The organism is Bacillus sp. C1, assembly GCF_054570475.1.
This window is the reverse complement of the sequence record NZ_JBTMZT010000002.1, coordinates 576,177-691,519: the sequence shown is the minus strand read 5'-3', so window position 1 is coordinate 691,519 and position 115,343 is coordinate 576,177. Positions and strand designations below refer to the sequence as shown.

Sequence of the window (115,343 nt, the reverse complement as noted above, 5' to 3'; positions counted from 1 at the left end):
CAAGAAGTACGAGCTATTCAAAGGGGAATGCAATCACTTTCAAAAAATGATAGAGAAAAAGCATTAAAAATATTAGACTTAGCTTTCGATGGCATTTTTAAAAAAGATGAACATTAAAGCTGATTTTAACCTTGTAAGACAGGAAGTATTGCATGTAATAAAACATAATAATATTCATTCCCTACCTATTAATTTAATGGATATCATTCAAAACTACGAGAATTTAGAAATATTCTCATATGAAGAATTTGCTATAAAAACAAACTTAACAGTCACAGAAGTAAAAGAAATCTCTCTTAGTGAGGAAGGCTGTCTGATTTATAAACCTACAGGTAAAAAAGGGCAATATATTATTTTATATAACAATGCTCCTACACAAACATTTGAACGAAAACGTTTTACAATTGCCCATGAATTAGGACATTTTTTTTTAAAGCATAACGAAATCACACAAAAAACTACACTTAGTAGATATAGCCTCTCAAATAATCAATATGAAGAATTTGAAAAAGAAGCAAATATGTTTGCACGTTATTTACTTACTCCACCTCCTGTTCTTAAAAAGTTATCTATGGAGTGGGGAGGAATTAACTATAGAGACATCATGGATATATGTAATGTCTCTATGGAGGTATCTCAAAATACCATTCGTTATTTACACAAGACTTATTCTTTTTCTTACTATCCAGAAATAGAAAAACGGTTTATTCAATATATAGCCTCTAAGTATTGCTTAGTGTGCGGATGCTACCCATTATACGGCTCGACTTTCTGTCCGATTTGTAGTGCAGAATCAATGAAGAAAGGAAAAGGAACTATGAAATACAAAAGTACCTTGAGATTAGATAAAAATAGTCGCGCACTAAAATGTCCTTGTTGTGATAATGAAGAGTTAGATTATGAGGGAGATTATTGTAAAATATGTGGTTCCTATTTAGTAAATAAATGTTCTAATACCGATAGAATAAGCCCTTCAAATTTCCACTATATTCAAGATTCGTGTGATACAAAATTAGCTTCAAACGCAAGGCACTGCCATAAGTGCGGTAACGAATCTACTTTTTTCCAACAAGGCTTTTTACTTATTTGGAACAAAGAACACCTTGCAACCAAACAAATACAACCCTTTTTTACTGTTAGTGTATCAAATGACGATCCACCTTTTTAGTATCTTAATTAAAGAATATCCCGATAAAAGCTAATATTATTTTGGTTATTTATTAATAAATAGATCTACCATTATTGATAAAGCTTAATTTAAAGGAGACTGAAAATGAACTATAACGATGGCTATGAATTAGATGAATATAGTAGAGCTATTAAATGTCCTAAATGTGAGAATACTTCTTTAAATTACGAAGGAGATTATTGCAAAATATGTGCAACATACTTAGTAAATAAATGTTCTCACCTACACATTAATGATCATGACTATTATAAACACGAAAACGTCATTTTCCGATACGACAATGCCTGTAATACGCTATTAGATAGCGATGCAAGATTTTGTGTGAAATGTGGAAATGAATCCACTTATTATAGACAAAACTTATTACTTCCATGGGAGGAAAGTAAACACAATATTGAAATGAAAAATCTTGACAACCATAATAATCCATTTGCTAAGCCTGTGCATACAACAAGCATTCCTGATAAATTACCATTCTAAGGTGGTGCTGTAAAAAATGAAAGGTACACTCGAAAAACATGGTACTAACTGGCGTATGCGTGTAACAGTTGGCTATAACGAAAAAGGTAATCCTATTAGACGTTCAAGAATGGCTGCTGCAAAGAATAAGCGCGAAGCAGAAAAAGAACTTGCTTTGTTTATTGCTGAAATAGAAGCAGGTGAATATATCAAGCCGCAAAAGATGTTATTTAAAGACTTTGTTGAGGAATGGAAGAAGAAATATGCTATCAATAACCTATCTCCTCAAACATATGAAACGTATTGCAGTCATTTAAAATTACGCATCCTACCTACTCTTGGAAATATGAAATTAGAAGACGTAAAGCCTATGCACTTAATCACTCTTGCAGATCAACTTAAAGGCGATACTCGTAAAGATGGTAAAGAAGGTACTTTATCACCTGCTACAATTAATTATGTAATACGTGTCATTAAAAACATTTTCAAACGTGCTCATGAGTGGCAATTGATAAGAAAAAACCCTGCTGAAAAACTTACAAAACTAAAAGATGAATACCAAATAAAAGAGCCTTATGACTTAGAGGAAACAAGACAAATTATGAGCCTTTTAGAACAAGAAGAAACCATGTATCAAATTCTATTCCAATTAGCCATTATGACAGGATTTAGACGTGGCGAATTGTTAGGGTTAGAATGGAAAGATATTAACCTTGAAGATGGCACTGTAACAGTACGACAAGCTGTATCATATGCAAATAGTCAATACTATATAAAAGAGCCAAAAACAAGAGCATCAAAACGCACAATCTCTATCCCTATTTCTCTCATTGAAAAGCTGAAAAGATATAAAAATGATTGTAATGAAAAACGTTTATCTTGTGGTGATCTATGGGAAGCTGGAGAATATTTCTTTGTATTTTCTTCTTGGCACGGTAAACCTTTATATCCAAGTCATATTACAAAAAAGTGGAACAAGTTTACTAAGAAACACGAACTAAGACATGTTAACTTTCATGGTTTACGTCATACATCTGCCACCCTTCTATTAGAAGCTGGAGAAAACATGAAAGTTATTTCCAGTCGTTTGGGCCATTCCAGAATTAATACAACAATTGATATTTACACTCACTCGTTGCAATCAGCAGACAAGGGAGCTTCAAATAAGCTAGAACTATTAATTAACTCTATAGAGAAAATAAATTAAACAAATAAATTATTGCTACTTATTTGTTAAAATCATTTCAAAAATAATCTACTATAAAAAATGTCCCTGTAATCTTTTAATTCCCAAAGTAGACTACAGGGACAACTTTAATTGTAACTGTTATTATTAAATTACAAAGTATAATTTACGAAAGGGAGAAAGCACATGACTTTAATTGCAGCATATTCATACGAGCCTGACAGAACAGTGTTTGTTAACGATTTTCGTACGACTATCCGATCAAAATCTCTGCGAGCAGATAACGCCTTTAAATTTAAGCAGTTAGGTAGTTCCGTAGGGTTATATTTAGCTGGCAATGTTAATGGATGGAATCAATTTTTTGAAAGAGAAGAAGCACGTTTACAAGAAATAGAACATGAAAATTTCATTGAAGAATTCCTTAGTATTTTGCGTGACTATGCTCTATCTGCCACACCCATTCTTGATAACGGAAAAAAACTTAGTGCTTTAGGTTTTATAATTGACGAGGCTAGTTATTCAAATAAAGCTTTTCATATCGATTACATTCAGGGCAGCGGAGCTATTATAAATGAATTAGAAAAACATACGGTATATTTAATTGGAAGCGGCGCTGACATTGAAGGACTTAAAGAACATGTAAATAATATTTTATTAAACTATACTTCAGATCCCAAAAGACCCCCACGCCAAAAGGAAGCCTACTTAGTTGCAGACCTTTTCGCAAGATCCATATCAAATTATATTACAAATTTGAATGATCCAAAAATATACGAAAAAAAAGGAATTTCTAATATTTTTGGATTTAGTTATTTAGAACAAAGTTATTTCGAAATGTGCTCTTATTCCGAAACGAAATTTGAAAAAGACAATAAAATACACAAACAGTTTGTTTTCGATAAGAATGATGATGATATTCCTGTATTAAAAGACAAAACTAATAACATAACTTCTACACTTTCTTCCGTAAATAAGATTGTTACAGAAAAGCCAATAATTATAGATCCGTTTAACAGAGAGGGTTCTTAGTACGTTTTAAGGTTAAATATACCCTCAAAGCATTGATACAACTAATCTCGACCAACTTTTATTATGGGGCAGAAATGGGGCAGAACGCCGTAATTTTGTATCAAACTCAAACATTTTAAATCCTACATAGATTTGATATAACACTGATACAACAATGTTTATCATCTATCATCTGTTACAATCCTAAAGGATTATTAACTTTGACAGGGTGGAGGTCGCTGGTTCGAACCCAGTCGGGATCATGCCTAAAGCCCTTTATATTAAAGGGTTTTTCTTATGTATAACAGTTTACTATAAAGGCTGGAACAGCACTTTGGGAGCAGAAAATTTTATTTTAATCCTATTAAAGGGTTAAATACTAAACTTCTGAATGTTCCCTTAATATATGAGCATAAAAAATAGCAGTTATGCTCAATTCAATGAGTTAACCGCCTGGGATTTTATTTATAACGTTTTCTTACCGAATTTCCAAACCGATCAAGGAAACTTAATACCTTTTCTACGTTGTCCCCTTGTGCTGCGCTTACTCTTTTAGCTGCATTGTTTAATGAGTTAGCAACCTTTAAAAATCTATCTACATTTTGCACGGCTTTTTACAACTTATTTGGAACGGCTGCTGCACTTGTTTTTAACTGTATCCGTTTCTATAACCGAATCTATTACTTCATCGCAAAACCCAAGCTGAACGACTCTATCACTATTCATAAACGTTTCCTCATCAAGTAACTTTGTAAGTTCCTTATCAGGTGTTCCGTTCTGAATCCACCGTCTGACAGTATTTTCGTGAACACCTATTAGTTTGGCAATCTGCCCCTTTAATATCATTAATCATGTTTACGTCTACCAACATATCTTTTAATGACATAATACCTTCACCTCATTAGTTTATTTATTTGAGAATTCCTGCCTGATCCATTCCCTAAAATTTAAAGTCACCATTTTTATCATAATATGTTTTGTTTTTGTGAGAATTGGCGTTGTATCTTGTTCCTAATTTCTCGTTTAAAGCTTCTTGCAACGTTTTTGAAATATTAATCTCATTCCGCTTTGCTTCCATGTGTAACCCTACTGGAATTGATACACTAATCTTTTTATATACATGTTGAACAGATTCTCTAACTGGTGGCATCCAAACATCAATTAATACCACTCGTTCATCTTCTTTTACTTGTACTTCTCTCAACGGCGTTGGTTTTGGTATCGTGTCGTTATCTTCCTCCATAGATGCTAAAAACCCGCCTAATACATCGCGCGCTATGTACATAGCTTCGATATCTGTATCCGCACATGACAAACACCCCTGCAAGTCTGGGAATGAAATACTAATGCCGTCATCTGCATAATGGAAAATCGCCGGATATGTATAGTAATCTTGTATTTTTTGCATTTCTTGTGTCATTTGGTCAATCTCCTTTATCTTTCGGTATGCATCACAGTATATACCAAACAAAAAGAAATAAACAAATGAAAACTACTAAAATCGAAAATAGGTACAAAAAAGGTGAATCCTCCATGTATGAGAATCCACCTTTATATGGGGTACCAACAGCGAATCGGACATAAACCACGATAAAGATTTTTGAGTGGTTTTAGCACTAATTTAAATTGTGTTGTATACGAAATTAGATCATTTGAGTAAATTGTGTTGCATTGAAATACTCTTATCGGGACAAAATTAACATCTTTTTATGCTGAAATTTGCTTAACGTGTTTTTTTCTAAAATGCTGGTGGTACCTCATTCTGTTTTTCTCCCTTTGTTTTTTTATTCTGTGTAGCTAACGTCAGTAATTTTGTCATGTTTGTTAACTGTCATACGAATTTGTTTGTTGCCTTGCTTGTATATGTAAATTTGAGTACCATCAATTCCTGTTTGTGCATCCGAAGGTAATGGCAAAAGAGAATCATATTTCATAAAGTTCGTTCCGATCACTAATTTGTTAGCTACATCCTGGCTTAACTGGTGACTTTTGTTGTATTCAGCCTCCTGTGCTTTTCGCTCCTCTTCTTTCGCCTTTAGTTCTGCTTCGATTTTTTGCTCATTTTCCCATTCTTGTTTTACGTGTTCACAAGTGATACCGCTCTCCGGTGACAAATTACAGTCATCGTTTTTCGGATCTTGTACGGATTCTTGACGCTTCTGTTTGGCTTGTTCTTCTTGTTTTGTCTGTTCTTCAGCCTGGCGTTGCACTTCAGCCTCTTGACGTTGTTGTTCTTCTTGTTTTGCCTTTTCTTCAGCCTGACGTTGCGACAGAATCATACATTTCGTATAGATTATTAAATTGTTACTTTTGTATATATAAGGAAGAAAACAGCTACCTGAACAAAGATGAGAATGTTTGGAACTACAATAAACAGGTCAAATAATAAAAAGACAAAGAAAATACACATAAATAAACCTAAATGGTAAATCTTCAGTCGGTTCTTGACGAATCGATATTTATGAAAAACAAACGTGGTTGACAAGAAATAGATAAAGGTAGATACGAAAACTAACATTACTAAAAATAAGTAATGAATATCCTGCGAAAACGCTAATTGGATAGCTGACGCAATCATGCTTAAAGACATATAAATGAATAGGTGCCCATAAATAATGGCTTGCCCAGTCGTTTCCACTTCTTTATCGACCTTTTTTTCAACATTATCGAAATATTGCCACCACATGGTAATAACAATTGTAAATGATACAAGTACAAAGCTAATCGCATCCCAACTCCCTTTTTCTGGATGCAAAACAGCAATTAAGCTAACAATTGATTCCCCAAATAAAATAATAGTAAAAAGGCCAAACCTTTCTAATAAATGCGGGGTATTTGTCGGTGCTTGAATCAAGTATCTTCGGCCAAAAATAGGGACAATGATATCAATAAAAATCCCTAGATATAAAATAAGATATCGAACCCACGAATCAAAGAAAATAGAACACAAAGATACTGCAATTCCTATTAAAAATCCATATCCTAAATATTCAGCTGTCTTTTTACGCGAGCCATTTTCTTGTTTGCTAATCCATATATATTGCATAGATGTAGAAAATCGAATACCAACATACCCTATAAGGAAGGAGACATAATACGGATCAAAATTCACAGACAGGCTGGCTGTCATTAAAATGATAAAAAGCATTTGAATAACCATAAACCATCGTTGCGCGACACAATCTTTCCCAAACCTGTTAACGTATAATGATTGTCCTACCCATGCCCACCAAATAGGAACGAAAATTAATACAAATTTTAATACGTACTCAAATGGAATCATTCCCTGTTCCAAATGTAGCAACAAATGTGTCGCTTTTGAAATAGCAGCTACAAAAATTAAATCAAAAAATAGTTCCAGCCACGTTACTTTTTTCTCTTCCATCAATGCTTTCCTCCCGCAAAATGTTTATGCCTATCCTTTACTGATATATCAAAAGAACTTGTTTTCAAACATGGAAAAGCTTGTAGTATGTCCTAAAATAACAGAATAGCCTCTCATTGATTCAATGATTACCTGAAGTTTCTATAAGCGTTTGTAAATATAAAATCCAGCCTTTGTCATCAATAAAAACATAGGCTGGATTGTTTGTGTTTGGGATACATTGTACGCTATTTCAGTAATAAGAAAATCCTTTTGAATAGCATTATATTAACCTTCTTTTTTCCTTATTACTTTTTATTGCTTTGCTTTCTTTATCCACTCTGCAACAGTTACTGTACGTTTCGCTTGATGTTTTACACCTGCACCAACATCTTTTGCGCCTTCCTCAGCCCATTTTGCTAGTTGATAATTTGTTCCACCCATACTGTAATAAATCACTGCTAATTTTACATTGTTTTTTCTTCTTTATTGATAAACTTCCAACTCACTTGGATCAAATACCCACTTTATTATACCTACCTATTTTTTTTAATTATAATTCATACCATACAATCTTTTTATCACGCATTTAGAACAGTCTGATACCACTGAGCAGCTTCTTCTACTTCACTCACAGTTAACTGATGCCCTCTATTTTCCCAATGTAATGATACATTTGCATGCGCCTTTTCTAATAACGTTTGTAATTCTGCTGATTCTATAGGTGAACAAATTGGATCATTTGTCCCTGCTGCAATAAATACAGATTTACCTGATAAATCAGGAAGCTCTATTCCTCTTCTAGGTACCATAGGGTGATGAAGAATGGCACCTTTCAGTGCGTGTTGATAATGGAATAATAAACTTGCTGCGATATTTGCACCATTAGAATAACCAATTGCTATTATATTTTCTCTATCAAATTCATATGTTTTTGCTGCTTCATCAAGAAATTCGTTTAATTCTTTCGTACGAAAAACAAGATCCTCTTCATCAAAAATGCCTTCTGCTAATCTTCGGAAGAAACGAGGCATTCCATTTTCCAATACATTTCCCCGAACACTTAATATAGAAGCTTCTTCATCAATTCTGCCTGCAAGTGGTAATAAATCTAACTCATTCCCACCAGTACCATGAAGTAATAATAATGTTGGCTTTGTTAAATCCTTCCCTTTATGAAAAAAATGTTTCATTATTTATCTCCTCCCAAAACCCGCACCTCAATAGGAGGTAAGAGTTCTTCTAATTCTTCTCATCTTGGTTCTAACCAAGATGAGTTCCTAGTTCACCAGATCCATTTCCAAAGTACAAATGATACACTTCTGGTCGATCAAAATTGATTGTCTTTTTTATAAGTCTTAGTCCTAGAACACCTGCATAAAAATCAATTGTTCGTTGTGCATCGTTTACCATTGCAGAAATATGATGAATACCTGCTATTTTATTTGACACGATTCTCTCTCCATTTCATTACTAAGCCATATTTAAATTACTGAGGTCTTTCAATGGAAAAAATCTCACCTATTTTCGCATAATTGTGGCCTGCTAAACGACTCACAGCTGCCAATCCCTTCGGATCAATTCTTTCTTTTTCATAAATTTCATTTTCAACATGAAATTGAACCACTTTTCCTATAATCAAATCACATCCAGGAGAATCTGAACCACCTAATTCTAGGGAGTGCTCTAATACACACTCCAGTCGAATTTTAGCCTCTTGTACTCCTAATGCAGAAATCTTTTCACTCTCTACCGTTGTGAAATTTGCCAATTCAATTTCACTTTGATTAGACGGTAAATTAGCAGCAGTTTTATTCACCATTTCTACATTTTCTTCATCAACAATATGAACGACGAATTCCTTACTATCGAGAATATTTTTTGCTGTATCCTTTTGTCTCCCCTCTGAGCGCTGAATTGCCAATGAAATCATTGGAGGATTAGAGGAAACAATATTAAAATAACTAAAAGGTGCACCATTTAAAATACGATCCCTTGAGATTGTAGTAACAAAAGCAATCGGTCTTGGAATAATACTTCCTATTAAAAACTTATAATTTTCTCTTTCAGTATTTTGTAACGGATCGATTGAAAGCATAGAAACCAGCCCTTTCGTAAATTAGTCTACATTTCTTACTTCAAATGGTAGTAATCTTTGTTCAATCTGTTTTCTATGTGGCTCATATTGTTCGGGTAACATTAATTTCTCACCCATCGTTTCTTGTGATTCATCATGCGCAAACCCTGGAGGATCAGTTGCAATTTCGAATAAAATTTCTCCATGTTCTCTAAAGTAAATCGCGTTAAAATAATTTCTATCTCTCACAGGTGTTACGCCATATCCATAGCGTGAAACATGCTCTCTCCAATCCAATTGATCTTGATCATCACTAGCTCTCCATGCAATATGATGAACTGTACCAACGCCCATTTGTCCACGTCCAATGGAAGTTAATTTTAGATCAATAACATTTCCAATTTCAGCTGAAGAACGGAATCGAACAAAGTCACCTTCTTCTCCAACTTTTTCAAGTCCCATCACATGTTCTAATAACTCAGCAGTTTTGTTTGGTTGAGTAGATAAAAGAGTTGCTCCTCCAAAGCCTTTAATTGCAACTTCTGGTTTAATCTCTCCAAAACTCCAGTTATTTTCTTCACCTTCTGCTCTTTCAACAATCTCTAAATGCAAGCCATGTGGATCGTCAAACTCTAAATATTGTTCCCCAAAACGTTCCATTTTTGTATACGGAATGTTGAACTTTTCCAATCTATTTTCCCAAAACTCCATAGCATCTTTCGGAACAACGTAAGACGTCACTCCAACTTGACCATCTCCAATCATTCCTTGACGAGCACCTGCCCATGGAAAGAACGTAATAATCGTTCCTGGTTTTCCTCCTTCATCACCAAAATAAAGGTGATACGTTTCTGGATCATCGAAGTTTACCGTTTGTTTTACTAAACGTAATCCTAACACCCCTGCATAAAAATCTACATTCTCTTGTGGGTGTCCTACAATTGCTGTAATATGATGAATCCCCATCGTTTTTTTATTCATTGTGTCTACTCCTTTTTATTTGTTTTTTGAAAACCCCTTTAATGATTAAACATGAACGATTTCCGTATTTCTTTTCATTCTTTACATTTAATCTTGGTGACATTACATAGTTCCATTCATACTTACCTTAAATATCTCGAATTTAATTATCTTTAATTCGAGATATTTAAGAATAAAAAACTAAAATTATCTCTTAATTAGATTCATCATTTGGGTAAGCTATTAAAGGAATAAAACTTCATCCTTTTTACATTTAATTTTTCTTCATGAATAACTATTTGATTACATATGTTTCTTTTTTACTCTTTGCTGAATTCCTTCGTGCTTCTCACTGTATCAATTGGACGAACTAATTTTTCTATTTGTGCACGTTTTGGCTCTAAGAATGGAGGTAAAGATAGTTTTTCCCCAAGCGTTTCATAAGGTTCATCTCCCATAAAACCAGGTCCATCTGTCGCAAACTCAAATAAAATTTGTGGTGCAACTCTTGCGTATAATGACTCAAAAAAGTGACGATTTACATAGCCGGATGTATGGAATCCAAAACTATTCATCCGCTCAATCCATTCTTCTAATACGGAGCGATCCTCTACGCGGAATGCTGCATGGTGCACTGTACCAAAACCTTGTTGGGATTCAGGAAGAATCATATTATGTTCTACAATGACCGAGGCACCATTTCCACCTTCTCCTACTTCAAATAAGTGGAATACTCCTTCTTGATTAGTCTCTTTAAATAATAGAACTTTTTCTAACATTTCTTTGAAGTAACTAAAGTTCGCGATACGAACAAAAACAGGTCCTAAACCAGTAATTGCATATTCCAGTGGAATTGGTCCCTTTTGCCAAGGTGTACCTGACTCCACTCCTTTATTAAATTCATCTGATATCAATTGATATTGTTGATCATCAAAATCAGAGAAAGAGAGAGTTTTCTTGCCAAATTGCTCCTTAATTCCAGTATGTTGTACTTCGAGACGATCAAAGCGTTTTACCCAATATTCCAATGCTGCATCATTTGGTACTCGGAACGATGTCTTTGAAATTTCATTTGTACCGTGTACGCCTTTCGGAATGCCTGGGAAATCAAAGAAAGTCATGTCCGTTCCTGCACTTCCTTTATCATCCGCAAAAAATAAATGATAGGTTTGAATATCATCTTGATTTACCGTTTTTTTAACTAAACGCATTCCTAACACATGAGTGAAAAATTCATAGTTCTTTTCTGCACTGCTTGTAATAGCTGTAACATGGTGTATTCCTTTTAGTTGGTTCACTTTGTATTCCTCCATTAGTTTTAATTTATATTTTACAGTTGTACTTTTTCTTCTATACTTTTGGATTCATCAATATAACATTTTCCCATTATTACTTCTCTTCAATAGGAGATAATTTTGCTTCAATTTCTACTCGCTGTTCCTCCAAGAACGGCGGTAAATCCAGTTTTTCTCCTAAATGTTCCACTTCTCCATCAATTGTAAATCCTGGTCCATCTGTCGCAATTTCAAAAAGAATCCCGTTTGATTCACGGAAATATAAACTCTTAAAGTAGAAACGGTCAACAATTCCTGAGGAATGGAAACCTCTTTCTTTCACTTGTTCTTCCCAATAGGCAAGCTCTGCATCATTTTTCACACGAATCGCTAGATGATGAATACTACCGCGACCTGGTCTTTCAGAAGGACCGTCCAAATATTTCACTACGATTTCTCCAAAAACCTCTCCCTTGATAGACTGAAAAACTGCTTCTGCGTCATTTCGACTGACCTCTGTATAACCAAACATATCTGTAAGTGTGCTCGCCATTTTATCAAGTCTACGCACCGTTATTTCCACAGAACCCATTCCTTGAATCTGATGTTCAACAGGAACCTCAGATTTCCCCCATGTTTCCCAGTGCTTAACTTTTTCTCCATTTGAAACGAGTAACACCAAACGAAGACCTTCAGGATCCTCGAATTTCAAGGCAGGACGATTTGCATATGTTGTGATTTCACCATGGTACACACCATATTCCTCAAATCGTACTTTCCAGTAATACAAACTGTCCTCTGAAGGGACGAGTAATCCAATTTGAGTAATTGCATTTGTACCACGATATGTTTTTCCGACTAGAGGAATTTCAAAAAATGTTAGTTCAGTACCTGGGCTCCCTATTTTATCTCCGTAAAATAAGTGATACATCGACGGGTCATCTTGGTTTACCGTCATTTTCACACGGCGCAAACCAAGCACGTTTTTATAAAAGGAATTATTTTCACTTGTGTTTTTTGTAATCATTGAAGTGTGATGATGCCCTTTAATTTTATACATCCGTGATTCCTCCGTTTTCGATTTACTAATCAAGTGATAATTAAAAATAACATTTAACACAGATAATATGGTTCTTAACTTTCCAATTTATTCTCAGTATGTTTTTGTAGCTTAGTCATAATCTTATATAGTGTTTTTTGTTCATCCTCTGTTAAGCACTCATTGAGAATGGACGTTTGGAAATTAAGTTGGTGTTCAAAAACCTCATTTATTTTTTCTTCTCCTTTTGGAGTAAGAGTAATCCATTTCGTTTTCCAGTCCTGCTTACGCTGTATATATCCCTCTTGCTCAAGTCGAGTAAGCATACGTGAAATCCCACCCTCTGACACAGTTACTTTAGTAGCCAATTGACTTTGCATGAGAGGCTGATAAACAGAAACCTGATTTAATACATCAAACTGAGCAGCTGTGATATGAAACTGTTTTAAGAATTCATTCGATAATAAATTACTTTGATGTGTAAAACGAGCAGTACGAAACCAGATTAGTGAACTGAGCGTACTCTTTCTCATATGACTCACTTCCTTTCGTTACTATCACTTTACAACTCAAGTGATTAAAAAGCAAGTAAATTATCTCAAATTCGAGATATTTTTTGCACATCTCAGTATTTACATTGAATGATTCTTCATCCAGGCTTCTTGACGGAACCATTTCCCTCACACGTTAATTTGATACTATATTTCGTTCTATATTCAAAATTTCGGATAGGCTACACTGAACTGGACAAAAAAATTAAGTCTATGCTACCTCGTTAGCTAGTTCTTCATCAACTGATGTGATAGGAGAGTATGTTTTAATCTCTTTATAAACCGTTACTTCTAATACGCCATACTCGCTGCTTCCTTCTTTTACAGGTCGTCCCGAACGATATAATTCAACCATCATTGTTTTAAACTCTTCATTAAATTTCTTATTTGTCATACGGACTCCAAACTTTAAATCACTTTTTAATCTTATCTATCACTCTGCTTCCTTTGCCCCTACTCAATGCTTCATTACAATTATGCAGTAGGTTAGGACATAATTTTTCATTAGAAAATTATTATTATCCTTCAAATTCACCCCAAATCAATGTTCCTTTTTCACGAAAAATATTATCCAATGCTTCTAAAGCACTCTCTCCTGCCCAACCTATTGATTCAAATATTCTTCCTGATTCCGATATGTATAAATTTATCCCGAAATCATTTAGTGAACCTATAGGAATAGCTTTCTCATCAATATAATCCTCTAAACCAAAACACGAACTATCTAACACACCTATCACTTCCTTAATGCAAGTGGTATGTTTAGATATTTTCTTAGACCCATCTGAACGAGTCTTTTCAACATTGATTCGTAATTCTCCAAACTCCTCCATAAATTTTTTTACACTTTCAAAAACCTCAAACCCTCTTTCTTCAAGGAACTTTACAGTTTCTGATATGTCTATTTTTCTCCCCTCATACCATCCCGCTTTTTTTAATTCTTCTATTTTTCCACATTCTTTTGATAGGCAAGAATTTGTGTCTCATTCATCTTCCCTATGTTTTTAGCAATTGTATCTAAAACTTCTTTTTGTAAAGGTTGTAAATCCTTATTTTGTGTCAAACCTCTGTATACACTTGTCGTATATAAAAGTTTGTCGTGTTGTACATATTCTTCGCATGTTGGCAAGATTCTTGAAAATAAGAATACATACGATGTCCTTTTTTAATCCAAATTTGAAGCGTTTTACAATTTGTTTTCTTTTCCGTTGTCATTTTTTCACCTCCTTGTTACGGATATTATACCAAAACAAGAACATACATTCCTATCATTTTACTTGAACATAAAATATTTTTTTCGATTCACCTCACCACCTTCACATATGTTTAGAGGTGGGAGTCCTCTCGAAAGATATGATAGAATACGATCTCGTTAGCACTCTACTATCATCCATGTTCTTCATATAGTTGCACTAGAATCCTATTTCCTTTAAAATTTCATAAAAATGTTATAATATGTTTAAATATACTGTTTCCTTATTCAAGAAATTATACTATAATCTTCTAAGTAATATTATGGGAATAGAGGGGTTTACACGAGAATATGGAGATGAGGAAGTTACATTATTTAATTGAAAAAAGAAAAGAAGAATTAATTGAACTTGTTAAACACTATGGTTTTTGTCACCCTAAGGTACTAAAACTTAGTCAAGACCTAGATAAGTTAATTATTCGTATGATGGAGCAAAGTGAATTATCTGATATTATTACGAAAGCAAGCAATAATACATGTAAAAAATAAAAATTCTATAATTCCACCTATTATATATATATATATTTTTCTATACAAATGATTCATTTCAAAAAGTATTAATAAAATACATATATTTCTAGATACTTTTAACTGGTTTCATTAAGTTATAGGTACAAGTATCAAATCACAACTGTATTCGTTAAAAATTTATAAAAAAATAACATAACTAATAGCAAAAAAAAAGCGGAAACCGCTCTTTTTTGTTCATTCTTTAAGCATTAGTATATCAGGTGAGTAGTTCACAAACTAATTTTATTTAAAAATGAAATTTTATTCATTGTAAATAATGCATAATCAAAAGTTGTAGTTCTAATTAATATACAATCTGATTCATCACTTTGTGTTCCTATCTTTACTAACTTTTTATTATTAGGAACATAGTCATTATCTTCAATAATCTCAACAATGTCCTCAAACAGAATGTTAATTTCTGCAGTTTGCCATTCAATTGTTAATTGTTCATGTGTTTTTGTTACCTTAATATCTTTCATATAACTCTATTACCTACCTAATAAATCGTTATTTCATTATAAACTAATGTAAAGAAATTATATCAAAAGGGTATAAAAACATCTACAATTTTTTTATTCTTAGACAAAGCGCCAGCATTACTTTGCGTATTTAGGGGCATTTGTTTTTCTTAGCTTGATGACGATGTTGCCGTACCTCAATATACAGTACATGTGTTTATATTCATCGCCCAATAAAATATCATCTCGCCTAAGCTTGTACTTCGTTTTCTATCCTATCATTGCACATAATACTCTATGATGGTACAACCATCATGAAGTATGTACTTTTTAACAGCCTATTCTTTTTCATCCATCTTCTGCTTTACATGTTCAGCGATTTCTGTTTGTCCAAATTCTCTAGCATATTCATAAGCATTCATATTCTTAATATTTTCTCCAGTGTATCTAATTGCAATATCTATTCCTTTTTCAACTAGATACTCAGCTACTTCTTTATGTCCACCATAAATCGCACCAAATAATGGATTTCTTTTTGCTAAGCTCACATCTAATTCTGCGCCAGTCTCAATTAAATACTTTACTATCTCCAAATGCCCCTCTCCTGCTGCCAAATTTAATGCAGAAGCATCAAATGTACCACCTCTAGCTTCAATATCTATACCTTTATTAATTAGATACTCAACCATTTCAAGGTGTCCTTTCTTGGCAGCTACATGTAACCATGTTCCAAATGTAGTCATTGTGTTCAAAATTTCTTTATCATTACCTATTAATTGTTTCACTTCATTAATATCACCAATTTTAATTGCATTTCTTATTGCTTTGTTTACACTTTTTTTACCCAAAACATATCCTCCTTAAATTCAATTATGTTCTACTAGCTAATCCACCTAATTCTTTAAGAGCGTCAACAATATCGTCAAGGTCACCGCCCTCAGCTTCAACATCCCTTAACCGCTTTACAACAATCTCCAAAGCATCAAGACTATGTTGTCCTACTACGGCATTTGGTGCCCAAACAAGGTTTTCTTCACCAATTATTGGGTCTACCCCATTCCTTCTTAATATTCCTTGACCTTCTCGAACCAGTTCTTGTTGCTTCTGACCAAGGCCTTTCTTAAATAAAATATGATGTACATATGGATTTTTCATGGCAACAGATGGGTCACCTGTAAGAAATCTCTTGATAATCAAAAATCCCTTCATCGTATTCATCACTATCAAATGTCTTCACTTCTGCCCCTAAATTCAACAAGTTATCAGCTAATCCTTTTAAATTTTCTATTTCATTCAAAATCATATACTCAATGTTAAAATTTTGTATATCTGTTAAAAAAACCAGTACCCATGGTCAATGGATACTGGCATAATAACCTTTCATATCAAACATGTTATAACAAGTAAAAGTAACATCTCTAGTCTTATTCCTTTAAACCAATGTTTTCTCTTTTTATATCAAGTACATCTAAAACACCAAATTCATCAAATTTTCCCATTAAATATTCATGTCCTTTTTGTAAAGCACTTATTCTTTCTTCTGTATAAATGGGTATTAAAGTATAAAAATTAATTATTCTATTTTCTGAATCTATAAAACTTCTTACCTCTTTAGATTTATCGATTAAAATACATGATAATTCTGTATTAGAAGCAAATGGCATTGGAGGTTCTCCATTTGGGAGAATGACCCCTTTCTCTAACCATCCATCATATTTGTGAGGTATGTGAGCAGCCATTCTCAACCACTTCAAAGGCCAATAATTATCTTTGTTCATCAATTCTGTTTTGCTTATTGGCCAATTTGCAGGCAACTTTAATACTAATTCAGCATACTTAAATCCCTTACTGTCTTCTGAATCATCCATTGCAAAATCACTCATCCCAGTAGTCACAAGAGTTATAAAATCACGTTCTTTTGATGGCAATATAATTTGAATATCAATTGATACTTTACTACCAGGTATGATTTCACTGATTGTATCATTAATGGGACCAAATTGTTCTGTTATATAATCTAAAATATCAGTTTTTGCATTTTCCCCAGTATCTTTATATACCTCTTTTTTAGTAGAATCTAATAAATTCGCTATTTCTATTTGCCCTTGTTCATGTGCAAATGCTAACGCATCCATATTTTTCATATATTCTCCCGTGTACTTAACGCGACTGTCAATTCCATTTTCAATCAGAAGTTTTACAATATCTATATATCCACCCTGAATAGCACCAAACAAAGGATTCCTTTCCGGTTCACTCACATCCATTTCAGCTCCACTAGTCAATAGATACCTGACAATTTCAAACTGGCCTTTTGAAGCCGCTTGGTTAAGTGCCCCACCACCATATACACCACCGCGCTTATTTATGTCAGCACCTAATTCTATAAGTCGCTTGACTATTTCAAGCTTTCCATGTGTGGCTGCAACATGAAGAAAAGTTCCAAACGGTCTCATCGATATATTCAAGAGCTCCATATCTGAACCAATTAACTCAACTACACCCTCAACATTATTTTGCTTAATAGCTGTACGAATTTCTTTAGCTAGTTGGATATTTTCCATATTATCACTATCTCCTTTTGGCGGCTATGTTACCTAATTCTTCAAGTATTGCAATCATATCATCTCGATCACCGCCATTATTTTTTACTGCTTTAATATCATCTACAACTTTTTGAAGTGCCTCAGTACCATGTTGTCCTTTAACTCTATTTGGTGCCCAAGTCAAATTTTCAAGTCCTAAAATTGGATCGATGTCAAATTCTTTTAAAATTTCTTGTCCTTCCTTAACAAGCTCTTGTTGAGCTTTTCCACGACCTTTCTTAAAAAGAATGTGATGTGCATGAGGATCTTTCATTTCTTTAGGAGGTTCACCAATATGTTTTTTTAAATATTTACCAAATTTAAAATTATTAATATCTATATCAACATCACTTATATTATTCTTACCCGTATCCTTACCAAAAACCTTCTCCCCAGTCTCCTTCATAAACTGATGAGCAGCATCTTTCAGAGCGTCTAATCCTCCGCCCCCTCCATTCCCAATGCCAGCTAACAAAGGTTCACGGAATAAACCCGGGATCTCAATATTTTTAACCTTCTCCAAGCCATTCTTCATACTACTCGGCAACTTATTCACTAATGCCGTTATTTCTTCCAACTTACTACCTATTTTACCGCTTTTCGCGGCTACTTGAAAGACTTTTGCACCCTCTGCGAATTTTCCGAATGCAGCTGTTCCTTTCACTGCGGCGGTTACTTCACCGACGCCGACAAAACAACTACCAATATCAAATATTGCGCCGCCAAGAGCATAAGGATCAGTCAATGCTTTTTCCACATAACCTTTTACGGAATGAAGTAGTGCCTTACCATACTTAGGATAATCTTGCCAGCTGATAATGGCTTGTCCAAGATTTTTTAGTGTATTACCCGCTCCATTTATATCATCCAGTTTCCATTGTTCTGTTTCTACGCCGCGCATCGAGTTATAACCCCACTCACCAAGCTCTGCAAGTAGGAAACCTAATTTCGTCGCACCTATCGCAATCCCACTAATCGCGGAACCTGCCGCGCCTATAAAACCTTCTAACACCAAGGCTTTATCAGAAAGGTCTTTCAGGAAAGGAATGTTGTCCCCTACCCATTTTGTACCTTTCCTCAATACATCCCATTTCTCACCGGCACGATCGGAAAAGTTTTGAAGCCAAGCCTCCAATGGATGGTTGTTCGCCCATTCCTCTTGCTTTTTCTTCATTTCTTTTTCAGCTTGCAGTTTCGCTTCTTTTTCTGCCTTCGTGAGTTGTGTATCCATTTCATGAATGCCTTTTGCCAACGCATCTTGCGCAAAGAAAGCTTGCAGCCCCGGATCAGTATAAGATAAACTACCCATCTTCCCTGCAATTTGAACTTGTTGGGTTAGGGCATCGAGAATGTCTTCCGCCTTGCTTTTTTCTTTTTTGCTTTCAAATTGCTGTACTTTTTGAATCGTATCCTCTAGTTCTTTGCTGGCTGCAACCAGTTTTTCATCGAACTGGCTTTTCGGCATACGCAGTGAAATCACATCGTTCACACTGTTGTAAATATTAGAGATCCGACTATCCCTTTTTCTATCATAAAACGCAAAAAAGCACTTGTTGTCTTTAGTTGACAATCAAGTGCTTTAAGTTCATCTATTTTTAAGTAGCATTAAATTTGTAAGTTTTGTAGTAACAGTATGACGCCTTTTGTATGTCGTGACAACTATTACGTTAAAACTTACAAGTTTACGAGTTCTTTAGTTTCATATCCATTCCATGTCTTTATATTCGTCGCATAGTAAAATGTCATCTCGCCTAAGCTCGTACCTCGTTTTCTGTTCTATCATTGCACGTAATACTTTATGATGGTACAACCATCATGGAGTATGTACTTTTTAACAGCCTATTCTTTTTCATCCATCTTCCGCTTTAAATATTCAGCAATTTCTGTTTGCCCTCTTTCAATAGCAAATTCATAAGCTCCCATATCTTTCATAGTATCCCCTGTATACTTAACAGTAATATCAATACCATTCTGAACAAGATACTTTACAATATCAAGGTGCCCACCATAAATCGCTGAGAATAGAGGATTTCTATTTGGGTCACTAACATCTAATATTGCACCATTATCAAATAAGTACTCTACAATACCAATTTCACCTTCACTAGCTGCATGTGCAATAGGCGCTGACTTTGGTACACCTTCATTAAGGTTAATATCCATACCAGATTCAACAAGAAATTTTATCATATCCAGTTCACCAGCTCTAGCCGAAACATGTAGCCACGTTCCAAATGGTGTTACAAAATCAAGCAAACTTTTATCAGTAATAATTATCTCTTTCGCTTGTTCTATATCACCATCGTCAATTAAATCATAAATTTCTATTGCTTTTTCCTTATTCATAGAATCCTCCTAAAGTATCTTTATTTCATTGTTGCTGCTTCTTCACCTAGTAGCTTAAGTATTTTAACCATTCTTTTACGAGTTCGAGTTCCACCCATAGCATCTACTTCTTTCAACTTATCAACAATATGTTGAAGACGTTCTATACCGTGCTGTCCAGCGATTCTATTTGGTGCCCAAACAAGATTTTCGTCACCAATTATCGTCTCTATCCCATGCTTTCTTAATAATTCTTGACCTTCTTGAACAAGTTTTTGTAAACTATTTCCTTTTTTTCAAAAGTCGCTTTCACTGAACCTCTCAAATCCGTTCCGCGAAGAACTGTTTTGTCCCCATTAGCGGCATCATCAGCGTAAGCGTAGGCTAAGGAATTATCTAGGACTTTACCGAATAACTTATTTGCTGCCACATTAATTCCTCCTGCTACACCATCTATCACCTTGCTCCATTTTAAAAACATCGGAACATTGCGGCAGGGGTGGCACTATCAAATGAAGCAATACCAAAATGTCTTGAAAGAAAAAGAAATTACACAAAGTATGTCTCTTAAAGGGAATTGTTTAGCTAACGCAGTCATCGAAAATTTCTTTGGCTTATTAAAGTATGAATTACTCTACTTACAAGAGTTCGAAAGCATGGAACACTTTAAATTAGAATTAGAAAAATACATTCACTACTATAATCATGATCGAATCAAAACAAAAAGGAATGAGCCCTGTACAATACAGAACGCATTCCTCATTAGTTGCTTAAAATATGTGTCTAACTTTTGGGGTTCACTTCATGTCTAACAATTGGGGTGCAGTACATAAATAAATCTTCTACTATGGATTCTTACAATTATTTTTCTTGGTAATGTAACATGTCATAAGGGTAATATGGAGTCTCTTTCAGAATTGAATCATCTAATTTTAAACTCTTTGCAATTACTCCGATTTCAAAACTCCAGTAACCGCTGTATGTAACATGTTCACTTTTATGTGTTTCATACCATTCATACTCTAAATATTTCTTTAACATTGACAACGCTTCACTTGTATTACTCGGATTAATAACATAATATATAGATTGAGTAGGATTGTTGAACATTCATATTTAGTAGAATATTTTCTCCAATTTCCTTAATACTGAATAGATATTTTCTTATCATCTTCATCATGTGCAAAATATTAAACTACCTACCATCCAACCTAAACTTTTAACTTTTAAAGACTTTAAGATACTTAGCATCTTTATCTTCAAAACATCTTCCTTCTGATTTTTTATTAGCAATGCTAAAAAACTCTTTTGCTGTCTCTAAATCACCCAATTCAAAAGCAACTTTTCCTGAAATAAATTCCCTTTCACCTGTATCTATACGCATAAATCCGGTTAAAAATATTTTATCTGACCATTCTTTTGCTTTTTTAAAATCATTTATTATAAAACAAGTATCAATAATATCCTTCACTAGATGATAACTTTCACTATAAATACCTTTCGGGTCAGGTAATACACTCCAAGCCTCTTCTAATAATGTAATAGACTCATTATGGTTACCCTTATCAAATTCATCATTACTCTTATTAACGAGACTTTCAAATTTTTCTTTTATAGGTGATTGTAATATGGCCATATTTCTCCTCCTTAAATAATGTCTTTAATTAATTCAAAATATTTATCATCTTCTTCAAAGAACATCTTGTAACCTTCTAACATGTATGCCTTTAATAAGTATTCCTTAGCTTTATCAAATTCTCCACATTCGAACAAGCTCTCCCCAAGTCTCAATAAAATCAATGGATTTGAAATACCGTCTGGACAGTTTAACGCATTATAAAAATTACTTTTTGCCATTTCATAATCATCATTAAAAAAATAAGTGTCCCCTAATGCTGTATATAACCAAGTACTTGCTTCCCAGTCATTCTTCGGTGCTGGCACCATATCTAGAGCTACTAAATACTTCTCTATCGCCTTATCAAATTGTTCTTCTTCAAATAGAATATCTCCTTCTTCACACAATTGTACAATTTGATCGTATACTTTATCATCAAGTTCCAATATTCTTTACCTCCAATTATTTTTTAGTTGGTGGCAAGTATCTCTCACCTAATTTTGCACCTGCTGATCTATTCAAACTATAATGATCCAATTCATAATTATCGGAGTCTAACATCCATTTTCTAACTTCCTTGGACTTTGCTCCATAATGTCTACCAACACTATTCCACCACGAGACAGCATCCGTTCTATGAGCCATATCTGCTTGACTTAACTCATACCACTCTCCATCACTTGCCTTAAATTCTGTTATACCACTACGTGTTGTCCTAATTCTTGGTGGATTTTCATTCTTCATTCTTTCTATTACTTCACGTCTAGTTCGTGATTTCTTTCCAGGTGTCCTTCCTACATACTGTTTTCTTAATCCTTTAGCCTTTTTAGTATCCTTACCAAAAACCTTCTCCCCAGTCTCCTTCATCAACTGATAAGCATCTTTCAGAGCGTCTAATCCTCCGCCTCCTCCATTCCCAATGCCAGCTAACAAAGGTTCACGGAATAAACCCGGAATCTCAATATTTTTAATCTTCTCCAAGACATTCTTCATACTACTCGGCAACTTATTCACTAATGCCGTTATTTCTTCCAACTTACCAACTATTTTACCTTTTTTCGCGGCTACCTGAAAGACTTTTGCACCCTCTGCGAGTTTTCCAGATGCAGCTAATCCTTTCACTGCGGCGGTTACTTCACCGACGCCGACAAAACAACTGCCAATATCAAATATCGCGCCGCCAAGGGCATAAGGATCGGTCAGGGCTTTTTCTACATAACCTTTTAGGGAATGAAGTAGTGCCTTACCATACTTAGGATAATCTTTCCAGCTGATGATGGCTTGTCCGAGATTTTTTAGCGTATTACCAGCTCCATTTATATCGTCCAGTTTCCATTGTTCTGTTTCTACGCCGCGCATCGAATTAAAGCCCCACTCACCAAGCTCTAAGGCTAGATGACCTAATTTCGTCGCACCTATCGCAATCCCACTAATCGCCGAACCCGCCGCGCCTATAAAACCTTCTAACACCAAGGCTTTATCAGAAAGGTCTTTCAGGAAAGGTATGTTGTCCCCTACCCATTTTGTACCTTTTCTCAATACATCCCATTTCTCACCGGCACGATCGGAAAAGTTTTGAAGCCAAGCTTCCAATGGATGATTGTTCGCCCATTCTTCTTGTTTTTTCTTCATTTCTTTTTCAGCTTGTAGTTTTGCTTCTTTTTCCGCCTTCGTGAGTTGTGTATCCATTTCATAAATGCCTTTTGCCAACGCATCTTGCGCAAAGAAAGCTTGCAGCCCCGGATCAGTATAAGATAAACTGCCCATCTTTCCTGCGATTTGAACTTGTTTGTTTAGGGCATCGAGAATTTCTTCCGCCTTGCTTTTTTCTTTTTTGCTTTCAAATTGCTGTACTTTTTGAATCGTATCCTCTAGTTCTTTGCTGGCTGCAACCAGTTTTTCATCGAACTGGCTTTTCGGCATACTCAGTGAAATTACATCGTTCACACTGTTGTAAATATTAGAGATGCGACTATCCATTTCATGTTTCTTCGGTTGGAGGCTGGAAAATAACGCTCGTTTCACTTTTCATGCTAAAACAAAAAAGCACTCGTTGCCTTTCATAGACAATCAAGTGCTTTCAGTTTGCAAGTTTTATAGTGACAGTGTGACACCCTTTACATGTTGTGACAAATAATACATTAAAACTTATTTGCCAAGTTTACATACGATTCAAAATCAACTTCTAAAGTCAGCCAGCTCAAAATCACAATCACGAAACGCTGCTCCCATTAATGTGGAAGCCCTTAACATAACTCGTTTTGCCATAATACGCTTTCCCATTACCTCTGACAAGTCTGAAAAAGTAAGATCTAACTCATCTATAATCTTATCATTGTATTGAGATCTACTTAATATCTCTATCACTCTTATTCTATCATTATTCTTCTCATTCATGATTACAATCACCACTCCATTTAATTGCCCTCACTTAAATTTTATAATACATTTCAATCACGTAGAAAAATTATGGATGTCTTTTTTTAATAGTTAAAGACATTTTTTGTATTAATAGAATAATAATAGGACACCAAATAAGTGCTCTTACTCCCCCCCATCAAAAATCCGTTCTGTTTCGTTCACTTGTTTTAGATGCCTTTGCATCTTTAACTTTAGCATCATGAGCTTTGTCATTCTGGTAAATGAATATAAATCAAGTATTAAATAAGTGTGGTTATCCCTCTTATAAAGCCACTGTATCCAATATCATGTGTCTACCTACTAAGATGAGCTATAAATTCAAATATGATTTTTCTTAATCATTGGAAATATATTGCCTTATAAGCTATCGATTTGGTTCTCAGATCCATAAAAAGAGTACATCAACAGTTTTATTTGTTGATGTACTCTTTTTATATTATTTTTTATAGATATATTTTTCAAATATAATTATACATTTCCCGCTCATTTTCACAATATTTTTTTATCCTTTTTTAATACAACATTCCCATCATATAACACATTAACTTTTCGGTGGTGCTTTAAGTTCTTTTATAAATGTTGTAAAATCTTTTGCAATAAATTTTATATCTTCATCTAATAATTCATTATCTTGTTCAAAATAATCCATATCGCAATAGTAAAGATTACCTTTCCCCTCTCCTTCGAGCAATAAACAAACTAAACTTTCACCTATGCTATAACCAATTGGGAAAAAATGAGAAGGAACTACTTTCCCTAAGTTATATTTGTTAAACATTTCTTCTAAATTAAGATTCGTTTCAGTAGTTAAAGGGAAAAACAGTACAATAGAAGACTCGATAGTACCTTCTTTCCCGTCATCATTTGTAACAAATCTTCTTTTCTCCGCTTTCCCCCCATTATTCAATAATAAAAATTGTCTATACTCATCTGGCAACTTAATATTATATTTCTCCTCTAAGTTTTCAATTTCTCTCTGGTCTGTTGGAGGAAACGTATATTCAAAGTTCATATTTATTTCTCCTTCACTTTTTATAAATAGGTTTTCACTCATCATATAATCCATCTAATAGCTCTGAAAATGTATTACAAATTATCTCTATAGCTGCTTCTCCTTGTTCCTCATGATCCCAAAATACAATTGTCGGTGATAGTTTATCCGCACGATAGTCAAAACATATTAGATTTCCAAAAGGATCTCTTGCAAAAGGAACAATCCCCTCTATCTCAGGCTGTATTGGATCGTAAAACATCTCTATATTCATATCTTGACTTGTGAAACTTAATAGATTATTTATTACACCTTCTCCACCATTTTCAAAATTAAAGTTATCTGGTTCCGGACATCCACCATTATACTTCATTACACATTCCTTATAATCTTGTGGAAAGATTACTCCAAAAAATTTCTCTACCTTAGATATTATTTTTTCATCAATTAATTCTTCTGTAAATAGCCAATTTACTTTTTCCATGTCACAATTCCCTCCAAAATCTGTTTTACTAAATGACCTTTCCTTCCTGGAACGCCACCACCCCAGATTGCTCTCCCACCTGTATGTGGTGCTGCATCATGTTCAAAGAAATCAACAATTTGCATTCTTCCTGGATCTTGATGGTGATGCCAAGTCAATGTTTTGGGTACTTTCCCTCTTTTTAAATACTCTATTTCACTTGGAGTAAATTTCAATGCCAAATCTTGATCTCTTTGTATCTTTTCATATAGCCTTAACGATAACTCTCGAAATTGTACTTTATCTGGTTCTAAATAAAACGATTTATCTAAAAGCATTTCTTCCTTAGAGTTGAATAGAGGAAAACCTTCTTTATCATACTTCACGTCATATTCTTTTCCGTTTCTTTTTGAAACAAATGTATATGTACTTGTTCCATCTTCATTATAAACCTTCCGCTTATACTGCCTTGGCATTATCGGCTTTTTATTATAATCAGGTAGATTTCCAGCAGCATTCCTCATAGCTTTTTCATAGATTTCTTTAGTTTCCTCTTCCATTTTATTACGATTTAGATTATGTTTAACCCTTTGATTTATCCCTGTCACATACTGATAAGCATCTTTCAGAGCGTCTAATCCTCCGCCTCCTCCATTCCCAATGCCAGCTAACAAAGGTTCACGGAATAAACCCGGGATCTCAATATTTTTAACCTTCTCCAAGCCATTCTTCATACTACTCGGCAACTTATTCACTAATGCCGTTATTTCTTCCAACTTACCAACTATTTATGAAGCTAAAGCATACCGATCAATAAAAAAAAGCACTTGTTGCCTATCATAGACAATCAAGTGCTTTAGATTTAAAGTAATTCCTAACTAATCATATCTTTAAAACCTACGTGTTTGTTTAATTTCGTAAGTTTATTGCTTTTTAGCCGTAACAATACTTTCTTAAGTTTAAAATGTCATCTCACCTAGTGGATTTGAGTCAATATTTTGGACACAAAAAAGTTAAATTTAAGCTACTCTTGTAGCCAGATTTTCTATTGCTTGAGGAGTTTTATAACCAATGCTACTATGGATTCGCTTACGATTATAAAATCCCTCAATGTATTGAAATAGCGCTAAGTTTGCTTCTTCAAACGAGATATATTTTGTACGATATACTTCTTCTTTCTTTAAAATGGCATGAAACGACTCAATACAAGCGTGGTCATATGAACAGCCTTTCTTGCTGAAAGAGGGCTTTATGTTGTAATTCGCGAGTAAGGTTTGAAATTCCTGACTTGTATATTGTGTTCCTAAATCAGTATGTAGAATAAGACCTTTTTGTGGTTTTTGTGTATAGTAAGCGTTCTCTAACGCTTTTACCACAAGGTTCGTTGTCATATTTCGTGAAAATGAATACCCAATAATTTTTTTAGAATACAAATCCATCACAGATGCTAGGTAACACCAGCCATCTTTTTGGGTGTGAATATAGGTAATATCCGCTACCCACTTTTCATTAATGGTCGTTGTAGAGAAGTCTTGTTTTAGTAGATTTATTCGCTCTTCTACAGTCGATTTTGATGAATGTGGTTTATATTTCTTTAAGATAATGGAGCGAATATTTTCTTTTTTCATAAGTCGTTGCACACGTTTTATACTTAATTGTAACCCTTGTTCCAATAGTGTTTGATGAATCTTTGGTGCACCATAACGCTCTTCGCTATCTTGATGAATTTGTTTGATTTTTTTAGTTAATTCTTTATTTTCACGACTACGATTTGACTCTGTTTTATGATGAGATTGGTAGTAAGAACTTCTTGCTATCCCAAGAGTTTGACACATCATATGAACAGAATGCGTTTCCTTTTGACAATCAATAAATTGGTGTAATTCTGTATCTTTTATTTTCTCGCGAATATGGCCATAGCCTTTTTTAAAATTTCATTCTCCTCTTTTAAACGAAGCATTTCTTTTTTCATTCGTTTTAGATCTTCTAGTGTCATTTCATCCTCATCAACTGATGTGATAGGAGAATATGCTTTAATCCATTTATAAATGGTTACTTCTGGTACGCCATACTCGCTGCTTAATTCTTTTACAGATTGTCCTGAACGGTATAATTCAACTACCATTTTCTTAAACTCTTCATTAAATTTCTTGTTTGTCATACGGACACTTCCTCCTTGAAATCCATTGTAAGGACTTAACTAAGTTGTGTCCATATGACCATACTAACTCCATAGCTTTCTATGGTATCCATTATTCAGATTCATATAAGTTATTAAAGAACTCAACAAAACTATCTGCAAGGATAAACATATTGTCCATTTCGTCTTCAGGTTCTATATCATGAATCCAAAAATATACTTTCCCCTGAAAATCTCCATTAATTCCTAATAAAATCTCATTTCCTGCTGGATCATTAGCAATTGAAATAAAATCTTCTGGTATTTCTCCTTCTAAAACCTCAAAAACTTTGCCTAGATTACTTTTCATATCCCCAATTCCATAAAACTTATTGACTAAGCTTTCTCCTTCATCATCAGAGATTTTGAAGCTAGATTCTTGAGGAAATCCTCCATTGTATTCTAATAAAAAATCAACATATTGCTTAGGTAGTGTAACATCACACTTTTGTTCAAATTGTTTTATATCCTGTAAAGAAACTTTTGGATTTTCACTAAGCATTTTTGTCATACTCTCACTCCTATATCATTACTTATTTTTATTTTTCCCATTAACCTTTGATTGACCACCAATGTGTCTAAACTCTCTGTGGATCTCTTCATCTACTAGCATCATAGTTTTTCCATCTTCATGATGATGCCATGTATAACCATCTGGTGGCCTTTGATTATCTATTAATGGTGGATCGGTATCTTTTGTAAGTTTAGCTGCTTTATTTGCATTCTCAAAATCTTTCGGATTATTTTTAGGTGAATGAACTTCTATTTGTACAGGCTTAACATTTGGATGCATAAAAGGTGTAAAATCTGGGTAACCATTCGGATAATTTACTGATACTCCAGATTTGTTAGTATATGTCCAAGTGCCATTATTATCGATGGAGATACTTCCACCTTTCTTATACCATTTATCGGGCTTAGGCGAATTCATTGGCTTCGTTTTTAGTATTTCTTTAGTAAAATCTGATAGCTCTAGCTTTCTAGCCCCACCAATCGCCTTACTACCTTCACCCGTACCCGTACCAAAAACCTTCTCCCCAGTCTTCTTCATAAACTGATGAGCAGCATCTTTCAGAGCGTCTAATCCTCCGCCCCCTCCATTCCCAATGCCAGCTAACAAAGGTTCACGGAATAAACCTGGGATCTCAATATTTTTAACCTTCTCCAAGCCATTCTTCATGCTACCCGGCAACTTATTCACTAATGCCGTTATTTCTTCCAACTTACTACCTATTTTACCGCTTTTCGCGGCTGCTTGAAAGACTTTTGTACCCTCTGCGAATTTTCCGAATGCAGCTGTTCCTTTTACTGCGGCGGTTACTTCACCGACGCCGATAAAACAACTACCAATATCAAATATCGCGCCGCCAAGGGCATAAGGATCGGTCAGGGCTTTTTCTACATAACCTTTTACGGAATGAAGTAGTGCCTTACCATACTTAGGATAATCTTGCCAGCTGATGATGGCTTGTCCGAGATTTTTTAGCGTATTACCAGCTCCATTTATATCGTCCAGTTTCCATTGTTCTATTTCTACGCCGCGCATCGAATTAAAGCCCCACTCACCAATCTTTAAGGCTAGGTGACCTAATTTCGTCGCACCTATCGCTATCCCACTAATCGCGGAACCCTCCGCGCCTATAAAACCTTCTAACACCAAGGCTTTATCAGAAAGGTCTTTCAGGAAAGGAATGTTGTCCCCTACCCATTTTGTACCTTTCCTCAATACATCCCATTTCTCACCGGCACGATCGGAAAAGTTTTGAAGCCAAGCCTCCCATGGATGATTGTTCGCCCATTCTTCTTGCTTTTTCTTCATTTCTTTTTCAGCTTGCAGTTTCGCTTCTTTTTCTGCCTTCGTAAGTTGTGTATCCATTTCATGAATGCCTTTTGCCAACGCATCTTGCGCAAAGAAAGCTTGCAGTTTCGGATCAGTATAAGATAAACTGCCCATCTTCCCTGCGATTTGAACTTGTTTGTTTAGGGCATCGAGAATTTCTTCCGCATTGCTTTTTTCTTTTTTGCTTTCAAATTGCTGTACTTTTTGAATCGTATCCTCCAGTTCTTTGCTGGCTGCAACTAGTTTTTCATCAAACTGGCTCGGCATACTCGGTGAAATCACATCAGCCGCAGCCTTGAATCCAGATTTTCTCTAACTAGTTTTACGTTTGTATATGGTCATATCTATGTTTCTTTCTACATTCAGATACATTAGTATTAATCCTCCCAGCTTCTTTGCATAAAAATAGAACCAACGCTCCTTCCATTAGAGACATTGGTTCTATTCTTAGTTATAATATAAATTTATTTTTCTTTTCTCTACATCTTTCATTTAAAGCAAAAGATGATTAAGTGGCAAGGTATTTTAAAACTGGTTTTCAGTTCCATCAACTTAAAATCACTTTTTAATTTTATCTACTACTCTTCCCCCTACTCACTGATTAATTACAATTATGCAGTGGGTTAGGACATAATTTTTATTAGAAAATTATTATTATCCTCTAAATTTACCCCAAATCACTGTTCCCTTTTCAAGAATAAGATTATCCAATGCCTCTAAAGCATTATCTCCTATCCATCCCATTGATTCAAATAGTCTTCCTGATTCTGATATAAATAAATTCAGCTCGAAATTATAGAGTGAACCTATCGGAATAACTTTATCATCAATATAATCTTCTAAACCAAAACACGAACTATCTAACACACCTAGCACTTCCTTAATGCAAGTAGTATGTTTAGATATGTCCTTGGTAACCCCATCTGGCCAAACCCTTTCAACATTGAATCGTAATTCTCCAAACTCCTCCATAAATTTTTTTGCACTTTCAAAAACTTCAAATCCTTTTTCTTCAAGAAACTTTACATTTTCTGATATATCTATTTTTCTCCCCTCATACCATCCCGCTTTTTTTAATTCTTCTATTGCCTTATTTGATATTTCCATTTTCATACCTCCTAGTAATCAATATTATAGAAATCGAAAAACGTTCTACTACAATTTCTACAAGGTTCAGCAAAACCACCTGGTAAGTTTTCTGTTCTAACGATAAAATTATCATATCTTGCGCCTTTTAATATTGCATCTCTTGCACTCCAAACCTCCGCACAATTCTCAACATCCCAATTGGCTTCAAAACTTGGTTCCTCAAATCTGTTAAATAACTTTCCCTTTGTTGCCTCATCCTTAACTCTATCAATACTCGCTCTTAACTTAGCCATATCTTCCCTTATAAACTCTTTATTTTTCCCAATAAAAAAACTATCAGGTAAACTATCTATATATTCTTCCGATAATAGACTTCTATAATACTTAGTGTAATCTTCAGGTGTTTTACAAAATTCTCTAGGATTAATCCCCCTATGATCAATTATAGTTGGATTATATTTCCATATACCACTACCTGCAATACCTTTCAAAGATGGATTTTCCGTATCTACAATAGCACAAATTTTACTTATATTCTTTGCATTTCCACTTTTGAGTAAATCTTTTCTAAAGTTATTTAAGTCAGTTATCATTGTTTCTCTAGAATTTTGCAAATTGATCTGCTTTAACCTATCAGCTCCAGTAACCCCCTCTGCAGGAAGTTTCTCCCCAGATAACCGGTTTGCATTTTGCGCTTGCCCCTTAGTTTCACTCTTAGCAACAGAAAATAACTCTCCACCAAGTGCGTTTCTTCCTCCTCCATTCCCAATGCCAGCTAACAAAGGTTCACGGAATAAACCCGGGATCTCAATATTTTTAATCTTCTCCAAGCCATTCTTCATACTACTCGGCAACTTATTCACTAATGCCGTTATTTCTTCCAACTTACTACCTATTTTACCGCTTTTCGCGGCTACTTGAAAAACTTTTGTACCCTCTGCGAATTTTCCGAATGCAGCTGTTCCTTTCACTGCGGCGGTTACTTCACCGACGCCGACAAAACAACTACCAATATCAAATATTGCGCCACCAAGAGCATAAGGGTCGGTCATGGCTTTTTCTACATAATCTTTCACTGCGTTGTACATTTCTTTTTGGTCTTTTCTAAAGGTTCTAGCGAGATTATCCAACACGGGAATTTTGTCCGTGAATGCGGGATTATTTAAGAAAACACTAAGATAAGGAGCTGTAATTGTGATAGAGCCCACAATCCCACATTCGGCGAGTTTCTTCGTACCTTCCCATGCACCATAAATATCGTCCAGTTTCCATTGTTCTGTTTCTACGCCGCGCATCGAATTAAAGCCCCACTCACCAAGCTCCCAGGCTAGGTGAACTAATTTCGTCGCACCTATCGCAATCCCACTAATCGCGGAACCTGCCGCGCCTATAAAACCTTCTAACACCAAGGCTTTATCAGAAAGGTCTTTCAGGAAAGGAATGTTGTCTCCTACCCATTTTGTACCTTTTCTCAATACATCCCATTTCTCACCGGCACTTTTAGAAAAGTTTTGAAGCCAAGCCTCCCATGGATGATTGTTCGCCCATTCTTCTTGCTTTTTCTTCATTTCTTTTTCAGCTTGTAGTTTTGCTTCTTTTTCTGCCTTCGTAAGTTGTGTATCTATTTCATGAATGCCTTTTGCCAACGCATCTTGCGCAAAGAAAGCTTGCAGTTTCGGATCAGTATACGATAAACTACCCATCTTCCCTGCAATTTGAACTTGTTGGTTTAGGGCATCGAGAATTTCTTCCGCATTGCTTTTTTCTTTTTTGCTTTCAAATTGCTGTACTTTTTGAATCGTATCCTCTAGTTCTTTGCTGGCTGCAACCAGTTTTTCATCGAACTGGCTTTTCGGCATACTCAGTGAAATCACATCGTTCACACTGTTGTAAATATTAGAGATGCGACTATCCATTTCATGTTTCTTCGGTTGAAGATTGGAAAATAACGCTCGTTTCACTTTTCATGCTAAAACAAAAAAGCACTTGTTGCCTTCCATAGACAATGAACTGCACCCCAATTGTTAGACACAACTAACAATTGGAGGTGCAGTTTTTTTATGACGAAATACTCTTTAGAAACCAAGTTATCGGCTGTTACTGCTTATCTTAATGGCGTAGAATCCTTTAAAGATGTAGCTCAAAAGCATTGTGTAGATATGACGATGTTAAAAAAATGGGTAGCTAAGTTTAAAAGGCATGGATTGGCAGGTCTTCAAAAGACATATACAAATTACTCTTTTGAGTTTAAAATGGACGTACTTAAATTTATAAACGAGATGGGAGCGTCCATCGCAGAAGCTACGGCAGTATTTAATATTCCTACTTCTAGCACTGTGTGGAAGTGGAAACATTTATTTGAGACACAAGGGATTGACGCTCTTCAACCAAAGGAGAAGGGGCGTCCACTTATGAAAAAGAAGCTAGAAAACAACCAACAAGTAGATGGATCGGAAGAAGCATTAAAAGTTGAAATTGAGAGATTACGTATGGAGAATGCGTATTTAAAAAAGTTACATGCCTTAATTCAAGAAAAGGAAAAGTCACAGAACAAGACAAAGCGCAAATAATTTATGAGTTGAGGCACGAATTTAAAATCATTGACTTAGTAAAAGTCGCTGATATTCCGCGCAGTACCTATTATTACTGGGTGAAACGAATGGACCTCCCAGATAAATATCACGAAGTGAAAGAAATGATCCAACAGATTTTTCATACGCACCAAGGTCGATATGGCTATCGTCGTATTACGTGGACATTACGCAATCAAGGTATCCTATTAAATCACAAAACAGTTCGTCGCTTAATGAACGAACTGAATTTAAAATCTCTTGTCCGTATGAAGAAGTATCGCTCATATCGTGGGAAAGTTGGCAACATCGCACCAAACATTCTAAAACGTGATTTTGGAGCAACGAAACCAAATGAGAATTGGGTTACAGATGTGACAGAATTCCACATACATGGTGAGAAGTTGTATTTATCTCCGATACTTGATTTATATAATGGTGAGATTATTGCGTATAACGTAGATGGTGAATTTCCTATCCTCCACTCGGATCAGGGGATGGCACTATCAAATGAAGGAATACCAACATGTATTAAAAGAAAAAGGAATTACACAAAGTATGTCTCGTAAAGGGAATTGTTTAGATAACGCAGTCATCGAAAATTTCTTTGGCTTATTAAAGTCTGAATTACTCTACTTACAAGAGTTCGAAAGTATGGAACACTTTCAATTAGAATTAGAAAAATATATTCACTACTATAATCATGATCGAATCAAAACAAAACTAAAAGGAATGAGCCCTGTACAATACAGAACGCATTCCTCATTAGCTGCTTAAAATATGTGTCTAACTTTTTGGGTTCACTTCAGATTAACCAACTATTAACTAATTCGAATCAATAAAATCCTATCATTAGTTTTCAGGAATATATAAATTATCCACAAATTCAGAGAAACTTTTAGAAATTAGTCGGATGTATTCCTCTCTTAACTCGTTATCCTCTTCAAAGTAATCCATATCACAATGATATACACTACCTCTATCTTTCCCATCAATTGATAAACAAATCAAACTCCCCGCTGGGTCAATTCCAATTGGAAGCAAATTACTTGGTACCACTTGCGCCAAATTATAACTTCTTAATTTCTCTTCTAGATTTATTTCATTTTCTATTGATAGAGGAAAAAACATTGAAACAGACGATGTTATTACGCCTTTCTTAGTTGTATCATTAGTTTTAAATCTTCGTTGCTCAGTTTTCCCTCCATTTTTAGACAACAAAAATTGTTTATAATCATCAGGGAACAATATACCATACTTATTTTCGAAATTTTCGATATCCTCAATACCAATAGAGGTAAAAGTATATTCAAAATCTAAATTTCTCATACAATTAACCTTCTTTCCTGTTCATTTTGTTTTTCTCAATCAGAGTATAATCTCTCAATCAATTCAGAAAAAGAGTCGCATATTAATTTAATTTTATCCTCATTCATTGATTCCTGATCATAGAAAACTACTGACGGAGAATCTTTAGTATCACAGTAATTAAAACAAATCAGTCCCCCAAATGGGTCTCTTGCAAATGGAATAATACCTTCCGGAAGTGAAGTTAATTCATAAACAACTTCTATATTTGCATCTTTGCTTGTAAAACTTAATAGACAATCAAAGACTGCTCCACCCTCATCATCATTAATATCATAAATATTAGGATCAGGATAACCACCGTTATTTTTTTTAATGCATTCACGGTAATCATCTGGAAATCTGACACCAAAGGAAACCTTGACCGGAGTCAAGGTTGAAGACGTACAATCTTAGATTTATCTATAATACTTGATGCACCTTTCTTGAAAAGGGATTCTATCATCATGCAGCACTTCTTCTTGTAGCAATTTTGTTATAGTCTCTATTTTTACAATAAATAGTGCGAAGAAGTCGCCCGAATTTGGATATGAAAATAGTCCATACCCCTTTGGTGACAGTATTTTGTTGACCTCCTGGATCTTTTCAGGTAAAAATTCATAATGAAATGCTTCTAATTTCTCGAGTTCTTCTTGTGTTGCTAATTCAATTTGGTGGGCAAATTCATAATCAAGAATAAAATTGACAATTTCTTGGTATTGCTCACCTTTATAGTCAACGTATAAAAACTGTTTCGTCGTCAATCCATATTTTAATAGGTCTTCATGTAAGTCATAACTTCCTTGTTCTTTCAAAAACGTTTCCAAATCCTTGCTATCAGGAAATATATTCTGTGCTATCCCTTGATCAGGCATATTAGCTTCCTCCCTTTTATTGAAATAATTCTCCATGCTTATTAGGAATATATTCTGGGTAGTTTTTACGATAAAATTGATCGATCATCTGAAGCACAGGGTCCCACTCAGGGTATGGCTCACGTTCTCCAAATACCATTTTCGCTTCGGGAGTATTCATCAGAAAATTATCGATTTGAGTAGGTACTGGCAACCCTAGTTGTTTCCTTACATGGATCAAGAATAAGATTTCATAAGGATAAAATCCGAATCCGAAATCACCAAATTCACCTAGCTGTCCGATTTCAGAAACTAATGCAGAATGATACTGAGACATGATCGAAATGAGATGTTCTATTTCATCTAAATCATCAGTCGACCAACGTCCCAGCACTTCATCATAAATGTTCAGGTCTTCAGGGATTAAGTCGCATCGTAGTTCAGCTTCCTTAAACTTATTTATCACGGCTAGATGCAATTTTTTATTCGTTCCCATGATGGTTTTATTTCTATACTGCAAGTACAACTCTAGCAAAAACCAAATATGTCTATCCTCTTCATTGGCGTCTATTAAATCTCCACCGAAGTGATGAGCCATAAAATCATATAATATATTTTCTTCTTTCTCCCATCCATACATTGCAAAATGAACTAATGTGAAGACAACTTCGCTAAACGAATATTCCAAAATCATCCCAGGATACCTGATTGTATAGAGATCCTGTCCCATGCACTGGTAAAATAAAACCTTCTGCATGTTCTTTAATCCTTCTGCATTGTTTCCACCGCTGATCAATACATCGTTTTTCCATAATGACAAGTGATATGAGGAAATTTTGCTTAGATTTATTAATAGTATGTGATCTTTCCCTATTTCATTTTGCTCAACGATTTTCTCAATCTTTCTTCTACTAACATTATATTTATCTTTCACATCTTCAAATTTGATTCCATCCACAAAATTTTTGCTATATTTTTTAAAAGCCATTTCTAACTTTTTTTGGTTCATCATTGCATCCTCCCTATGAATTAATCTATTTCCTTCCAGTTCTTTACCTGTAACTCATCAACGCCGAATCCAATATCAGTGATCTTGATATCTGTTTCAACTCTAATAAAATCGAATTGTAGATCAGGACGCTCCTTCATCAGTCCCTCTAAGTTAGCACTAAAACTGGCATACCTAGGATCTTTGCTTTTAATCATGTCTTGGAAGTACGTATCTCCGCCCTTTTTCTGTTTATCCGAGTAACTAAAACTAGCGGAATCTGATGCCTTCGATTCAATAATCGTTAACTTTGGCGGCGGCCCTTCCGATAGGAACGCTGCATCTATGCCATTTCTCCCCACTTGGAACAGATCGGAAACGTCTTGACCTAGATTACTGTCTCTAGCTACGATTTTTGTCACTTCTCCCCAAAAATCAACTTTATCATGAGAGAAATATTTAGAATTATCGATTTTTCTTTCATACTCCTTTGCAACCTCCAAGTCATAATGATGACTAATAACATCTTTCGTATCCAACTTGTTGGCCAATTTATTTCTTTCTCGCGTTAATTTTTTGACTTCTTTGTCATTTTCCTCTTTTTTCAATCTTTCTATTTCTTTATCTAACTTTTTAATTTCTTTTGAGATATTGTCTGAAATGTTACTGCCAGAGCCACCTTTAACCGTACCCTTAGTTCCATTCTTAACCTCAGAAAAAGTCTGCAAAGAGACTCCGCTTTTTCAACATACAATGAACTTCAACAATTGCTAGCCACTTCCTAATCCTTTTTCCTCATTTACCAATCTGTTTATGCTTTCTTCAAACTTTGCAACAGATCCTTATTTTTCCCCTCTACTATCATCATACACTGTTCACAGCCCTTACAATCTATAAAATTTAACAGTTAATACACTTATAAAATTATAATTCTCTTTTAAATTTTCACGTTAAAACACAAAAAAGCACTCGTTGCCATAATTGACAATCAAGTGCTTTAAGTTCATCTATTTTTAAGTAGCATTAAACTTGTAAGTTTTGTAGTAATAGTATGACGCCTTTTATATGTCGTGACAACTACTACGTTAAAACTTACGAGTTTGTACGAGCTCGTTAGTTTCATATCATCCCATGTCTTTAATGTTCATCGCATAGTAGAATGTCATCTCGCCTAAGCTCGTACTTCTTTTTCTATTCTATCATTGCGCATAATACTCTATGATGATACAACCATCATGAAGTAAGTGCTTTTTAACAGCCTATTTTTTTCATCCATCTTCTGCTTTAAATATTCAGCAATCTCTGTTTGCCCTCTTTCAATAGCAAATTCATAAGCTCCCATATCTTTCATGGTGTCACCAGAGTATTTTATAGATATACCTATATTGTTCTCAACTAACAATTTAACAATCTCCAAATGCCCACCGTATATTGCAGCAAACAGAGGATTTCTATCTGGTTCACTAATATCAATCTCTACATTCCGACTAATTAGATATTCAGCAATATCTAAATGTCCTTTTGTAGTCGCTCTTTCAAGAGCATTTGTAGAGAAAGTTCCACCTTTTGCATTAATATCTATTCCAGCATTAATAAGATATTCTACTATCTCTAAATGTCCATGAGCTGCCGCTACATGTAACCACGTACCAAAAGGTGTCATCCATGTTAACATTTCTGGTTCTTTCTCAAGTAAATCTCTTAAAGTACCCAATTGACCACTTTTTATGGCACTTCTAATATCTTTTGCAAATTGAGTCTTATTCATATTAATCTTTTAATAAATCTTCGTCTAAAAAGAGTTCGATGTCATCTAAATTTACATTTTTTTTTCTTTCATGAATTGAAAATTTTAAAATAAATTCTTCAAAAGAGTTTGCTATAAGATAATAATATTCTTTTCCATCTTCGTCTAATGTGTCACCTTCATGATACCAATAATAAATTTTACCCCTGTATTTATCTTTTAAGCCTATACAAATTAAATCTCCCCCGTCCGCATCTGCAATAGGCATTACAATACTTCCTAAAATATCCTTATAAGTTTGAATGATTGATTCAATTTCATAGGCATCATTAGTAATACCATAAAAGCCACCTATCGAGTCAAAACCATCCTCGGGGGTTACAGGGGTAACTTCAATTGCCTGATACATTCTATTATCTTTAATAAAACACCCTCCATATTCAAGCAAAAACTCTTTGTAGTCTAATGGTAAATCTACACCATATATTCGTTCAATTGTTTCGATTGACTTATATGCATCTTCTTTTTTTGAGACTACCATTTCCGAATCAATTATTTCATTTAATACTTGCTTTATTTTTTTGTTCATTTTAATTTCCTCCTCTTTAATCTAATGCTGAACCTATATGTGGTATATAAGCATGTAAATCTGTTGGAATTAACTCAATTTCAGTAGAACTTTTATGGTGAGGTGTTACCCCTTTTTCTTTTAACCAGACCTTTGCTTGATTCTTTGATTTAAACCCTTTTAATTGCATAATTTTTTCATACACTAAATTAAAATCATTTTTAGAGCCATCTAACATACCTTCTTTAAATTTTATAGAACCTTTACTCCAAGGTGTGAAGTTAGGTCTACCATCAATGAATTCTACACCTTCACCATTCGTTATACTTTTAACTTCAATTTTATCAGAATACCATTTCCCATTACCTGGCTCACCTTTCCATTGACCATCATTTCTCGGTAACCCTGTTCTAGGATTATTAACAACAGAAAATAACTCTCCAAGTGTTTTTCTTTCTCCTACATTCCCAACGCCAGCTAGCGAAGGTTCAGGGAATAAATTCGGGACCTCAATATTTTTAATCTTCTCCACGACATTCTTCATACTACCCGGCAACTTATTCATGAATGCCGCTACTTCTTCTAACTTACCAACTATTTTACCGCTTTTCTCTGCTACTTGAAAGACTATTGCATCCTCTGCGAATTTTCCGAATGCAGCTGTTCCTTTCACTGCGATGGGAAAGCTATTGAGAAAAAAACTTATAACCTTGATGATTTTGAGGACTAACTTAAAAAGCAGTAGCCTGAAGTTAATTTCGGGTTACTGCTTTTTAACTATATTCAAAAAATAATTAATTCAACTTTTTATCTTCATGGCTTTAATATCTTTTCCAATCTTACTCGTTTAATAAAATCATCTAATGCCTCTTCTTCATTACCATAATGAGCAATTGAGGTTTCTACAATACTCGCTCTCTCATCAGCTGCACAAACAACCCACTTATTATCCTCTTTATAAATTAGAACCTCATCCGGATTCACATCTTTTTCATGAAACCAGTTATAATATTTTAACCCTTCTTCTGATAGAATTCGTTTTGCCTCATCTCTTGTCATATTAAAATTATCCTCCTTATTTTATTTGTTTCAATAATTTCAAACCTTCTAATTGTTCAACTGTTAAAGGAAGTTGTATTTGTGTTCCTCCTTTTATTGTCCCAAAACCTGGAGCTATCTCTCCAATTTGTGCTTTTAATTTACTATAATCACCACAATAGTACTTTTGAATAGCAGCATCTACCTGTGCTTTTAGTGTAGGATCACTACAATTATCAATATAGGTTTTTATATTCGAGAAATCACCTACAACCTCATATTGATGGTATTTGCTCACATCTTCCAAATACGGAAGAGCTCTCTCATCGTAACTATAAGGTTTTCCATTTACCACAGGTGATGTATACGTACCATTTGACGGCCCATATCGGTCAATAACTTCACCTATTTTTAGTGTATATTCATCCTTCATGACTTTCCCATCTTTATTTACAACATAGCCTCCGTTTGGTACTTGCCCCCAATCAATTTGTCCATCAGCCCTTAAGACATCAGAATTCTTGGGAATTTGTACTTCTTCTGGCCATTGCCCTGTTTTCTTGAATTCTTCTGCTAACTTACTGTCAATATTATTTAAGTAAGCATGTAATTCATCAGTCGTACAAGTTGATTGTTTCAATAACTTCTGTACATGTTGTTCAGCCTTAACAGCTCTCTCTCTTAAATCTGATGCTGAACCTATATGTGGTACATTAGCATGTAAATCTGTTGGAATTAACTCAATTTCAGTAGAACTTTTATGGTGAGGTGTTAACCCTTTTTCTTTTAACCAGACCTTTGCTTGATTCTTTGATTTAAACCCTTTTAATTGCATAATTTTTTCATACACTAAATTAAAATCATTTTTAGAGCCATCTAACATACCTTCTTTAAATTTTATAGAACCTTTACTCCAAGGTGTGAAGTTAGGTCTACCATCAATGAATTCTACACCTTCACCATTCGTTATACTTTTAACTTCAATTTTATCAGAATACCATTTCCCATTACCTGGCTCACCTTTCCATTGACCATCATTTCTCGGTAACCTTGTTCTAGGATTATTAACAACAGAAAATAATTCTCCAAGTGTTTTTCTTTCTCCTACATTCCCAACGCCAGCTAGCGAAGGTTCAGGGAATAAATTCGGGACCTCAATACTTTTAACCTTCTCCAAGGCATTCTTCATACTACTCGGCAACTTATTCATCAATGCCGTTATTTCTTCCAACTTACTACCTATTTTACCGCTTTTTGCGGCTACTTGAAAGGCTTTTGTACCCTCTGCGAATTTTCCGAATGCAGCTGTTCCTTTCACTGCGGCGGTTACTTCACCGACGCCGATAAAACAACTACCAATATCAAATATTGCACCGCCAAGGGCATAAGGATCGGTCAGGGCTTTTTCTACATAACCTTTTACGGAATGAAGTAGTGCCTTACCATACTTAGGATAATCTTGCCAGCTGATGATGGCTTGTCCGAGATTTTTTATCGTATTACCTGCTCCGTAAATATCGTCCAGTTTCCATTGTTCTGTTTCTACGCCACGTATCGAATTAAAGCCCCACTCACCAAGCTCCCAGGCTAGGTGAACTAATTTCGTTGCACCTATCGCAATCCCACTAATCGCGGAACCTGCCGCCCCTATAAAACCTTCTAACACCAAGAGATCATCAGAAAGTCCTTTCAGGAAAGGAATGTTCTCCCCTACCCATTCTGTGCCTTTTCTCAATACATCCCATTTCTCACCAGCACTCTTGGAAAAGTTTTGAAGCCAAGCCTCCACTGGATGATTGTCCGCCCATTCCTCTTGCTTTTTCTTCATTTCTCTTTCAGCTTGCAGTTTCGCTTCTTTTTCTGCCTTCGTGATTTGTGTATCCATTTCATGAATGCCTTTTGCCAACGCATCTTGCGCAAAGAAAGCTTGCAGTTTCGGATCAGTATAAGATAAACTGCCCATCTTTCCTGCAATTTGAACTTGTTGGGTTAGGGCATCGAGAATTTCTTCCGCATTGCTTTTTTCTTTTTTGCTTTCAAATTGCTGTACTTTTTGAATCGTATCCTCTAGTTCTTTGCTGGCTGCAACCAGTTTTTCATCGAACTGGCTTTTCGGCATACGCAGTGAAATCAAATCAGCTGCAGCCTTGAATCCAAATTTTCTCTAACTAGTTTTACGTTTGTATATGATCGTATCTGTTTTTCTTACTACATTCAGATACATTATTATTAATCCTCCCAGCTTCTTTGCATAAAAATAGAACCAACGCTTCCTCCATTAGAAACATTGGTTCTATTCTTAGTTATAATATAAATCTATTTCTTCTTTTCATTACATCTTTCATTTAAAGTAAAAAGTGATTAAGTGGCAAAGTATTTTAAAACTATTTTTTAGTTTCATCAACTTTAAATCACCTTTTAATTTTTATCTATTACTCTTCCACCTACTCACTGCTTCATTACAATTATGCAGTAGGTTAGGTAAGGATATAATTTTTCATTAGAAAATTATATCCTTACCCTTTAAATTTACTCCAAATCACTGTTCCTTTTCCAAGAATAATATTATCAAATGCCTCCAAAGCATTATCTCCTACCCACCCTGTTGATTTGAATAGTCTTCCTGATTCTGATATGTATAAATTTAGCCCGAAATCATATAGTGAACCTACAGGAATAACTTTTTCATCAATATAATCCTCTAAATCAAAACACGAGCTATCTAACACACCTATCACTTCCTTAATCCAAGTGTTATGTTTAGATATTCTCTTAGATCCATCTGACCAAATCTTTTCAACATTGATTCGTAATTCTCCAAACTCCTCCATAAATTTTTTTGCACTTTCAAAAATCTCAAATCCTCTTTCTTCCAGGAACTTTACATTTTCTGATATATCTATTTTTCTCCCCTCATACCATCCCGCTTTTTTTAATTCTGCTATTGTCTTATTTGATATTTCCATTTTCATTCCTCCTAGTAATCAATGTTATAGAAATCCAAAAACGTTCTACTACAATTAGCACAAGGTTCAGCAAATCCACCTGCTAAGTTTTCTGTTCTAATCATAAAATTATCATATCTTGCGCCTTTTAATATTGCATCTCTTGCGCTCCAAATTTCTGCAGAATTATCGAGTAGTTACGTAGAATCTTTGTAGATACCATTGAAATCAACTCCTTTAGTTGCTAAAAATTCTATGAAAGCTTTAATGTCACCAACATAGCTTTCAATTGTTTTAGGACACTTATCATTCTCAATTAGACTTATCTTAGAATCTTCAATTATTTGATAGATTGTTATTACTCCTTTCAATTTCTTTTCATAAAAATAGAACCAACGCTCCTTCCATTAGAGACATTGGTTCTATTCTTAGTTATAATATAAATTTATTTTTTCTTTTCACTACATCTTTCATTTAGAGCAAAAGATGATTAAGTGGCAAGATATTTTAAAACTAGTTTTTAGTTTCATTAACTTAAAATTACCTTTAATTTTATCTACCACTTTGGCCCCTTCCCACTACTTACCGCTTAATTACAGTTATGCAGTAGGTTAGGACATAATTTTGCATTAAAAAATATTATTACCCTTCAAATTTATCCCAAATCACTGTTCCTTTTTCAAGAATAATATTATCAAATGCCTCTAAAGCATTATCTCCTGCCCACCCTGTTGATTTAAATATTCTTCCTGATTCCGATATGTATAAATTTAGCCCGAAATCATATAGTGAACCTATTGGAATGACTTTATCATCAATATAATCCTCTAAGCCAAAACACGAACTATCTAACACACCTATGACTTCCTTAATACAAGTGGTATGTTCAGATATGTCCTTAGTAACCCCATCTGGCCAAATGTTTTCAACATTGAATTGTAATTCTCCAAACTCCTCCATAAATTTTTTTGCACTTTCAAAAACCTCAAATCCTCTTTCTTCAAGAAACTTTACATTTTCTGATATGTCTATTTTTCTCCCCTCGTACCATCCCGCTTTTTTTAATTCTTCTATTGTCTTATTTGATATTTCCATTTTCATTCCTCCTACTTATCAATATTATAGAAATCAAAAAACGTTCTTCTACAATTCTTACATGGTTTAGCAAATCCACCTGATAAGTTTTCCGTTCTAACGATAAAATTATCATATCTTGCGCCTTTTAATATTGCATCTCTTGCGCTCCAAACTTCTGCACAATTATCAATATTCCACTCATATTGAAAGCTTGGTTCTCCATACTGATTAAGCGGTTTTGACTTTTCTGCTTCTGCTCTTACTCTTTCTATACTAGCTCTTAATTTAGCCATATCTTCCCTTATAAACTCTTTATTTTTTCCAATAAAAAAGCTATCAGGTAAACTATCTATATACTCTTCCGATAATAGACTTCTATAATACTTAGTGTAATCTTCAGCTGTTTTACAAAATTCTCTAGGATCAATCCCTCTATGATCAATTATAGTTGGATTATACTTCCAATTCCCGCTACCTGCAATACCTTTCAAAGATGGATTTTCCGTATCCACAATAGCACAAATTTTGCTTATATCCTTTGCATTTCCACTTTTGAGTAAATCTTTTCTAAAGTTATTTAAGTCAGTTATCATTGTTTCTCTAGAATTTTGCAAATTGAGCTGCTTTAACCTATCAGCTCCAGTAACCCCCTCTGCAGGAAGTTTCTCCCCAGATAACCGGTTTGCATTTTGCGCTTGCCCCTTAGTTTCACTCTTAGCAACAGAAAACAACTCTCCAAGTGTCTGTCTTTCTCCTAGATTCCCAATGCCAGCTGCCGCAGTTTCACGGAATAAACCCGGGATCTCAATATTTTTAACCTTCTCCAAGCCATTCTTCATACTACCCGGCAACTTATTCACTAATGCCGTTATTTCTTCCAACTTACTACCTATTTTACCGCTTTTCGCGGCTACTTGAAAGGCTTTTGTACCCTCTGCGAATTTTCCGAATGCAGCTGTTCCTTTTACTGCGGCGGTTACTTCACCGACGCCGATAAAACAACTACCAATATCAAATATCGCACCGCCAAGGGCATAAGGATCGGTCAGGGCTTTTTCTACATAACCTTTTACGGAATGAAGTAGTGCCTTACCATACTTAGGATAATCTTGCCAGCTGATGATGGCTTGTCCGAGATTTTTTAGCGTATTACCAGCTCCATTTATATCGTCCAATTTCCATTGTTCTGTTTCTACGCCGCGCATCGAATTAAAGCCCCACTCACCAAGCTCTAAGGCTAGGTGACCTAATTTCGTCGCACCTATCGCAATCCCACTAATCGCGGAACCCGCCGCGCCTATAAAACCTTCTAACACCAAGGCTTTATCAGAAAGGTCTTTCAGGAAAGGAATGTTGTCCCCTACCCATTTTGTACCTTTCCTCAATACATCCCATTTCTCACCGGCACGATCGGAAAAGTTTTGAAGCCAAGCCTCCCATGGATGATTGTTCGCCCATTCTTCTTGCTTTTTCTTCATTTCTTTTTCAGCTTGCAGTTTCGCTTCTTTTTCTGCCTTCGTGAGTTGTGTATCCATTTCATGAATGCCTTTTGCCAACGCATCTTGCGCAAAGAAAGCTTGCAGCCCCGGATCAGTATAAGATAAACTGCCCATCTTCCCTGCAATTTGAACTTGTTGGTTTAGGGCATCGAGAATTTCTTCCGCATTGCTTTTTTCTTTTTTGCTTTCAAATTGCTTTACTTTTTGAATCGTATCCTCTAGTTCTTTGCTGGCTGCAACTAGTTTTTCATCGAACTGGCTTTTCGGCATACGCAGTGAAATCACATCGTTCACACTGTTGTAAATATTAGAGATGCGACTATCCATTTCATGTTTCTTCGGTTGAAGATTGGAAAATAACGCTCGTTTCACTTTTCATGCTAAAACAAAAAAGCACTTGTTGCCTTTCATAGACAATCAAGTGCTTTAAGTTCATGTATTTTTAAGTAGCATTAAATTTGTAAGTTTTGTGGTAATAGTATGACAACTACTACGTTAAAACTTACACGTTTACGAGTTCTTTAGTTTAATATCCATTCCATGTCTTTATGTTCGTCGCATAGTAGAATGTCATCTCGCCTAAGCTCGTACTTCTTTTTCTATTCTAGGATTGCACATAACACTCTATGATGATACAACCATCATAAGTTATTCATTCAACTTAGATATAACTATTACTGTAAGCCTTTTAGAAGTTATTCTAGATAGCTATGCAATCTTGATATTAACTTATAAGGAAACCTTGATCGGAGTCAAGGTTGAAGACGTACAATCTTAGGTCTATCTATAATACTTGATACACCTTTCTTGAAAAGGGATTCTATCATCAAGCAGCACTTCTTCTTGCAGCAATTTTGCTATATTCTCTATTTTTACAATGAATAGTGCGAAGAAGTCGCCGGAAGTTGGATATGTAAATAGTCCATACCCCTTTGGTGACAGTATTTTGTTGGTTTCCTTGATCTTTTCAGGTAAAAATTCATAATGAAATGCTTCTAACTTCTCGAGTTCTTCTTGTGTTGCTAATTCAATTTGATGGGCAAATTCGTAATCAAGAATAAAATTGACAATTTCTTGGTACTGCTCACCTTTATAGTCAACGTATAAAAACTGTTTCGTCGTCAATCCATATTTTAATAGATCTTCATGTAAGTCATAACTTCCTTGCTCCTTCAAAAACGTTTCTAAATCCTTGCTATCAGGAAATATAATCTGCGCTATCCCTTGATCAGGCATATTAGCTTCCTCCCTTTTATTGAAATAATTCTCCATGCTTGTTAGGAATATATTCCGGGTAATTTTTACGATAAAATTGATCGATCATCTGAAGCACGGGATCCCATTCAGGGTATGGCTCACGTTCTCCAAATACCATTTTCGCTTCTGGAGTATTCATCAGAAAATTATCGAATTGAGTAGGTACTGGCAATCCTAGTTGTTTTCTTACATGGATCAAGAATAAGATTTCAAAAGGATAAAATCCGTATCCGAAATCACCAAATTCACCTAGCTGTCCGATTTCAGAAGCTAATGCAGAATGATACTGAGACATTAGCGAAATGAGATGTTCTATTTCTTCTAAATTACCAGTCGACCAACGTCCCAGCACTTCATCATAAATGTTCAGGTCTTCAGGGATTAAATCGCATCGTAGTTCAGCTTCCTTAAACTTATTTATCACGGCTAGATGCAATTTTTTATTCGTTCCCATGATGGTTTTATTTCTATACTGCAAGTACAGCTCTAGCAAAAACCAAATATGTCTATCCTCTTCATTGGCATTTATTAAATGTCCACCGAAGTGATGATCCATAAAATCAAATAAGATATTTTCTTCTTTCTCCCATCCATACATTGCAAAATGAACTAATGTGAAGACGACTTCGCTAAACGAATATCCCAAGAACATCCTTGGATACCTGATTGTATAAAGATCCTGTCCCATGCACTGGTAAAATAAGACTTTCTGCATGTTTTTTAATCCTTCTGCATTGTTTCCACCGCTGATCAATACATCGTTTTTCCATAGTGACAAGTGATATGAGGAAATTTTGCTTAGATTTATTAATAGTATGTGATCTTTCTCTGTTTCATTTTGCTCAATGATTTTCTCATTCTCTCTTCTACTAACATTATATTTATCTTTCACATCTTCAAATTTGATTCCATCCACAAAATTTTTGCTATATCTTTTAAAAGCCATTTCTAACTTTTTTTGGTTTATCATTGTATCCTCCCTATGAATTACTCTATTTTCTTATTCCAGTCCTTTACCTGTAACTCATCAACGCCGAATCCAATATCAGTGATCTTGATTTGGGGAGATACTCCTTTTTTGTGTTCTCAAAATCCTTGGTATATCAGGAATGGGAGTTATGAATTTAATTCAATTACATATAAATATTTACGTAGAATAAGACGAGCTATCCCAATAAATAACGGATAACTCTTCTTTATCATCTCACATCATAATCTTGAGTAGAATAAATTTCTATACATTTTACTCAATCGGCCCCATAAATTCAGTAATAAGTAAGACATGCTCTCTTAATTTCACTTTTTGTAAGTTTCCAACCTTCTCTGAACCACCTAGTCCTAATAATGGCACATAACCAAAACATTCATCATAAGTAGGCTCACCATATTTTTTAACCGCATCTGGATATGGCCTCCATTGCAATTCTTTTCCGATATCATCCATGTCTAGTAAATCTTCAAAAAAATAATCAAAACCTGCAGAAATAACCTCAACATATCCTTTTCGATAATTCAAACTTTTTATATATTTATTTTTTTCCCAAATTAAAATATCTCCCATGCTAGTTACCATAAAAGGAACCGCATTATTGTGTCTTTGATATGAAATTTCCAACAAATCGTTGTACTCATCTGGGTTAATTATCTTTAAATAACCTTTTAAAAAAGTGCCAAAACCGTATTCCTTCCATACTCTTAGCAATTCATTGGGTAAACTATTTTGATAATTTTTTATTAATTCCTCAGGTACCTCATTCTCTAATTTAAAATCCTTTAAAACTTCTATTTTGTCCAACCGTTTCACTCCTATTCTTTTAAATTCTACATTAAGATGTGTCTTATCCCATAATTCCTCTGGAATATCTTTAATAACATTTTTTATATGCGTATCTAACACACCTATCCTATCTTTCCATTGTCTACCAATTGATGAATTAATTCCAGAATCCCCTAAACCTCCAATGTTTTGAGGGAAGCCCCTGCAACTCGTTCTGGATTATGTAAAGCATCTTTTCTTTTTAGCAGCGGCGGTAGCTTCTTGTTTAGACATCCCTTGATTACGCAGTTCAGTAATTTTTTCTTTTAATATTTCTTTTCTAAATTCACGTTGTTCTTTGTTGGATTTACCCTCTCTGATATAACGCTTTTTATTATCTAAATATTCCCATTTCGTTAAATCATTTAACCCCTTTTCTTGCTCTTTCAGTTGCCGAGTAAATTCTCCTGGATCATGGTTTACATTTCGATTAAACTGAATCTGTACCTTTTCAATTTTCGAAATTTGATTCACAGTAATTTTAGGTCTACTATCTCCAGTACCCTTATTGCCACTCTTAAAAGCCGAAAATAACTCTCCACCAAGTGCGTTTCATTCTCCTCTATTCCCAACGCCAGCTAACGAAAGTTCAGGGAATACATTCGGGATCTCAATATTTTTTAATCTTCTCCCCAACATTCTTCATACTGTTCGGCAACTTATTCATGAATGCCACTACTTCCTCCAACTTACCAACTATTTATGAAGTTAAAACATACCAATCAATTAAAAAAGCACTTGTTGTCTATCATAGACAATCAAGTGTTTTTATTTATTTCTAGGTTTAAATGCTAACTTTAAATTCGCACCTGAAAAGACCCATCAATTTTTTCTTTATATTGTAATTCAAATTTAATCCTGTAACACTCCATCTTTTTGCAGAGTGTTTTCTGCAAAACAAAAGTGTAGACAATTGCAAAGAAAAGTGAAGAGTAATACTATGTATTTTTATTTTGCACTAAACATACAAAGGCTGTTATTCCTCTAACATATCTAGAAAATCATTTACATTATCTGCAATTTTTTCTGTAACTGGTTCAAACTCACCTGAATCTTCATTATACCAAATACAAATTGCTGGATTTGTTTTACTTTCACTATAATCTAAACAAACGAAATTCCCCGCAAACAGAGCTGCAAAGGGTACTAATTCAGCCCCTGTAGAATCTTCATCCGAAATAATTCTTTCATCTAATTGACTGAATACAACCTTTATATCGTACATACCTCTGTCATTTTCACCTGGATTATCCAATAAACAAAGAAAACGATCAACTACATATCTATTAGACTTATATTGAAAAAAACTAGTTATTGGAACAGCACCATTATTTTTCAATATAAAATCTGTAAAATCTATGGGAAACTTAATTTCAAAACTCTCTTCCACGCGTTTAATTAAATTCTTATCTGGAATTGGATAAATTATACTTTCTTTCTGAATTCCCATAATCTTTCACCTCTTAATTAATTTAATGTCGTGGAGCGTCTGCCCAATGTCCTTTTGTCCTTCCACCATTATGCTTATTATGAATACCAAATGGCACAAGTTCCAATCCATGTGTATTATTGATTAATAGTTACACTTAAATCGCAATATCCTGGTAACCCACTTCGGTTACTATCTCATTTAACATACGAATTCCTAGCCCATTCTCTGTATCCCATGTACAATTAAGTGTAAATCTAATGTCTCTACCTTCACACATATCCCCATAAGGAACAACAATCCCGTCTAAATCTATCATTTCTAATATTTGATCCATTGTTTCAACTAGTGGATAATTTTCATTTACTTCAATATCATAACCTAATTTATTCCTTCTTTGTTTGTAATAGTCTAATATTGATTGTAAAAAGTTCCGTTGTAAGTGTTCCCAATTTTGCATAAGTGAAGTATATGTTACATATTGTTCCTCATCAAAATTGCCGTCCTCTTCCCCATCTATCATTAAAGTTATCTCAGTTTCTTTTCCCCAAAAACGAATTGTAGTATCCTTAATCCAACCATACTCATATTCAAGTTCACCGAAAACCGAATCATTTAAAATCATTTTACAAGCTCCTCCTTATGCCTATTAGCAAATCCTTCGGGTTTAAACGCTCCTGCGCTTATCTCTCCTACACCACCCAGATGTCCAAATTCAGCATTTATGTTTGTTGGCACGAGTTGCATTGTTTTACCATCATTTAATTCATGCCACGTTAATTTATTTTTTCTCTATATTTCTTTATATCTCTTACACTAATATTACTAGATTCCATACCAAATTGGCTTGCTAATTCAGGTGAACTATTAAGTTGATCAGCCAATTTTTGATCAGATTGAACAAAATTAATTCTTCTAGCTTTTCCTCCAAAACCATTTTTGCCACCTAGCATATAGTCAATTTCAATCTGTGCTTTTGCTACAGGTGAAAAATCAGGAACTCCATTTTTATACTCAATTCCATTAATACCAGCTTCATTTAAGATTTTCTGTCACGTAGGATCTGGTGGTGGTTTTAGAATACATAAAGACTCATCTCTAGCCCCTTCGAAAAAAAACCGTTGAATTTGTTTCTGCGGGTGTTTGCTTAAATCTTGATCATATGTACTGGAAAATTCCTCTTGCTTGAAGGCAGGTGGAATATTGCTACCTTCTCCCGTACCCTTAGTTTCACTCTTAACAGCAGAAACTAACTCCCCAAGTATTTTTCTTTCTCCTACATTCCCAAATCCAGCTACTGAAAGTTTAGGAGATACATTCGGGATATGAATATTTTTAATCTTCTCCACAACATTCTTCATACTGTTCGGCAACTTATTCATGAATGCCACTACTTCCTCCAACTTACCAACTATTTATGAGGTTAAAACATACCAATCCAATTAAAAAGCACTTAGTGTCTTTAATTGACAATCAAGTGCTTTAAGTTCATTTGGTTTCTAAGTTTGTAAGATACAACCATCATGGAGTATGTATTTTCAAACACCTTATCATTTTTTCTATACACTTCACATATACTTTGTTTTTCATTCATGTATTCGGTCCTAATATAAAAACAGCATTATGTTTGTAAACGGAAAATTTGGAGATGTGACAAATACAGAGTGGCATACAGTGGTATTCCATGCAAAAATCAAAGAGGGCCGAGCTGGAAAAGAGATTCAAAATACAGCGAAAGTCACAGGAGATAATGTACCACCGCAAGAACCAACAGCCAAAATTCCAGTTCAATCGCTTGGACAAATTAAGATTGAGAAAGTGGATGCTGCTGATTCAAATGTAAAACTGAAAAATGCTGTGTTCCAAATTTTAGCCCAAGATGGTAAAGAGGTTGGGTAACTAACAACAGATGAAAATGGTGAGGCTACTTCTGAACCACTATGCTTCGGAAGTACACAGTGAAAGAAATTCAAGCACCAAATGGATATATGTTATTTAGAAATCCAATTGAGGTAGAGGTTTCATCATCAGTACAAAAAATAAAAGTAGAAAACACAAAAAATGAATGGAATATTTCAAATACTGGCGGTATAGTGCTAACTATTTTATCTAATTGACACTATATTAATGGCCGCAACATTAGTTTTATTTTTCCGCAAAAGAGGAAGAAATGAATAGATTTCAAAATTAATAGGTATAGCAAGGGAGACACGACATATAAAAAAGATCTTTAGTATGTTGTTAATCTTTGTATTAACATTTTCGGTTCTGGTGCAAAAACCATTTGATTGAGACATAGAATCTACATGAGCTGTTCAGTGACAGTTTATGATGCAATTCCAAACAATTTATGTATGAATCTAACTTCATTTTGGGCAGACTTCACCTGTCGGTGCAGTTGTCCTTTTTTCAGCATATGCATGGCTTCAACACCACTTAATATAGAGATTGCTGTTTTAAATGACTTTAACCCTAACATAGAACGAACTCGTCTTTTAATAAACCGGTGGTCTTGTTCCACTATATTATTGAGATATTGAACTTGCCTTAGTTGTATACCTTCAGGCATATGTTTTTCTTCTTTCTGAGTAGCTAATCTTATCGCTTCTCCACCAATTTCCCCAACATTTTCACCACCCTCTCGCTCCCATATATAATTATGTTCCCCGACTGCTTGAGAGAAATCTCCTTTTTCCCAACGTTCTAGAATATCTAGCATACTTTTCTTTGTTAGGCGTTTTATCGCTCTGGTCTAACATATGCCGAAGCTTTTTTATATTATCAGGAGACATTAAGATAAAGCCAGATTTTTTATCAGCTATTACTTTTTGAGTAAGAGGAATTGTTTAGATAACGCAGTCATCGAAAATTTATTTAGCTTATTAAAGTCTGAACTACTTTACTTACAAAAGTTCGAAAATATAGAACACTTTAAATTAGAAAAATGTATTCACTACTATAAGCATGACCGAATTAAAACAAAATTAAAAGGAATGAGCCCTGTACAATACAGAACGCATTCCTCATTAGCTGCTTAAAATATGTGTCTCGCTTTTTGAGTTCACTTCATTTATTCAGAAGTGCTTTTACTATTACTTATTTAATATTATATTTCTCTTTAATTTTCATCAACAACTCTTCAGCAATCGCTTTCTTTTCAGGATTTTTTCCTATATAAAATTCACATGCAGCACTTAAATACTGGTACAATTCATCATAATTCACAATATCGTAGTCATCATCACCATCGCCAGAATAAAATAAAACTTTATTTTGTCCAAAATACTCCTCATCATCTTGTTCATATTCATCTGAATAAATTACTCCATTATATTCCCGACACTCTCCAGCTTTACTTTTAAAATCTTCTAGGTGTTGTAGAAAGTTACGTCCATTTACATATATATTCAAAACATCAATAACTGCCTCTTTATTCAAATTGCTCTGTTTCATTATTTCAATAAATTCCTCATATACGCTCATATTAATCCACCCAATCTAATACTGGATAAGCATTCTCTATCTCTCCAGTTTCTGAATTCATAATACCTTCAAATTTTAAATTTTTTCCATTATAGTCTGTTTGTCCTTGTATTTTCATCATTTTTTGTTTTAATAATGGAATCTCTCTTTTATTATTTAAACCTTCTTCCATAGCCTTTTTGCTTAAAGTTATTATTTCATCATTTGAAATAATTTTTGGATTATACACCGTCTTTTTATACACTTTATCTCCATTAGGTATTACTTTGTATTCACCTGTCCAATTTCCCCCTGTATAATTCATTTTTTCGCATTTTACTTTGTATTCTATATCAAAAAATTCCATCTATATCTGGATGTTCCTTTTTAACAACAGGTCTCAACTCATATTTGTTAGAATTATTATTAAAATAATTTTTTCTATGTTTTTTAGACTCTCAAGCCATTCCTTTTTCTCTATAACAAACTTAGCAACTTCTCCCGTACCCTTAGCAAACGAAGCCTCTACACTCTTTATCTTATCATCTATAATCTTTTTACTCTCTATATGATGCTTATCAACCCAGACATGGAAATATGTACCACCTTGCTTAATTGTTATTACACCATGTTCATTGATTTCAAATCTCTTGGTTTTGGCTGTCATATTATCTATGTTTTGCGGCATTCTTTTACCAAGCTAATACATCTTGTCATTTCCAAGTTTTCTATCTTTAAGCTGACCAGTTTTAAATAAACTAGCTATCAGCTTGCTTATATGAATCTTTTATTTAAAATATCAGTTAAACAAATAATTTTCTTCTAAAACAAAAAGGGCCATCTCATAAGCAAGTAAAACCGGCTTATGGGACAACCCTTTTTATTTCAACTATCTATTAATCATACAATTTGTTTAAAAGCTCAGTGAAATTACTTGCCACGTAAAATACATTTTCTCTTGCTGCTTCTTCTGCTGTAATCCCTTCACTTTACATTAGCGCTTCTTTTTCCTATGCATCTTCATGTTCCCAAAAGACGACAATCGGATCTTCTTCATGATTTTTATAATCAAAGCAAATTAAATTCCCTGAAGGAGCAAACCCAAATGAAATTAATTTTTTAAGCATGTATCGCTAAAGTCATTACATACATCAACTATATATTCGTCACTATTTTCAGCAAAAGATAATAAGGCTCCAAAAAATTTTCACGATTATTCACATTAAATAATTCTAGTTCAACATTAATACTATTATTTACAGCTACACATTTTATATAATCACTTAAAAATTTGATACCTATTCCATTACCATTTTTTACACACCAATCACTTACAGCTTCATCAGCAAATTTCCATTCTACTTTACTCATTTATAAGATATGTAGCCTATAAATGATTTTAAAATTGTCTCACCTCTTTAACAGAGTTTTTCCTGCTTAAAACTCCACAGAAAAATCTTGCAAGACAAACCCCAATCAAGTTTTTTACACATCATCTTCTCGCTTATTGCATCTCTATTCTTCATCCTTAAATTTCAATTGTAAAATGAAGTTTTCTAAACTATTAGTTATTTGTTTATACTCATTTAATTCAAAATCCTCAACAAAAATCTCACCTGTATTGTTGTCTAGCACTATTAACATCCCATTTGCTTCATAACCAATTGGTATATATTTAAAGATAGCACCTTTAGATTCTGCGTAGTCTTTAACAAGTGAAATAAAATAATCTGGTTCAATTCCCGGGATAACGGGGTGCAAATTAATATTATAAGAAGAAATCCATCCCGTTAATTCTAAAAACCAATACGAATTGAAATACTGCTTCACCGAATCATGTAACTGAACGTTATATTGACTTTCAATTTCATCGAAGTCAAATTCCACTCCCTTCTCTATTGGTTTCCAAGAAATATATCCATATTCATCTTCTTTACCTGTATATATAAATCCATCTACATCTTCATTCCATGCTATTTGCGGTAATGAATTGTTGTATTCCATCCATTTATCTAGAAATTTTTCAAAATAATCTTTTATAACCTCTTTCATATTAGAAATCACTCCTTAATAAGTTTCTGTAGTAACTCTGAATAAACTTTATCTTTACCCCATATTCCTGCTTCTTTTTCTATATTATGAATTCCACCGGAGCCAGGGTGTAGTTTTTGAGGCACAGGAAATGCTTGTCCACCTCCACCAATATGATGATGAACTAATTTATCTCCCCTAACACCTTTAACGTCATATTGAGAGAATTATTCCCTAAACACCTTATCATTAACAGGGCGGATTCCTCCCTTCTATTATTCGGGCTAAACGCTTCTGGATGTCGATCAAGTAGTTCCCTCCAAAAGTATTTTAAGTCACGTCTCCAACCTTCAGCATTAGTGTACTTTTCTCCTTTCCCACCAAAAGGCATCTCAACGACTGTACGTTGAGATGCAATATAAACTGGATCTATATTTTGAAGATCTACAACATCACGATATGTTCTAATAGGATGATCAGTATCCCCCGTACCCGTACCAAAAATCTTCTCCCCAGTCTCCTTATAAACTGATAAGCATCTTTCAGAGAGTTTAATCCTCCGCCTCCTCCATTCCCAACGCCAGCTAACAAAGGTTCAGAGAATAAATTCGGGACCTCAATATTTTTAATCTTCTCCCTGACATTCTTCATACTATTCGGCAACTTATTCATGAATGCCGTTACTTCTTACAACTTACCAACTATATATCATGGCTTTTTAACTTTTCCGCTGAAGTTCGTTCTGCCCCGTATGATAATATTTCCACACCTTTAAAGGCGGCGGATACGTTGTCTTCTGCTTTTACTATTTTAATTATACTAGCAACTTGTATTTTCCTTAATTTATAAAAAATACGTTTATGAAGCTATAGGTCCCCTACTAATAAAAAAGCACTTGTTGCCTTTAATCGACAATTAAGTGCTTTAAATTCAACTGGTTTTATGTAGCATAACTTTGTAATTTTTCTAGTAACAGTATGAAACCCTTTATATGACATGACAAGTAATACGTTAAAACTTACGAGTTTGTACAAGTTCGTTAGTTTCATATACATTCCATGTATTTATATTCATCGCCCAGTAAAATGTCATCTCGCCAAATTCTCACACTTTTCTTCATAGCCCATTATAAAAATAAAACTCCTTGATGGTACTACCATCATGAGCTTTCGATTCTCAAACAAATCATTGTTGTTATCTCATCCCTTTTTATACATGACTAGTGTGTCTATATTTAATCAAATATTAACGAGTTATTTAAGAATCAAAAAACCTTGAAAGGCATGAGCCAATCAAGGTCAGAAATAGTGATTTATAATCTTCAATTTCTTTCTTTACCAATTCCAATAATAAATAACCAGATTCATATGCTATTATATCCTTAAACAATTAGCCGTTAATCAGGTTCTGTGTGCTACACGACCCTCTCCATCCGCCAAAAGTTTTCTATGGATTTTACATTTAACTAAGTGCTACGGAGAAAGCAGATTCAAGCATAGTATTAAAATCGCAAAAAGTTTCCATATGCTCACCTGAAGGCTTATCTAGTTCAACAAAACTTTTTTTAGAAACATTATAACAATACCAAGCTATATCTGAATCTCCAAAAAAAATTAGCTCATCTTCGTCTTTAATTGACTCCCATGTTTCATTCGCATCAAAAAAACTATCCACCTGATTTATTGGCTTAGAATCCAAAAAATTTTGGTCAATCCCATAAATTTTAAGTCCATTAAATTCAATTCCATTAACTGTTTGTAAAAATTCATAGTATTGGTGTGGCAGTACATCTTCACCAAATTTTTCTACTACAGATTTACGAAATCTTGATAACTCATTTTCATTGGTAGGTAAATTGAGTCTTCGATTTCGTTTCTCTCTTATTTTGGAAATCTGACTAACTTGCTCTCTCCACATATAATCACCTTCTAAATATTATTATTTATTCCTTATTAGGAGGATAAATGCCTTCTTCTGGAATAGGAAAATCCACTATCTTACTGTCCCCAGGCTTCATACCCTTTGTTAATGAATTTTGCTCATTTGTAATAACCTTGTGATAGGGGTGGTTTTTTATTAAACCTAAGTTTTCCACATCATTAGTACCACCTTGATCTAAAGGGATTTTATGATGGACTTGCCAACCATCAGGAACTAGTCCGTATTCCATCATATCTTCAATATCATTATCTGAAATTCCAGCTTTTTTTAATTCTTTTATTTTTTCAGGATTATCAGCCATAGATTTCATCAAATCTTTCCTGACTTTATTAAAATCCTTTCGCAATTGTGCTGTATCATTGGGATTTCTTTTATTAAACGTAACCTTTTCTATTTTAACATTAGGAAGTTTGACTTCCTCACCTTTTAATTTACCAACAAAATCAGGGCGACTATCCGTCGTGACCACTTTACCCGTACCCTTAGTTTCACTCTTAGCAACAGAAAATAACTCTCCACCAAGTGCGTTTCTTTCTCCTACACTCCCAACACCAGCTAACGAAGGTTTAAGGGATAAATCCGAGATCTCAATACTTTTAATCTTCTCCACGACATTCTTCATACTACCCGGCAACTTATTCATTAATGCTTCTACTTCTTCCGACTTACCAACTATTTTACCGCTTTGCTCTGCTACTTGAAAGACTTTTGCACCCTCTGCGAGTTTTGATCCTTTCACTGCGGCGTTTACTTCACCAACACCGACAAAACAACTGCCACTATCAAATACCGCACCACCAAGGGCATAAGGGTCGATCATGGCTTTTTCTATATAACCTTTCACTGTGTTGAACATTTCTTTTTGGTCTTTTCTAAAGGATCTATCGAGGTTATCCAGCACGGGAATTTTGTCCGTGAATGCGGGATTATTTAAGAAAACACTAAGATAAGAAGCCGCAATTGTGATAGAGCCTACAATCTCATATTCGATTTCCTCTAATGGTATTTCCACTCATACTGGTTTGTCTGCATAATTCTTTTATATCTTAAAATGTTTTTCTCTGTTCAATGTTATCTAGACGCTTCCCTCTAAACGGCTAGATAATACAAAAAGGACATATCCCTTTCGGAATTGCCCCTTTCACCTTGAGAATATTTCCCTCAGAATCTAGAGAAATAAACTATTGTTTTTGATTTAAAATATAATCAATTCTTGATTTATCACTAGCACTAGTCTCAATAACATTAAACGATTTCTGTTTTAAATTATCCTGATATATATTAAAATCTTTTTTTAATTCTTCTGATTCATTGTTTTCTATTTTTGAAATAGCCTCTCCAGCATGAGACAATTTTTCATATAAAAAATCTGGAAGTTGTTTTCTTTTTATTCCTTCTAACACAAGATTAACAAGATACGAATACTTTATAAAATCACTGGTATTAATATTTTGCCAGTCTTCCTCAATGATTTTTCCACTGGCTTGAGTAACAGTTAAACCATCTTCATCTACATATTCATCCAAGTCTAATTGAACTGCTTCAATTATATATTCATAATTTATTGAGTTGCTCATTTATATCCAATCTCCCTTTTTGTCATTTTAACGTGTTATTTGTAATAACATTTACCTTAATATTAGGAAATTTTCTCCTGAATTCAAATATTAAATTAGTACAACTTTGACAGCAATCTAGTTCAGAGAATAAATTTATCTCTCCTTTTATATTGGGGTCTTTTATTTTAGAAGCGATATCTTCTAAAATTTTAGCTTCTGTGTCATTATACCTTGGGTGTACATCGTCCACATAATTCGTTAGAACTCTATCCTTTTCTGACGGAGTAATTGAAAAATCATCTGCATAACCCAATGAATCGCTAGAATGTATTTGACTATGTGCTTTAAAATCTTTTTTATTCCTGAAATATCAACTTCTGCTGTTGCAACATTACCCCATCCTAGTTTATCTAATTTCCGGTTAATTATTTTTTTCTTTGAGTTAGATAAATTTAAATATTCATCAGATTTTTTATAATTATTTTTAAATTCATCTAAGTTATTTCGGTTCTGGTGCAAAAATTCTAAAGTTCTTGCAAGTAATCTCCTAAACTTGGACATACTGATACTATTACTCTACAAAAGGTGTGTGATCGGTATGGAAAAGGAAAATTTGTTCAAATGGACGCATTATCAGCCAGATATTATTTTGCTAACTGTACGTTGGTACCTACGGTACAACTTAAGTTTTCGTGATTTAGTAGAAATGATGAAGGAACGAGGATTATCCTTGGCTCATACTACCATTGCGTTGGGTCCATCAATATGGACCGGAATTTGACAAGAAAATCCGACGTCATCTCAAACAAACGAATGATTCATGGAGAGTGGATGAAACGTATGTAAAGGTAAAGGGACAATGGATGTATTTATATCGTGCCGTTGATTCTGAAGGAAATACGATTGACTTTTATCCCGCATTAACGAGCAGTAAGACTCCCACCTCAAAATTCAGCGACAGCAAAGAAGTTAGGTGGGAGATCAACTGCTCGTAAAAGCCCGATTGGTTCAACTAATAATCAGTGGGGGATGAAGAAAACCCCCACTGATTAAAGTTTCACTTTATCTGAGTAAAGCTAGAAATCATAAGGCTGCAAAGCGATTCTTCAAGAAAGCTTTGCGGTCTCTTCATGTTTCCAAACCTCGTGTGATTACATTTGATAAAAATCCAGCTTATCCAATTGCTATTGAAAAATTGAAGAAAGAAAAAAAGATGCCCGTAGGCATCCAAACGAGACAACTCAAATATTTGAATAACATTGTGGAACAAGATCATCGTTTTATTAAGAAACGTATACGTTCTATGTTAGGATTCAAGTCTTTTCGTACAGCTACATCCATTCTTGCAGGAGTAAAAGCCATGCATATGATGAAAAAAGAACAGATTGATTTACGGGATCAGTCTGTTCAAAATCAAAAAGAATTCATTCATCAAATATTTGGATTAACAGCATAACATACCATTCTGCTAGAAATATATATGCTATATTTTCTTTTCTCTCATCTTTGCACCAGAACCCTAAAAACTATCCAATTGAACTCCTTGCTTTTTCAAGTTCCTTTAAGATTTCTTCTTTTTCTGACTCCTCAAATCTAGAAATCTTCTCTTCTAAGCCATACTCTATTAATTTAAAAAACTCTTTATATTTTAAACATGATATCTCTTCTGGATAACCGGGAAATTCCATGCTTAATACAACCTCATCCATCTCACACTTTTCAGAATCACCATCATCATAGGTACCGTAAGTAGCTATCATACAAACATCATCAAAAATAACTTCTTCTTTTGTTAAAATTACATTTATACATTTTATTATTCTTGATTTATTAATAAAAATCCCTCTAATAAAATTCTTATTCCATTCATCATCCATAATCTTTTTCTCGTTCATAAACATTCTCCTAACTATATATCTTAATCAAAACTTGTTACTGGGTGGAAGTTTGTAATTTCCCCATTCCTAAAATACCCCATAAACTTCATTCCGTTTGATGCTTCACCACAAATCAAGTACCCATCTAAATATCCATTTGTCATTGCTTCCAAGCCCCACTGATACATTTCTTCATTACTATATTTTGAAGGATCATAAACTGTTTTAGGAGATTTTATGGTCTTATATTCATCTAAGAACCCTTCTTTCCCATCACCTTTTGGTATTTTGTATTCTATAGTCTGTAATCCTGGAAAATCTTTATCATATACAATATTCTTAGGATCTATCATATTGTTGATATCTTTACCCGTAGACTTTAGTTTGTTATAAAATTCCTCAGAATTATGTGTTCCTAAAACTCCTTTTTTGCCACTGATTGGTTTATTTTCAGCAATTAGGTGTGTTTTTGCATCAGGGGAAATTGTATGTGTAAGTTCACTCATTGGTTTTCCTAATTTCCAACTAGCTTTACCTGCCCCCTCTGCAGGAAGTTTCTCCCCAGATAACCGGTTCGCATTTTGCGCTTGCCCCTTCGTTTCACTCTTAGCAACAGAAAACAACTCTCCAAGTGTCTGTCTTTCTCCTAGATTCCCAACGCCAGCTGCTGCAGTTTCACGGAATAAACCCGGGATCTCAATATTTTTAATCTTCTCCGCGACATTCTTCATACTACCCGGCAACTTATTCACTAATGCCGTTATTTCTTCCAACTTACTACCTATTTTACCGCTTTTCGCGGCTGCTTGAAAGACTTTTGTACCCTCTGCGAATTTTCCTAATGCAGCTGTTCCTTTCACTGCGGCGGTTACTTCACCGACGCCGACAAAACAACTACCAATATCAAATATTGCGCCGCCAAGAGCATAAGGATCGGTCAGGGCTTTTTCTACATAACCTTTTACGGAATGAAGTAGTGCCTTACCATACTTAGGATAATCTTGCCAGCTGATGATGGCTTGTCCAAGATTTTTTATTGTATTACCCGCTCCGTAAATATCATCTAGTTTCCACTGTTCTGTTTCTACGCCGCGGATCGAGTTATAACCCCACTCACCAAGCTCTGCGAGTAGGAAACCTAGTTTCGTCGCACCTATGGCAATCCCACTAATCGCGGAACCCGCCGCGCCTATAAAACCTTCTAACACCAAGGCTTTATCAGAAAGGTCTTTCAGGAAAGGGATGTTGTCCCCTACCCATTTTGTACCTTTCCTCAATACATCCCATTTCTCACCGGCACGATCGGAAAAGTTTTGAAGCCAAGCTTCCAATGGATGATTGTTCGCCCATTCTTCTTGTTTTTTCTTCATTTCTTTTTCAGCTTGTAGTTTTGCTTCTTTTTCCGCCTTCGTAAGTTGTGTATCCATTTCATGAATGCCTTTTGCCAACGCATCTTGCGCAAAGAAAGCTTGCAGTTTCGGATCAGTATAAGATAAACTGCCCATCTTTCCTGCGATTTGAACTTGTTGGTTTAGGGCATCGAGAATTTCTTCCGCCTTGCTTTTTTCTTTTTTGCTTTCAAATTGCTGTACTTTTTGAATCGTATCCTCTAGTTCTTTGCTGGCTGCAACCAGTTTTTCATCGAACTGGCTTTTCGGCATACTCAGTGAAATCACATCGTTCACACTGTTGTAAATATTAGAGATGCGACTATCCAGTTCATGTTTCTTCGGTTGGAGGCTGGAAAGTTTGTGTTGTGCTTGCAGTAACGCATCTTCCAGAATAACCGCATTCCCATCAGTTTCTCCCGTTGTTGACTGAAAATCCTGTAAAGTTTTCGCCATTTCCGCAATGAGTAATTCATTGGTATCTTTCAACCCAACCACAACTGTATTTTGGTTATTATTGATATCGTTGACAATCGCTTTTCCTGTTTCACCCTGCATGGCATCGGCCTGGATAATGCCGTTCAATGCGTTTTTGGCTTGTTCAAGTTGATCATTGGTTTTACTGGTGTCTGTTTGGAGTTTTGCCAGTATTTCATTGAATTCCTTTAAATCTACTTGAAAGCCCATTTAATCCGCCTCTCTTTCTGGTGAAGTATGAACAGCTTCATAGAAAGCAAGTGCTTTATCTAGTGGTAAAAAGGCACTGGACAACTTGCCATTTGCTACTTGCATACTTCGTAAGAAAGTAAAAGCAAATTGTTCTTCCCATTCATTCTTCATCCCAAGTGAAACAACTCGCTTAATCATCATATTGGACACATAAATCGCTGGTGTGTTGCTCATTTCACCAAACGGCCACAAGTAACCAAGATAATCTACCACATAATCGTTAAATCCCTCTCTTAACGGTACTTTGCGCCCTGTTAAAATCACGAGTTCTCCGATTTTACTATCCTTGAACATGTTTTGAATCACTTCTGGCATCATGTCTATGTCTAATTCCACAACGGTACCCAGCGGTAAAATTTCACTATAACACGCATCAATCAAACCCATCAAACGTAAAAATTGAGAAAATGGAATGTCTAATAGCGTTTCCAATCGTTCAAAATGAATGGTCTCATTCGCGTAGTCAAATATCACTGAGAATTTCGCGCCGATTTTTGGTTTGTTTTCAAAGACATCTTCTTGATTTCGAAACGCCTTGTAAACCTCACGAAAAAGGGAAGGCTGATTCCCCAGCAAGTTACCCATTTGTAATAGTTCGTCAGTAATCTCTAAATCTAATATTTTGTCATTTTGTAAAACAACTTCTAAAAGTTCTCGTTTGTTGTATTCACCCATATTATTTGAACCTCGCTGTATTTTGTTGGATTACATTCGCCATCTTGGCATCTTCATCGGCAATTTTATTTGCGACATCTTTCATTTTGCCTGTATCAGCAGCAGATACTTCTTTAAATGTTTCTAAAGTTGTTCCGGCTTTCTCTACTAAATTTTGAAAACTCGTCAACCGAGATAGATTGTTCTTGGTGATGTTCGGTGAGGGCACTTTCTCTATCCCACGAACTGCGCCCTCTGCTGCTGTGACTACTCCTTTAAATTTCTCTGTATCTATACCTATTTTCCCCATTGGTATTTTCTCCTTTTTCTATAACATAGCATGCAAACCGCTAATACTTGCTGAAATGCTCGCAATCGCGTCACCTATTATAGACTGATCCATTTCTAATAGAGCAATTTTACTATTCATCGCATTTAGCTTTTCATTGTGCTTCTCTTTATCTGCATCAAGTGCTGTCATAATTTCTTGTAATTGTGTATCAAATTTCTCACGACGTGTTCCTTTAAACTGGCTTGTTGTTAGACTCTTGCTTAAATTGGTAAACTCTTTCTTATAAGAATCAAAATGATGAAGTTCTCCCTGTAAAGATTTCTTTGCGGCTTTTAAGCGCTCTAACTTTTGGGCATTTGCCCTGTGGCTAGCCATTTTACTATCATAACTTGCCTTAAATCGATCAACACGTGCATGGATATCCGCTATTCGTGCAGCTTCTTTGGCTTTATCTTCCACTTGAGCCATTACATTTTTCCCTCCTCAAAATCTATTTCCCTATCAAGACTACCTTTCTGTTTGTAACTATATATATCCATTTTGATTTTCCAACCTATCATTTGTAGCTATGAAGAACCAAATGATGACCTGCGCTCACCTTCTCGTTTTGGTCTCACTTGGCATGGGGCTAAATAGGGCACTGACCGCTACTACACCCAGCCGGATGCTCTCTTCCAACTACAAAAATGGTTGTGCCGGTTTTTCAATTTGCATTTATATACTCAGCCATACACACCACTCATAGATAAAGTGAAACTTTAATCATTGGGAGTTTTCTCCATCCCCCAATGATTATCACCCCTCACCAATCGGGGTTTTTCGGGCAGTTTATCTCCTGCTTAACTTCTTTGCTTTCTCTGAATTTTGAGGCGGGATAAAATGACCTACTCACTAACTAATTTCACTCGTCCTGCATTTCGTCCAACAAAGAAATGAGACTCATCTAATTCCACTGTTGGTTCACTATAACTAGATTTCACATTTATAAATCCTTGGTCAGCTAAACGCGTTCCAATCATCCCTGCTGGAATATTTGCTCGTAATCGCTTATTAAATTCATCATAACTGTTCTCAATTTGTTTTTGATTACCGTGGAATATGAAATAAACACCTACTTTAGAACCATTTTTTAAATATTTATTGAATGTTTCATCCGAAATAAACGTTTTATCTCCAAATGTTTGCGCATCTGGAATATACACAAACATCGGTTGATTCTCACTACGTGTCTCTCTTTCTTCAATTTCACTCATTAGATCATTAACAAAGGTACTATACTCGATATCTGACACAATCACATCGAAGCTTTCTGTGAATCTGCCAAATCGTTCGCTCCCATTAAACACAATTCTTTGTGCTTTTCCTTCAAAATGTTTAAAGTTTTGAACGATTATACGCTCAATATATTCCGTTTGCTGTGGCGTATCGTCTCCAATCACAAAATAACCATGTTTTTCTGGTACGAAACCAACGACATTTGTAGTTTCTTTACTTAGAGCAAGTGGTAGTTGTAGCTGATTTAACATCTCTTGTACCTGTGGATTTGTATAAAAATTATGTATAGAGATCGTTTTAGATAACATCGGAATCTTGGTAGGACGCGCGCCCTTCCATTGCTGATTCATCTGTGTAATCTCTTGCTCTAAATTATTCAATCGATCAATATCATTTTTCCCATGAGTTGGTAAATAAATTTGAACTTCATGTGGCTCATCTAGTTTGATTTGCGCTCGTCCAACAATTTCTTGCGGAATCAACGCATCACGTCCGACAACATCTCGAATTGCACCTTCTTCCACAAGGAATAACCCAATATGTGATGGAATATTACTCGCCATACTCAGTCTGAAGCTGTTCGTACGAAGAACCGTCATAACTGCATAGATTCCCAAACTTGCTCCTTCTCGTAAAAGCTGATTTAACACAGATTCTATCGCTTCATCTAAAGGACTCTCCTTAATTGCGTCAAAACCATCAACAACGGTAACAATCACTGGCAACTGCTTTCCTGATTTTTCTTCATATTGAGACAGACTTGCGACACCATACTCTGTAAATGCGTCTTTTCGACTTTGAATTTCTTTACGAATTCGTTTGAGGAACTTCATAAGTTTTTCTTCTTCCTCCAACCGAACAATATCCACTACATGCGGTAAATCTTTTATTGGAAGTAAACCATTCGTACCAAAATCAAATAAGTTAAACTGGACCTGCTCAGGGTTATTCATTCTTGATAAATTCATTATAAGAGTTTGTAACGCAGTGGATTTCCCAAATCCTGGGGATCCATAGATGGCAAGGTGACTCAACTCTTCTAAATTAAGTAAAAAGTTAACTTGTTCTTGTCTTGATGGAATATCCATCAAACCGAATGGAACTGAAAGATTTCTTTTCGAATCCCCTGACGTTACTACATTCATCCTTGGACTATCAATTTCTGTTTTTAATGGAGGTAACCAAGGTTTCTCAGGAAGAACTGCCTTTGTTTTTTCAGCATGAGTCACAATCGCTTCTACAATCGCATCCAATTGTGTTTGTTTTTCTTCTTTTTTCAGGGACACTTCATCATCTTGAGATAAATCTGTAGTTAATAATTCGTGCTGGCCCAATTGATTAATGAGCCAAATTCTTTCGTCTACTTTTTCTTCATATTGTGCATCTGGATTATAAGTTGCCCCACTCCACGCAGACTGGAACAGTTCATAAATTTCATTGTTTCCGACTTGTAAATACGCTCGTCCTGGTTGAGTAATCGTTGCGGCATCAGGTGTTTTAATAATTTCATTGGAATCACTTGGATCGGCTACTTTTAATGCTAATTTGAATCGTGAATTTGACCAAATTTGGTCGTCCACTACTCCACTTGGCTTTTGAGTAGCTAAAATCAAATGAACTCCTAACGAACGACCAATACGTGCAGTTGATACTAACTCAGCCATAAAGTCTGGCTCATTTGCTTTTAATTCCGCAAATTCATCGCTGATTAAGAACAGATGCGGCAATGGTTCTGATGGATATTTTTTCTTTTCTACAGGATCAGTAATTTCTTTTCCCTGTTTGTACAACTTGGTATATCCATTAATATGATTAACACCAAATTCCCCAAATTTCCGTTGTCTCTTTTGCAATTCTGCTCGAATACTTTGTAACGCCCTTGCAGAACTTGCACCATCTAAGTTTGTAATCGATCCTAAAAGATGTGGTAAATTCTTAAATAAATTCGCCATACCTCCACCCTTAAAATCAATCGGTAAAAAGCCAACATCTTCTGGTGCAAAATTTACTGCTAAAGATAAAATATAACTTTGGACAATTTCCGATTTACCAGATCCTGTTGTACCTGCCACGAGTCCATGTGGGCCATGTGCTCGTTCGTGTAAATTCAAATACACAATGTCATCTTTTCCTCGAACACCTAAAGGAACAGCTAATGACTTTGAAGTGTCTGCTTTTTCCCAACGAGCACCAATGTGTAACTCTCTAACATGTTTCACATCATATAATTCTAGAAAATCAATCGATTCTGGAATCGCATTTTTCTCTACCTCAACATGATCTAAATTAGCTAAGCGTTGTATCGCTTGCGCAATTGGATAACTTTTGGGTAAATGGTTGGGAACAAAAAGTTGATTCACGTACTCATTATTATTATTAATTAATACCGCGGATTCGTTACTTTGATAATCAATAACTGTGGTTGCTGTCTCTGGCAACATGTTTAACGCATCTTTCCCCCAAATGACCGTAACACCGTATTGACTCATATCTTCAGCTAAAAATTCATTTAATCCATGTCCAGAGAGCCAGCTCTCGTCTAAAATCGTAAACATATAATGCGGAGCAAAGGTTACTTTCTCATTGCCCGCCTCTTTGACTTGTTGCCGACGTTTTGTTAACAACTGATAGAACGAATTTAAAACCATGTCACGTGTCTGTGAATTATGAATAATTCCTCGTAAATTTAAGCTCCGTATTTGAAAATGTGGCAACCAACGCCATGCATGCCAATAATCTTGATAATCTTCTTCTGGAACTAATGCTACAAATTCTACATCTCTATACGAATGTAAAACGGAAAGCTGAAATAATAATGTCTGTGCAGCTATTCGTAGCACTGTTTTTGTTCCTGCAAGTCCTAACGTTTGATTTAACATCGAGATGGCAATAGGTGCATCTTTTAACGTTTGATGTGGCCCAACAACTTTTTCTTCTGCAAATATACTTAAAACATCTTCTTCTTCTGTTGAATGATAACTGACTTTATAACTACTTTGAATCCCTCCATGACCTAAACGAATACTTAAAAAATCAGCATTGGTCATAGTTTTTTCATAAATTCGCGGACTATATTCTTTTGTCATCAAAGACAATGAATCCATATCAGGGAAGTTATACGTTAAAGCTTCAAATTGCTTTTGAGAGAGTAACGACAATTCTTTTTCCTTTTGAATAAGATACTTTTCATAATACTCACTTCGCTTAAGATTCTTTTGTTTCACTTCTTTCTTATTCGTAATATAACTTGAAACAGAGAACCCTGCCGTGAGTAAACTCACTCCCCCCATGCTTAACATCATAATAGGGTTCCCATTACTTAATACGCTCGCTACACCACTTAAAACAACCATTGCCAATGGCGGAACAATCGTACGCAATAATTCACTTCTCCCCTCAGTTTCCTCAGCCTTTGGAGGTCGAATTGATATCTCTTCTTTAGGTTCTCGTAAATGAATTCTTGGACTACGTCTAAATTCCGGGAAATTTTTTGGGTATTCTGGAATAAATGGCTCGTTAATCATCTTCCAAGAATTTAGTGAAAAATCATTCGTTATCTTACACAACTTAAATTGTTTTTCTCTCAATTCAATAAACACACCATCAATAACAAGTTGATCCCCTACAGATAAAACTGTTTCTAATCGATCTACTTTCTTTCCATTAAAGTAAACGAATACCCCATTTGAAAACAGATTTAACTGATACGTTTCATTCTTTTCATTACATGTGACCAAGGCAAAAGCCTTAGTCGGAATGGTGATTCCTGAGCCCTTTGAAGAAGAAATCACAAAATTTGTTTTCGGCTTGATAGCAGTTAAAACTTCTAATTTTTCATGAGGTAACGCGAGAATTCCGTCCTTCATATCACCTGTCCATGGATCTTGATCCATGAACAAATGCGTGCCATCAAAAGAAATTTCATGTTTACCAATCTTAAGTGATGGCTTTGACATTGTTAGTTCGTGACGCGAAAATATATGACCAAATGAAAAAATATCATAGAGTACAGACGCTTTATTTACAATTTGATCATCAATCGGTACACTTTCACTAGATAATCTATTATTCAGATTTCTGATCATCCGTCTTACCCTCCAATAACTTCATGTACTTTTCCATCTCTTCCTTATATTTCGAAAGTAACTCTTGTTTCTTCGAACCATTCATCTTGTTATCCGCATTTGTTACATCATAAATTTTTGTAAGGGCATGAAGAATATACTGATTATCTCCAATATTTTTAGCAATATTTAAGGCCTTTTCAAAGTTTCCTTTTCCTATATAGATCCAATAAAGTAATGTGTTATCATTTGATTTTTGGGAGATATTCCCTAATACAGATTGTTTCTGCTCATTAGACAAGCTATCTAGTTGAATCGAGCTCACTGCTAACACATATTGTGCGCTTTTAGGAAGATTCTCTGGTTTGTCTTCCTTCAAAGACTCTAGCGCATCTGAATAATTATTTGAAATAAACTTTGATTCGGCATCTATAATTCGTTTTTGCTGCGGTACAATATTTAATGAATACAACCCTACACCTATTGAAAGACCTAATGTTGCAAGACCAAGAGTAATTGTTCCCCACTTAAAAACAGTGTAATCCCTACTTTTTACCAGTATGCTTGTCGCATTTCTTTTTTCCTTTTGAATCGCAACTGTTTCCATTAGTAACTTGTCTATCTCTTCAAACGAAGAAGATTGTTGAATTTTTTCGGAAAAAGGATCTCGGACTGCACCGGCCCCATCAATCAGATTCTCAAAATCCAGTTTTGGATTTAAAATATAAAGAAGTAATGCCTTGTATTGTTTTAGATATACTTCTTCTGCTAAAAGATAAGGAATAACGGTATTCATTAAGCCACGATGACCAATAAACAACTCTTCCCCAAAAATAAAGATATTTTTAGGATGGATAAATGGCGTTACTGGTTGGTTCAGATATTCTTTTAAGAAATTTACTTTTTGTGCTAAAAGAAGGCGATCAAATGCATCTAACTTCTTCACATATTGTTCAAGTGAAAAAGATAATTCATCTTTTTCATAAGTGATAATGATCTGTTCTTCATTCGCCACTTCTATCTTTCCAGTTAAAAAGTGTGGTGCTTTATTTAAAAATAACTGGAATTGTTTTACACCCGACAAAGAATATTGATCAGCTGTTAAGTGCACTTTAATAAAAGTAGATGCAGTTTCCTCTTTAATCACTATCAAACTATTTCTCATTTCACCCATACTCTAGTGTTCCTCCAAACTCCCAATAATTTCTTTTACGGCTAATTGATCGCCATCCGCCAATGGATATTGCGCCAATATAACATTTTCATCTAAATGAATTGGCTTATTTTTTACTTCCAATGAAAAATGAGTGGGCAATTCTATATTTACTAAAGATAATGAATCAACCAATAGTTCTTTCAATCTATTAGAAGAAACTTGATTAGGTATTGTTAAATCAAGTATTTGCTCATTAACATGAAGTTCGATATTAATCATTGTTCTTTCTGCCATTGTTTACTCCTTTTTCCGTATAAATAGGTTTGAAAATCTTTTACCTAATAACCAACCTACAATTAATATTCCAGTCATACCTATACCTAACAGTATTAAGAAGATCCATCTCGGAATTTCATAATCGGTATGTTCCACAGTTGCTTCATTTTCAGTAAAGGCTTTGTAGTCTTTAGAGAACAATTGCTTAGTAATTGTATCCTGTGGTTTCTTTTCTACACTCTCATCGTAAAAAAATATTTTTTCTTTTATATTTGAAATACTCTTTATATTTTCTTTCTCAAGTTCCTTATTTTTTGTGTTTTTGTCTTTTAAAAACAAATCTTCTATCCCTGTAACAGAAGTTTTATTTTTATCACTTTCTTTTTCATAAATCACGTTGTTATGAATCGTTAGTCTTCCATCTTCAGCATAAGCTAGTCTGTTAAAACTAGTAAAAAGACTTGTCACACAAAAAGAAATTAGAAGAAAAAACACAAGAAATTTTGGTTTTATCATTTTTTCCAAATTCGTACATCCTTTCTCCTAACAACATAAACTATTACTTTTATTTCGCTTCTTCTGACTTTTTCACACCTGGAAAAGCAATGAAATTCGTACCAATTCCTACAACAATAATCATTACCAATAACAAGTAACTTTCCCATCCAACATGAATAGCATTGCTTAGTGCTGTATAACCATTTTCTATGTTTTGAAGCGGTGAAAAACGATACAATAAATTGACAATACTCCCCGGACGAGTACTCATTCCTAATAATGGTGTTAACATGAGATATAATCCTAAAAGTGAAGCACAAACATATAGTGTTATATTTTTAAACTGACGAGAAAACCCTGTTATTAATAAAATGCCACCTAAAATATTTAGGAACGTGTAACTAAACCAAGAGATATTAAACACTCCCAAAATGCTAAAAGTAGTTATTCCAGCAAAGAATAGTGAGATAATTAGACTGACACCTGTTATCTTCATAACATTAGGAACATTTAGCCATGCCCTTGTAGGCGTAATAAAAGCCATATCTCTCGTAATTTTTCTACGCTGAATCGTACGACATAAGGAAATGCCGGTAATAACTGAAAGAACAGCTCCAACAAGCGTCATATAGTAAGGAATAATAGAAGTTTGGCGAGCAGCTTCAAAACTTCCTTTTGTAACAAGTGGATCTGATAGAAAATTGAATACTTTATAGTTGTCTGCTCCACCTTGTTTGGTATTTGAAAGTACCTTGCTAAACTCTTGTGAGTATTCTTCATTTTTACTTGTATTCTTTTGAATTTGAGTGACTGAAGTATTTAAATTATTCAAAACAGTATCTGCATTTTTTTGAACATTATCTGTAGTTTCTTTTAACTCCTGAATTTTTGGAGAAATGTCATGAGCTTTCGCTGCAGATTTTTCTATACTTTCAGCCGAGTTCTTTGAATTCTGAACTAACTCTTCCATTTCTTTTACTAAGCTATCTGTTGCTGAAGCAGTTGATATTGTATCGTTCTCTGCAGAATTTAGATTCTCTACAGGATGTTGATTTTCTGCAGGATGTTGATTCTCTGCAGGATGTTGATTCTCTGCAGGATGTTGATTTTCTGCAGGATGTTGATTTTCTGCAGGATGTTGATTCTCTGCAGGATGTTGATTCTCTGCAGGATGTTGATTCTCTGCACCGTTTACAGATTCTTCTTGGATTTTTTCATTTTCTTTCCATAATTGATACGTTTCATTAATCTGTTGATTGGCTTGCACAAACCAATTATTTAATTTTTCTGCTTCATTCAGAAACTTCTGAGGTTCAGTCATTAGATTTAAAGTTCCATATAATGTATTTTTCGTTTCATTATTATTTTCATCCGTTGTTGATCCAATTGTTTCTTGTAAATCTTTTATTTGGTCTCCAATATCTGTATAGAGTTGATTTCCTTTATTCTTAAATTCTTCATACATTTTATCTGTAATAATATCTCTCTTTTGTTCATCTGTAATATTGTTATACATACGATAAACAGAGTTGGAATTTGCCAACTCTTCGAGAGTCTTCTCTTGATTCTCAGTTTTGTTAATCATATCTGCATAGCTATCAATAGATATGGAATTTTCCGGATCACCAAATAAGGTAACAATTTGCTGTGCAGTGCTATCAAGCATTTGAAATTGTTTCAATAACTCAGGTAAGTCAGATATTAAACTCTTATTTACATCTATATATTCTGCATAACTGGAATTCACTTGAGTTTGCTCATTAACAATCCATGAATAATCAATAGAAACGAAAGAGTTTTTCTTCATTTCTTCATCCAAAGTCCAATCTAAATCCGCCTTAAACGTTAGGCTAAAACTTGAAGGTAACGGCGGAAGATCCTTTTCTTCAGAGGTTGGCCTATTAGAATCATTTTCTGCTTCCGGTTTCGGTTTCGATTCTGCTTCCGGTTTTGATCCTGTTTCTGGTTTCGGATCTGTTTCCGGTTTCGGATCTGTTTCCGGTTTCGGATCTGTTTCCGGTTTCGGATCTGTTTCCGGTTTCGGATCTGTTTCCGGTTTCGGATCTGTTTCCGGTTTCGGATCTGTTCCCGGTTTCGGATCTGTTTCCGGTTTTGGATCTGTTTCCGGTTTTGGATCTGTTTCTGTGGGATTCTTTTTCAATGAAATACTGAATTCCTGATTAGAAACTTCACTCCACTCAGAAATGTAACCATATGATTTGAGTTTTTGATCCAATTCTGTTTTTAACACCGATAAAAGATCCGTCAAATTCCTTATTCCTAAACTTCCTTGTTCCGTATGGTCTGTCTTCAAAGAGATTCTATTATCTTTTGTTGGATCAATAGATATAGTGACCTCCCTACTATTTATAGGAATTATAGAGTTATGTTCAGCATTATCTTCTAGATAGGAAAAGTTTCCTTCCTTTCCCATTTCTTTTTCAAAATTTTTCGCATAACGCCGAACTATAGTTAGCTCATCTTGAAATTTTTTAGTTTGAGAATCAGTTATAATATTCTCAGCAATTAACTTTTGTAAAAGCTTTTCTAAAGTGTCTGCTGGAATTTGTGGTAAACTTTCTTCTATCATTTGACGATAACGATTATCTAAATTAACTTTATTTTCTTTTGAATCAGCCATTAGTTTCACAATCGCCTGTTTAATATCCTCCTCAGAAGCTGTATCCGGATTTTTTTCTGCACTTCCATAATACGTTTGTGCAATCTGTTTTCTTAAACCATTAAGAGTTTCAACTTGCGATTGCAATTGCTTAATTTCATCTTTTATTTCATCAATTCGAGCAGCTTGTGTTTCTTGAAATAACTTGGCATTTAGCAAGAATTCCGTATAAACCCCAGCTGAATTCACTTCACCTGTTGCCGGTGTATAAAAGTTTCCTAGTTGGTTAAACACTGATTGGTTCAAACCATCATATTTTGCTTTATATCCCAGTAAATCAGATTGCCGTTGCTTTTCTAATTGCGTTTTCTGCAAATTAAATTGATTCTCAAATTGCGTTTTCTGTAAGTTAAATTGATTCTCAAATTGCGTTTTCTGTGAGTTAAATTGATTCTCAAATTGCGTTTTCTGTGAGTTAAATTGATTCTCAAATTGCGTTTTCTGTAAGTTAAATTGATCCTCAAATTGCTTTAAGGACTCTTTTAACTTTTCATTTGTTTTAGCGATATTTTCGTTAGCTGATTTTTGGGCTTCTTTTGTCGAGGTACTGCCTGCTTCTAAGCTCTTATTATTACTATCCATTAACGTTTTTACAGATGAAACAAATGCTTGTTGTTCCGAGAGAAAATCTTTATTATCTCCATCAAGAATACTCGAAACATTTGATAAAGTATCAAATCCTCCTGACAACTCCTTAAATGGATTTTGAATATTTGTCATCAAATATTTCTTAGCATCATTTTCTACTCCAACAATTTTATTAACATTTCGTTGGGCTTCTGACAAATTCCCTACAATACTTGAGAAATACATCTGCACAATTCGTTGATTGAAATTTTTCAAAATATCATTTACTTGTGTTTGAACGGCTTGATTGGATATCTCATTTTGCCCTTTACGTACACGATAATTAATGGTCGCCTGTTCTGGTGCTATACTTTGAAGGGACAAAAGACGTTCGGAGAAATCTTGAGGAATAATAATTTCTGCATCAAATTGACCATTTTCAATTCCTGCATTAGCAATATTCCTACTGACCGTCTGCCAACTATTTTTGGAATCTTGATTAATCAGAGTAACAAAGTCTGCACCTAGTTCATACTTCCTTCCCTCAAAAACAGCCCCTTTATCCTCATTCACTAAAACATATTGAATCTTGGATACTTTTTGATTTGTAGACTGGTACACATTATCATCTTTAAAACCAAAATAAGTGAAAGTCAAAATAAGAAATAATCCACCAAGTATAATGACAAGTAATGGAAAATAACTCTTATATTTTTTTATCAAAATACATTTCTTCCTTTCAGATAAATTAAAAAAGGTGTCAGCACAATGAGTTGCACTGACCCCTTTTAAAAAATTAACTTAAGCCAAATGAACCTGCATCCTGACGATCACGATCTGCGACAGTATCTGCATATTTGGTCAACTGCATATGAATACTTTGTAGTAAATTTTCCATTTGCTTCACATTACCTTCAAGCTGTTTGTATTGGTCTAAGTAAGCTCGAAAAGCTTCCCCTTGCCATTCTTGGGCAATCAGTGAATTCATAGAATTCACCTTACGAATAGCGTCTTCAATTTGTGAAGAAGCAGTTTGATAAATTTTCGCCTGAGATTTTAGTTGTTCGGGTGTGACTGTAATAGCTCCTGCCATAAAATCATCTCCTTTTTTTAACTATCCATACGTACGGATGATATAATTTTAAACTAATTTTGGTTCTGATGCAAGAATTTTACAAAACCCAGAAATTAATTTTTCAAATCCATCATTGGCAAAATATTAAACAAGAACGATTAGAAAACATATCGATATCCTTCTTAAGTCACTCTTGTATTGCAGTTGCATTTGTGATTGTTGATCGAATAGAAAATGCAACTTTACGCAACTGTTCAGGAGTAACTTTAATTTTCCCCATAGTCATTCCACTTTTAATATTTATATAGAATATTTTACCACAAGAAAGTAACTACATAGAAGAATAATTTTCATACTTATAAAAATTTCGAAAAATAATTCACAGTTATTAGCAAACTCCTTAACTACAGGTCTTACTTTTCTAGAAAACTCGAGCTAGGTAATAGAGAATTCGAATGAAAAATCAGATGAATATCTCGATATTTCAACCATCTAGTCATCTCCTCGGCGCAGCGCTCGTAGATTTCAGGTAATACATAACGATATACAAGCCTTTTTTGCTTATCACGGAAGTATGAATACGTAGAAGTTTAATCATTGCAATCACAATCTGAACAATCAGCACAATCTAAAGCACCACAATCCAAATTTCTCTTTTTAGGGTTTCGCTTAAGATAAAAATATAGCAACCCGATAAATAGTACACAAATAACAAAAGCTATTATTGCTTCTGTGTACTTTTCATGAATGATAAAACCAATCCCACTGCCACCGGAAATGAGAATTAGAATTGAGTAGATCCAGAACATGTAAATACCTCCGTCGATGTATAATGGGTTAAGATAAAATCCATATGATACTAGATGAAATGAGTAATCCCATACCATTACCGCTTAAGATACCGGTAGTCACTCGTAGCAAATTTGTGCTGCTTCTCCATTTCCACCTTTGGGTGAATCCATCGATACATAATGGGATTTGAGCAGAGAAGGATAGTGCTAATGATAGCGTATAGGAAGGTGTTATGAAAAAATAAATTGGGAACATAAAAAAACCAATAAACATACCTGTGCATCGTGCACATAAAGGTATGTATTTTTGTAGTGTAAGAAAACTCCTTTCAGATTTTCTATGACAAGGGATATGTAAAATGAAACCTCGAATCAATGCGGATCATCCTCTCTCGTAATATTTTAATTGATTTGGTAACAAGATTATACAGTTGTTAAGATGCTGTGTGTATGCTATTATCAGCCAAAAAATTTAGGTTTGGACTAATACCCTCTACATATCTATCAATATCTCTTAATAAGTGATCGTGACTCTTTCCACGCCCAATCATATAAACATCATATCCAATACATAATAGAGAGCCACACTCGATTTCACCTACAATCCCTTTAGCAGAAAAATATCACTATAGTATAACCCTTGTAAAATAATGAAAAAAAGGGATAGCATGTTACAAATAAAGATCACACCTGAAGAATTAGAACAAGTGGCGAGAAGCGTTAAGAATATACAAAGGTAGACAAGTTACAGTTACTGAACATATAGTAGAAGCAAAAAGAAATCGAAGAGTTTTGAAAGAAAAAATATTAAAACTACACTTTTCAATCAACAATAATAAATACAAAAACAAAGTATCTCTTTAAAAATCGCAAAAAAGTCATACACATTCGTATGACTTTTTCCTTGCAACTATTTCATTTCCGAACGCATTTCAATCAAGGTACTATTAGTGATGATCTCCATCTGCAAGTCTTGGAAACTCCGGAGTGTGTTGTTTTTCTACAGGTATTTGCATGCCAAATGTTAAAGTTAATACCGTTATCATTCCCATTAAAATAGTTATTGTTTTTTTCATTTCAATGCCTCCTTATCAACTGTTTTTTTCCTCGCTTGTGTACTTAAATAAAAATACTTACTAGCATTAGTATGGTTGTCCTCTTGATAAAACTTAATCGCTAACGCTTCCATAGAGTCTTGCATATACATATATAACTCTTCTCTTTCAAAATACTTAACTCCTGCTAATACTACTTTTTCAAGCTCTTCAGCAGGAACATCTCCATTCAGCGCATCTAAAATCATAAACCGATGCTGATATTCCTCATGTTTCAACTCATTACAAATTTGCAATCCTTTTTCAATTAGTTCTCTTGCTATTTCATGTTCCTTACATTTAAAATGCTCTTTCGCTTTAACAAGGATCGCTTTATAATGTTTAGGCTTCTTCTCAACCACTTCAGAAAGGTAACGAATTGCTACTGTGGAAAGGTTTTGACTTGCATATAACAAACCAAAGTTGTGTCGAACCATTAAAATATAATATTCTTCATCCATCTTTTGAAATTGATTCATTGCAGTTGCAAAATGTTCTTCTGCTAGTTCCCATTCCTTTAAATGGGTACAAGCTAAACCTAGTAAATTTTCACAAAAAGCAATGTTTATTTCACATCCATTAAATTTACAATAAATCTCTTTTGCTTTACTAACATACTTAATCGCTAAAAGGCCCTGGTATACATCATAATAAAATGAACCTAATTTGTAATAGAATTCAGCCGTTTCCAATTCATCAGGAATATTCTTTAAAAATTCTTCTGCTTTATCAAAATGTTCGCTCGCCTCATTATATCTACCTGTGACACTCTTATGAATCGCTTTAAAAAAATGATAATAATAAGATAGAAACTCATCTTTTGGTATTTCGAAAGACTCAATCTTATCAAAGCTTTCTTGAGATAAACTTACATTATCAATTAAATAACTATATCGAAAATCGAGAAGAGAATAGTATAGAAGTAAACTCTTACCCTCTAATGACTCCAGTTCTGCCTCTTTTAATTCCTGGATCATGCTATCAATCTGTTCTTTCATACGATGTGCTTTAGTAATGTTTCTTGAACGAATTTCAACATACCAATTATTCAATAACTTTGTAACTTTTTCGCTATCCATAGTTACCGACATATAAAACCCTCCTCATCCATATTATATATTCTTTTTAATATTAACAGAATTTTCTTTCTTTTACAGTCGAACACTTAACTTTATCACCTTTTCTAAATAAAAAACTAAATATTCAGTCTTTTTTTCAAGAGAGAAAACGCTAAATATACGTTTTTCCCCCAAAAAGATAGTACGTGAAATTCATACAATATAAAAATAAGAAAAGTACGCTAATTTGTTTAGTTTCGTCCAGATAATCGCTTATCGACGCACAGATTTAGTGCATCGATAACTCGCCTTCTACTGTTAAAGCCTGTCATAACAACTGTAAAATAAATATAAAAAAATCTTATAATAAATTGAATATTAATTATGGAGGATATACATATGAAAGTTTTATTCTGGATACTATTTATATTTGTTTCTTATATAATTTTAATGTTATTCACAATGTATTCTACCGGAATTAACACCTAACCCGTAACTCTCGACCGTGTACCTAGTAAAATATAAACGGAAATAAAGCGTTCGAGAGGTCTCACATAGACACCCTACACCTGGTGAAAGCAACGAACATGTAGGGTCAAGGTTGGTGAAATCGGAAGTATTAAGAAAAGCACTAAACGAGTTTCTTCTATTAAATAATAACAATCCATTTTGAAAGAAGAGAAAAAATTATACTTGTAACATCTTCAAAAAAAAGAACTCTCTTTTAGAGAATTCTTTTTTCACTCATTTTATTTACCAAGAATCACCATGATACATCATCTGTACGATACCTTTTGATGTAGAATTAGCAATTTTGTTGACATTCTGCGATTCACTAGAAGGGTTATTCAACCCACTTAATAAAATTATCGTAAATACAAGACTAGTAGCTCCAACCATTATTTTTTTCATTTTAAAGCTCCCTTCTTTTTCACTTCTTCTCTTTCTTTATGAGCTAGGTAAAAATATTCACCTGCTTTTGAAGGTTGACCATTTTCATAAAACTGAACTGCCAACATATCTGAATATTCTAGAACATATTTCCATAATCCTTCTTCTTCAAAAAAACGTAAGCGTTCTACTATAATCTTTTCTAATTCTTCAACTGGTACTTCTTGAATGATTGCTTTTAAAATAGTAAAGTGATGTTCATATTCTTCTTGATCTAATTCTTTACAAACCTCCATACCCTTTTCAATCATTTTTAATGCGACTTTTGTTTCACCTAATTTAAAATATTCCCTAGCTTCTAAAAAAATAGCACGAAAATGATTAGGCATGTTTTTAGTTACTTCCGATAAATAACGAATTGCTAACTTGGAAAGATTTTGTTCCGAATACATGTATCCTAAATTGTGTCTTGTTCTTAAAATAAAGCTCTCATCATTTTTATTATTTCTTTTTTGGAGAATATCTATAGAAGTGGTTAAATGCATTTCTGCATGTTCAAACTGTTTTAATTGTATGCACGCATGGCCTAATACGTTATAACACCTTGCTATTTTAAATTCATATCCTACATGTTTAGAGAATATGTCTTTCGCTTTAGATGCATGTTCAATAACCATAAGTGGTTGCTGGATGTAAGAGTAAAATATAGCATATTCAGCATAAAATTCAGCTTCTTCCAATTCATCGGGAATATGCTTTAAATTCGCTTCTGCTTTTTCATAAAATTCTTTTGCTTTTTTATAATTCCCAAGTGAAGTTTCATGAGAAGCTCTAAAAAAGTAATAATAATACTCTATCAGACTGTCTTTTGGAATATCCAAAGATTGAATCTTATTCATATCTAAAGAAATTGTCTTATCCAGTTCTGCATATCTATATCTTAAAAGTGCATAGTAAAGCATTAAATCTTGATCTTCTTTTATATTTTCAGTTTTAATCTCAAGTTCTTTTTCTAGTTCTTTTGCAATTTCAACATTTTGCATGCGAATTTCACGATACCACTTATCAAGAAGTGCTTTTACATGCCCTTTTGTAATCACTTCTACATTCATAGACCCCTTCTCCTTTATCTGTAAATTACTTATATAATACCAAAAATAAAGCAGAGAATACATCAAAAACTCAAAATATTCAATCTAAAAAATATTTCTCAATACAATAACCTTACTCATTAAGTTATTGCTTTGAAATAAAACTTGCTCAATCATATTAATAGAACATATATTTTGTAACAAACAAAATGGATTCTTCTACACCACATCTAGATGTATTTTTATAAAAAAATTTAATTATTTTGATACTCCTTCTTCCACTAAAACACCTGTTATTTCAAGAAAATCAATTGATATTTTTATAGTAGAAGATAGTAGCAGCCAATTCACCATTATCAGACTTCGCATAGTTAGGAATCCGCCCAGCTTGAATATAACCTAATGATGTATATAGTTTATTGGAAGGGTCTCCTTCTCTTGTATCAAGAACTAATAATGACCTATCCTTCTGTTTTGCTATTTCTTCGGCCCTTTGCATAAGTATACGACCAATACCATTACGTCGATAACTTGGGTGTGTCATTAATTTTGCGATTTCAGCTCTGTGGCTTCCATTTTGCTTCGTCGATAAGTGTAACTGTACACTTCCAGCAATTTGATTGTTTAATTTTGCAACAAATAAAATCACTTCGGGGCTCAGAACGGTTTTCCAGTACTTCTCTGCATCTACTTTTCCCATTGGTGGTAAAAATCCAATCGAAGCCCCATCTTCTACGACCTTTATTAAAAGTTCTGAAAGCTCATCAAGATGTTCTTCAATTAAAAATAATTGTTCAATTTTCACATCAATAACCAAGGCGATCACCTCTATTTTAAATTAGCAAGCTTAATAAAAATTAAGTGTATCTGTGTTTCCTATGTAACTTCATCAAATAACCATTCGGATATTTCTCCTTCCTATATTTTTATTCAATGGAAGAAGCGCTAGTATAAAATTGTTAAAGCTATGATTATTTATAAGTAACTCAGACATATTTTACAATACACATATTAACTTTTCATGTATAAATTTTATTCCCACTGAATAAAACTCAATATCTCGCTAATAATGTAGATACGCGATTAGCTAGAACTCATTTAGATGGACCTCCAACAGTATGAGTTTAATCCCCTGAGAGCAGTTAGCTTTTGCTAGCTGCTCTTTTATGAGTAGTACTTACTAGGTGCATTCAAAACAATCCCCAGTTACCATAATGTTATAAAAAAACTTAATCTATGCTAGTTTTTCAATCTCATCATTATCCGGATCATAGCTTACTGACAAACATGATGGTAGTTCTAATAACTTCACTACTCTCATCATTTCATCCCAGTTTTTTACTATCGTATACATCGACAAGTACTATCCTTCCTACTAAACCTTTTTAACGCGTTATGTATGAAAAAACCGACTCCGTAAACGGTAAACGGAGCCGGTTTCTTTTTCATTATAAGTTAGCATATGTTATATATGAGTTGCTTGCGGTAATATAGTACGTTTTATCCTCTTTTCCTATATTAACTCTTTCTTTTCCAACTATTAAAGTAATATATTATGATGACATTTTATTCCGCATTTCTTTAGAGTGAATATTGTTTCGAACGAACAGCCCGGTGTATAAGAAACATGTACCAATTACTACAATGATACCAATGTAAACGGACATCATTGTAGGGACTAAGAATGCACCAATGATAATAGTCATTCTTGCAATTAGGTCCGCGCCAATATCTGATAGACCTGCAAAAGCTGAATACGATCCTCTTTTATCCGCCGGGATCATATTAGCTTGTTCTGCATTTCTGACCGGAGAGTAGACAAGTTCACCAACAGTAGCAATAAAATTAAAAATAATGAGTACGTACCAAGTGTTTGCAGATGTTACTGTCACATAGCCTACTCCATAGAGCACAAGACCTAAAAGCAACGCTTCTTTTCCACTGAGACGATCTGTAAATTTATTTACCACAAACGTTAAACATACTACTAAAAGCATATTTTGTATGTTAAGAATACTTAGCATCCTTACTCCTACTATTTCAAAATCCCCAACGTTTATTGGATCAAATGTTTCTGAAAGTCGTATACCAATATAACTGTTTAAAGAGAACTCTGCCGCAAATATGCAAGTAGATCCTATTACAACTCTTAAAAATGCTCTATCTTGAATAGCAACTTTATAGTTTTGAATTAGATCAAATACTATATTTTCATGCTTTTTTTCTAAGAGCTCTTTAACTTCTGCAACTAGCCAAATTTTATAAGCAATCGGTAATATAGCAGAAACAATCGTTAGTAATATAAACAACTCTTTTTGATGATTCATATATAAAAATCCACCTAACGCTGCACCAATTGCCATAGAAAGATTCATAAGCCAATAGTCAATTGTATAAACAGCCTTTCGATTTTCTGGTGTAGTTGAGTCTATGATAATTGCGTGCATGGATGGGCGACCAAGACTGCTTGATATTATAAAACCTACATAAGCGATTGCAAATAACCAAATCACCTTATCTGTAGGATATAAACTTAAGGTCATTAATAAAAACATAAAAGTACTAGAAAAAGAAGTTAATAATAAAATTTTCTTTCGTTGAAAACGATCTGAAATGTAACCTCCTATTAAACTTGAAAAAAAACTTACAATAACCGTTAAGATTAAAAATAATCCAGCCCATACTTTATTTATTTCTTGAGCAAAAAACAATGCCATAAACGGCATTACCGCTGATGTAACAGCACGATTAAAAAACGATGTAATTAATCGTACTTTTATATTTTGCTCAAAGTCTTTCCAATTCATCCTATCTCCCCCTTTTATCTAATGTTATATTAAACTAGACTTATCGAATTAAAAATGGACACATTCAAAAAACATGTCTACTTATAGAAGGAGATAGGAACATGGATAAAAATTTATTGAGCCTATGGCAATCATTTTCTTCAGGAAATATAAAAATAAAAGACCTAGCAGCTTTTTTGAATTTAAGTACAAAGCAAACAGTACGTTACTTACATAAATGGATGGATGAGGGTTGGCTGATTTTCATTTCTGGAAAAGGCAGAGGCAATACCTCCTATCTTCAATGGATAAAAAATATAGAACAAATCTATGAGTCACAAGTAATGGAAATTATGGAGCAACAGCCTGTTGAAAAAAGCAGTAAATATTTACTATATAATTGGTCTCCAAACAGTAAACTACGCTTGATGACTAAGTTCCACTCAAAATTTGGCTATATACATAATTCGGATGATAAATTAATCATTCCTAGAAGAACACCCTTTTTAACAACACATCCACTCGAAGCTGCCGATGTACATAGTGCACATATTGTAGCAAACGTTTTCAATCGCCTTGTTTATATGGATGAAAAAGGGAACATATTTCCTGAAATAGCTCACAGTTGGGATTTAACTCCATCAAAGCTTAGACTCTATTTAAAAAAGTCTATAAAATTTCATGATGGATCCATCTTAACAGCAGCTGACGTGAAACTATGTCTCTCAAAACTATGTAGTCATAACTATTATAAAGACTTATGGGCGCCCATAGAAAAAATAGATGTTGTATCACCATTAGTTATTGATATACATTATCCAGATGGTTGTAGCTATTGTTTACAAATACTATGTATGATAAATACAAGCATTTATAAAGAAAATAACGGTCTAATTATAGGAACCGGTGGTTTTTATATAGGAGCGAATAACCAGGAGAAGACATCATTGATAGCATTTCATGATCATTTTCAAGAAAGACCTTTGCTAGATACAATAGAATTCATTCAGGTTCCTCTAGAATTCGATATGACCTATCAATCTTCCAAGCACCATGAAAACCACTCTACGTTTCAAGTAGAAAAGAATTCAGGTTTCGGTGTGATAATCATGAATGCTTGGCGCAATTCATCAATTCAACAAAGAGATGTTCGTAATTACTTACACTCTATTATCGCTAACAATATGGATCATATTCAGGAATATGATCCTCAAAAAAAACCAAATTCTAAGAGTTGCTTGAAAGACACAGATCATCAAATCGATATCCCAAAAAGAAGCCGTCCGAATTTTAAAGAACCACTTATTATAAAGGCTACTCAGTATACAGAAACAACAACAAAATGGTTACTACATGTCTTAGAAAAAGAAAATATACCTTTTCAAGTTAAATGGGTTTCTTTTGAAAACTATCTTTGGGATGAAAAGCTTAATGAACAAGTTGATCTCTTTATTCATGGTGAAGTATTTGAGATGAATCAAGATATATCATTTTATTATTTTCTAACAGCTAGATATTCACCTTTGGCTAAGATTGTAAAAACAAATAAGACATTAAAAGAGCACCTTGCTACATACAAACATACACCTTTTGAGGAGTGGGCTTCATTAAATAAAAATCTTGAAAAAGAACTAATAGAGTCCTCTATTATGATTCCCCTATACTATGATAAACGTCAGATTCCTTTTTCATCAGATTTAACGAATATTAAGATGAAATATTTTGGGTATGTGGATTTTTCGCAACTTTGGGTAAAATCTTTAATATAAAGGTTACAAGTGTAGTTTTGCAATGAAGTTACGCTATTTTGAAAGGCGTTACGTAATAGAACATAGAATATTCAACAAAAAATTTCATTACTCGTTTCTGAGCAGATAACAATTCATTTTTGTTATCTGTTCTTTTATTAAAGAAAAAATTAGACAGTTTATTTCATTAGGGAACTTCTTGGGCATGGCCCCCACCATATTCAAGGTAAGGTGATAATTCTGAAGATATGATTTCTAATCATCTATTGATATCTTCCTTGTTGATTTTTTCATAGCTCAAACCTAAACTTTTAAAATATTCCCTAGTCATATCTCTGTCCATTCTGATTATTCCCCTTTTCTACAAAATGAAATGTTTATTTAAACCTTACACTTTATATTGGACAAGCATACAAGCCAGTTACTTTTTAGTTGAATAAACTACAGTGTGTCATACAATTCTAAATAATAGGAGGTAATATCTTGGATCCATATCATCATTCTTCAAACTCATATAAAAGATGTTGCTGTCACCATTCATCAAGCCCATCCAAAAAATGTTGCTGCCACCATTCCTCTAAACCATCCGGTTCAGCTTACGGAACTTTTTGGCAAACTGAATTTATAACTGTTCCTTTTGGTGGTTCTTTTTCATTTAATCAAGTTGGTCCAAGTTCAGGGAAAGTTTCTTTACTCAATCCTACTACTATACACTTTAGTCAAGCAGGTGATTATCGTATTTCTTTCATTTCGAGTATTAATACAACTCTAAATCCTGTATTTCCCCACATCCCCGTCATAACTATATTCTTAAATAACAATCCACTTGCTAATAGCCAAGGAAGTTTTGCTCTTCAATTGAATAATTCATCAACTAACGAATGTCATCAACTTGTTGGTGAAACCATTATTAAGGTACCAGCTAATTCAACACTCCAACTTAGAAATAACAGTTCTTTTAATAACCAAAACATTGTAACTTGCGATAACGGTATAAACGCTATAGAACTAACTGTTACAAAACTAACTAAATAAAACAAGCTTATTCTTTTTTATGGGTTAAAAAAAGTAAAAATTAGCGTTCTTATACGACAATGATTTATCTGAAAGTGACGCTTAGTAGGCATAAAAAGAAACCGACTCCAATTACAGAACCGGTTTCTTTTTCATTCTATTACATTAGCTGGCACGTACATAAAAAGAATGTGCAATGATGTCGTATAGTTCCCAATAGTATACATACAATCTATATGCATCTCACAAAACTTAGTAAATGAATCTCAAATTTTTTAAGCGTCTAGCAAAATAACTTTCAAAAAGTTTCACGCTTTATCTAAGCCAATTTACATACGATTCATCAAAATACATCCATCCTTCAGTTCCATCTTTATATACATAAATCCAGTCGTTGTATCTGAAATGAACATACCAAGCTCCACTATTTGCTTCTCCTACTACTTGATCACCTTTGGATGCTCCTTTACGGAGATTGATGTTTGTTCCTGAAATCCAAACAACACCTTTTGTTTTACCATTTTTATTAATTTTACATACATCATCACGCAGCCAGTTTTTTTCAGCTACTTTGTACCAAAAATGAGAGCCATCATAAAACCAGTCTAGATATACATGTCCAGAACCTTTTTTTACTTGGCGTAAAACATTTGCTTGAAGAGATGGATTTTCACGAATATTTGCTATATCTACCGTTACAGTGATAGACCCTAAATTATTTGTTTTCCAATCGGAAGGAAGAGATCCCGGTGCTAGTCCATTTCCTGGCGTGGGCTTATCCCCTCCTAAAAACCAAGATAAATCCTTGTCTCCATTTAAACGATTTAAATCACATTTTCCAATACCAGGTACATCGCCTGTTTCTGTATATTGCCAAAGATCACATGGATACGCTGGCTTGTTATTTCCATAACGCGGGATCCATACAAAATCAACATTCACTTTGTCCAAATTAAATGGCCCGTACACATGATGGCCCGCATATAACCCTACTTTTGGAGCACCGAGTCTACGCAGTTCATCGATAAAAGCTTGCGTTCCTGCTCTCATGTCTCCCATCGTTTGCACTTCCACATCAGCTACCCAAAACAGCGCGTCTTTATCACCGCGATTCCAAAAATCTCTTGCTTCTACCCTTGCATCATTTTCGGAAATAAATCTACAAAAAGCGTAGTTTCCAAACGGAACATGATGCGTCTTCATCGCAGACGCATATGATTGATACATCGGGTCTACATAGTTTGATCCATCTTGTACTCTAGCAATTACTAAATCAAGCTGGGAGGCTGCAGTTCCCCAATTAATAGCACCATTCCATTTCGAAATATCAACAATATTCCCCATGATTCAACATCCCCTTTATTATTATAATATTCAGAGCTTGTTCTTATGGTCAGAGCAAATGCCTATTGCAATATTTATAAATAATAAATAAAGTGTGAGTTGATCTAATGGGCTTTCCATTTCTCGTAATCTACTTTTTTCATTTAAAATGATTGTAATCGCAAGATCCTATATTACTAAACATACATACGCTAAACCGTCTCTTATTTGGAGACGATTTAGCGTATGTACATTCTTTCAGCTTACGAGAATATTGTTGTGCAGCCGTTCCGCATTTACACACTAGTCTCTTTCAAACGTATAAAAGCAACCATCATCCCTCAAATTCGAAAGATAATGGTTGCTTAAAACGAATGGCTTTCTAATGTTTAATTCACATGAAAATGCTCTCTCTCCCACCGGCTTAGCGCTAAGTAGCATACTCCATACAAACCTGCGTCATTATGTAATGTTGCTAGAACAATATTCGTCTTTTTTTGATAAATATCCATTACAGCTTGTTGAAATTTTCCTTGTATTTGTTTTAAAAATGCTTCACCTTGTTCAACAATTCCTCCTCCAATAATAATTAATTCAGGGTTGAACATATGTGTAATATTTACTAATCCAGTAGCGACATAGTGCAAAAATTGTTCATATACATCTTTCGCTACTTGTTCTCCGTTATTGATTCTGTCGATAATTTCTTCTCCTGTTATTTTTTCTATCTCGATTCCTTGCGATAAAGATGCTTTTTTATATTGGCGAATAAGTGCAGAAGTTGATGCATATCGTTCGTAGCATCCTTTTCCACCACAGCTACATTCTTCGCCATTATGAACAATTGTCATATGGCCAACTTCTCCAGCTAAGCCATTAGCACCTTGCAACATCTTGCCGTCTATAATAATGCCACTACCTATTCCTGTCCCAAGCGTCAGTAAAATAATATTTTCTTTTTCAGCCCCTGCTCCTTTCCACCTTTCACCTATGCAGGCCGAACGAACATCATTTTCAATCACGGTTGTGTAACCCGTTTTTCTATAAATATAGTCTACTATTTTCGTACCACTATACCCTGGAATATTAGCAGAAAATATAACTTCTCCTCGTTCACTATCAATGAGCCCGCATGATGATATTCCTACAGAATAAATATCATAGTTCTTTTCTAATTCACGTATTGTTTCGCAAATGTGGTACAGAATTTCTACCTTTTGATTTTGTACTGGCGTCTTTATCTTTCCCTTTTCATATATGCTCCCATGTTCGTCAATGATTGCGTACTTTATGAACGTTCCTCCAATATCAAAACAAGCGAAGTTCTTTTTCATATTCCTCCCCTTCCTACTCTTACATAACAGTAATGTCATGATATAAACGCTCAACTATTTGCGGCTGTATATAACCGGTTGCTTTTTCTACTGCATTTGCCATTCCACAAGCAGAAGCAAATCGAATCGCATTCTCTACTTCATATCCTTTTGCTAATGCATATGTCATCCCTGCAACCATTGCATCACCTGATCCGACAGAATTAACAGAAGATATTTCTGGAAGAATCGCCCTGAATTGCTGTTCTTTCGTTATTAATATTGCCCCTTCTTTTCCAAGTGAAAGAAGTACATACTGTACGCCGCTTTGGCATATTTCATTTGCTGCCACAATCATTTCTTCATGTGACACATGTTTTTTTTGCAGTAAGTGACAGATTTCTTGTTGGTTTGGTTTAATAAGGAATGGTTTCCCTTGTATACCATGAAATAATGCCTCACCACTTGTATCTAATATAAATTTCTTTCCATTGTCTCCCGCTTTTTGTGCCAACTGTTTATAAAATGATTTTGGAATACCATTTGGCAAGCTTCCTGATGCAACTATATACTCAAAATTCTCTACTATTTTTTCATATTTTTTTATAAAAAGAGCTATTTCATCTTTAGAAATAGCTGGACCTTCTTCTAATACTTCTGTAGCTGAAGCAGAATTCTTTGTTATAAGTGCTAAACAGTGACGAGTTTCTTCATTAATAGAAACAAATTCATCTATTATTGATTGTTCTTTCAGTTTTTCTCGAATAAACTCACCATTTTTCCCGCCAAGAAAACCGCTTCCTATTACTTCTTCTCCTAGTAAGCGAAGCACGCGTGACACATTCATTCCTTTTCCACCGGCAGTTTTTTCATAATCCTTCGTACGATGCACCTCGTACAGTTTTAGTTTTTCTAATTCATATCGCATATCAACGGATGGATTCAATGTAATTGTCGCAATCATAAAAGTATCTCCCTACACACGGTTTAAACTGTTACACATCTTTATTTTATCTGCAACAACTCGTTTCATCGCACGAATTGCATCTGAAAAGTATTTACGCGGATCATTTTCTTCTGGATGAGTATATAAATAATTACGTAATTCTGTCACAAATGCAATTTTTAATTCTGTTGCGATGTTCACTTTACAAATTCCGAGTCGAATTGTTTCTTGAACTAGACTGTTAGATAGTCCAGATGCTCCGTGAAGGACAAGTGGAATATCAATTTGTTTCTGAATATCTGCTAATCTTTGCAAATCTAATTTCGGTTCCCCTTTGTATAACCCATGCGCTGTTCCAATCGCGACTGCTAACGAATCAATATTTGTACGTTCTACAAATTCCTTCGCTTGATAAGGATCCGTATAAATTGAAGTTTCTACTATTATATTCTCTTCTATTCCTGATAACTGACCTAATTCAGCTTCTACCGTTGTCCCGTATTGTTTTGCATACGAAACAATCTCCTGAACAATCTGAATATTCCTCTCAAAAGGATGATGTGATGCATCAATCATAACAGAGCGAACCCCTAAATCGATACATTCTTTAATATCTTCTACATCTTCATGATGATCTAAATGCAAACTAATTGGTATATCATATAATTTCCTTGCCGCTTCAATCATATTGACGAGAAATTCTTTCCCCATATACTTAATCGTACCTGGTGTAGCTGCGATAATAACTGGCGATCGAAGCTCTACCGCGGTTTCAATTACCGCTTTTAAAGTTTCTAAGTTATGAATATTAAAAGCAGGAACGGCATAACCATTTTCTTGTGCATTTCGCAATATAAATTGAGTGGAAACAAGCATATTCTCAAACCCTTTCTTTTTTCTTGTGATATTTCATTTCTCCCCCAACTACTGTCCCTATAAGATCTAAATCCTCTGTCAATATAAGAAAATCAGCTCTTTTTCCTGGTGCGATACTACCAATTTCTTGGTCAATTCCAATACTTTTTGCCGGAATAAGCGATCCCATATGAACACTTTCCCATAACGATGCATTTGTCCATTTTTTCATATTCTTTACACCATCAATGAATTGAAGTGTGCTTCCTGCTAACGAGCCTGTCTCCGTTCGTGCAATTCCGTCTTTTACATGAACAGCAAATTCTCCTAAATGATATGTACCATCTCCTAGTAAACCTGCTCGCATACAATCACTGACTAAGCATATGTTATGATAGCCTTTACATTTATAAAAAATATTCACGACACTTGGATGTACATGATGCCCATCTGCAATCATTTCACCGTACACATGATCAGTGGAAAGTACAGTTCCAACAACACCAGGTTCTCGGTGATGTAATCCCTTCATTCCGTTAAATGTGTGTACAAAGATTGTTGCTCCTGCCTGAATAGCTTCTTGACACAATTCATAGTTCGCATTTGTATGACCAATTGCCACTTGAATATTATGTTTTACCGCTTGTTCTATAAATGGTATAGCTCCTTGTCTCTCGGGTGCTATAGCAATTTTTTTCACTGTTCCTTCAGATGCACCAATCCACTCTTTTAATAACTCCACAGTAGGATCAATAAAATATTTTGGATTCTGCGCTCCTTTATGCATCTCAGTGAAACATGGTCCTTCCAGAAATGCTCCGATAATAGTCGCTCCTGCAACCCCTCTTTTTTTCGCACTAGCTATATTTCTCAACGCTTCTGCCGTATTTTCTAAAGAATCAGTTAATGTTGTAGGCAAAAAGCTCGTAACACCGCTTTCTAATAACTTAATAGAAATATGATTTAACGATTCATATGTGCTATCCATTACATCGTACCCTGCCAAACCATGAATATGCGTATCAATAAATCCTGGAGCAATAATACTCTCTTCAAAATCCATTATCATTGCTCCGTCTATTACTTCTTCAACATGATTGAGAAAATAACCATTTACAACGTGTAAATACCCACTTTCACGTACACCATCTTCTAATACATACATAGATGCTTTTACATAATAATTCATGCTCCTCTTATTCCCTTTCTCTATACGGATGTACTGTTACACCTTGAACGACACGATTTACACTCCCGCTCGGACAAGGATTATCAGGAGTAATTCCGAGTGTGATAGATTTATATAACGCTAGCATTTGTCCATATAATATATAAATGAATGATATATATATATCATCTTTTACATCTTGAGCACCGTTGCATAGGAACGTATCACAATTTTCACGTGCTTCCTGATCATCTTGATGCGTTATAACAATAATATCGTTTCGTTCTTTTTCATGAAAAATCTCTCTTAATAAATCTATATCATATTTTTTCGTATACTCATTATTAGATAAGAATAATACAATGAGTGTATCTTTATCTAAAATCGATTTTGGCCCATGCCTAAATCCAAGTGGTGTGTCAAACATAACTGGAATACGACCAGCAGTTAACTCTAAAAATTTCAATGCCGCCTCCCGTGAAAGCCCTTCAAACACTCCTGATCCTAAAAATACAATTTTACGAAAATCTTTTTCGGCGATACGTTGCATTTCCTGTTCTTGTTTTTCAATTACTCTCTTTCCTATACGAACAATATCCATAATGCTAGATTCTAAACTAGGAAGGTGCTTGTAATTACATAGCAAAATTGCAGTTAACATCATAGTGGTAAAACTTCCTGTCATCGCAAATCCTCGATCATTTGCTGCCTTTGGCATATAGATAACTAGAGCATTCTTTTTCTGATGAAATTGCTTTGCTAAATTTCCTTCTTCATTACAAGTTAAAATAATATGATAAACAGAATGAACAATTTTTTCTCCTAACTCCACTGCTGCTACACTTTCTGGGCTATTACCAGAACGAGCAAAGGATACTAAAATTGTTGGAATATCTTGCTGTAAATAATAATAAGGACTTGAAACAATATTCGTTGTTGGAATACTTTCAATATGCATTTTCTTTAAATCTACTATTTTTTTCATATACGGTACGATTGTATCCCCAACAAAAGCAGATGTCCCAGCACCCGTGAAAATAATTCGTACTTGCTCATGCTGACTTGAAATATGTGAAAAGAATGTTGTAATTTCATGATGATTGCTTTGGACAATCGAATATACTTGTTCCCAAAGATCTGGCTGCTGTGCAATCTCTTTGGCTGTAAAATACGCTCCATATTGCTTTCTTCTTTCTTCATTTGCATGTAATAGCATTTGCAAAACCCCCTTAACTTAATATCTCATCACGTCATCATTACCAGTTGAATTACAATAAGTAGCGTTATACTTATTGTAATTCAACTGTGTAAGTAAATTTATCCCCTCTAGCAATTGTTTCTGTATACTCAATTATATTATCTTTTGCATAGGTGATTCGCTCCAGCAATAAAGATGGTTCATTCACTTGAATTTGCAACCATGTTGCCTGATCCTTATTTGCAGCAATCGCTTTAAAGTTTTCTATGGCCCTTGTAATATGAACTTGATATTTTGTACGAAAAATATCGTACATTGGTGTCCCTTCTAGTTCTTCTTTCGTTAAATACGGAAAGAATTTAACAGGAATATAAGATGTTTCAAACAACATCGGTTCTTGATCAGCTAACCTGAGTCTTGTAATTTGATAAACTTCCTCTTCATAATCAAGGTTCATAATTTTCGCTATTTTCTTATCGCAATTTACTACAGAAAATGAGACTACTTTTGATGATGGAACTTTTCCAAACTTCTTCATTTCTTCTGTGAAGCTATAAAAACGGACTAGACTTTGATTAAATACACGAGGTGAGACAAAACTTCCTTTTCCATGTTTTTTATAAATGTATCCTTCTTTCTCTAACTCTTGCATCGTCTGTCTAACAGTTGTTCTGCTTACATCATGAATCTCACATAATTCGCGTTCTGACGGAAGCTTATCATGCTCTTGTAACTTCCCAGTTTCAATTGATTCTACAATAATATCCATTAATTGATAATATAATGGTGTTCGATTATCTTTTACAATCATGTTTTACTCCCTCATCCATAAAGTTGTTATAACCAGTTTACGGCTATTATAACGAATGGAAATCGGAATTACTACCACTTTATGTAAAGCGGTGCTCCATCAGTTACATTTCTCACTTCACTTGTTTCATGCTTTCTTGCAATTCTGTTACATATTGTTTTAAAGATACCGTTTCACCTGTTACTCTTGATTTTTCAGCAGCAAATGCAATTAAATGACTATTTGCTGAAACCATTGCAGACGTTAAACTTTCTGTTGTATTACTTTTTACTTTTTCAATGAAATCAGTCATGATCGCATTGTCTGCGCCCATATGTCCACCAGCTATTGTTTCAGGATAAACTGTTTCAACTTCACCAGAAAAATATTTAATTTTCAGTTCATTCAAAACGTCATGCCCCTGAATTTCCCCATTCGTTCCCATAATTTTGAAATCACGGAAACATTCTTTTGTAAATGCAGACATTGTAAAAGCAACTGTTACATCATTATCAAACAACAAATTTACAACTTGATGGTCTACAACATCATTATCACAATGATACACACAGCGTCCGTAAGGCCCCGTTTTTAATGCTTCCATCCTTCTATCAATGTTTGTATCAATGGAAACTACATTCGCTGGCCATTCATCCTTCTCATGTAAATACCACTTTAAAGCAGAATATTCACAGCTTCCCTCAACTTCACACCCGTCTGTACAACGTAAGGTCGAACCTTTTGGTGCATGTTCAGATTTAAAATGAGTCAAACTTCCAAATGACGAAATTTTTGTACACTCGGCACCTACAAGCCATTGCAACACATCCATATCATGACAACATTTCTGTAAAATCATCGAACTAGATTCAGACATATTCCGCCAATTCCCTCGCACGAAGCTATGTGCTTGATGCCAGTGACCGACATTTTCATTCCATTGAATTGAAACGATATCCCCTATTTTCTTTTGATCAACAATTTCCTTTAAAGCCCGGTAAAATGGTGCATATCTTAATACATGACACACGGTTAATAATGCATTATGTTTCGTTGCAGCTTCGGCAATTTCCAATGTTTCTATAGGACTTGGTGACATTGGTTTTTCTAATAAAATTTTGTACCCTTTCTCAATTGCTTGCATAACAGGCTTGTAATGAAACCGATCAGGTGAACAAATCAGTACAACATCGCAAAATTTTTCTTTTTCTAATAATTGCTCCCATGTTTCAAACTGCATATTTTCCGTGATGCTGTGCATTTGAGAAAACTTTTTTCTTTTTGCATCATCTATTTCTGCAACGGCAATAAAGTTTATCTCTGTTGGATGTTCTAATGCGTAAGATGCATAGGCATACATCCCCCTGCTTCCTGCCCCAACCAAAGCTGCTGTAATCATACGTATCCTCTCCTATTCTATTACTCTTATTTTCCACCTGTAATCGTAATTCCTTCAATAAATTGTTTTTGTAAAAACATAAATAGTAACAACATCGGTAAAATAGCTAAAAATGACCCTGCCATTAATACTGGATAGTTTGTTGCATATTGCCCTTGTAGTGAAGATAATCCAACTGACAATGTCATCATATCTGGCGAATTATTTACAATCATTGGCCACATTAATTCATTCCAAGACCATAGTGTTGTAAAGATTCCAAGCGCAATTAAACCTGGTTTCGCAAGTGGCAGCATCACATGCCAATAAATTTGAAAATGATTACAACCATCTAGCCTCGCAGCTTCTTCTAGTTCCTTTGGAATGCCCATAAAAAACTGACGTAATAAAAAGGTCCCAAATGCACTAAACAGCCCTGGTACAATTACCGCTTGTAATGTATTCAACCAATCTAGTTTTACCATAATTAAATATTGAGGAAGCAAAAACACTTGAGCTGGAACCATTAGAACAGAAAGAGTTAACAAAAATAGTATATTTCTACCTGGGAATTGGATTCTAGCAAAAGCATAGGCTGCTAATGAACACAAGAACAGTTGACCGATTGTTCGGACTATTGTAACGATCACTGTATTCATCATAAATTTTAAAAATGGTAAAAGCGTAAATATTTCTGTATAGTTACTCCACATAAATTGAGATGGGATGATAACGGGTGGAACTTGAACAGATTCTGCATATGTCTTTAAAGAAGTTAATATCATCCAAATAAAAGGTCCAATTGTTAATATAGCACCTATGATAAGAAGCGCATGAATGATAATCGTATTCTTATTGACTGCACCCATTCTTTTATTCATCATAATGCACCCACTTTTTCTGTAATATCATTTGAATCGCTGTAATAATTAGTATGATGACCAATAATACAACCGCTATGGCTGCAGAATATCCCTTTTCATTTAATACAAAGGCGTTTTGGAAAAATAAATACACAACAGATTGCGTATTCTCAATCGCATTACTTGTTCTCCCAATCATCATAAAGATAAGATCGAATACTTGAAACGCTCCAATTAAAGACATGATTGTTACAAAAAAGATAACTGGTGACAAAAGTGGCAATGTAATCTTAAAGAAAATAGTAATAGGCTTAGCTCCATCCATAATTGCTGCTTCATAATATGTTTTTGGGATGTTTTGAAGACCAGATAGAAAAATAACCATGTTATAGCCAATTCCACCCCAAATCGCAACTATAATAACAGAATATAAGGCAACATTAGGATCGGTAAGCCAATTAGGCCCGTCAATTCCAAACCATGACAAAATGTAATTTAGTAACCCGTAGTCAGAATTATAGAGCCATTTCCATACCATCGCGATTGCAGCTGGCATCGTAATAACAGGTAAAAAATATAACGTTCGATAAAAGGATTTCCCTCTAATATTTTGATTTAATAGTACCGCTAATATGATCGATAAAAATATACCTATCGGAACAGTAAGTACAATATAAATGAATGTATTTTGAAACGCCTTTCCTAAATCTTTATCAGTAAACATCTTTTTATAGTTTTCCAGTCCAATCCATTCATAGCTACCAAACGCATCCCATGCTGTAAAACTAAAATAAATATTTTGTAAAATCGGCCACATATAGAAGATAAACAAGCCAAGCATAGTTGGAGCAATCATGACATATGCCCATATATAATCTAATTTCTTTTTCTTTTTATACTTTTTTTGTGCTTGTATGATTTTTGGTTCTTCTACTTTTACTGACAAATCTTCCACCTGTTACCCCCCTTTAATTTTTTGATTTGAAATAAGGAGAGAATTCCTCTCCTTATTTTTTATTTTTTAGAAAGGATGTCATTTGCTTTCTCTGTTAATTCCTTTGTAGCTTCTTCAACACTCACTTCTTCTCCCCATACTCTTTTTAACGTTTTTGTTTCTTGTTCCCACAATGCTCCTGTATTTTTCACACTTGGTAATGGATAAGAATAGTCAACTCCAGCGATATATGCCTGTAAATTCAAGTTCGGAACAGATTTCACCCACGCTTCTTGTGTCCCATTAAAAGCAGGAATAACTGTCCCAGTTTCTGCAAACACATCTGCCGCCTCTTTCGAACCTAAATACTTTACAAGCTCCCAAGCTGCATCTGGATATTTTGTTTTCGCTGAAATCACATTTGCTAAACCATGAATCGTAACAGCTCGTTCTTTTCCTTTTGGCATAACAGCAACATTTAAATCTTGATTTTTCTTATACTCTGGTACCATCCAAGGACCATCATAAATCATCGCCACTTTACCGGATAAAAATAAGTCAGAAGCCGTTGTCTCTGTCATTTGAGCAAATGTTGGTGATAATCCTTCTTTAATAAAGCTAATGTTATAATTGAATGCTTCAATTGCCTCCGGTTTATTAAATCCAACTGTTTTTTTATCTTTCGAAAGAACATACCCTTTATTTTGATAAATAAGATCATAATACCCACCTTGATTGCCCATCGCCGCGGCAAATCCCCAAACACCTTTTTCCTTATTATTCAATTTTTTTGCTGCTTCTTTCATTTTCTCCCAATCCCATGACTCGTCAGGATATGCTACTCCAGCTTCATCAAATAATTTCTTATTGTACCAAAGTGCAGTTGTATCAAGATCTTTTGGAATACCATATGTTTTCTTATCTACTGTATATAAATCGATTAAAGATTTCGGGTAATTATCTAGTTTATACTGATCCTTTTTCGCTTTATCATCTAAAGGCAGCAACACTTTCCCAGAAGCATATTTCGTAATATTTGGTCCATTCATCCAAAATACATCTGGTAATGCATTTCCCGTCGCTGCTGTTTCAAGCTTCTGAAAATACTGTCCATACGATGTTAATTCGATTTTCACCTTAATATTCGGATGTTTTTCATTAAATTGTTTCATCACCTTTTCCACAGCAGGCAGTTGTTTTTTATCCCATAACGCATACCGTAATTCTACTTTTTCCCCGTTAGATGATGTACTTGCTTTTTCGTCACCATTGGAACATCCTGCTACTACAAATAACAATGCTGACAAACATAATATAAGCCACTTTTTCATCTCGTTTCCCCCTCTACAACTGATTGTCTTATAGTAAAATCTCCATCAATGGTTTTATGACACACTGATGATTAGTTGAACTCGCAAACCGGATTTCACAAAAAAATGTACAATTTGTTTCGTTATTCCAAATTAAAATGTCAAGCTAAGTACTGAATTTCACCTTTCGTAAATAAAGCGTTTACAATTAAGTTTCTTTTAGTTGTAAAAAAACAATTTTCTTATCCCTCTTCCCTCTTTATCACTTTAAATATAATGATGTCACTACCAGTTGAATTCATAAACTATCATTGCTATATTAGTTACATAAGTTGTAAAATCGATCATGACATAGTGTTGTCATTACCAGTTGTTATGAAGTATAACACCACATCTTTTTCTTCCGCAATACTTTTTCTGAATTTTCTATAAATTTTTGATGCATTTTTTTCTTAGATTATGAGTTTTTATTTTATCCTATCACTTCAAAATCTAGAAAAAAGCATGGCAAGCCCCCACCTATCTATCTTCCTTGCTTCTCTCTGAACCTTGAGATGGGGGTCTTAATGCCCGCCAATAGCGGGATAACATTTCCATTCATGAACGTTTCACTTTATCTTATAAAACTGAAGGAGTGTTCATATGATTCAACAATTAAAAACATATTACGGTAAAGATATAAAGATCAATGAACTAGCATTATCTGAGGATTATACTTGGTTTTTAGTTGAAGGAAATAAAGTAGGAATTCGTAAATCCCGTTTACATCAAAGAGAAAGTCAATTACTTTCATCCCTCTTAACTCCCATTCATACTCCTACATTTTATAAAACAGAACAAGAAAAATTATGGTATGAAGCTTTATATCAACATAAAGATATTTCTATAAACTCTGTTCGTTTTTTACACTTTTTCACGAAACAACCGATAATAGAGCGAGAAGAATTTCAAGATGCTTTACAGTCCATGTTTTCCTTTACTACTACAACTATATGGGAATCACCTCAAGCAGGGGTCGTTATATTAGAAGAAGAGTTATCAGAATATATATTGCAAACAGCTCTTGATACATTGGAATCAGATTTTTTTATATCACTTTCTTTTTTTATCGGGAGACACTATACAAACATAAATCCCCTTTCTCAGTTGTATCAATCGGAGCGGAAATTATTTTCTTTTCTTTCTCCCTATTTACAAAGAAAAATTACATATATTGAGCACTTACTCCCTTACCAATTCATTATCTCATTACCAAAAGAAGACAGAGAAAAATACACGAAGCAATTATTAGCACAGATTATAGATGATAAAGAACTAATCGATAGTGTTAAAGTATTCTTTCAATGTAATTTAAATGTATCACTTGCAGCAAAACAATTATATTTGCATCGTAATACCTTGCAGTATCGAATTGATAAATTTATTGAGAAAACAGGCATTAATATAAAAACATTTGAAGGCGCTGTAGCAGTTTACATGGCCCTTCTTTCTTTAGACATATCGTAAAATTGCATACATACTCCTACATTTTTTGTGCAATCTGTCAATTTATCTACGGATAAAAAAGACTTATAATTCAATCAATTAACGAAAAAGGAGTGAGTAATAATGGCAGAACTAGTATTAGATCATATTTTTAAAGTTTATGACAATAAAATGACCGCTGTTTCTGATTTCAATTTACATATTCAAGACAAAGAGTTTATCGTATTTGTTGGTCCTTCTGGATGCGGAAAATCTACAACTTTACGTATGATTGCCGGCCTAGAAGATATTTCTGAAGGCTCATTTTATATTGACGGAGAACGCATGAATGATATCGCTCCAAAAGATCGTGACATTGCGATGGTGTTTCAAAATTACGCACTATACCCACATATGTCTGTTTATGACAATATGGCATTTGGCCTAAAACTACGAAAACTCCCAAAAGACGAAATTAATCGCCGTGTAACAGATGCGGCAAAAATATTAGGACTTGAAGATTATTTAAAGCGGAAGCCAAAAGCGTTATCAGGTGGACAGCGTCAACGTGTTGCATTAGGAAGAGCTATCGTTCGTGATGCAAAAGTATTTTTAATGGACGAACCTTTATCCAATTTAGACGCAAAATTACGTGTAAGTATGCGCTCTGAAATCTCGAAACTTCATCGTCGTTTAAACACTACAACCATATATGTAACACATGATCAAACAGAAGCAATGACAATGGCGTCACGTCTTGTTGTTATGAAAGATGGTATCATCCAGCAAGTTGGTACCCCAAAAGAAGTATATGATACTCCTGAAAATGTTTTTGTTGGTGGTTTTATTGGTTCCCCAGCTATGAATTTTTTTACCGGAACATTACAAGATGGTTATTTCCATATAGAAAGCATTCGTTTTAAAGTACCAGAAGGCCAATTAAAATTATTAGAGAAAAAAGGTTATAACGGAAAAGAAATTATACTTGGTATTCGTCCTGAGGATATTCATGATGAACCAATTGTGCTGCAATCTTCTCCTGAATCAACCGTCGAAATTACTATTGAAGTAGCTGAACTATTAGGTGCAGAATCTATGATTCATGGAAAACTTGCAAACCAAAACTTTGTTGCACGAATCAATGCCCGTTCAGAAATTAAAGCTACCGATAAAATCCCATTAGCCTTCAGCTTAACAAAAGCACACTTTTTCGATAGTGATACACAGCAGCGTATACGGAACGAATAAACATGCTATATAAATACAAATTGAAAAACCGACAAACCCCTTTCTTTTTAATTGGAAGCGAGCATCCGACCGAGTGTAGTAGCGGTCAGTTCCCTTTTTAGCCCCATGCCATGTAAAAACAAAAAGAAGAAATAAGTGGGGATTTCCTTTTGTTTTCATAACCGTCATTTAGATGTTGGAAAATCAAAATGGATTTATATAGTTTCAAATCTAACTAGTAGTTTCGTATAATGAATCTCTCCTTATGCGAAATTACACCTAGCACATTCGCTGTATGAGCAATGCAAAGAAGCAGATTTTTTTCATAGAAAACGACTCTGTCATACGAGTCGTTTTTTAGTACATAATGTATCTTATAATTAGACAGATAAGAAATACCATATTATCAAGTTTTTCTTAATTCCCCATTTATAAGAAGTATTCATATTTTTATACATTTGCTTAAAAGCACCATTTTCAGTACCCTAACACCGTTATTTCCTGCATAAATTTTACCTTGTTAGCTATCCCCTTTTTTATTCCGTTTCAACAGTATGCGAAATACAAAAGAATAAGTAATCCAGTGATAGGCATAAATCCCCCGTAATCAATTAGATCATCTACATCTTTAGATGCCAGCCACATTTTGCTGTTGATTTATAATAAAGATTGATAAAAAATCCCATTTTGTAGAGTATTTCTTCGTTCAACAATCGGACCATTTAATTAAGTACGTCTTATTAAACGAGCGGTGGCAGGATAATGAATTTCATGGAGTACAATAAGAAAGGAGAGTAGAGAATGATTTAGAAAACAAAAAGGGATATGCCTTTGTTAAAATAACAGATTTATTTTTAGCGAAGCAAAATTAAACTTGACATAAAGATAGGTTTAACAAAACGGTATGGACATTGCCAACCGTTTTGTTAAGGAATTAAAAAAACTTTTCAACGGCGTACATCGTCTAATAAATTGAAAGGAGGAACTGATGTGGATGAATTAACAGCAGAGGTGTTTGAAATAGAAGATAAGGAGAACATTATAGATGAGATAATGAACAAGTATGGACAGGAGATCTTACAGCTTGTTTATTCATATGTAAATAATAAAGAGGTTGCTGAGGACAAGGCGGTTGAACAAATGGGTAGCCCAATTAAACTTGGTCAAGAACTTAACAAACTTCATAAGCCAAAGGTTGATTGGTTGATTATTATTTTATTAGTAACTGCTATGGGGCTAGGTTTCTTGCCAATAGTAGCTCTTGGATATACGAATCATTTTCTAATCAATAAGGTGATATTTGTTATTCTTGGTGTTGTGACAGCTTTTGGGATGATGATGATTGATTATCGGAAATTAGAGAGTCTTGGATGGCTGTTTTACACAATCGGAGTACTCATCCTGTTCATGATAAGCTATTTCCCAAACACTACAATCCATGGAGAACCTTTTATAAAAATTGGCCCCATTACAATGGAATGTTTAATGGCTGTACCATTCTTTTTTCTAGCCTGGGCTTCTTTTTTCAATAACAGTAGGTTAAAAGTTTGGTATCTCGGGATTTTGTATCTATTTTCTTTGTATCTATTCTTAACTATACCAAATCTCTCCGCAACCTTTATCTATATCATGATGGTGTTCGTTATGCTTTGGTGGAGTAAGTTAGGTAAGAAAAAAGCACTGATAATTACAGTTATACCAATTTGCTTATCTATCATTGGCGGAATATTTTTTTGGTCCTCAATAAAGGAATACCAGTTGGCTAGAATTTTAGGGTTTTTAAGCCTAGAAAATTACGCAGGTGGTCCAGGGTATATGTATTTACGTTTAAAAGAGTTAATGTCGTCAGCAGGGTGGTTTGGTACATCTGGAAATATAAAGTTCATTCAAGCGGCACATACTGATTTTGTGTTTGCAAGTTTGACTTACTATTATGGATATTTGTTTGCACTTATCCTTGTCTTGATTCTGTCCCTTTTTGTCGCAAGGATAATGGTCATATCTCATAAAATAAATGGTCATTACGGTAAATTGCTTCTTGTTGGTGGAATGACTCTTTTTGTAGTCCAGTTCATTTGTAACGTTGGAATGATCCTAGGCTTCTTACCGCTCACTTCTATATCCTTGCCTTTTATTAGCTATGGATTGATGCCAACTCTATTTAATGCGTTTTTAATGGGTATCGTGTTAAGTGTGTATCGACGTAAAAATTTGATATCAAGTAGTTTCATTTAGAATTGCATCTGAAATTTCTTTAAATTAATTTAACAAAGAAACTTTACACTGACATAGATATTTAACTCATTGCAGAATAGGGCCCTTTAAGTGAGCAAGGATAACAAAAATTATTAAACTTTTTTTATAAAAGGATGCTTCAATTGAATACAGAAAAAGCGTGTTTTGATCAATCTTTTTTCAAAACACGCTTTTTTTATTTGCCCCTTTCATCAAGGTTTATTCAGTTCATTTAATCAAACTTTATTCCAAAACTACATTTGCCTCTTGAGTTTAATTATTTTGACCAATACAAGTTTCTCAACTCTATTAAAACCATCAATTTATCTATCACGTTTTATAAATTAATACATATATTATAGTAGATTACTAGAAAGGAGGCGGAAACATGACAAGCTGCATTCTGTTCGTAAACGGCCAACCTTTTTTAGTTGTCTCAGTCGCTGGTATTGAAGTTGCTAGATTAGAGATTTCTCTTGAAGTAGCACTAGCTTTACAAGTTTTAGGAATCCCAATTTGTTCGTAATGTATTGGTACTAGTTTAAGAGAGCCGCGGCTCTCTTTTTTTATGCTCCAGCGCTTATCTCATCATCCGTTCTATTCAATAAAAAAGAGCACCTACTTTAAGTAAGTACTCTTCTATGAAAGGAGAAGCGATATGTCACAAGCTATTTAAGCTTGTCCCCGCAATATAATATATGCTTTTCCGTTCTGAAGTGTGAAAGAGGATATCTCCTAAATTTCACAAAATATTATCGCCGAGGGATTCCGTTCTCTTTTTTATGCTCCATCGCTTATCTCACCATCTGTTCTATTCAATAAAAAAGAGCACCTACTTAAGTAAGTACTCTTCTGTGAAAGGAGAAGGGGTACGTCACAAGCTACTTAAGCCTGTCCCCGTAATATACTATATGCTCTCCTTTCAAGAATGTGAAGGAAAATACCCCCTAATTTTCACAAATTTTATCATCTCGATCATTGAGGGCTTCAACTCTCTTTTTCATTTTATTTCAGAAGTAACAAAATGAGTTCGATTCTTTGAAACCTTTTCTCCCCCTCTTTTTTTATCGTTTTCGTCACACGATAAAAAAACATTCTCATTGTATGTTTTGAAGGTAATATACATCACTACTAAATCCTATAAGATTCCTCCGCGGCATTTATTACCTCCTCACTTTTTAATACTGTACTTAAACATTTTGTTCAAAGTAGGAAACAAAACAGCTTCTCTAAGTCTACACTAGAGAAGCTGTTTTCATTATCCTTTTAAAATTGTCTACTTACTAAGACAATCAACACGATAATCCCTACAAGCATCACTACTAAACACCCTAGCAGCTTATAGAAACCTCTCTTCGTCAATGTATTCCCTTGTATATCTTTACGAATTAATAAATACACTGCTAAAAATAAAAGCAGCCCTATACCAAAAGCATATATGAATTGCATGTATCTCATTCACCTTTCTCATTTTCGTTTTAATACTTTTTAGACAAAATCACAAATGAAATAAAAACTGTACAAATTGTTAGTGCCGCTAAAATGTTAAGCAGTTCGATCGCAGACAATGTAACAATCTTTACATTTAATCCAATAGAAAAAATTACATAATACGCCAGCAAAGCAAAATACGAATAAAACATCCCTTTCTGACGGATTAATTTCATTCTCTCGTCTTTCTCTTTAAATTGCGGATGAAGATAACTTAAGCAAAAGCTCATCACTGTCATCGCTAATAATGTGTATGTTTGTGGCGGTGGTGATGAATGTGCCATTATTCCTATAAACAACATAAAGCCGCCCATAACTAAAAAGATTATTCCCATAATGAAAAAATACTTTTGTGAGTAGTTCATCCTCATTCCCCCCTTATATACATTTACCTTTCTTTTTCTTCATAAAGAAACACATTCTCAATGGTTGTTTGAAATGTTTTCGCAATTTCAAATGCTAAAGGAAGGGATGGATCATATTTACCTTTTTCAATTGAAATAATCGTTTGTCTCGAAACGCCCAGTTTTTCAGCTAGTTTCTCTTGAGACAATCCGAACTTTTTTCGATATTCCACCATTTTATTTTCCAAAGAAATCTCTCCTTCCCCCTTACATCGAGTATAAATGTAAAGTAAACTTTACGTCAAGCACCCTTTACATTAAATGCGTACCTCTCCTTCCTACTGTAGTTATGAAACCACTTATTTTACTTTCACCTAGCATAATGCTAACGCTATCTTCCATCTAAAAGAAATGATTTTCTCATATATATTGATACTCTTCATTATCTTTATCCCTAAGTAAATAAGAAAAATTAATATCGTTATATGTACTTTATCTTTTGTAAATATTACACTTCTTTTCCTTTATAAATAAAACTGGCTATCTTTTTCAAGCAATTTTCAGCTATATTTGCAAAAACTAACGATTTATGAAGCATTTTTGAATCAGAACCATCCATTACGAACGAATCCTTCTTTTTTCCTTTCAATAGTTAACACTACCGAAATAAAATTTACTCTAAATTCATAATTTTTTATTTTTTATACTATATTCTGTCGTATTGTTGTATAATATTTCTGAAAGCGCTTATTATTTTAATATACATAATCAAAGCATTTTTTATCGAAACATTCTTTTCATTCATCTTATACTTTCATCTAGTACATTCGCTTCAATTATGAATGTACCAGATGTAATCACCTATTTTTCCCTTAAACTTACTTCATAACATGAAAGATTAACTTGGGTGATAAGTAATTGTGAATGTTTTTTTACAAAACGGATAAGTAATAATGTTTGGTATTATGTAAATTATTGTAATAACATAAGAGTAAAGATAACATTTACATTCATTACTGATTCATCAATTATGAAAAGAGCAAAATGCACCTTTTAAAATGTAAAAAGGATTATATGCATTGGGAGGTTTAAACAAATGACGAGGAAGAATACAACGACAAACCCTTGGGCCAAATTCCATGGTCCGAACCTTGGCTATGTTATTGAACAGTATGATCGTTACGTGACTAATGAAGGTTCTGTTGATCCGGAATTACAAGAGCTTTTTGAAAATTTTGGAGCTCCTCCATTCCAAGCAGATGTCGTAACAGGGGACAACAAGGAAACAAATTTTTCTCCTCAAAACATAGGAAACATTGAAAAAATTCTTAAAGTCGTTCAACTTGTTGAGAATATCCGTTCATTCGGTCATACATTGGCTCATATTAATCCAATGGAAGAGCCAGCAAATGGACAGTCCCTCATCGAGAAAGCAATGAGCGAATTAAGCGATGAAGATTTGAAAGCGATTCCAGCGAAAACAGTATGGTCAGATGCACCAAGTGGTATTCACACAGCTCTTGATGTAATTCATAGATTAAAAGATGTGTATACAAAATCTTTAGCATATGAATTTTCTCATATACAAGATAGTGAAGAACGTGCGTGGTTGCATCAAATGGTGGAATCAAATTCATTGCGTCAACCGTTACCAAATAAAAAACGAACTGCTCTCTTAAAACGCTTAACGGCGGTTGAAGGTTTCGAGCAATTTTTGCATAAAACATTTGTAGGTCAAAAACGTTTCTCAATAGAAGGCGTTGATATGCTTGTACCTGTACTAGATGAAATGATTTCAGAAGGTGCTAAAGGCGGCGTAAATGATGTCATGATTGGTATGGCTCACCGCGGTCGCCTAAGTGTACTCGCTCACGTATTAGAAAAACCGTATAGTCACATGTTTGCAGAATTCAAACATGCAACGATAGAAGGCGTAAATAGTAATGCTGGTTGGACTGGCGACGTGAAATACCATTTAGGTAGAGAGCAGGTCGTTGGTAATGAAGAAACTAGTACTCGCGTTACATTAGCAAATAACCCAAGTCACCTTGAGTTCGTTAACCCAGTTGTTGAAGGTTATGCACGTGCAGCACAAGAAAATCGTAAAAAAGCTGGTCATCCTGAACAAGATGTTTCGAAATCATTCGTAATTTTAGTTCATGGTGATGCTGCATTCCCTGGTCAAGGTATCGTATCAGAAACATTAAACTTAAGCAGATTGAATGCATACCAAACCGGCGGAACGATTCATGTTATTGCAAATAACTCAGTTGGCTTTACAACAGATAGCTACGATTCTCGTTCTACAAAATATTCAAGTGACCTTGCGAAAGGTTTCGAGATTCCGATTGTCCATGTAAATGCTGATGATCCTGAAGCTTGTCTTGCTGCTGCCAACCTTGCAATTCAATATCGTATACTGTTCAAAAAAGACTTCTTAATCGATTTGATCGGTTACCGTCGCTACGGTCATAACGAAATGGATGATCCAGCAGTTACGCAACCACAAGTGTACAAAAAAATTAAAAACCATCCGACAGTTAGAGCCATCTATGCAGATCAATTACAAGCTGCAGGCGTTCTAAATAAAGATGAGATTGAAACGATTACTCAGTTTATCCAAGAGGAATTAAAAGCTGAATATGCACAAGTACCACCAGCAGATACAAGTGATGCTACAATTCACGTTAAAGTTCCAGACGTTGTAGCAAAAGGCATTCAGCCAATTGATACTGGTCTTCCGCTTGAAACACTTCGCGCGATTAACGAAGGGCTTTTAAGTTGGCCAGAAGGCTTTAACGTATATCCTAAAGTGAAGAAAATTCTTGAACGTCGTAAAGATGCTCTTGAAGATAACGGTAAAATTGAATGGGCACTTGCTGAATCTTTAGCATTCGCTTCTATTTTACAAGAAGGTACACCAATTCGTTTAACTGGTCAGGATTCACAGCGTGGTACGTTCGCACACCGTCATATCGTATTACATGATACAGAAACAAATGAAACATATTCACCACTTCATCGTTTGCCAAATATTAACGCATCATTCTCTGTTCATAACAGTCCGTTATCAGAGGCTGCTGTTGTTGGTTATGAATACGGTTATAATGTGTTCGCTCCAGAAACTTTAGTGATGTGGGAAGCACAGTACGGCGATTTTTCAAATACTGCACAAGCATTATTTGACCAATATGTTTCAGCAGGAAGAGCAAAATGGGGACAAAAATCAGGTCTCGTTCTTCTATTGCCTCATGGATATGAAGGTCAAGGACCAGAGCATTCTAGTGCACGTCCAGAACGTTTCTTACAGCTAGCTGCTGAAAATAACTGGACTGTTGCAAACTTAACAAGTGCAGCGCAATACTTCCATATCTTGCGCCGCCAAGCATCAATCCTTGGTACAGAAGCCGTTCGTCCATTAGTAATCATGACGCCAAAAAGTTTATTACGTCACCCACTTACAGCTTCAACAGGTAGCGAGTTAAGTGACGGACATTTCCAAATGGCTCTAGAACAAAAAAATCTTGGCACAAAACCAGAGAAAGTGAAACGCCTTATCTTAACAACTGGTAAAGTGGCAATTGACTTAGCGGCAGAGCTTGAATCTGGAAAACATGAGTACAATTTAGATGAAGTTCATATTGTTCGTATTGAACAATTGTACCCATTCCCTGCTGAAAAAGTTCAATCTATTATGAAACGCTTTAAAAACTTAAAAGAAATGATTTGGGTTCAAGAAGAACCACGAAATATGGGTGCATGGCATTATATGGCTCCAATTCTGTTTGAACTTGCTGGAGATCAAGTAAAAACAGGCTACATTGGACGCCCAGATCGTTCAAGTCCATCTGGCGGCGATCCACATGCACACAAAGCTGAACAAGAGCTTATCGTTGCACACGCACTAGATACAAAATATAACTTCCGTCAAGACAAACAAGAAATCGAAGTTTATAGCAACTAAAAATGAAAGTAATTTACTCTAGCTGACTTGGGCAGAGTTCTATAAAGAATATCTGCCCAATATGCTTAAAGTTTTGAGATTACCGAAGAAAAAAGAAGACAAAACACACCGTTAGGCAAATAAGGGGAGGACATTTAAAATGATCGAAATTAAAGTACCTGAGCTTGCAGAATCTATTTCAGAAGGAACTATCTCACAATGGCTTATCAATGTAGGCGACAAAGTTGAGAAAGGTGGCAGCGTTGTTGAGCTTGAAACGGATAAAGTCAATGTAGAAATCATTGCAGAAGATTCAGGTATTGTAGCAAAACTGTTAGGAGAACCTGGAGATACAGTTGAAGTTGGCGACATTATTGCAATTTTAGATGCAAATGGATCAGCAGTAAGTACACCTGCTCCTGAAGTAAAAGCAGAGCCAAAACAAGAAATTGCAGAAGCACCTAAAGCTGAAGCTCCAAGTAGTGCACCAAACAAAACAGCTTTACAAGGTCTTCCAAATACAGATCGTCCTATCGCATCACCTGCTGCTAGAAAAATGGCACGTGAACTAGGAATTGACTTAAATGAAGTACGCAGCACAGATCCACTTGGTCGCGTAAGACCACACGATGTACAAGCACATGCTGCTGCGCCAAAAGCAGAGCCAAAACAAGAAAAAACAAGTCCAAAACCAGCTGTAACTACTGAGTTTGAAAAACCAGTTGAGCGCGTAAAAATGTCTCGTCGCCGTCAAACAATTGCAAAACGTCTTGTAGAAGTTCAACAAACATCTGCAATGTTAACTACATTTAACGAAGTTGATATGACTGCAATTATGGAATTACGTAAAGAACGTAAAGACGCATTTGAGAAAAAACATGATGTTCGTCTTGGCTTTATGTCATTCTTCACAAAAGCTGTTGTTGCAGCATTAAAACAATTCCCATTGTTAAATGCTGAGATTCAAGGTGATGAGCTTATCATTAAAAAATTCTATGATATCGGAATCGCTGTTGCAGCTCCAGATGGATTAGTTGTTCCAGTTGTACGCGATGCAAACCAACTAAACTTCGCTGAAATCGAAAGTGAAATTCGTGAACTAGGTAAAAAAGCACGCGATAACAAACTTACATTAAAAGAACTACAAGGTGGTACATTTACAATTACAAACGGTGGTGTGTTCGGCTCCCTTATGTCAACACCAATCCTAAACAGCCCACAAGTAGGTATTCTTGGTATGCATAAAATCCAAGTAAGACCAGTTGCAATTGATGCAGAACGTATGGAAAACCGCCCAATGATGTATCTTGCACTATCTTACGATCACCGCATTGTCGACGGTAAAGAAGCAGTTAGCTTCCTTGTTGCCGTTAAAGAAATGCTTGAAGATCCAAAATCATTGTTATTAGAAGGTTGATAGACTTTCGAAATATACAAGGCTGTAGAAAGAGTACGTTTATCTTTCTACAGCCTTTTTTCTTTGTATACATCTATTAAAATCCTCCATAAGAATAATTTAGTATCAGAGCTATACTTATAGTTTCATCCTCTCCCCTTCACTTCTCGTCTATTAATAAATTAAAATAAATTGCTTGATATAAATAGGCGTCAAAATTAGTAACACCCACACAGTAGATTTCATAGTTTGGTGAGGAAAGTATAAAAAATTTTTATCAATCTACTTATCCATACTCTTTCACTTTCTTTTCTAACCGGTAAATACCTTATATATGACTAGGAGGTTTAACAATGTATAATTTTCAAAATGCTATTCAATCACTAAGCTTAAATGATTTCCAAACAGAGGCAGTTACATTTTGGGATCCTCAAACTCAGTCCTATTATGTTAGTTATGATAGTCGTCCATGTGGTGGCGGTTGCTGGCGTTGTTGGCGCTGCTGGGGTGGCGGCTGTTGGCGTTGTTGGCGCTGCTGGAGTGGTGGCTGCTGGGGTGGTGGCTGCGGTGGTGGTGGTTGCGGTGGCTGCGGTGGTGGTGGTTGCGGTGGCGGTGGCCAATGCGGTGGTGGCGGCTTCGGCGGTGGTGGACAGTAAAGCGATCGGTTACGGAACAAATCAAAATATTAATTTAAAGAATAGAATTTCCTCTGCTCCATTCACTGCAGAGGAAATTCTTTATAATTTATCATAAGGTACAAATCAAAATACATAAACTGATAGTGTGTGCTTAAAACGAACTTACTGGTAAGGAGGAATAAAATGAGTAATCTGCGAACTTCTACAAAATTAAAGATGAACAAAGATACATTTTTCATTCCCAACCCAAACGGGGGTGTTTATTTTAGAAACAACTCCAGTTCATTCCAAATGCAAGGAAGCGATATTTACCAATGGATTGAAAAATTAATACCTATGTTTAACGGAGAACACACGTTGGAAGAATTAACAAATGGACTCTCCCTCCCTTATCGAAATAGGGTATTTGAAATTAGCGAGATTTTGCACCAGAATGGTTTTGTTCGGGATGTAAGCCAAGATATTCCCCATCAATTAGAGAAGAAATTACTTGAGAAATATGCATCACAAATCGAATTTTTAGAGAACTTCTCTCATTCGAGTAGCCTGCAATTTCAAATGTATCGACAAGCTAAAGTCTTAGCAATTGGATCTGGATCTGTTTTTACTTCATTGGTTTCTTCCTTACTCGAATCTGGTTTACCGCAGTTTCATTGCCTAATTACAGATTCAAACGCAACAAATTATACTCGGCTAAATGAACTGATCCAAACGGCTTATACTGCAGATCAACATGTGCTTGTTCGAGAAATAAGTGCAGCTGCAGATGATTCTTTACGCGAAGTTTTCCAACCATTTGATTGGATTTTATATGTATCTGAAAACGGGAATATCGAAAAGTTAAAAATGATTCATGAGATTTGTAGAGAAGAACAGAAAAGCTTTCTTCCAGCTCTTTCTTTACAACAAGTCGGATTAGCGGGACCTGTAGTGACTCCAGACTCTACAATATGCTGGGAATCAGCATGGCGAAGCATACATGAGCCTGCTTTAAAAAAAGAACAACCAGCGCAGCATCCCTCTCCAATTACCGGAGCGATGTTAGCGAATGTCCTTGTGTTTGAGCTGTTCAAAAACGTTACAGGAGTTGCAAAACGGGAACAACAAAACCAATTCTTTTTACTAGATTTCGAAACGCTAGAAGGCGAATGGCACTCTTTCACTCAACATCCACTTATCAAGACCGAAAGTTTGTACAGAGACAGCATCCACAATCTCGACGAAGTACTTGATCAACACTCTAATCAAAATCGTTCGAATGAGCTCTTTTATCTTTTCAATCAGTTAACTTCAAATACATCTAAAATCTTTCACATATGGGAAGAACAAGATTTAGCACAACTACCTTTGTCCCAGTGTCGTATTCAAGTTGCCAATCCATTATCTGAAGGGCCAGCTGAGCTTCTACCTGCTATCATTTGCGGAGGTTTAACCCATGATGAAGCACGGAGAGAAGCAGGATTAACAGGAATCGAAACATACGTATCACAAATGATTGATTTCCTTATTCCCCCTTCATTCAGTAGAGAACAAAACGAATGCATTGGAGTTGGAGCTGGAGAAACAATGTTAGAAAGTGTATATCGGGGATTACAAAATTATTTAGTAACCACCTTACAAAAGCGACAATTTAGCCAAACAGAAAACGTTTTTCCGCTGCAGTTAACCGACATCAACGACACGCACTGCCAATTTTATTTAAATGCACTCTCAACAATGCACGAAACACCTACATTTGGAGTTGGTACAGAAGTATTAGGATTCCCTGTTATTTGGACCCGCATGTACAATCAGTGGTATGGTGGTACCGATCTAAATGTAACATTAGCGCTAAGAAACTCATTACAGCAAGCAATAATGCATGCGCAGAATCAACAACTCCCCCCTAACTCCTATGTATTACCTGATTCGTCTATTTTCGTGCAAGATACAGATTCATTTAGAGTTGAAATACAAAGGGAAGAAGAGATCCCTCAATTAGAAACCTTACAATTAGCCTTACTACATTTAAAAGAAAATAATCTTTATCCCGTCGCCTTTGATTTAAGCATCGACTCCTTTTTACAAGAAGGTTTGGGCAGTGTAGTTGGCATACTAATAGAAGAGGAGGAAAACTGATGGATACAAATATATTGCTTGTAGGAAAAGGACTTCTCGCAGATTATGTAGACCAACAATTATCCCGTCACTATTCTGTCATGCGTCAAAACACTCTTGAAGAAACGCTCCCTGAAAATATCCATCTTGCTCTCGTATTACACGATGGTTACTCTCCTTCAATTCACTATAAAGCGGAAGAAATATTTCAATCCATTAACATCCCTTGGCTTAGGGGCTTTATTTCATTTGGTGAAGGTATCATCGGCCCTTACATTAGGCCCGATCAACCAGGGTGCTCTCATTGCGCTGATGCGAGGCGGCTTATAGCTGGTTATGATCGAAAAGAAATGTGGGAACTACAGCGAAATCTTTTAATGAAAAACAATGAGGATATAGAGCGGGATATATATGCAACACAAAACGGAATTTTACAAATGAGCCACCTCATTCATGCAGAAACGGAGAAAATACTGACAAAGAGTCACGCAACTTTACAAGAAGAACTCATTTTATTTAACATGCAAACATTTCAATGCTCACGTCATTCATTTCTTCCTGATCCTCTATGCCCAGTGTGTAGCTCATTACCCGATGATACTGAATCAGCTGCTCATTTATCATTACAGCCCTGCTTCAAAACGAGTAATGACAGCTATCGTTGCCGCTCCATCGACAATTTAAATACTTTTTTAGCGAAAGATTATTTAGACTACCGAACCGGCCTTTTAAACGGAAAAATGCCAAATTTCCATTTACCATTCGCTGACGTTATTGTAAATATGCCTTTACTTATGGGTAATGAAGGAGTTGCAGGCCGAACACATTCTTATACAATTAGTGAGTCAACAGCAATTTTAGAAGGACTGGAACGATATTGTGGAATTTCCCCGCGCGGGAAACGGACAAAAATTCATGGTAGCTATCATGAGTTAGAAGATAAAGCTATCAATCCTCTAACAGTTGGTGTACATACAAATGAACACTATAACCAGCCTAATTTCCCGTTCAAACCATTTCACCCTGATAATTCCCAAGATTGGGTATGGGGCTATTCCTTATTACAAAACCGTCCACTTTTGATACCAGAGTCTATTGCATATTACAGCTTAGGACACAAGGATGGCTTTGTCTATGAAACCTCGAACGGCTGCGCCATTGGAGGAAGTTTAGAAGAAGCGATTTTCCATGGAATTTTAGAGATAGTAGAACGCGATGCTTTTTTACTAACTTGGTATGCACAATTACCACTCTCTCGCATTGATTTAGCTTCTGCGCATGATACAGAATTACAATTAATGATTGAACGAATGCGAACAGTTACAGGCTATGACTTACATTTTTTTGATGCAACGATGGAACATGGAATTTCAAGTGTGTGGGCAATTGCAAAAAATACAAAGCAGACTGGAATGAACCTCATATGCGCTGGTGGAGCTCATCTGGAACCAGTACGCGCTGTGAAAAGTGCCATTCATGAGCTAGCTGGTATGCTCTATATAATGGATGAAAAATTAGAAAAAAATCGAAAACAATATGAACAGTCTTTATATAATCCATACCTTATTAAAGAAATGGAAGACCACAGTATGTTATACGGTTTAAAGGAAGCAGAAGAGCGACTTCATTTTCTATTAAACAATGACCAACCTTTACAAACATTTGACCAAATGAATCACCTTTCATCTAGTAATATCGACTTAACTGTAGACCTCAAGCTCCTTCTAGATAGATTTGATCGCTTAGGACTTGACGTAATCGTTGTTGATCAAACAGCTCCTGCTATCCGAAAAAACGGCTTACATTGTGTGAAAATCTTAATTCCCGGCATGTTACCAATGACATTTGGGCATCACCTTACCCGCACTTCAGGGCTACAAAGAGTACTAAACGTACCGATGGAACTTGGTTATAGGACTAATCCCCTAACATTTGAAGAACTGAATCCGCATCCCCATCCGTTTCCATAATTCGCTTTGCAAGGAGGAACTTCCATGGAATTAGAGACATTTCTACACAATTTACATTTTTCAGTTGATGAAATTATGCCCGCAAATGAGAATGTTAACTGGGAAGATGCACCACTTCCTTATAAATTATATCGTGATTTACCTATCATCCCGCTTTCTTTAGAAGTACCTTTAACACTGCGAACGCAAAATGTATCTACGAACCCCACTCTAGAAGAAATCGGATATTTTCTTTGGTATACATTCGGTTTGACACAAGTTTGCCAACCATCGTTCTCTTTCAATCAAAACAAAACAGCGAACATATACCGAAGATTTATTCCTTCAGGAGGTGCTTTATATCCGAATGAATTATATGTATATATGAGAATAGAAACGATTCCATACGGTATCTATCATTATGATGTCGCACACCATCGTTTAATACTACTTCGTGAAGGGAATTTTGATTCCTATCTCTCACAAGCACTCGGGAATCGCTGTGATG

At 34.7% G+C, this 115,343-nt stretch carries 102 protein-coding genes and 23 pseudogenes (2 of these 125 cut by a window edge); 25 read left to right on the top strand and 100 right to left on the bottom strand.

Going from position 1 to position 115,343, the window contains the following annotated elements; all coding sequences use genetic code 11:
• From ACX5JI_RS09995 to ACX5JI_RS09975, 5 genes are all read left to right on the top strand, one after another.
• A protein-coding gene (locus ACX5JI_RS09995; protein WP_098290802.1) for a helix-turn-helix transcriptional regulator crosses the window boundary here: on the top strand, positions 1-117 show its end. 225 nt of this gene lie to the left of the window's left edge; the window shows 117 of its 342 coding nt (coding positions 226-342); its start codon lies off the left edge, out of view; its stop codon occupies positions 115-117.
• The gene (locus ACX5JI_RS09990) at positions 89-1,168 is read left to right on the top strand and encodes an ImmA/IrrE family metallo-endopeptidase (RefSeq protein ID WP_098876444.1); all 1,080 of its coding nucleotides are present in this window, start codon (positions 89-91) and stop codon (positions 1,166-1,168) included. Before ACX5JI_RS09995 ends, ACX5JI_RS09990 begins: the two co-directional genes overlap by 29 nt.
• Positions 1,169-1,273: 105 nt before the next feature.
• Positions 1,274-1,669, top strand: coding sequence for a hypothetical protein (locus tag ACX5JI_RS09985; RefSeq protein WP_098290799.1), 396 nt, complete (start codon positions 1,274-1,276; stop codon positions 1,667-1,669).
• A 16-nt stretch (positions 1,670-1,685) separates the two neighbouring features.
• Complete coding sequence (locus tag ACX5JI_RS09980; protein WP_098290798.1) at positions 1,686-2,855, top strand: site-specific integrase; 1,170 nt, start codon at positions 1,686-1,688, stop codon at positions 2,853-2,855.
• Positions 2,856-3,020: 165 nt separating this feature from the next.
• On the top strand, positions 3,021-3,863 hold the full coding sequence (locus ACX5JI_RS09975) for a hypothetical protein (RefSeq protein ID WP_459500893.1): 843 nt from the start codon (positions 3,021-3,023) through the stop codon (positions 3,861-3,863).
• 919 nt (positions 3,864-4,782) lie between these two features.
• Here ACX5JI_RS09975 and ACX5JI_RS09970 read toward each other — a convergent pair.
• The 14 genes and pseudogenes from ACX5JI_RS09970 to ACX5JI_RS09905 form a co-directional block, all read right to left on the bottom strand.
• Entirely contained in the window at positions 4,783-5,262 is a 480-nt protein-coding gene (locus ACX5JI_RS09970; protein ID WP_459500892.1) for a type II toxin-antitoxin system CcdA family antitoxin, read from the bottom strand.
• A gap of 364 nt (positions 5,263-5,626) precedes the next feature.
• The gene (locus ACX5JI_RS09965) at positions 5,627-6,121 is read right to left on the bottom strand and encodes a hypothetical protein (RefSeq protein WP_459500891.1); all 495 of its coding nucleotides are present in this window, start codon (positions 6,119-6,121) and stop codon (positions 5,627-5,629) included.
• A 17-nt stretch (positions 6,122-6,138) separates the two neighbouring features.
• The gene (locus ACX5JI_RS09960; RefSeq protein ID WP_459500890.1) at positions 6,139-7,227 is read right to left on the bottom strand and encodes a low temperature requirement protein A; all 1,089 of its coding nucleotides are present in this window, start codon (positions 7,225-7,227) and stop codon (positions 6,139-6,141) included.
• A gap of 351 nt (positions 7,228-7,578) precedes the next feature.
• A pseudogene (locus ACX5JI_RS09955) lies at positions 7,579-7,650 on the bottom strand (NAD(P)H:quinone oxidoreductase, type IV); the annotation flags it as partial.
• Between the two features lie 137 nt (positions 7,651-7,787).
• A complete protein-coding gene (locus tag ACX5JI_RS09950) occupies positions 7,788-8,399 on the bottom strand; it encodes an alpha/beta hydrolase (protein WP_459500889.1) in 612 nt (203 codons plus the stop codon).
• 82 nt (positions 8,400-8,481) lie between these two features.
• Positions 8,482-8,658, bottom strand: a pseudogene (locus ACX5JI_RS09945) (VOC family protein); the annotation flags it as partial.
• 37 nt (positions 8,659-8,695) lie between these two features.
• Positions 8,696-9,304 (bottom strand): flavin reductase family protein, encoded by a 609-nt coding sequence (locus tag ACX5JI_RS09940; protein WP_459500888.1) that lies wholly within the window; start codon positions 9,302-9,304, stop codon positions 8,696-8,698.
• Positions 9,305-9,325: 21 nt separating this feature from the next.
• The gene (locus ACX5JI_RS09935; RefSeq protein WP_459500887.1) at positions 9,326-10,264 is read right to left on the bottom strand and encodes a ring-cleaving dioxygenase; all 939 of its coding nucleotides are present in this window, start codon (positions 10,262-10,264) and stop codon (positions 9,326-9,328) included.
• 299 nt (positions 10,265-10,563) lie between these two features.
• Positions 10,564-11,541 (bottom strand): ring-cleaving dioxygenase, encoded by a 978-nt coding sequence (locus ACX5JI_RS09930; RefSeq protein WP_459500886.1) that lies wholly within the window; start codon positions 11,539-11,541, stop codon positions 10,564-10,566.
• A gap of 91 nt (positions 11,542-11,632) precedes the next feature.
• Entirely contained in the window at positions 11,633-12,577 is a 945-nt protein-coding gene (locus ACX5JI_RS09925) for a ring-cleaving dioxygenase (RefSeq protein WP_459500885.1), read from the bottom strand.
• A 74-nt stretch (positions 12,578-12,651) separates the two neighbouring features.
• Positions 12,652-13,089, bottom strand: a complete 438-nt coding sequence (locus tag ACX5JI_RS09920) for a MarR family winged helix-turn-helix transcriptional regulator (protein ID WP_459500884.1) — start codon at positions 13,087-13,089, stop codon at positions 12,652-12,654.
• A gap of 250 nt (positions 13,090-13,339) precedes the next feature.
• A pseudogene (locus ACX5JI_RS09915) lies at positions 13,340-13,501 on the bottom strand (IS3-like element ISBce13 family transposase); the annotation flags it as partial.
• Positions 13,502-13,625: 124 nt separating this feature from the next.
• Complete coding sequence (locus ACX5JI_RS09910; RefSeq protein ID WP_459501068.1) at positions 13,626-14,054, bottom strand: SUKH-3 domain-containing protein; 429 nt, start codon at positions 14,052-14,054, stop codon at positions 13,626-13,628.
• Positions 14,054-14,322: pseudogene (locus ACX5JI_RS09905) on the bottom strand (RNA-guided endonuclease InsQ/TnpB family protein); the annotation flags it as partial. The pseudogene ACX5JI_RS09905 and the gene ACX5JI_RS09910, both read right to left, overlap by 1 nt.
• Positions 14,323-14,656: 334 nt before the next feature.
• Here ACX5JI_RS09905 and ACX5JI_RS09900 point away from each other — a divergent pair.
• On the top strand, positions 14,657-14,848 hold the full coding sequence (locus ACX5JI_RS09900) for an aspartyl-phosphate phosphatase Spo0E family protein (RefSeq protein WP_459500883.1): 192 nt from the start codon (positions 14,657-14,659) through the stop codon (positions 14,846-14,848).
• A 251-nt stretch (positions 14,849-15,099) separates the two neighbouring features.
• Here the strand turns inward: ACX5JI_RS09900 and ACX5JI_RS09895 are convergent, their stop codons facing one another.
• The 7 genes and pseudogenes from ACX5JI_RS09895 to ACX5JI_RS09865 all read right to left on the bottom strand — a co-directional run bounded on the left by ACX5JI_RS09895 (position 15,100) and on the right by ACX5JI_RS09865 (position 20,670).
• On the bottom strand, positions 15,100-15,351 hold the full coding sequence (locus tag ACX5JI_RS09895) for a SunI/YnzG family protein (RefSeq protein WP_459500882.1): 252 nt from the start codon (positions 15,349-15,351) through the stop codon (positions 15,100-15,102).
• Positions 15,352-15,668: 317 nt separating this feature from the next.
• The gene (locus tag ACX5JI_RS09890; protein WP_459500881.1) at positions 15,669-16,178 is read right to left on the bottom strand and encodes an ankyrin repeat domain-containing protein; all 510 of its coding nucleotides are present in this window, start codon (positions 16,176-16,178) and stop codon (positions 15,669-15,671) included.
• 22 nt (positions 16,179-16,200) lie between these two features.
• Positions 16,201-16,539, bottom strand: a complete 339-nt coding sequence (locus ACX5JI_RS09885) for a hypothetical protein (RefSeq protein WP_459500880.1) — start codon at positions 16,537-16,539, stop codon at positions 16,201-16,203.
• Positions 16,540-16,754: 215 nt separating this feature from the next.
• A complete protein-coding gene (locus tag ACX5JI_RS09880; protein WP_459500879.1) occupies positions 16,755-17,894 on the bottom strand; it encodes a suppressor of fused domain protein in 1,140 nt (379 codons plus the stop codon).
• A 376-nt stretch (positions 17,895-18,270) separates the two neighbouring features.
• Positions 18,271-19,434, bottom strand: a pseudogene (locus tag ACX5JI_RS09875) (hypothetical protein); the annotation flags it as partial.
• A 320-nt stretch (positions 19,435-19,754) separates the two neighbouring features.
• Positions 19,755-20,261 carry an ankyrin repeat domain-containing protein gene (locus ACX5JI_RS09870; protein WP_459500878.1) on the bottom strand — a complete coding sequence of 169 codons (507 nt, stop codon included), beginning with the start codon at positions 20,259-20,261 and terminating at the stop codon, positions 19,755-19,757.
• A 223-nt stretch (positions 20,262-20,484) separates the two neighbouring features.
• Positions 20,485-20,670, bottom strand: coding sequence for a hypothetical protein (locus ACX5JI_RS09865; protein WP_459500877.1), 186 nt, complete (start codon positions 20,668-20,670; stop codon positions 20,485-20,487).
• A 64-nt stretch (positions 20,671-20,734) separates the two neighbouring features.
• On the opposite strand from ACX5JI_RS09865, the pseudogene ACX5JI_RS09860 reads away from it, so the two are divergent.
• Positions 20,735-21,014, top strand: a pseudogene (locus tag ACX5JI_RS09860) (transposase); the annotation flags it as partial.
• Positions 21,015-21,101: 87 nt separating this feature from the next.
• Here ACX5JI_RS09860 and ACX5JI_RS09855 read toward each other — a convergent pair.
• From ACX5JI_RS09855 to ACX5JI_RS09795, 13 genes and pseudogenes are all read right to left on the bottom strand, one after another.
• Positions 21,102-21,281 (bottom strand): PoNe immunity protein domain-containing protein, encoded by a 180-nt coding sequence (locus ACX5JI_RS09855; RefSeq protein ID WP_505307671.1) that lies wholly within the window; start codon positions 21,279-21,281, stop codon positions 21,102-21,104.
• A gap of 178 nt (positions 21,282-21,459) precedes the next feature.
• Complete coding sequence (locus ACX5JI_RS09850; protein WP_459500875.1) at positions 21,460-21,876, bottom strand: hypothetical protein; 417 nt, start codon at positions 21,874-21,876, stop codon at positions 21,460-21,462.
• Positions 21,877-21,887: 11 nt separating this feature from the next.
• Entirely contained in the window at positions 21,888-22,304 is a 417-nt protein-coding gene (locus ACX5JI_RS09845) for a tetratricopeptide repeat protein (RefSeq protein ID WP_459500874.1), read from the bottom strand.
• Between the two features lie 16 nt (positions 22,305-22,320).
• Positions 22,321-23,865 (bottom strand): annotated as a pseudogene (locus ACX5JI_RS09840) (hypothetical protein); the annotation flags it as partial.
• 174 nt (positions 23,866-24,039) lie between these two features.
• A pseudogene (locus tag ACX5JI_RS09835) lies at positions 24,040-24,255 on the bottom strand (pentapeptide repeat-containing protein); the annotation flags it as partial.
• 565 nt (positions 24,256-24,820) lie between these two features.
• Positions 24,821-25,291 carry an SMI1/KNR4 family protein gene (locus ACX5JI_RS09830; RefSeq protein WP_459500873.1) on the bottom strand — a complete coding sequence of 157 codons (471 nt, stop codon included), beginning with the start codon at positions 25,289-25,291 and terminating at the stop codon, positions 24,821-24,823.
• A 34-nt stretch (positions 25,292-25,325) separates the two neighbouring features.
• Positions 25,326-25,754 carry an SMI1/KNR4 family protein gene (locus ACX5JI_RS09825; protein WP_459500872.1) on the bottom strand — a complete coding sequence of 143 codons (429 nt, stop codon included), beginning with the start codon at positions 25,752-25,754 and terminating at the stop codon, positions 25,326-25,328.
• Complete coding sequence (locus tag ACX5JI_RS09820) at positions 25,742-26,509, bottom strand: HNH endonuclease (RefSeq protein ID WP_459500871.1); 768 nt, start codon at positions 26,507-26,509, stop codon at positions 25,742-25,744. Before ACX5JI_RS09820 ends, ACX5JI_RS09825 begins: the two co-directional genes overlap by 13 nt.
• 243 nt (positions 26,510-26,752) lie before the next feature.
• A protein-coding gene (locus tag ACX5JI_RS09815; protein WP_459500870.1) for an IS3 family transposase occupies positions 26,753-27,894 on the bottom strand; the annotation gives its coding sequence in 2 pieces (ribosomal slippage) (positions 26,753-27,663 and positions 27,663-27,894; 1,143 coding nt in all).
• Between the two features lie 91 nt (positions 27,895-27,985).
• Complete coding sequence (locus ACX5JI_RS09810) at positions 27,986-28,423, bottom strand: SMI1/KNR4 family protein (protein ID WP_016116878.1); 438 nt, start codon at positions 28,421-28,423, stop codon at positions 27,986-27,988.
• Positions 28,424-28,441: 18 nt separating this feature from the next.
• A pseudogene (locus tag ACX5JI_RS09805) lies at positions 28,442-30,037 on the bottom strand (HNH endonuclease); the annotation flags it as partial.
• Positions 30,038-30,406: 369 nt separating this feature from the next.
• Positions 30,407-30,859, bottom strand: a complete 453-nt coding sequence (locus ACX5JI_RS09800; RefSeq protein WP_459500869.1) for an SUKH-3 domain-containing protein — start codon at positions 30,857-30,859, stop codon at positions 30,407-30,409.
• A gap of 11 nt (positions 30,860-30,870) precedes the next feature.
• The gene (locus ACX5JI_RS09795; protein ID WP_459501067.1) at positions 30,871-32,757 is read right to left on the bottom strand and encodes an LXG domain-containing protein; all 1,887 of its coding nucleotides are present in this window, start codon (positions 32,755-32,757) and stop codon (positions 30,871-30,873) included.
• A gap of 144 nt (positions 32,758-32,901) precedes the next feature.
• On the opposite strand from ACX5JI_RS09795, the pseudogene ACX5JI_RS09790 reads away from it, so the two are divergent.
• Positions 32,902-34,188: pseudogene (locus tag ACX5JI_RS09790) on the top strand (IS3 family transposase).
• Between the two features lie 75 nt (positions 34,189-34,263).
• On the opposite strand, the gene ACX5JI_RS09785 reads toward ACX5JI_RS09790, so the two are convergent.
• From ACX5JI_RS09785 to ACX5JI_RS09765, 5 genes and pseudogenes are all read right to left on the bottom strand, one after another.
• Entirely contained in the window at positions 34,264-34,740 is a 477-nt protein-coding gene (locus ACX5JI_RS09785) for an SMI1/KNR4 family protein (protein ID WP_459500868.1), read from the bottom strand.
• 35 nt (positions 34,741-34,775) lie between these two features.
• A pseudogene (locus tag ACX5JI_RS09780) lies at positions 34,776-35,156 on the bottom strand (SMI1/KNR4 family protein); the annotation flags it as partial.
• A gap of 21 nt (positions 35,157-35,177) precedes the next feature.
• Positions 35,178-35,633, bottom strand: coding sequence for a DUF6630 family protein (locus tag ACX5JI_RS09775; protein ID WP_459500867.1), 456 nt, complete (start codon positions 35,631-35,633; stop codon positions 35,178-35,180).
• A gap of 16 nt (positions 35,634-35,649) precedes the next feature.
• A complete protein-coding gene (locus ACX5JI_RS09770) occupies positions 35,650-36,624 on the bottom strand; it encodes a hypothetical protein (RefSeq protein WP_459500866.1) in 975 nt (324 codons plus the stop codon).
• A gap of 17 nt (positions 36,625-36,641) precedes the next feature.
• Entirely contained in the window at positions 36,642-37,328 is a 687-nt protein-coding gene (locus ACX5JI_RS09765; protein WP_459500865.1) for a hypothetical protein, read from the bottom strand.
• On the opposite strand from ACX5JI_RS09765, the pseudogene ACX5JI_RS09760 reads away from it, so the two are divergent.
• Positions 37,314-37,385, top strand: a pseudogene (locus tag ACX5JI_RS09760) (IS6 family transposase); the annotation flags it as partial. The gene ACX5JI_RS09765 and the pseudogene ACX5JI_RS09760 overlap by 15 nt on opposite strands.
• A gap of 431 nt (positions 37,386-37,816) precedes the next feature.
• On the opposite strand, the gene ACX5JI_RS09755 reads toward ACX5JI_RS09760, so the two are convergent.
• From ACX5JI_RS09755 to ACX5JI_RS09680, 16 genes and pseudogenes are all read right to left on the bottom strand, one after another.
• Positions 37,817-38,368, bottom strand: coding sequence for an ankyrin repeat domain-containing protein (locus ACX5JI_RS09755; RefSeq protein WP_459500864.1), 552 nt, complete (start codon positions 38,366-38,368; stop codon positions 37,817-37,819).
• Position 38,369: 1 nt separating this feature from the next.
• Positions 38,370-38,936, bottom strand: coding sequence for an SMI1/KNR4 family protein (locus ACX5JI_RS09750; protein WP_459500863.1), 567 nt, complete (start codon positions 38,934-38,936; stop codon positions 38,370-38,372).
• A gap of 16 nt (positions 38,937-38,952) precedes the next feature.
• Positions 38,953-39,588 carry an HNH endonuclease family protein gene (locus ACX5JI_RS09745; protein ID WP_459500862.1) on the bottom strand — a complete coding sequence of 212 codons (636 nt, stop codon included), beginning with the start codon at positions 39,586-39,588 and terminating at the stop codon, positions 38,953-38,955.
• A 140-nt stretch (positions 39,589-39,728) separates the two neighbouring features.
• The gene (locus ACX5JI_RS09740) at positions 39,729-39,974 is read right to left on the bottom strand and encodes a hypothetical protein (RefSeq protein WP_459500861.1); all 246 of its coding nucleotides are present in this window, start codon (positions 39,972-39,974) and stop codon (positions 39,729-39,731) included.
• Positions 39,975-39,990: 16 nt separating this feature from the next.
• Complete coding sequence (locus ACX5JI_RS09735; protein WP_098604474.1) at positions 39,991-40,386, bottom strand: TNT domain-containing protein; 396 nt, start codon at positions 40,384-40,386, stop codon at positions 39,991-39,993.
• A 669-nt stretch (positions 40,387-41,055) separates the two neighbouring features.
• Positions 41,056-42,093, bottom strand: a pseudogene (locus tag ACX5JI_RS09730) (hypothetical protein); the annotation flags it as partial.
• 376 nt (positions 42,094-42,469) lie between these two features.
• On the bottom strand, positions 42,470-42,919 hold the full coding sequence (locus tag ACX5JI_RS09725; protein ID WP_459500860.1) for an SUKH-3 domain-containing protein: 450 nt from the start codon (positions 42,917-42,919) through the stop codon (positions 42,470-42,472).
• 621 nt (positions 42,920-43,540) lie between these two features.
• Entirely contained in the window at positions 43,541-43,993 is a 453-nt protein-coding gene (locus tag ACX5JI_RS09720; RefSeq protein WP_459500859.1) for an SUKH-3 domain-containing protein, read from the bottom strand.
• Between the two features lie 743 nt (positions 43,994-44,736).
• A pseudogene (locus tag ACX5JI_RS09715) lies at positions 44,737-45,828 on the bottom strand (hypothetical protein); the annotation flags it as partial.
• Positions 45,829-46,254: 426 nt separating this feature from the next.
• On the bottom strand, positions 46,255-46,710 hold the full coding sequence (locus ACX5JI_RS09710; protein WP_459500858.1) for a DUF6630 family protein: 456 nt from the start codon (positions 46,708-46,710) through the stop codon (positions 46,255-46,257).
• A gap of 16 nt (positions 46,711-46,726) precedes the next feature.
• Positions 46,727-47,701, bottom strand: coding sequence for a hypothetical protein (locus tag ACX5JI_RS09705; protein WP_459500857.1), 975 nt, complete (start codon positions 47,699-47,701; stop codon positions 46,727-46,729).
• A 273-nt stretch (positions 47,702-47,974) separates the two neighbouring features.
• Positions 47,975-49,021: pseudogene (locus ACX5JI_RS09700) on the bottom strand (T6SS immunity protein Tdi1 domain-containing protein).
• 81 nt (positions 49,022-49,102) lie between these two features.
• Positions 49,103-49,214: pseudogene (locus ACX5JI_RS09695) on the bottom strand (TNT domain-containing protein); the annotation flags it as partial.
• Between the two features lie 309 nt (positions 49,215-49,523).
• Positions 49,524-49,997 carry an SMI1/KNR4 family protein gene (locus ACX5JI_RS09690; RefSeq protein WP_459500856.1) on the bottom strand — a complete coding sequence of 158 codons (474 nt, stop codon included), beginning with the start codon at positions 49,995-49,997 and terminating at the stop codon, positions 49,524-49,526.
• Between the two features lie 136 nt (positions 49,998-50,133).
• Positions 50,134-50,601 (bottom strand): DUF6985 domain-containing protein, encoded by a 468-nt coding sequence (locus ACX5JI_RS09685; RefSeq protein WP_459500855.1) that lies wholly within the window; start codon positions 50,599-50,601, stop codon positions 50,134-50,136.
• Positions 50,598-51,358 (bottom strand): annotated as a pseudogene (locus ACX5JI_RS09680) (HNH endonuclease). Before ACX5JI_RS09680 ends, ACX5JI_RS09685 begins: the two are co-directional and overlap by 4 nt.
• A 268-nt stretch (positions 51,359-51,626) precedes the next feature.
• On the opposite strand from ACX5JI_RS09680, the gene ACX5JI_RS09675 reads away from it, so the two are divergent.
• Together ACX5JI_RS09675 and ACX5JI_RS09670 are read left to right on the top strand one after the other, a co-directional pair.
• Positions 51,627-51,875: a hypothetical protein gene (locus ACX5JI_RS09675; RefSeq protein WP_459501077.1), complete on the top strand. Its 249-nt coding sequence runs from the start codon at positions 51,627-51,629 to the stop codon at positions 51,873-51,875.
• A gap of 59 nt (positions 51,876-51,934) precedes the next feature.
• Positions 51,935-52,093 carry a SpaA isopeptide-forming pilin-related protein gene (locus ACX5JI_RS09670; protein WP_459500854.1) on the top strand — a complete coding sequence of 53 codons (159 nt, stop codon included), beginning with the start codon at positions 51,935-51,937 and terminating at the stop codon, positions 52,091-52,093.
• A gap of 209 nt (positions 52,094-52,302) precedes the next feature.
• Here ACX5JI_RS09670 and ACX5JI_RS09665 read toward each other — a convergent pair whose 3' ends face one another.
• Entirely contained in the window at positions 52,303-52,695 is a 393-nt protein-coding gene (locus ACX5JI_RS09665) for a DUF6241 domain-containing protein (protein WP_459500853.1), read from the bottom strand.
• Positions 52,696-52,810: 115 nt separating this feature from the next.
• Here ACX5JI_RS09665 and ACX5JI_RS09660 point away from each other — a divergent pair.
• A pseudogene (locus ACX5JI_RS09660) lies at positions 52,811-53,014 on the top strand (IS3 family transposase); the annotation flags it as partial.
• 58 nt (positions 53,015-53,072) lie between these two features.
• On the opposite strand, the gene cdiI reads toward ACX5JI_RS09660, so the two are convergent.
• The 11 genes and pseudogenes from cdiI to ACX5JI_RS09605 all read right to left on the bottom strand — a co-directional run bounded on the left by cdiI (position 53,073) and on the right by ACX5JI_RS09605 (position 59,219).
• Entirely contained in the window at positions 53,073-53,459 is a 387-nt protein-coding gene (gene cdiI / locus ACX5JI_RS09655) for a ribonuclease toxin immunity protein CdiI (RefSeq protein ID WP_459500852.1), read from the bottom strand.
• A 1-nt stretch (position 53,460) separates the two neighbouring features.
• Positions 53,461-53,805, bottom strand: coding sequence for a hypothetical protein (locus ACX5JI_RS09650; RefSeq protein ID WP_459500851.1), 345 nt, complete (start codon positions 53,803-53,805; stop codon positions 53,461-53,463).
• 33 nt (positions 53,806-53,838) lie between these two features.
• Positions 53,839-54,126 carry a hypothetical protein gene (locus ACX5JI_RS09645; protein ID WP_459500850.1) on the bottom strand — a complete coding sequence of 96 codons (288 nt, stop codon included), beginning with the start codon at positions 54,124-54,126 and terminating at the stop codon, positions 53,839-53,841.
• Positions 54,127-54,334: 208 nt separating this feature from the next.
• A pseudogene (locus ACX5JI_RS09640) lies at positions 54,335-54,809 on the bottom strand (SMI1/KNR4 family protein).
• A gap of 144 nt (positions 54,810-54,953) precedes the next feature.
• A complete protein-coding gene (locus ACX5JI_RS09635; RefSeq protein ID WP_459500849.1) occupies positions 54,954-55,490 on the bottom strand; it encodes a SecY-interacting protein Syd in 537 nt (178 codons plus the stop codon).
• A gap of 8 nt (positions 55,491-55,498) precedes the next feature.
• On the bottom strand, positions 55,499-55,642 hold the full coding sequence (locus ACX5JI_RS09630; protein WP_459501066.1) for a hypothetical protein: 144 nt from the start codon (positions 55,640-55,642) through the stop codon (positions 55,499-55,501).
• Between the two features lie 11 nt (positions 55,643-55,653).
• Entirely contained in the window at positions 55,654-55,860 is a 207-nt protein-coding gene (locus ACX5JI_RS09625; protein ID WP_459500848.1) for a hypothetical protein, read from the bottom strand.
• A 1,070-nt stretch (positions 55,861-56,930) separates the two neighbouring features.
• Positions 56,931-57,386, bottom strand: coding sequence for a YrhA family protein (locus tag ACX5JI_RS09620; protein ID WP_459500847.1), 456 nt, complete (start codon positions 57,384-57,386; stop codon positions 56,931-56,933).
• Between the two features lie 25 nt (positions 57,387-57,411).
• Positions 57,412-58,263: pseudogene (locus ACX5JI_RS09615) on the bottom strand (HNH endonuclease signature motif containing protein); the annotation flags it as partial.
• A 328-nt stretch (positions 58,264-58,591) separates the two neighbouring features.
• Positions 58,592-58,987: a hypothetical protein gene (locus ACX5JI_RS09610; protein WP_459500846.1), complete on the bottom strand. Its 396-nt coding sequence runs from the start codon at positions 58,985-58,987 to the stop codon at positions 58,592-58,594.
• 22 nt (positions 58,988-59,009) lie between these two features.
• Entirely contained in the window at positions 59,010-59,219 is a 210-nt protein-coding gene (locus ACX5JI_RS09605) for a deaminase domain-containing protein (protein ID WP_459501065.1), read from the bottom strand.
• A 348-nt stretch (positions 59,220-59,567) separates the two neighbouring features.
• Here ACX5JI_RS09605 and ACX5JI_RS09600 point away from each other — a divergent pair.
• Positions 59,568-60,425: pseudogene (locus ACX5JI_RS09600) on the top strand (IS6 family transposase).
• Positions 60,426-60,495: 70 nt separating this feature from the next.
• Here the strand turns inward: ACX5JI_RS09600 and ACX5JI_RS09595 are convergent.
• From ACX5JI_RS09595 to ACX5JI_RS09505, 19 genes and pseudogenes are all read right to left on the bottom strand, one after another.
• Positions 60,496-60,864: a hypothetical protein gene (locus tag ACX5JI_RS09595; RefSeq protein ID WP_459500845.1), complete on the bottom strand. Its 369-nt coding sequence runs from the start codon at positions 60,862-60,864 to the stop codon at positions 60,496-60,498.
• A 23-nt stretch (positions 60,865-60,887) separates the two neighbouring features.
• Positions 60,888-62,921 carry a T7SS effector LXG polymorphic toxin gene (locus tag ACX5JI_RS09590; RefSeq protein ID WP_459500844.1) on the bottom strand — a complete coding sequence of 678 codons (2,034 nt, stop codon included), beginning with the start codon at positions 62,919-62,921 and terminating at the stop codon, positions 60,888-60,890.
• Positions 62,922-63,638 carry a DUF4176 domain-containing protein gene (locus ACX5JI_RS09585; RefSeq protein WP_459500843.1) on the bottom strand — a complete coding sequence of 239 codons (717 nt, stop codon included), beginning with the start codon at positions 63,636-63,638 and terminating at the stop codon, positions 62,922-62,924. It lies immediately after the preceding gene.
• A 1-nt stretch (position 63,639) separates the two neighbouring features.
• Positions 63,640-63,927, bottom strand: a complete 288-nt coding sequence (locus tag ACX5JI_RS09580) for a TIGR04197 family type VII secretion effector (protein WP_459500842.1) — start codon at positions 63,925-63,927, stop codon at positions 63,640-63,642.
• An 18-nt stretch (positions 63,928-63,945) separates the two neighbouring features.
• Complete coding sequence (locus ACX5JI_RS09575; RefSeq protein WP_459500841.1) at positions 63,946-64,377, bottom strand: DUF5082 domain-containing protein; 432 nt, start codon at positions 64,375-64,377, stop codon at positions 63,946-63,948.
• A gap of 416 nt (positions 64,378-64,793) precedes the next feature.
• Complete coding sequence (essC, locus tag ACX5JI_RS09570) at positions 64,794-69,269, bottom strand: type VII secretion protein EssC (RefSeq protein ID WP_459500840.1); 4,476 nt, start codon at positions 69,267-69,269, stop codon at positions 64,794-64,796.
• Positions 69,250-70,422 carry a type VII secretion protein EssB gene (gene essB / locus ACX5JI_RS09565; RefSeq protein ID WP_459500839.1) on the bottom strand — a complete coding sequence of 391 codons (1,173 nt, stop codon included), beginning with the start codon at positions 70,420-70,422 and terminating at the stop codon, positions 69,250-69,252. The genes essC and essB overlap by 20 nt, the downstream gene beginning before the upstream one ends.
• A gap of 3 nt (positions 70,423-70,425) precedes the next feature.
• Complete coding sequence (locus ACX5JI_RS09560) at positions 70,426-70,698, bottom strand: EsaB/YukD family protein (RefSeq protein ID WP_459500838.1); 273 nt, start codon at positions 70,696-70,698, stop codon at positions 70,426-70,428.
• A 3-nt stretch (positions 70,699-70,701) separates the two neighbouring features.
• The gene (essA, locus tag ACX5JI_RS09555; RefSeq protein WP_459501064.1) at positions 70,702-71,196 is read right to left on the bottom strand and encodes a type VII secretion protein EssA; all 495 of its coding nucleotides are present in this window, start codon (positions 71,194-71,196) and stop codon (positions 70,702-70,704) included.
• Between the two features lie 49 nt (positions 71,197-71,245).
• Positions 71,246-75,148, bottom strand: coding sequence for a type VII secretion protein EsaA (gene esaA / locus ACX5JI_RS09550; RefSeq protein WP_459500837.1), 3,903 nt, complete (start codon positions 75,146-75,148; stop codon positions 71,246-71,248).
• A 73-nt stretch (positions 75,149-75,221) separates the two neighbouring features.
• A complete protein-coding gene (locus tag ACX5JI_RS09545; protein WP_459500836.1) occupies positions 75,222-75,518 on the bottom strand; it encodes a WXG100 family type VII secretion target in 297 nt (98 codons plus the stop codon).
• Positions 75,519-75,690: 172 nt separating this feature from the next.
• A pseudogene (locus ACX5JI_RS09540) lies at positions 75,691-75,780 on the bottom strand (WXG100 family type VII secretion target); the annotation flags it as partial.
• A 310-nt stretch (positions 75,781-76,090) separates the two neighbouring features.
• Positions 76,091-76,309 (bottom strand): hypothetical protein, encoded by a 219-nt coding sequence (locus tag ACX5JI_RS09535; RefSeq protein ID WP_459500835.1) that lies wholly within the window; start codon positions 76,307-76,309, stop codon positions 76,091-76,093.
• Positions 76,310-76,337: 28 nt separating this feature from the next.
• A complete protein-coding gene (locus ACX5JI_RS09530; RefSeq protein WP_459500834.1) occupies positions 76,338-76,667 on the bottom strand; it encodes a DUF2085 domain-containing protein in 330 nt (109 codons plus the stop codon).
• A 571-nt stretch (positions 76,668-77,238) separates the two neighbouring features.
• Positions 77,239-77,367: a Phr family secreted Rap phosphatase inhibitor gene (locus ACX5JI_RS09525; protein WP_459500833.1), complete on the bottom strand. Its 129-nt coding sequence runs from the start codon at positions 77,365-77,367 to the stop codon at positions 77,239-77,241.
• Positions 77,364-78,476, bottom strand: coding sequence for a response regulator aspartate phosphatase (locus tag ACX5JI_RS09520; RefSeq protein ID WP_459500832.1), 1,113 nt, complete (start codon positions 78,474-78,476; stop codon positions 77,364-77,366). Before ACX5JI_RS09520 ends, ACX5JI_RS09525 begins: the two co-directional genes overlap by 4 nt.
• Before the next feature lie 875 nt (positions 78,477-79,351).
• A complete protein-coding gene (locus tag ACX5JI_RS09515) occupies positions 79,352-80,446 on the bottom strand; it encodes a response regulator aspartate phosphatase (protein WP_459500831.1) in 1,095 nt (364 codons plus the stop codon).
• A gap of 286 nt (positions 80,447-80,732) precedes the next feature.
• Complete coding sequence (locus ACX5JI_RS09510) at positions 80,733-81,242, bottom strand: GNAT family N-acetyltransferase (protein WP_459500830.1); 510 nt, start codon at positions 81,240-81,242, stop codon at positions 80,733-80,735.
• Positions 81,243-81,978: 736 nt separating this feature from the next.
• Positions 81,979-83,232, bottom strand: a complete 1,254-nt coding sequence (locus ACX5JI_RS09505; protein ID WP_459500829.1) for an MDR family MFS transporter — start codon at positions 83,230-83,232, stop codon at positions 81,979-81,981.
• A gap of 101 nt (positions 83,233-83,333) precedes the next feature.
• Between ACX5JI_RS09505 and ACX5JI_RS09500 the strand changes: the two genes are divergently transcribed.
• Complete coding sequence (locus tag ACX5JI_RS09500) at positions 83,334-84,980, top strand: ABC transporter substrate-binding protein (RefSeq protein WP_459500828.1); 1,647 nt, start codon at positions 83,334-83,336, stop codon at positions 84,978-84,980.
• Between the two features lie 462 nt (positions 84,981-85,442).
• The gene (locus ACX5JI_RS09495) at positions 85,443-85,994 is read left to right on the top strand and encodes a preprotein translocase (RefSeq protein WP_459500827.1); all 552 of its coding nucleotides are present in this window, start codon (positions 85,443-85,445) and stop codon (positions 85,992-85,994) included.
• A gap of 762 nt (positions 85,995-86,756) precedes the next feature.
• On the opposite strand, the pseudogene ACX5JI_RS09490 reads toward ACX5JI_RS09495, so the two are convergent.
• From ACX5JI_RS09490 to ACX5JI_RS09440, 11 genes and pseudogenes are all read right to left on the bottom strand, one after another.
• Positions 86,757-87,317 (bottom strand): annotated as a pseudogene (locus tag ACX5JI_RS09490) (glycoside hydrolase family 25 protein); the annotation flags it as partial.
• Positions 87,318-87,685: 368 nt separating this feature from the next.
• Positions 87,686-88,630, bottom strand: coding sequence for an ROK family protein (locus tag ACX5JI_RS09485; RefSeq protein ID WP_459500826.1), 945 nt, complete (start codon positions 88,628-88,630; stop codon positions 87,686-87,688).
• A 19-nt stretch (positions 88,631-88,649) separates the two neighbouring features.
• A complete protein-coding gene (gene pfkB / locus ACX5JI_RS09480; RefSeq protein ID WP_459500825.1) occupies positions 88,650-89,573 on the bottom strand; it encodes a 1-phosphofructokinase in 924 nt (307 codons plus the stop codon).
• Between the two features lie 12 nt (positions 89,574-89,585).
• Positions 89,586-90,431 carry a class II fructose-1,6-bisphosphate aldolase gene (gene fba, locus ACX5JI_RS09475; RefSeq protein ID WP_459500824.1) on the bottom strand — a complete coding sequence of 282 codons (846 nt, stop codon included), beginning with the start codon at positions 90,429-90,431 and terminating at the stop codon, positions 89,586-89,588.
• Positions 90,432-90,435: 4 nt separating this feature from the next.
• The gene (nagA, locus tag ACX5JI_RS09470) at positions 90,436-91,599 is read right to left on the bottom strand and encodes an N-acetylglucosamine-6-phosphate deacetylase (protein WP_459500823.1); all 1,164 of its coding nucleotides are present in this window, start codon (positions 91,597-91,599) and stop codon (positions 90,436-90,438) included.
• A gap of 7 nt (positions 91,600-91,606) precedes the next feature.
• Complete coding sequence (locus ACX5JI_RS09465; RefSeq protein WP_459500822.1) at positions 91,607-92,794, bottom strand: SIS domain-containing protein; 1,188 nt, start codon at positions 92,792-92,794, stop codon at positions 91,607-91,609.
• A gap of 73 nt (positions 92,795-92,867) precedes the next feature.
• Positions 92,868-93,587 carry a GntR family transcriptional regulator gene (locus ACX5JI_RS09460; RefSeq protein WP_459500821.1) on the bottom strand — a complete coding sequence of 240 codons (720 nt, stop codon included), beginning with the start codon at positions 93,585-93,587 and terminating at the stop codon, positions 92,868-92,870.
• Positions 93,588-93,699: 112 nt separating this feature from the next.
• The gene (locus ACX5JI_RS09455; RefSeq protein WP_459500820.1) at positions 93,700-94,965 is read right to left on the bottom strand and encodes a Gfo/Idh/MocA family protein; all 1,266 of its coding nucleotides are present in this window, start codon (positions 94,963-94,965) and stop codon (positions 93,700-93,702) included.
• Between the two features lie 26 nt (positions 94,966-94,991).
• Entirely contained in the window at positions 94,992-95,825 is an 834-nt protein-coding gene (locus ACX5JI_RS09450) for a carbohydrate ABC transporter permease (protein ID WP_459500819.1), read from the bottom strand.
• A complete protein-coding gene (locus tag ACX5JI_RS09445; protein WP_459500818.1) occupies positions 95,818-96,762 on the bottom strand; it encodes a carbohydrate ABC transporter permease in 945 nt (314 codons plus the stop codon). The genes ACX5JI_RS09450 and ACX5JI_RS09445 overlap by 8 nt, the downstream gene beginning before the upstream one ends.
• Before the next feature lie 59 nt (positions 96,763-96,821).
• Entirely contained in the window at positions 96,822-98,072 is a 1,251-nt protein-coding gene (locus ACX5JI_RS09440; protein ID WP_459500817.1) for an ABC transporter substrate-binding protein, read from the bottom strand.
• Positions 98,073-98,693: 621 nt separating this feature from the next.
• Between ACX5JI_RS09440 and ACX5JI_RS09435 the strand changes: the two genes are divergently transcribed.
• The 4 genes from ACX5JI_RS09435 to ACX5JI_RS09420 all read left to right on the top strand — a co-directional run bounded on the left by ACX5JI_RS09435 (position 98,694) and on the right by ACX5JI_RS09420 (position 103,503).
• Positions 98,694-99,557, top strand: coding sequence for a PucR family transcriptional regulator (locus ACX5JI_RS09435; RefSeq protein WP_459500816.1), 864 nt, complete (start codon positions 98,694-98,696; stop codon positions 99,555-99,557).
• 102 nt (positions 99,558-99,659) lie between these two features.
• Positions 99,660-100,763, top strand: coding sequence for an ABC transporter ATP-binding protein (locus ACX5JI_RS09430; protein ID WP_459500815.1), 1,104 nt, complete (start codon positions 99,660-99,662; stop codon positions 100,761-100,763).
• A gap of 969 nt (positions 100,764-101,732) precedes the next feature.
• Positions 101,733-102,977, top strand: a complete 1,245-nt coding sequence (locus ACX5JI_RS09425; protein ID WP_459500814.1) for an FtsW/RodA/SpoVE family cell cycle protein — start codon at positions 101,733-101,735, stop codon at positions 102,975-102,977.
• 388 nt (positions 102,978-103,365) lie between these two features.
• Positions 103,366-103,503 carry a DUF3956 family protein gene (locus ACX5JI_RS09420; protein WP_459500813.1) on the top strand — a complete coding sequence of 46 codons (138 nt, stop codon included), beginning with the start codon at positions 103,366-103,368 and terminating at the stop codon, positions 103,501-103,503.
• Positions 103,504-104,243: 740 nt separating this feature from the next.
• Here ACX5JI_RS09420 and ACX5JI_RS09415 read toward each other — a convergent pair.
• The 3 genes from ACX5JI_RS09415 to ACX5JI_RS09405 are packed head-to-tail and all read right to left on the bottom strand — an operon-like array spanning position 104,244 to position 105,060.
• Entirely contained in the window at positions 104,244-104,426 is a 183-nt protein-coding gene (locus ACX5JI_RS09415) for a DUF3976 domain-containing protein (RefSeq protein WP_459500812.1), read from the bottom strand.
• 29 nt (positions 104,427-104,455) lie between these two features.
• The gene (locus ACX5JI_RS09410; protein ID WP_459500811.1) at positions 104,456-104,833 is read right to left on the bottom strand and encodes a permease; all 378 of its coding nucleotides are present in this window, start codon (positions 104,831-104,833) and stop codon (positions 104,456-104,458) included.
• A 23-nt stretch (positions 104,834-104,856) separates the two neighbouring features.
• A complete protein-coding gene (locus ACX5JI_RS09405) occupies positions 104,857-105,060 on the bottom strand; it encodes a helix-turn-helix transcriptional regulator (protein WP_459500810.1) in 204 nt (67 codons plus the stop codon).
• Positions 105,061-105,908: 848 nt separating this feature from the next.
• Between ACX5JI_RS09405 and ACX5JI_RS09400 the strand changes: the two genes are divergently transcribed.
• The 6 genes from ACX5JI_RS09400 to ACX5JI_RS09375 all read left to right on the top strand — a co-directional run.
• Positions 105,909-108,776, top strand: a complete 2,868-nt coding sequence (locus ACX5JI_RS09400) for a 2-oxoglutarate dehydrogenase E1 component (protein ID WP_459500809.1) — start codon at positions 105,909-105,911, stop codon at positions 108,774-108,776.
• Positions 108,777-108,915: 139 nt separating this feature from the next.
• Positions 108,916-110,172: a 2-oxoglutarate dehydrogenase complex dihydrolipoyllysine-residue succinyltransferase gene (odhB, locus tag ACX5JI_RS09395; protein ID WP_459500808.1), complete on the top strand. Its 1,257-nt coding sequence runs from the start codon at positions 108,916-108,918 to the stop codon at positions 110,170-110,172.
• A gap of 332 nt (positions 110,173-110,504) precedes the next feature.
• Positions 110,505-110,807, top strand: a complete 303-nt coding sequence (locus ACX5JI_RS09390; protein WP_459500807.1) for a heterocycloanthracin/sonorensin family bacteriocin — start codon at positions 110,505-110,507, stop codon at positions 110,805-110,807.
• A gap of 165 nt (positions 110,808-110,972) precedes the next feature.
• Positions 110,973-112,907, top strand: a complete 1,935-nt coding sequence (locus ACX5JI_RS09385; RefSeq protein ID WP_459500806.1) for a putative thiazole-containing bacteriocin maturation protein — start codon at positions 110,973-110,975, stop codon at positions 112,905-112,907.
• Positions 112,907-114,856 (top strand): TOMM precursor leader peptide-binding protein, encoded by a 1,950-nt coding sequence (locus ACX5JI_RS09380; RefSeq protein WP_459500805.1) that lies wholly within the window; start codon positions 112,907-112,909, stop codon positions 114,854-114,856. Before ACX5JI_RS09385 ends, ACX5JI_RS09380 begins: the two co-directional genes overlap by 1 nt.
• 24 nt (positions 114,857-114,880) lie before the next feature.
• Positions 114,881-115,343, top strand: partial view of a SagB family peptide dehydrogenase gene (locus tag ACX5JI_RS09375; protein WP_459500804.1) — the beginning only. 1,106 nt of this gene lie beyond the right edge of the window; 463 of the gene's 1,569 nt are visible here — the first part of the coding sequence; it begins with the start codon at positions 114,881-114,883; its stop codon lies beyond the right edge, outside the window.

Coding starts and splice junctions, on each gene's coding strand:
- ACX5JI_RS09990 (WP_098876444.1), top strand. CDS start 89: ATGGCATTTTTAAAAAAGATGAACATTAAAGCTGATTTTAACCTTGTA.
- ACX5JI_RS09985 (WP_098290799.1), top strand. CDS start 1,274: ATGAACTATAACGATGGCTATGAATTAGATGAATATAGTAGAGCTATT.
- ACX5JI_RS09980 (WP_098290798.1), top strand. CDS start 1,686: ATGAAAGGTACACTCGAAAAACATGGTACTAACTGGCGTATGCGTGTA.
- ACX5JI_RS09975 (WP_459500893.1), top strand. CDS start 3,021: ATGACTTTAATTGCAGCATATTCATACGAGCCTGACAGAACAGTGTTT.
- ACX5JI_RS09970 (WP_459500892.1), bottom strand. CDS start 5,262: ATGACACAAGAAATGCAAAAAATACAAGATTACTATACATATCCGGCG.
- ACX5JI_RS09965 (WP_459500891.1), bottom strand. CDS start 6,121: ATGATTCTGTCGCAACGTCAGGCTGAAGAAAAGGCAAAACAAGAAGAA.
- ACX5JI_RS09960 (WP_459500890.1), bottom strand. CDS start 7,227: ATGGAAGAGAAAAAAGTAACGTGGCTGGAACTATTTTTTGATTTAATT.
- ACX5JI_RS09950 (WP_459500889.1), bottom strand. CDS start 8,399: ATGAAACATTTTTTTCATAAAGGGAAGGATTTAACAAAGCCAACATTA.
- ACX5JI_RS09940 (WP_459500888.1), bottom strand. CDS start 9,304: ATGCTTTCAATCGATCCGTTACAAAATACTGAAAGAGAAAATTATAAG.
- ACX5JI_RS09935 (WP_459500887.1), bottom strand. CDS start 10,264: ATGAATAAAAAAACGATGGGGATTCATCATATTACAGCAATTGTAGGA.
- ACX5JI_RS09925 (WP_459500885.1), bottom strand. CDS start 12,577: ATGTATAAAATTAAAGGGCATCATCACACTTCAATGATTACAAAAAAC.
- ACX5JI_RS09920 (WP_459500884.1), bottom strand. CDS start 13,089: ATGAGAAAGAGTACGCTCAGTTCACTAATCTGGTTTCGTACTGCTCGT.
- ACX5JI_RS09900 (WP_459500883.1), top strand. CDS start 14,657: ATGAGGAAGTTACATTATTTAATTGAAAAAAGAAAAGAAGAATTAATT.
- ACX5JI_RS09895 (WP_459500882.1), bottom strand. CDS start 15,351: ATGAAAGATATTAAGGTAACAAAAACACATGAACAATTAACAATTGAA.
- ACX5JI_RS09885 (WP_459500880.1), bottom strand. CDS start 16,539: ATGAAGGGATTTTTGATTATCAAGAGATTTCTTACAGGTGACCCATCT.
- ACX5JI_RS09880 (WP_459500879.1), bottom strand. CDS start 17,894: ATGGAAAATATCCAACTAGCTAAAGAAATTCGTACAGCTATTAAGCAA.
- ACX5JI_RS09870 (WP_459500878.1), bottom strand. CDS start 20,261: ATGAATAAGGAAAAAGCAATAGAAATTTATGATTTAATTGACGATGGT.
- ACX5JI_RS09855 (WP_505307671.1), bottom strand. CDS start 21,281: ATGTTAAAGAAATATTTAGAGTATGAATGGTATGAAACACATAAAAGT.
- ACX5JI_RS09850 (WP_459500875.1), bottom strand. CDS start 21,876: ATGGCCATATTACAATCACCTATAAAAGAAAAATTTGAAAGTCTCGTT.
- ACX5JI_RS09830 (WP_459500873.1), bottom strand. CDS start 25,291: ATGAACTTTGAATATACGTTTCCTCCAACAGACCAGAGAGAAATTGAA.
- ACX5JI_RS09825 (WP_459500872.1), bottom strand. CDS start 25,754: ATGGAAAAAGTAAATTGGCTATTTACAGAAGAATTAATTGATGAAAAA.
- ACX5JI_RS09810 (WP_016116878.1), bottom strand. CDS start 28,423: ATGACAAAAATGCTTAGTGAAAATCCAAAAGTTTCTTTACAGGATATA.
- ACX5JI_RS09800 (WP_459500869.1), bottom strand. CDS start 30,859: ATGGAAATATCAAATAAGGCAATAGAAGAATTAAAAAAAGCGGGATGG.
- ACX5JI_RS09795 (WP_459501067.1), bottom strand. CDS start 32,757: ATGGATAGTCGCATCTCTAATATTTACAACAGTGTGAACGATGTGATT.
- ACX5JI_RS09785 (WP_459500868.1), bottom strand. CDS start 34,740: ATGAGAAATTTAGATTTTGAATATACTTTTACCTCTATTGGTATTGAG.
- ACX5JI_RS09775 (WP_459500867.1), bottom strand. CDS start 35,633: ATGCCTGATCAAGGGATAGCACAGAATATATTTCCTGATAGCAAGGAT.
- ACX5JI_RS09770 (WP_459500866.1), bottom strand. CDS start 36,624: ATGATGAACCAAAAAAAGTTAGAAATGGCTTTTAAAAAATATAGCAAA.
- ACX5JI_RS09755 (WP_459500864.1), bottom strand. CDS start 38,368: ATGAATAAGACTCAATTTGCAAAAGATATTAGAAGTGCCATAAAAAGT.
- ACX5JI_RS09750 (WP_459500863.1), bottom strand. CDS start 38,936: ATGAACAAAAAAATAAAGCAAGTATTAAATGAAATAATTGATTCGGAA.
- ACX5JI_RS09740 (WP_459500861.1), bottom strand. CDS start 39,974: ATGACAAGAGATGAGGCAAAACGAATTCTATCAGAAGAAGGGTTAAAA.
- ACX5JI_RS09735 (WP_098604474.1), bottom strand. CDS start 40,386: ATGAAGGATGAATATACACTAAAAATAGGTGAAGTTATTGACCGATAT.
- ACX5JI_RS09725 (WP_459500860.1), bottom strand. CDS start 42,919: ATGGAAATATCAAATAAGACAATAGCAGAATTAAAAAAAGCGGGATGG.
- ACX5JI_RS09720 (WP_459500859.1), bottom strand. CDS start 43,993: ATGGAAATATCAAATAAGACAATAGAAGAATTAAAAAAAGCGGGATGG.
- ACX5JI_RS09710 (WP_459500858.1), bottom strand. CDS start 46,710: ATGCCTGATCAAGGGATAGCGCAGATTATATTTCCTGATAGCAAGGAT.
- ACX5JI_RS09705 (WP_459500857.1), bottom strand. CDS start 47,701: ATGATAAACCAAAAAAAGTTAGAAATGGCTTTTAAAAGATATAGCAAA.
- ACX5JI_RS09690 (WP_459500856.1), bottom strand. CDS start 49,997: ATGGGAATTCAGAAAGAAAGTATAATTTATCCAATTCCAGATAAGAAT.
- ACX5JI_RS09685 (WP_459500855.1), bottom strand. CDS start 50,601: ATGATTTTAAATGATTCGGTTTTCGGTGAACTTGAATATGAGTATGGT.
- ACX5JI_RS09665 (WP_459500853.1), bottom strand. CDS start 52,695: ATGCTAGATATTCTAGAACGTTGGGAAAAAGGAGATTTCTCTCAAGCA.
- cdiI (WP_459500852.1), bottom strand. CDS start 53,459: ATGAGCGTATATGAGGAATTTATTGAAATAATGAAACAGAGCAATTTG.
- ACX5JI_RS09650 (WP_459500851.1), bottom strand. CDS start 53,805: ATGGAATTTTTTGATATAGAATACAAAGTAAAATGCGAAAAAATGAAT.
- ACX5JI_RS09645 (WP_459500850.1), bottom strand. CDS start 54,126: ATGCCGCAAAACATAGATAATATGACAGCCAAAACCAAGAGATTTGAA.
- ACX5JI_RS09635 (WP_459500849.1), bottom strand. CDS start 55,490: ATGAAAGAGGTTATAAAAGATTATTTTGAAAAATTTCTAGATAAATGG.
- ACX5JI_RS09625 (WP_459500848.1), bottom strand. CDS start 55,860: ATGCCTTTTGGTGGGAAAGGAGAAAAGTACACTAATGCTGAAGGTTGG.
- ACX5JI_RS09620 (WP_459500847.1), bottom strand. CDS start 57,386: ATGTGGAGAGAGCAAGTTAGTCAGATTTCCAAAATAAGAGAGAAACGA.
- ACX5JI_RS09610 (WP_459500846.1), bottom strand. CDS start 58,987: ATGAGCAACTCAATAAATTATGAATATATAATTGAAGCAGTTCAATTA.
- ACX5JI_RS09595 (WP_459500845.1), bottom strand. CDS start 60,864: ATGAACGAGAAAAAGATTATGGATGATGAATGGAATAAGAATTTTATT.
- ACX5JI_RS09590 (WP_459500844.1), bottom strand. CDS start 62,921: ATGGGCTTTCAAGTAGATTTAAAGGAATTCAATGAAATACTGGCAAAA.
- ACX5JI_RS09585 (WP_459500843.1), bottom strand. CDS start 63,638: ATGGGTGAATACAACAAACGAGAACTTTTAGAAGTTGTTTTACAAAAT.
- ACX5JI_RS09580 (WP_459500842.1), bottom strand. CDS start 63,927: ATGGGGAAAATAGGTATAGATACAGAGAAATTTAAAGGAGTAGTCACA.
- ACX5JI_RS09575 (WP_459500841.1), bottom strand. CDS start 64,377: ATGGCTCAAGTGGAAGATAAAGCCAAAGAAGCTGCACGAATAGCGGAT.
- essC (WP_459500840.1), bottom strand. CDS start 69,269: ATGATCAGAAATCTGAATAATAGATTATCTAGTGAAAGTGTACCGATT.
- essB (WP_459500839.1), bottom strand. CDS start 70,422: ATGGGTGAAATGAGAAATAGTTTGATAGTGATTAAAGAGGAAACTGCA.
- ACX5JI_RS09560 (WP_459500838.1), bottom strand. CDS start 70,698: ATGGCAGAAAGAACAATGATTAATATCGAACTTCATGTTAATGAGCAA.
- essA (WP_459501064.1), bottom strand. CDS start 71,196: ATGATAAAACCAAAATTTCTTGTGTTTTTTCTTCTAATTTCTTTTTGT.
- ACX5JI_RS09545 (WP_459500836.1), bottom strand. CDS start 75,518: ATGGCAGGAGCTATTACAGTCACACCCGAACAACTAAAATCTCAGGCG.
- ACX5JI_RS09535 (WP_459500835.1), bottom strand. CDS start 76,309: ATGTTCTGGATCTACTCAATTCTAATTCTCATTTCCGGTGGCAGTGGG.
- ACX5JI_RS09525 (WP_459500833.1), bottom strand. CDS start 77,367: ATGAAAAAAACAATAACTATTTTAATGGGAATGATAACGGTATTAACT.
- ACX5JI_RS09520 (WP_459500832.1), bottom strand. CDS start 78,476: ATGTCGGTAACTATGGATAGCGAAAAAGTTACAAAGTTATTGAATAAT.
- ACX5JI_RS09515 (WP_459500831.1), bottom strand. CDS start 80,446: ATGAATGTAGAAGTGATTACAAAAGGGCATGTAAAAGCACTTCTTGAT.
- ACX5JI_RS09505 (WP_459500829.1), bottom strand. CDS start 83,232: ATGAATTGGAAAGACTTTGAGCAAAATATAAAAGTACGATTAATTACA.
- ACX5JI_RS09500 (WP_459500828.1), top strand. CDS start 83,334: ATGGATAAAAATTTATTGAGCCTATGGCAATCATTTTCTTCAGGAAAT.
- ACX5JI_RS09485 (WP_459500826.1), bottom strand. CDS start 88,630: ATGAAAAAGAACTTCGCTTGTTTTGATATTGGAGGAACGTTCATAAAG.
- pfkB (WP_459500825.1), bottom strand. CDS start 89,573: ATGATTGCGACAATTACATTGAATCCATCCGTTGATATGCGATATGAA.
- fba (WP_459500824.1), bottom strand. CDS start 90,431: ATGCTTGTTTCCACTCAATTTATATTGCGAAATGCACAAGAAAATGGT.
- nagA (WP_459500823.1), bottom strand. CDS start 91,599: ATGAATTATTATGTAAAAGCATCTATGTATGTATTAGAAGATGGTGTA.
- ACX5JI_RS09465 (WP_459500822.1), bottom strand. CDS start 92,794: ATGCTATTACATGCAAATGAAGAAAGAAGAAAGCAATATGGAGCGTAT.
- ACX5JI_RS09460 (WP_459500821.1), bottom strand. CDS start 93,587: ATGATTGTAAAAGATAATCGAACACCATTATATTATCAATTAATGGAT.
- ACX5JI_RS09455 (WP_459500820.1), bottom strand. CDS start 94,965: ATGATTACAGCAGCTTTGGTTGGGGCAGGAAGCAGGGGGATGTATGCC.
- ACX5JI_RS09450 (WP_459500819.1), bottom strand. CDS start 95,825: ATGAATAAAAGAATGGGTGCAGTCAATAAGAATACGATTATCATTCAT.
- ACX5JI_RS09440 (WP_459500817.1), bottom strand. CDS start 98,072: ATGAAAAAGTGGCTTATATTATGTTTGTCAGCATTGTTATTTGTAGTA.
- ACX5JI_RS09435 (WP_459500816.1), top strand. CDS start 98,694: ATGATTCAACAATTAAAAACATATTACGGTAAAGATATAAAGATCAAT.
- ACX5JI_RS09430 (WP_459500815.1), top strand. CDS start 99,660: ATGGCAGAACTAGTATTAGATCATATTTTTAAAGTTTATGACAATAAA.
- ACX5JI_RS09420 (WP_459500813.1), top strand. CDS start 103,366: ATGACAAGCTGCATTCTGTTCGTAAACGGCCAACCTTTTTTAGTTGTC.
- ACX5JI_RS09415 (WP_459500812.1), bottom strand. CDS start 104,426: ATGCAATTCATATATGCTTTTGGTATAGGGCTGCTTTTATTTTTAGCA.
- ACX5JI_RS09410 (WP_459500811.1), bottom strand. CDS start 104,833: ATGAACTACTCACAAAAGTATTTTTTCATTATGGGAATAATCTTTTTA.
- ACX5JI_RS09400 (WP_459500809.1), top strand. CDS start 105,909: ATGACGAGGAAGAATACAACGACAAACCCTTGGGCCAAATTCCATGGT.
- odhB (WP_459500808.1), top strand. CDS start 108,916: ATGATCGAAATTAAAGTACCTGAGCTTGCAGAATCTATTTCAGAAGGA.
- ACX5JI_RS09390 (WP_459500807.1), top strand. CDS start 110,505: ATGTATAATTTTCAAAATGCTATTCAATCACTAAGCTTAAATGATTTC.
- ACX5JI_RS09385 (WP_459500806.1), top strand. CDS start 110,973: ATGAGTAATCTGCGAACTTCTACAAAATTAAAGATGAACAAAGATACA.
- ACX5JI_RS09380 (WP_459500805.1), top strand. CDS start 112,907: ATGGATACAAATATATTGCTTGTAGGAAAAGGACTTCTCGCAGATTAT.